Genomic DNA, 100,773 nt, shown 5'->3' with positions numbered 1-100,773 from the left:
GCGTTGACTTTTGGCACGCTGTTGAGTTCTCAAGGAACGGACGCTTCCTTCGGTCCCGTTTCACCGGGGCCCTCCGGGCGCTTCCCTTCGTTCTTGCGTTTCCGACTCTATCAGACTCTTTCGTGTCCGATTCCCGGTCGAAGCGGGTTTCGCTTTCCAGTTCTTCGCTTTCGCGTTTCCCTTTCCGGCGAGTCCGACTCTACCAGACTCTTTTTCGTTCCGTTTCCGGTCCGAAGTTGATTCCGGCGGCCTGTCGGGGCCTTTGCCTCATGTCTGCCTTTCGGCTTCTTTTCGGCGATGCCGCTACCGTAGTCCATTTCCGCGACGACTCATAATCGAGTGTTCGAAGCGAAATTCGGGCATGCCGAATTCGCACCCGTCAGGGCGGATCGAAGGTAGTGGTTGGCCGCATCGAGGCCAGTCGGTGTGGTCCGGAGGACCGGTCCGACAACTGCACCCGTGTAAAGCGGCTCGGACCACATTAGGGACTGCCCGAGGCTGCGTCAAGTCCGGCGGCGCCGCGGGGCGTGGGCCCGGTAGGGACTCACGGTCGGGTCGCCGTCGATCCAGAAGCGCCAGGGCTGGTGGGCGCCGTCGCCGCCGACTCCGGTGCGCGGACCGCTCCGCACCTGGTCACGCGGTGGCGGGGTGCCGTACAGGACGGACATCGGCTCCGGCGGGCCGGCGACGACATCGCTTCCGTCGAGTGTCCGGTCGATCGAGAGAGCGGTTGCCAGACGGGCCGGGCCTTTGGCGAGTTCTCGGTCGTGCCGGGCCGAAAGCCGACGGGGACGGGTGAGATCCGCACCGGTACGGATCTCACCGGCCCGCAGCAGCACCCCGCTCGCCCACCCCTCAGGGCCGCACACCAGGTTCAGGCAGTGCCACATCCCGTACGTGAAGTAGACGTACGCGTGGCCCGGCGGGCCGTACATCACGCCGTTGCGGGCCGTTCTGCCGCGGAAGGCGTGCGAACCGGGGTCGATCTCGCCCGCGTACGCCTCCACCTCGGTCAGGCGCACTTCGATGGGCCCCTCGGCGGTGCGCCGCACCAGCGTGCGGCCGAGCAGGTCCGGGGCCACGTCCAGGACGTCGCGGTCGAAGAAGTCCCGCGTCAACGGCGTGCGGTCCGGGAGATCCGTCGTGGCGTCGTCAATGGCGTCGTTCATGGCGACCGAGGGTACTGGCGGAACGGTGGGGGGAACCGGCTACGGTCAGGGCGCGTATGTAGGGGTCAGACACCTATAAGGAGAAAACCATGGGCTTCAAGCGGCTCCTCGCGAGCATGGGCGCCGGCGGCGCGTCGGTGGAGACGGAGCTCGTCGAGCTCAACGTCGTCCCCGGTGGCGTCGTCCAGGGCGAGGTGCGGGTCCAGGGCGGGTCCGTCGCCCAGCAGATCCAGGGGCTCTCGGTCGGTCTGCAGGCGCGGGTCGAGGTGGAGGGCAACGACCAGGAGTTCAAGCAGGACATCGAGTTCACCAAGCTGCGGCTCGGCGGGGCGTTCGAGGTGCAGGCCGGTGCCGTCCACGTGGTGCCGTTCGGGCTGGAGATCCCGTGGGAGACGCCCATCACCACGTTCGCGGGGCAGAACCTGCACGGCATGAACATCGGGGTGACGACGGAACTGGAGATCGCCCGCGCGCTGGACTCCGGTGACCTGGACCCGATCAACGTCCACCCGCTCCCCGCCCAGCAGGCGATCCTGGACGCGTTCGGCCAGCTCGGTTTCCGTTTCCGCAGCGCGGACATGGAGCGCGGCCACATCCGGGGGACGCGCCAGCAGCTGCCGTTCTACCAGGAGATCGAGTTCGTACCGCCGCAGCAGTACCGCGGTCTGAACCAGGTCGAGCTCTCCTTCGTCGCGGACGACCGCGAGATGGACGTCGTCCTGGAGATGGACAAGAAGCCGGGGCTGTTCAGCGAGGGCAGCGACTCGTACCGCTCCTTCCGGGTCGGTCTGAACGACTTCCACCAGACGGACTGGGCGGCCTACCTCAACCAGTGGCTGGCCCAGGTGGGCGGTCAGCGCAACTGGCTGTAACACCTCCTCCCGGACCGTCGTCCGCCGGGTCGTGCCGGGGCCCGGACGGGCGTCCGGCATGATCCGTGGGAGACGTCCAGGTCCCGGTGGGGAGCGCCCCGCCGGGACCGTACCGAAGGAAAGGTGCTGATGTGACCGAAGCGAAGAGGGCCCCGCTCCCGCACGACTTCCACCCCGAGGTGCCCGCGTTCACGGTGGTGAGCGACGACATCGCGCCGGGTGCCGTGCTGGCGGACGCGCAGGTGTACGCGGAGGGCAACACCTCCCCGCAGCTGCGCTGGGAGGGATTCCCGGCCGGGACGAAGAGCTTCGCCGTGACGTGCTTCGACCCGGACGCCCCCACCGGCAGCGGATTCTGGCACTGGGTTCTGTTCGACATCCCCGCCTCGGTCACCGAACTGCCGGCCGGTGCGGGCAGCGGTGCTTTCGCCGGGCTGCCCGGCGGAGCCGTGCAGGCGCGCAACGACTACGGGTCGAAGGACTTCGGCGGTGCGGCGCCGCCGGCCGGTGAGAACCACCGCTATGTCTTCACGGTGTACGCCGTGGACACGGAGAAGCTCGGTCCGGACAGTGACGCCTCCCCGGCCGTGGTCGGATTCAACCTGCGTTTCCACACGCTGGGCCGCGCGCAGCTGATCGGTGAGTACGCCTCTCCCGAAAGCTGAGCGTTCTTCTCCCGTTTGCCCTGCCCCGGTCTTGGAGAGATCTGGGCAGGGCACTTTTTATTGCGTTGTCCCGCACGGCCCGTCCGGCCAGAGTTGGTCCGGGCCCGCCGCAGTGCGGGCAGCACAAGGGGAGGCGGGCAGGATGCGTGACACGTTGGTTCTCAACGCGAGCTTCGAGCCGCTGTCGACGGTGACCCTCAACCGTGCGGTGGTGCTCGTCCTGACGGACAAGGCGGTCGTCGAGCAGGCGGATCCCGGCCTGCGGATGCGTGGTGCCGCCGTCGACATCCCGGTGCCCCGCGTGATCAGGCTCTGCAGGTACGTACGCGTGCCGTTCCGAAGACAGGCGCCGTGGTCGAGACGGGGAGTCCTCATACGTGACCAGCACCGTTGCGCGTACTGCGGGCGGCGCGCGTCCACCGTGGACCATGTGGTGCCGCGGGCCCAGGGCGGTCAGGACACCTGGCTGAACACCGTGGCGTCCTGTGCGGAGGACAACCACCGCAAGGCCGCCAGGACGCCGGAGCAGGCGGAGATGCCGTTGCTGCGGCAGCCGTTCGTCCCCTCGCCGGCCGAGGCGATGCTGCTGGCGATGGCGTCGGCCGACCGTTCGTCGCTGCCGGACTGGCTGGACCGTACCGCCGCCTGACCGCGGGAGTCGTGGGTCCACCGCGAGGTCATGACTCCACCGCGAGGGTCCCGAGTCCGCCCGGGTCCGATCGACGTACGCCCGTTGGCGTACCGGAAGCCCGTCTCCATGGGGGAGGCGGGCTTCCGCGTGTCAGCGGAGGAGCAGTTGGACAAGGGCGCAGATTCCCACCGCCACGATGAGGCATCGCAGCACGGTGGGGCTGAGGCGGCGGCCGACCCGGGCGCCGATCTGGCCGCCGAGGGTGGAGCCGACCGCGATGAGGAGGACGGCGGTCCAGTCGAAGTCGGCGACGAAGAGGAAGAAGAGCGCGGCGACGCTGTTGACGACGGCGGCCAGGACGTTCTTGACGGCGTTGAGTCGCTGCATGGTGTCGTCGATCAGCATGGTCATCAGGGAGAGATAGATGATCCCCTGGGCGGCCGTGAAGTAGCCGCCGTAGACGCTGGCGAGAACGAGGCCGACGGCGAGCAGCGGGCCGCCTTCGGGGTGCGCGGGGGTGCCGGAGCGTTCACGGCGGCGCTGCACGGCCTTGCTGATACGGGGCTGGAGCACGATCAGCACGAGGGCGAGGGTGACCAGGACCGGGACGATGGTTTCGAACGCGGTGGAGGGCAGGGCCAGCAGGAGGGTGGCGCCGGCGAGTCCGCCGATCAGGCAGCTGATGCCCAGTCTGATGACGCGTGGGCGTTGGCCCTTGAGCTCCTCGCGGTAGCCGATGGCCCCGCTGACGGAGCCGGGCACGAGGCCGAGGGCGTTGGAGACGGTGGCGGTGACCGGCGGCAGGCCGACGGCGAGCAGCACGGGGAAGGTGATCAACGTGCCTGATCCGACGATGGTGTTGATCGTTCCCGCGGCGGTGCCCGCGGCGAGGACGGCGAGCATTTCCCAGAGGGACAAGGCCACTCCTTCGGTGAGCGTTGACGCATCCCCGCCATGAAGGTCGGGGTGCCGCACCGATCATGCACGAAGGCCCGGGGCGGGCCGGACGGGGGCCCCTGGAAGGGGAGTTCCACCGTCCGGCCGCACCACCGGGCCGGGTGCGCGGGAGAGGCCGTGTGCACGGAGCGTAGGAGAAGCCGTGTGCACGGGAGGGGCCGTTCACGCCGCGGGGAGCCGGGGCCGCGCTCCCGGGAGGGCCGGGTCAGTCGACCGGGGGCTCCTCACGGCGCTCCTTGCTCGGGCGGGACCCGCCGGTGTCGAAGCCCGGGACGCCGCCGCCGAGGTTGCCGAAGGCGCCGCTGAGGCCCTTGAGGGCGTCACCGATCTCGCTGGGCACGATCCAGAGCTTGTTGGCGTCGCCCTCGGCGATCTTCGGCAGCATCTGGAGGTACTGGTACGAGAGGAGCTTCTGGTCCGGGTCTCCCGCGTGGATGGACTCGAAGACGGTCCGGATCGCCTGGGCCTCGCCCTCGGCGCGCAGGGCGGCCGCCTTGGCGTCACCTTCGGCGCGCAGGATCGAGGACTGCTTCTCGCCCTCGGCGGTGAGGATCTGGGACTGCCGGATGCCTTCGGCGGTGAGGATCGCGGCGCGCTTGTCACGGTCGGCGCGCATCTGCTTCTCCATCGAGTCCTGGATGGAGGTGGGCGGTTCGATGGCCTTGAGCTCCACGCGGTTGACGCGGATGCCCCACTTGCCGGTGGCCTCGTCCAGGACACCGCGCAGGGCCGCGTTGATCTCCTCGCGGGAGGTCAGGGTCCGCTCCAGGTCCATGCCGCCGATGATGTTGCGGAGGGTGGTGACGGTGAGCTGCTCGATCGCCTGGATGTAGCTGGCGACTTCGTACGTCGCGGCGCGGGCGTCCGTCACCTGGTAGTAGATGACCGTGTCGATGTTGACGACCAGGTTGTCCTGGGTGATCACCGGCTGCGGCGGGAAGGGCACGACCTGCTCGCGGAGGTCGATGCGGTTGCGGATGGAGTCGATGAACGGGACGACGATGTTCAGCCCCGCGTTGAGCGTGCGGGTGTAACGCCCGAAGCGCTCGACGATGGCGGCGCTGGCCTGCGGAATGATCTGGATCGTCTTGATCAGGGCGATGAAGACGAGCACCACCAAAATGATCAGGACGATGATGACCGGTTGCATCGTGTGCCTCAAGCCCTTCGATAGCCGACGGATCCTGGTGATCTGGTCGCGCTCTCACTGTGACGGACCGGGCGAGCCGACATGATCGACTTCGAGTGTCGCAGAACTCGCCCTGCCGCGTGGCCGGTTCGGTCACATGACGACGGCGGTGGCCCCGTCGATGTCGACGACGTCGACCTGTTGGCCCGGCTCGAAGCTCTGGGTGTCGTCGAGTGCGCGGGCCGACCAGATCTCGCCCGCCAGCTTGATGCGCCCGCCGCCGCTCCCGTCGACGCGTTCGAGCACGACGGCCTGGCGGCCCTTCAACGCGTCGATCCCGGAGGAGAATTGGGGGCCGTCTCCCCGGTGGCGCGCGGCGACCACGCGCACCACGGCGACCAGCGCGACGGAGACGACGACGAACACCAGCACCTGGGCCACGATGCCGCCGCCGAGTGCGGCGACGATCGCCCCAGCGACCGCGCCGACCGCGAACATCCCGAACTCCGGCATGGCGGTGAGGACCAGGGGAATGCCCAGCCCCACCGCCGCGATCAGCCACCACACCCACGCGTCCATGTCGTCATGGTAGGACCGCATGTGCCCCAGGGACAGGGGCCCCGTGGGGCGGGATCCGGCCAGGTGGTGTCCGGCGGACCGGCGCCGGGCCGCCCGGGACGGGAGGCGGTCCGCCCAGGGGTGTCAGCCGGATCCGACCGGGGACAACACCTTCCGAAACGTGTCGCGAAAGTCCCGCCTGCCCTCCGGGCGGACGGCGCTACCTTCGCAACGCGCTTCAGGACAGCGGCAGTCCGCGCGCGGTGTAGCGGTCGCCCTGGTGCTCGACGACGAGCGGCAGGCCGAAGCAGCGGGAGAGGTTGCGCGAGGTGAGCTCGGTCTCCATGGGGCCGGCGGCGAGCACCTTGCCCTGCCGGATCATCAGGACGTGGGTGAACCCCGGCGCGATCTCCTCGACGTGGTGGGTCACCATGATCATGGAGGGGGCGTACGGGTCACGGGCCAGGCGGCCGAGGCGGCGCACCAGATCCTCGCGTCCGCCGAGGTCGAGTCCGGCGGCGGGCTCGTCGAGCAGGAGCAGCTCGGGGTCGGTCATCATCGCGCGGGCGATCAGCGTGCGCTTGCGCTCGCCCTCGGAGAGGGTCCCGAACTTGCGGTCGAGGTAGTCGTTCATGCCGAGCCGGTCGAGGAAGGCGCGGGCGCGCTGCACGTCGACCTCCTCGTAGTCCTCGTGCCAGGTGGCCGTCATGCCGTACGCGGCGGTGAGCACCGCCTGCAGGACGGTGAGGCGCTTGGGAAGCTTCTCCGCCATGGCGACGCCGGCGATGCCGATGCGCGGGCGGAGCTCGAAGACGTCGGTGCCGACGCCGCCGAGCTGCTCGCCGAGGACCCTGGCGGTTCCCGTGGACGGGAAGAGGTAGCTGGAGGCGATGTTGAGCAGCGTCGTCTTGCCGGCGCCGTTCGGGCCGAGGATGACCCAGCGCTCCCCCTCCTTGACCGACCAGGAGACGTCTTCCACCAGAGCGCGTCCGTCGCGGACCACGGATACGTCCACCAGCTCCAGTACATCGCTCATGAGCGCGTTGTCTCCCCATGCAGTGTCGAGATCGTCGCGTGCCGGAGGGCACAGCTCCCACGCAAAACTTACGCCACCCGGGGAGCGCTCCGGCCGCGAGGTCCGTTCCCGCCGGGGAGCGCGCGGCAGCTCTTAGGCTGTTCCCATGCTTTCGGAACCACGCTCAGGGCTGCTGGCCGCCTGGGGAAACGCGCTGCTCGCCGGACTGGTGTCTCCGGACGACGCGGCGGACGCGATCGTCGGAGAGGACGCGGTGCACCGCGTCGAGGGACTGCCCGGTGAGGCGGGGCCCGTGGGGCTCACGCTGGCGCTGGGGCGGCTGCGGGGGCTGGGGGTGACGGGTTACCGGGTGGCGCTGCCGGCCCCGGGGCATCCGCTGGGGCTGAGCGGTCCGCCGGAGTTCAACGCCCGGGCGCTGGAGACCGGGGAGGCGGTGGTCGCTTCCGGGGCCGCGTACGGGCTGGTGCCGGAGGTGACCGAGGCCGGGCCGCCCGGCGATCTGCACATCGAGGTGGTGTGGCGGGTCACACCCGTACGGGAGGCGCCGCCGGCGGACGTGCCGTCGCTGGGCGAGGCGGAGCGGGAGCTCGCGGAGGCGCTGCGGGACGCGACGGCGCTGCTGTCGCGGCTGGACGTGGCGGGCTCCGGGCCGGTGGCCGAGGCGGCGGTGGACGCCTACCGGGCGCGGGCGGAGCGCGGGCGCGAGGTGCTGGCCCCGGGGTACCCGCCCCGGGCGGTACGCGTGCTGGAGCTCGCCCAGCGGGTGGGGCTGCTGATCGAGCTGGCGTACGAGAACGGGCACGGCGGTGCGGTGAGCGCCTCGGAGATCGCGGCCCGGGGCGAGGCGCTGCGTCCGGTGGAGCGGGTGGCGCGCAGGGCGCAGGTGGCCGCGTACAACGCGTACGTGGAGGAGGGCGAGCGGGGGCGGCGGTAGGGGCAGCCCCTCCCGCGCCCCCGCGCCTTCCGGCCGGAGGCGGGCCCGGTCGCCCTGGTCGCCCGCTTCCGGTGGCCGGTCGCCCGGTTCGCCGCCCCCGGTCAGCCGGCCATTCCGTGGCGTACGGCCCAGAGGGCGGCCTGGGTGCGGTCGGCCAGGTCGAGCTTCATCAGGATGTTCGAGACGTGGGTCTTGACGGTCTTCTCGGACAGCACCAGCGCCCGGGCGATCTCGCGGTTGGACCGGCCGTCCGCGATGAGCCCGAGCACTTCGCGCTCGCGCTCGGTGAGGGTGGTGCCCCGGCCCGTACCGCCGCCGCCGTCCTCCTGGGCGAGGAGCGCTCCGGCCACCTCGGGCTGGAGCAGGACGTGGCCCGCGTGGACGGAGCGGATGGCGCCGGCCAGGGCGTCCGGGTCGACGTCCTTGTAGACGTACCCGGAGGCTCCGGCGCGCAGGGCGGGGACGACGGTCCGCTGCTCGGTGAAGCTGGTGACGACGAGGACCCGTGCGGGGTTGGCCAGTTCGCGGAGCTTGCGCAGCGCCTCGATGCCGTCCGTGCCGGGCATCTTGATGTCCATCAGCACCACGTCGGGGCGGAGCTCCTCGGCCTGGGCGACGCCCTCCGCGCCGTCGGAGGCCTCTCCGACGACCTCTATGTCGTCCTGCACCTCCAGGAAGGTGCGCAGCCCGCGCCGGACGACCTGGTGGTCGTCGACCAGCAGGACGCGGATGGTCTTGTCAGCCACCGGGGACCTCCATCTCGATCGTGGCGCCCTTTCCGGGCGCCGATTCCACGCTGAGGGTGCCGCCGACGCTGTGCGCGCGGTGGCTCATCGAGACGAGGCCGAGGTGGCGGCCCGCCTGGCGGACCGCCGTGGGGTCGAACCCCTGGCCGTCGTCGGTGATCCGCAGCACGGTGCCCGCGCCGCGCCGGGTCAGGGCGACGGTGACGCGGGCGCCGCCGGAGTGGCGCAGCGCGTTGTGCAGGGCCTCCTGCGCGACGCGCAGCAGCGCCTCCTCCTGGGCCGCGGGCAGCGCCCGTACGCCGTGGCTCTCGAAGGTGACCCGCGCGCTCTGCGCCCGGTCGAGGACCTGGACCTGGGTACGGAGGGTGGCGACGAGGCCGTCCTCGTCGAGTGCGGCCGGGCGGAGCTCGACGACGGCGGCGCGGAGCTCGTCCACGGCCTCGGCGGCGAGGGCGGCGACCTGCTGGAGCTCGCCCTTGGCGCGTGCGGGGTCGCGGTCGACCAGGGCGGCGGCGGCCTGGGCGGTCAGCCGCAGGGAGAAGAGCTTCTGGCTGACGGCGTCGTGCAGCTCGTGGGCGAGGCGGGAGCGCTCCTCGGCGATGGTGAGCTCGCGGCTGCGCTCGTAGAGGCGGGCGTTGGTGAGGGCGATGGCGGCGTGCTGGGCGAGGATCGAGAGGAGTTCCTCGTCCTCGGCGGTGAAGCCGCAGGTCCCCTCGGGTTTGGGGCACCTCTTGTTGGCCAGGTAGAGCGCGCCGATGGTCTCGTCGCCGTCCTGGATCGGCAGGCCGAGGAAGTCCGACATGTCGGGGTGGGCGTCGGGCCAGCCGCCGAAGCGGGGGTCCTTGCGGACGTCGCTGAGCCGCTCGGGCCTCGCCTCGTGGAGCATCGCGGCGAGGATGCCGTGCTGCCGGGGCAGCGGGCCGATCGCCTTCCACTGTTCGTCGCTGACGCCGTCGACGACGAACTGGGCGAAGCCCCCGTGGTCGTCGGGGACGCCCAGCGCCGCGTACTCGGCGTCGAGCAGCTCGCGGGCGGAGGCGACGATCGTCTTGAGGACGTCGCGCATGTCCAGCTGCCGGCTCATCGCGAGCAGCGCGGCGCTCACGGCGGCGAGACCCGACGGTCGGAGGTGGCTCATACGCCTCACGGTACCGGCGGCGCACGGGGCCCGTATCGGCCTGTGGACGGCGGTGGCCCGGGCCATCGGTCCTAGGTCGTGTCGTCAAAGCGCCGTCTGCCGGGCGCTGCCCGGCACGGCTGCGAGGAAGGGCGCCCGGAGGCCGTACGCCCACGCGGGCGCCCTTCCTCGCGCGGGCGCGGACCGGCCTCCGGTCCCGCCGGGAACTTCCCCTGACACTGCGGATTGCTCATGCAACGCGCAGTGAGACCGGCGGTTGCTCGATGTGAGCCCACGCATAGGACTCACGTCACGTACGAAGCCCGTTAGTGGATGAATAAGGGTGATTTAAGCCGTCATGACGGGCCTCGACGAAACGGACATAAGACTCTGATCCACTAGGCGGCTTCGTACGTCACACCTTTGCCAGGGCATTTTGCGGTCGCTAAGAATTGCATTTCCACCTGACAGAGAGGCGCACCGCCACTCTCCGTCCTGGCGCCCCGCACGGGGTTCCAACGATTCGAAGAGGTACGTCTGCATGTCCGCGTCCCGCATATTTGACCGAACCCGTCGTCTGAACAAGACGCAGAAGCTGTCCGTCGCCGGCGTCTCCGCGCTGGGTGTTGCCGCCCTGACGTTCTCGCTGGTTCCCAGCAGCGCTCAGGCCGAGAGCACCAACGCCTCCGTGGCGTCGTCCCCGGTCGTCTTCGCGTCGGCAGCCGACTCGGCTCAGGCCAAGGCCGTGCAGGACAGCGTGATCGAGCAGAACTCGACCGCCGCCAAGCTGGTGAAGGCCGCCGACGCCGCCAAGGCGAAGGACGAGGCCGCCCGCACCAAGGCCGTCGCCGACGCGAAGGCGCTGACCGACGCCAAGGCGGCACAGCGTGCCGAGGCCGAGGCGAAGGTGAAGGCCGCGGACGAGGCGAAGGCCAAGGCCGCCGCCGAGGCGAAGTCCGACGCCGCGCAGCGCTCCTCCAACGAGTCCGCCAGCCGCTCCGCCGAGCGGAAGCCGGTCTACGCGAACAACCTGGACGGCTGGATCCGCGAGTCCCTCGCGATCATGAAGGAGAAGGGCATCCCCGGTACGTACGAGGGGCTGCACCGCAACATCATCCGCGAGTCCAGCGGTAACCCGCAGGCCATCAACGACTGGGACATCAACGCCCAGAACGGTGTCCCGTCGATCGGTCTGCTGCAGATCATCAAGCCGACCTTCGACTACTACCACGTCCCGGGCACGGTCCACAGCCAGTACGACCCGGTCGCCAACATCACCGCCGCGGCCAACTACGCGGCCGACAAGTACGGCACGATCGACAACGTCGACAGCGCGTACTGACCGGCTCCTCGCGGCAGGACCGCGGGCCCAGGGCCTGAGCACGGCTGAAACGCCGGAGGGCGGCACCCCGAGTGGGGTGCCGCCCTCCGGCGCGTCCGCGTACCCGGGCACGGCCGGGAGCGCGGGGGTGTCCACTACTTGCGCATGACCTCGGGCTCGTGGCGGCGCAGCAGCCGGGCGACCACGAAGCCGCAGGCGACACCGAACGCCACCAGCACCGCGAGGTCGGTGGCCCACGCGCCCGCCGAGTGCTCCCAGAGCGGGTCCAGATCAGTGGGGTTCTCGGCGTCCCACGGTGGCATGAGACGGGAGAGGTCGAGCGTGGTGCCCACCGCGGCCACGCCCCAGCGCGACGGCGCCAGCCAGGCGAGCTGTTCCAGGCCGGGAGAGTCGAAGATCTGGAAGAGCACCCCGGCGAAGACGACCTGCACGATCGCGAACATGACGAGCAGCGGCATGGTCTTCTCGGCTGTCTTCACCAGCGAGGAGATGACCAGGCCGACCATCACCGAGGCGAAGCCGAGCGCCATGATCGAGACACAGATCTCGGCGGCCGGCGACATGACGAGCCCTTCCTCCGGCAGCTGCCGGCCGTGGAGACCGATGACGCAGATGATGACGCCCTGCAGCATCGTGATCACGCCCAGCACGATGACCTTGGACATCAGGTACGCGGACCGGGACAGGCCGGTGGCCCGTTCCCGTTCGTAGATGATGCGTTCCTTGATCAGTTCTCGTACGGAGTTGGCCGCACCGGCGAGGCTTATGCCGACCGCGAGGACCAGCACGATCGAACCGGCCTTGCCGTTGAACTTGCGGGGATCGGCCGGGGCGACCAGGCCGAGCTTGGCCGGGATGACCATGGCAAGGGCGCCCAGGACCACGGGCAGCATGACCATCAGGCACAGAAAGAACTTGTCGGACGCCAGGACCGAGACGTACCGGCGGATCAGGGTCCACAGCTGTGTCGCCCAGCCCTGCGGCTTGGGCGGGCGCAGCTGCTGCGGGGGCGCGGTGTTCACGGGCTGCGCGGCGACGGCGTCGATGTCGGCGGCGTACATCTGGTAGTGCTGCGAGCCACGCCAGCGGCCCGCCCAGTCGTAGTCGCGGTAGTTCTCGAAGGCGGAGAAGACGTCGGCCCAGGTGTCGTAGCCGAAGAAGTTGAGCGCCTCCTCCGGCGGCCCGAAGTACGCCACCGCACCGCCGGGTGCCATGACGATCAGCTTGTCGCAGATCGCCAGCTCGGCGACGGAGTGGGTGACGACGAGGACCGTACGGCCGTCGTCGGCGAGCCCGCGCAGCAGCTGCATCACGTCGCGGTCCATGCCCGGGTCGAGGCCCGAGGTCGGCTCGTCCAGGAACAACAGCGACGGCTTGGTCAGCAGCTCCAGGGCGACCGAGACGCGCTTGCGCTGGCCGCCCGAGAGAGAGGTGACCAGCTTGTCCTTGTGGACGTCGAGCTTCAGCTCGACGAGGACCTCCTGGATGCGGGCCTGGCGCTCGGCCTCGGTGGTGTCGGCGGGGAAGCGGAGCTTGGCCGCGTACTTCAGCGCCTTGGTGACCTTGAGCTCCTTGTGCAGGATGTCGTCCTGCGGGACGAGCCCGATGCGCTGGCGCAGCTCGGCGAACTGCTTGTAGAGGTCACGGTTGTCGTAGAGGACGTCGCCCTGGTCGGCGGGCCGGTAGCCGGTGAGCGCCTTGAGCAGGGTGGACTTGCCGGAGCCGGACGGGCCGATCACCGCGACCAGCGACTTCTCGGGGATGCCGAAGGAGACGTCCTTGAGGATCTGCTTGCCGCCGTCGACCGTCACCGTCAGGTGTCGGGCGGAGAAGGAGACCTCACCGGTGTCGACGAACTCCTCCAGCCGGTCCCCGACCAGCCGGAAGGTGGAGTGGCCGACACCGACGATGTCGTTCGGCCCGAGGAACGCGGAACCGGACTTCTGGAGCTGCTGGCCGTTGACGTACGTGCCGTTGTGCGAGCCGAGGTCGCGGATCTCGAAGCGGCCGTCGGGGGTCGCGTGGAACTCGGCGTGGAGGCGCGAGACCTGGAGGTCCGAGACGACCAGCTCGTTCTCCAGGGCACGGCCGATGCGCATGACCCGGCCGAGCGCCAGCTGGTGGAAGGTGGTCGGGCTGCGGTCGCTGTGCACCGGTCCCCCGGCCCCCGCGAAGGGCCCCTGCTGGTGCGGGACCTGGGCCATCCGGTCCTGCGCCTGCGCTGTCCGGTCCTGCGGCTGCTGCCAGGGCTGCTGCGGCGCGGGCTGCTGCGGCGCGGGGGCGACGGGAGGCTGGTACGGGGCTGCCTGCGGCTGGTACGGCGCCGCCTGCTGGGCCTGCGCCACCGGCGGCTGGTACGGGGCCTGCTGGTACGGGGCCTGCTGGGCCGGTCCGGCCTGCGCCTGCGGCGGCGCGGCGGCGGGAGCGGTCAGGGCGACCCTGGGTCCGTCGTTGGCGTTGCCGAGGCGCACTTCGGTGCCGGGGCCGATCTCCGCCCGCTGCACCCGGTCGCCCCGCACATAGGTGCCGTTGGTGCTGCCGTGGTCCTCTATGAACCAGCCGTTTCCTCCCCAGCCGATCGTGGCGTGCCGCCACGACACCCGGGCGTCCTCGAACGTCAGGTCCCCCTGTGGATCACGTCCGAGCGTGTACGACCTGGACGGATCGAGCGTCCAGGTTCTGCCATTCAGTTCCAGTACGAGTTCTGGCACTCCGCGCCCCACTTGTCGTCCCCCGTTTTTCCCCCGCTGTGCGGAAGCCCAGGGATGCTGAACATCGGGGGGCACTATTCCAGGGAGTCTCCCCGATCCGAAAGCCGGGCGTCCCGGGGCGCGTTGGCGGGAGTCGGCCCGGCGGCGGCACAGCGGGCCCCGCGAAGGTGTCCCGGGAGGTGCCCGGCGGTCTCCCGGAAGGTGCCCCGGAGGTGTCCCGGGCGGGGCCGCAAGCGGTGCCGGAGGCAGCCCCGCAGGTCGCGGGGCCCGGGTGTCCGCCACTCGGGACGGCGTGCCGGGGCTCCGCGGGCGACCGATACGGTGGAACCACCATGAGCGCATCTCAGCCATCTCAGTCTCCCTCGTCCTCCGAGCTCCCCGGGTCCCGTCCGGGCGGCGACTCCCCCACTCTTCTGGTGAAGATCTTCGGGAAGGACCGTCCCGGTATCACCGCCGGGCTCTTCGACACGCTCGCCGCCTACGCGGTGGACGTCGTGGACATCGAGCAGGTGGTCACCCGTGGCCGGATCGTGCTGTGCGCGCTGGTGACCACCCCGACGGCCGGCGGCACCACCGAGGGCGATCTGCGGGCGACCGTGCACAGCTGGGCCGAGTCCCTGAAGCTGCAGGCCGAGATCATCTCGGGGACGGGTGACAACCGTCCGCGCGGCGACGGCCGTTCCCACGTGACCGTGCTGGGCAACCCGCTGACCGCCGAGTCGACCGCCGCCATAGCGGCCAGGATCACGTCGACCGGTGCCAACATCGACCGGATCTTCCGGCTCGCGAAGTACCCGGTGACGGCCGTCGAGTTCGCGGTCTCCGGCGCGGGCACCGAGGAGCTGCGGACCGCGCTGGCGGTGGGGGCCGCGCAGATCGGTGTGGACGTGGCGGTGATGTCGGCCGGTCTGAGCCGCCGGGCCCAGCGCCTGGTGGTGATGGACGTGGACTCCACGCTGATCCAGGACGAGGTGATCGAGCTCTTCGCCGCGCACGCGGGCTGCGAGAAGGAGGTCGCCGCGGTGACCGAGCAGGCGATGCGCGGGGAGCTGGACTTCGAGCAGTCCCTGCACGCCCGGGTCGCCCTGCTGGCCGGACTCGACGAGTCCGTCGTGGAGAAGGTGCGCGCGGAGGTCCGGCTGACCCCCGGGGCCCGTACCCTCATCCGTACGCTGAAGCGGCTCGGCTACCAAGTCGGCGTCGTGTCGGGCGGGTTCACCCAGGTCACGGACGACCTCAAGGAGCGGCTGGGGCTGGACTTCGCCTCCGCCAACACGCTGGAGATCGTCGACGGGAAGCTCACCGGGCGGGTCGTGGGCGACATCGTGGACCGGGCGGGCAAGGCCCGGCTGCTGCGCAGCTTCGCCGCGCAGGCCGGCGTTCCACTGGCGCAGACGGTGGCGATCGGGGACGGCGCCAACGACCTGGACATGCTGAACACCGCGGGTCTCGGGGTGGCGTTCAACGCCAAGCCGGTCGTCCGGCAGGCGGCGCACACGGCGGTGAACGTGCCGTTCCTGGACACCGTGCTCTATCTGCTGGGCATCACCCGCGAAGAGGTCGAGGCGGCGGACGCCCCGGGCGCCTGAGGACGCTCCGCCCGTTCCCCGTACGTACACGGAAGGGCCCCGGCACGCGGCGTGCGTGCCGGGGCCCTTCCGTACGGTGGAACATACGGTGGGACCTCAGTCGATGGGCGTCCAGTAGCCGGTGAGCCTGCCCGCGCCGAGTTCGACGCTCTTCCACGTGCCGGGGAACTCCAGGACGGCGTAGGCGGCGGTCGCGAAGCCGTCCCTGGTCATCCGGGCCAGTACATCGCTCTCGGCGGAGCCCGCGAGGGCGTCGGCCGCGCCGTGCATCCCCGGGTTGTGGCCGATGACGAGCAGGTTGCGCACCTCGTCGGGGGTTTCGTTGAAGAGGGCGATGAGTTCGCCGAGGGAGGCGTCGTACAACCGCTCCTCGTACACGGTCCTGGGGCGCTGCTCGAACTCGTGGACCGCCAGCTTCCAGGTCTCCCGCGTCCTGGCGGCGGTCGAGCACAGGGCAAGGTCGAAGTCGATGCCGGAATCGGCGAGCTTCCGCCCGGCCACGGGCGCGTCCTTGCGTCCGCGCTCCGCGAGCGGCCGCTCGTGATCGGAGGCTTGCGACCATTCCGCCTTCGCGTGCCGGAGAAGAACGATCCTGCGAGGTGTGTCGACGCTCATGTCGTTCAGCTTCGCACGAATCGGCGCCCCGGGCGCAGGGTGTTGACGGGCTCGACCGCCAGGGGTGAAAGGGAGGGCCACGAGGGGGTTCAGTAGGACAAATGATCGAGCGCGCGCTCGACGAACCGGCCGAGACCGGGGTCGGCGGAGGCGGCGTGCGCCTGCTCCGGGTCGGTGATCATGAGCAGCAGCACGGCGAACGCGAGCACCGGCAGAGCCAGCGCCCACCAGGGCAGCCGCACCGGAGCCCCGGCGGCCGGCCCGCGCGCGGGCCGGGGGTTCGTACGGGCCGGCATGGCCGCCTCCGAGGGTCGTGGGTTCCTTTACTCAGAACCTACGGAAGGGCGGTCGGGCCGCCCATCCGGTGACCCACCCACTCGACCCTGAACCTGGCCCCCTAGGGGATGGTGGGGCTGTCCCCACCCTCCCCCGGAGGCCGTGCCGTGCCCGGGCGGGCGGACGGCCGCCGTCGTCAGGGGGCGAAGACCGAGGCGATGACTCCGATGATCACAGTGATGAGAAGCATGGCCCCGAGCACGAGGAGAAGCTTCTTCTGGCCGTTCTGGGGATGCGGATCGAGCACTGGCATGAGGCAAGTCTCGCATCTCACCCATGGCCGTCGATCGTCCGGTCCCGTCCGGCGAACACGCCCACCACGATCTGCGGAACCATCAGCGCCGCCATGAAGGCGATGGGCAGGCCCCAGCCGCCGCTGCGCTCGTTGAGCACGCCGACGAGGAGCGGGCCGGGGATCGAGATCAGATAGCCGGTGGACTGGGCGAACACCGAGAGCCGGGCCACGCCCGCGCCGGTGCGGGTGCGCATGCCGATCATGGTGAGGGCGAGCGGGAAGGAGCAGTTGGAGATGCCGAGCAGCACCGCCCAGAACCAGGCGCCGCCCGCCGGAGCGAGGTAGAGGCCGGCGTACCCGGCGAGGCCGCAGATCCCCAGGACGAGGACGATCGGGCCCTGGTTGCGCATCCCGGCGGCGACCCGGGGGATGACGAAGGCGAGCGGCACGCCCATGACCATGGTGATGGCGAGCAGCACGCCCGCCGTGCTCGCCGAGATCCCCGCGTCCCGGAAGATCTGCGGCATCCACCCCATGGTGATGTACGCGGCGGTGGACTGGAGCCCGAAGTAGCAGGCGAGGGCCCAGGCGGTCGGAATCCTGGTGATCCTGAAGCCGACGGCCGCCTGCTGCGGGACGGCCGCGGCCACCCCTCCCGGGGCGCCCGCGCGGCTGCGCACCACCAGCGGGATCCAGACCAGTACGGCGAGAACGCCGAGCGAGGCCCAGACCGCGAGGCCGGTCCGCCAGCTGCCGCCCAGCGCGTCGGTCACCGGCACGGTGGCCGCGGCCGCCAGGGCGGTGCCGAAGGCGAGGGCCATCGAGTAGAGGCCGGTCATCGATCCGACGCGGTCGGGAAACCAGCGCTTGACGATCACCGGCATCAGGACGTTGCCCACCGCGATACCCATCAGGGCGAGGGTGCTGGCGAGCAGGAATCCGACGGTGGAACCGGTGAAGGGGCGGATCAGCAGGCCGGCGGTGATCGCGACCATGCCCGCGAGGACGACGGCGGCGGGGCCGAAGCGGCGGGCGAGGCGGGGGGCGGTGATCCCGAACACCGCGAAGCAGAGCTGCGGCACCGAGGTGAGGGCGCCGGCGACCCCGCCGCTCATGTGGAGCCCGTCGCGTACCTCTTCGAGGAGCGAGCCCAGGCTGGTGATGGCCGGGCGGAGGTTGAGCGCGGCCAGGACGAGGCCGGCGGCGAGCAGGCGCGGCAGCCACGGGGAGACCGTCGCGGGGGTGTCCCCGGCGGGGGGCGCGGACTTCGGGACGGTCGGTTCGGGACCCCGTGCCGGGGTCGCGGCGGCCGGGTCGGGTGTCTCGGTGACGTCTTCCAGCATGACGCCATCATAGAATCATGGGATGATTGGTTGTCCACCCCGGCGCGACGGCGCTCCGGGGCGCGGACACACCGGCGACGGCGCTGCCGGGGTACGGACACCACCGGCGACGGCGCTCCCGGCGAACGGACGTCCCGGGCGCTCCTGACAGAATCCGGACCACGCCTCGCCGCACCCGGAAGCCGGGAGGTTTCCGGGCCACCGAGGGCTCGGAGCACTGCGGAGCACTGCGAAGCAAGGAGTCTCATGGCGCTGACGTCCCCCCGGCGCTCGGCACTCGCCGACCAGGTGATTGCCCAGCTGAGGAACCAGATCACCTCGGGCGAGTGGCCCGTCGGCTCGCGCATCCCCACCGAGCCGGAGCTGGTCGAGCAGCTCGGCGTGGCCCGCAACACGGTCCGTGAGGCGGTGCGCGCCCTCGCCCACAACGGTCTGCTGGACATCCGCCAGGGCTCGGGAACCTACGTGGTGGCCACCAGCGAGCTGGCCGGGGTGATGCAGCGGCGCTTCGCGACCGCCGATACCCGCCACGTGTCCGAGCTCCGGTCGGTACTGGAGTCGGCGGCGGCGCGGCTGGCGGCCGGACGGCGTACCGACCGCGACCTCAAGCAGATGGACGCCCTGATGGCGCGGCGCGAGGAGACCTGGGCGGCGGGGGACGCGGAGGGGTTCGTCGAGGCGGACGCCACCTTGCACCTGGCGATCGTGGCCGCCGCGCACAACGACGTACTGACCGGGATCTACGCGGACCTGGGCGACGTGCTCCGCGACTACCTGCGCGGCGACGTGGGCCCGGAGCTGCGGCCGGAGGACCTCATGGACCACGGGCGGCTGGTCGAGGCGATCCGCGAGGGCGACGCGCGGAGGGCGGCCGAGGAGGCGGGGGGTCACGCGCTGCACTGCCCGCCCGAAAGGCCCTGACCGGAAAGCCCTCGCGGGGAGCCCCAGCCGGAAAGCCCTTGCCGGAAAGCCCCGACCGGAGAGGCTCTGCCCGAAAGGCCCTGACCGGAGCGCCCCGGGCAGCCTTCAAGCGGCGTCCGGCGTCGCGCTGTGGGTGACCCAGGCGGTGGCCACCTCTTTCCAGCAGCGGTCCTGGAGCCGGACGGTCCGCCCCGGCTCGACGACGACCGCCGCGCCGTCGCCGTCCACGTCCCACCACCGGGCGCACTCCGTGTGCAGCCGGACATGGTCGAGGGAGGGGTACGGGTTGTGGCAGTAGGAGACCACCAGGGAGCCCTCGACCGTGGTGCGGCACTCCGATCCGGAGGGCTCCGGGGACGGTGTGCGGGTGCCCGAGCCCTCGGATCCGGCGGCTCCGCCCGATCCGGCGGCGTGGATCCCGACCGGGACCGCGAGGGCCGCGACGGCTGCCGCGGAGACGAGCAGAACCCAGGTGCGGCGACGCGTGGGACGCATGGCGTTCTCCTCCCCGCAGCCTGACCAGAGTCCGGTTCCTCCACATTCTGCGGTGGATCGGCGGTCTTTTCGACCCGGGGAGTCACGGACCGTGCACGGCGGGGCTCCAGCCGTGCTCCGTACGCCCCGTACGAGGCTCCCCCGGCCCGGTTCGCCGGGGCGGGACACGGACCGGAACGCGCGTCGGCCGCGCACCCTCCGGAGGGATCCGGATGCGGGTACGCGGCCGACAGGGGTCCGTACGGGTCAGGCGCCGATCATGTGCACGCCACCGTCGACGTGGATGATCTCGCCCGTGGTCTTCGGGAAGAAGTCCGACAGCAGGGCGACGACGCCCCGGCCGGCGGGCTCCGGGTCGGCCATGTTCCAGGCCAGCGGCGACCGGGTGTCCCAGACCTTCGCGAGGTCGCCGAAGCCCGGGATGGACTTCGCGGCCATGGAGCCGAGGGGGCCCGCGGAGATCAGGTTGCAGCGGATGTTGTCCGCGCCCAGGTCACGGGCGAGGTAGCGGGAGGTGGCCTCCAGCGCGGCCTTCGCCGGGCCCATCCAGTCGTACTGCGGCCACGCGAACTGCGCGTCGAAGGTGAGGCCGACGATCGAGCCGCCCTCGGTCATCAGCGGCTTGCAGGCCATCGCGAGCGACTTCAGCGAGAACGCCGAGACGTGCATCGCGGTGGCGACCGACTCGAACGGGGTGTTCAGGAAGTTGCCGCCGAGGGCGTCCTGCGGCGCGAAGCCGATGGAGTGGACGACGCCGTCCAGCGTGCCGAGCTCGTCGCGGACCAGACCGGCGAGCCGGTCGAGGTGCTCGGCGTTGGTGACGTCGAGTTCGAGCACCTTCGCGGGCTTGGGGAGCTTCTTGGCGATGCGCTCCGTCAGGGTGGGGCGGGGGAAGGCGGTGAGGATGATCTCCGCGCCCTGCTCCTGGGCCACCTTGGCGGTGTGGAACGCGATGGAGGACTCCATCAGCACCCCGGTGATGAGGATGCGCTTGCCGTCGAGAATTCCGCTCATGGTGATCAGTGACCCATGCCCAATCCGCCGTCAACGGGGATGACGGCTCCAGTGATGTACGACGCGTCGTCGGAGGCGAGGAAGCGGACCGCCGCGGCGACCTCCGCGGGCTGCGCGTAGCGGCCGAGCGGGACCTGGGCGACGATGCCCTTGCGCTGGTCCTCGGTGAGCACCTGCGTCATGTCGGTGTCGACAAAACCGGGCGCGACGACGTTGAGAGTGATGTTCCGCGAGCCGAGCTCGCGGGCCAACGACCGGGCGAACCCGACCAGTCCGGCCTTGGAAGCGGCGTAGTTGGCCTGACCGGCCGAGCCGAGGAGGCCCACGACGGAGGAGATGAGGACCACGCGGCCCTTCCTCGCGCGCAGCATGGCGCGGTTGGCGCGCTTGACCACACGGAAGGTGCCGGTGAGGTTGGTGTCGATGACGGAGGTGAACTCCTCCTCCGACATCCGCATGAGGAGCTGGTCCTTGGTGATGCCGGCGTTGGCCACCAGCACCTCCACGGGGCCGTGCTTCTCCTCGACCTCCTTGTAGGCCTGCTCCACCTGCTCGGCGTCGGTGATGTCGCAGCGGACGGCGAGCACACCCGCCTCGGTGAGTTCCCGGGGCGGCTCGCCGGAGCGGTAAGTGATCGCCACCTTGTCGCCGTTGTCGACGAAGGCGCGGGCGATGGCGAGGCCGATGCCCCGGTTTCCTCCGGTGACGAGAACCGAGCGGCTCAACGGATCACCCTTTCCTTGACGGTCTGGTACGTCGAAAACCTATCGGTACGGTGCGGCGTACGGAGAATCGGGCCCTGACAGTGGCTCGTGCGAGGTGCTGTGGGGTTCCCACAGTCGGTGCCGCCGGCGGTGGTGCTCCGGGCGGGCCGCGCGGGGCGCTTTCCGCGGTGGAGGTGATGCGCCCGACCGTCCATCACGCCCCGGCCGCCCCGTGATTGACTTCACGCCCGGGCACGATTCCACAGCGCAAGGGAGGCCGTCCGTGGCCCATGACATCGACCCGTCGTTTCTCGCCCTGCCCCTACGGGCCCTCGCCGACGCCGCCCTCGCACGGGCCCGCGCGCTCGGCTCCACGCACGCGGACTTCCGCTTCGAGCGGGTGCGCAGCGCCTCCCTGAGGCTGCGCGACGCCCGGCTCTCGGGGGCCTCGGACTCCACCGACCTCGGGTACGCGGTGCGGGTCGTGCACGGCGGGGCGTGGGGGTTCGCGTCCGGTGTGGACCTGACGATGGACGCGGCGGCGAAGGTGGCCTCGCAGGCCGTCGCCATGGCGAAGCTCTCGGCGAAGGTGATCGCGGCGGCGGGCTCCGACGAGCGGGTGGAGCTGGCGGACGAGCCGGTGCACGGCGAGCGGACCTGGGTCTCCTCGTACGGCATCGACCCGTTCTCCGTACCGGACGAGGAGAAGACCGGGCTGCTCGCCGAGTGGAGCGGGCGGCTGCTCGGGGCGGCGGGGGTCGCGCACGTGGACGCCTCGCTGAAGGCCGTCCACGAGAACAAGTTCTACGCGGACACCGCGGGCACGGTCACCACGCAGCAGCGGGTGCGGGTGCATCCGCAGCTGACGGCGGTGGCGGTGGACGGCACGACGGGCGAGTTCGACTCGATGCGGACGATCGCCCCGCCGGCCGGCCGCGGCTGGGAGTACCTGACCGGCACCGGCTGGGACTGGAACGGCGAGCTGGAGCGCATCCCGGGGCTGCTCGCCGAGAAGATGCGGGCGCCGAGCGTGGAGGCGGGGAGGTACGACCTGGTCGTCGACCCGTCGAACCTCTGGCTGACCATCCACGAGTCGATCGGCCACGCGACCGAGCTGGACCGGGCGCTGGGGTACGAGGCGGCGTACGCGGGGACCTCGTTCGCCACCTTCGACCAGCTGGGGAAGCTGGCGTACGGCTCCCCGGTGATGAACGTGACGGGCGACCGGACGACCGAGCACGGGCTTGCGACGATCGGGTACGACGACGAGGGCGTCGAGGCGCAGTCCTGGGACCTGGTCAAGGACGGCACCCTCGTCGGTTACCAACTCGACCGGCGCATCGCCAAGTTGACCGGCCTCGGCCGGTCCAACGGCTGCGCGTACGCCGATTCGCCGGACCATGTTCCGGTGCAGCGGATGGCCAACGTCTCGCTGAAGCCCGACCCGGGCGGGCTCTCCACCGAGGATCTGATCGGCGGGGTGGAGCGCGGGATCTACGTGGTCGGCGACCGCTCCTGGTCGATCGACATGCAGCGCTACAACTTCCAGTTCACCGGGCAGCGGTTCTTCCGGATCGAGAACGGTGAGCTGACCGGTCAGCTGCGGGACGTCGCGTACCAGGCGACGACCACCGACTTCTGGGGCTCGATGGAGAAGGTCGGCGGCCCGCAGACGTACGTGCTGGGCGGCGCCTTCAACTGCGGCAAGGCCCAGCCGGGCCAGGTCGCGGCGGTCTCGCACGGCTGCCCGTCCGCTCTCTTCCGGGGCGTGAACATCCTCAACACGACGCAGGAGGCGGGCCGATGAGCCGCGCGAGCAAGCCGTACGAGATCGTCGAGCGCGCCCTCGAACTGTCCACCGCCGACGGCTGCGTGGTCATCGCCGACGAGGCGTCCTCGGCCAACCTGCGCTGGGCGGGCAACGCCCTGACCACCAACGGCGTGACCCGGGGCAGGACGCTGACCGTCGTCGCCACCGTGGACGGCTCCGAGGGGACGGCCTCCGGGGTCGTCTCGCGCTCCGCCGTCACGGCGGACGACCTGGAACCGCTGGTACGGGCGGCGGAGGCGGCGGCCCGCGCGGCGGGTCCCGCCGAGGACGCCCAGCCGCCGGTCACCGGCGTACCGGTCTCCCCGGACTTCACCGACGCGCCCGCCGAGACCGGGTCGGACGTCTTCACCGACTTCGCGCCGGCCCTCGGTGAGGCTTTCGCACGGGCCCGCGCGGGCGGCCGCGAGCTGTACGGCTTCGCGCACCACCAGATGGTCTCCACCTACCTGGGCACCTCGGCCGGGCTGCGGCTCCGCCACGACCAGCCGACCGGCACCCTTGAGCTGAACGCCAAGTCGCCGGACCGCTCCCGGTCCGCGTGGGCCGGGCGGGCCACCCGGGACTTCAAGGACGTCGACCCGGCGGCCCTCGACGCGGAGCTGGCCCGGCGCCTCGGCTGGGCGGAGCGGCGGATCGAGCTGCCGGCCGGCCGGTACCAGACGCTGCTGCCGCCGACCGCCGTGGCCGACCTGCTGATCTACCAGTTCTGGTCGTCGACCGCCCGGGACGCCACCGAGGGCCGGACGGTGTTCTCCCGGCCTGGTGGCGGGACCCGGCTGGGCGAGACGCTCTCGCCGCTGCCGCTGACCCTGCGCAGCGACCCGCACGCGCCGGGGCTGGAGTCGGCCCCGTTCGTGATCGCGCACTCCTCGGGGGACGAGGCGTCCGTCTTCGACAACGGGCTGCCGCTCGAATCGACCGACTGGATCGCCGGCGGCCGGCTGGAGCGGCTGACCACCACCCGGCACACGGCGGCGTCGACCGGCCTGCCGCCGGCCCCGGCCATCGACAACCTGCTGCTGGAGGGCGGCGGCGAGCGGTCGCTGGACGAGATGGTGGCGGCGACCACCGGCCGGGCGCTGCTGCTGACCTGCCTCTGGTACATCCGGGAGGTCGACCCGGCGACGCTGCTGCTGACCGGGCTGACCCGGGACGGCGTCTACCTGGTGGAGGACGGCGAGGTGGTCGGCGAGGTGAACAACTTCCGGTTCAACGAATCGCCGGTCGACCTGCTCTCCCGCGCCTCCGAGGCGGGCCGCACGGAGCGGACGCTGCCGCGCGAGTGGGGCGACTGGTTCACCCGCGCCGCGATGCCGGCCCTGCGCATCCCGGACTTCAACATGAGCTCGGTCAGCCGGGGGGTGTGAGCAGGAGGTACGGGGCGCCCCCGGCCGTCATCGGATCGGAGGCGGCCCGGGCCACCGCTTAGACTGGCCGGGAGTGGGCCCGGCAGGCACGGAGGCCCACTGTTCACTCGCTGAAGGAGACACGGAACCGTGACGGACATCGTCGACGAGCTCAAGTGGCGCGGGCTGTTCGCCCAGTCCACTGACGAGGACGCCCTGCGCAAGGCTCTTGGCGACGGTCCGGTCACCTTCTATTGCGGCTACGACCCGACCGCGTCCAGCCTGCACGTCGGCCACCTGGTCCAGGTCCTCACCATGCGCCGGCTCCAGCGGGCGGGCCACCGCCCGCTGGCGCTGGTGGGCGGGGCGACCGGCCAGATCGGCGACCCCCGGCCGACCGCCGAGCGCACGCTGAACGACCCCGAGACGATCGCCGCCTGGGTGACCCGGCTGCGCTCGCAGATCGAGCCGTTCCTCTCCTTCGAGGGTGAGAACGCCGCGGTCATGGTGAACAACCTGGACTGGACCGCCGGCATGTCCGCGATCCAGTTCCTGCGGGACATCGGCAAGCACTTCCGGGTCAACAAGATGCTGACCAAGGACTCCGTGGCCCGCCGCCTGGAATCCCAGGAGGGCATCAGCTACACCGAGTTCAGCTACCAGCTGCTCCAGTCCATGGACTTCCTGGAGCTGTACCGGCGCCACGGCTGCATCCTCCAGCAGGGCGGCAGCGACCAGTGGGGCAACCTCACGGCGGGCATCGACCTGATCCACCGCCTGGAGCCCGCGGCGACGGTGCACGCGCTGGCGACCCCGCTGATGGTCAAGGCGGACGGCACTAAGTTCGGCAAGACCGAGGGCGGCGCCGTCTGGCTGGACCCGGAGATGACGACCCCGTACGCGTTCTACCAGTTCTGGCTGAACGTCGACGACCGCGACATCTCCCCGTACATGCGCATCCTCAGCTTCAAGTCCCAGGCCGAGCTGGAGGAGCTGGAGAAGGTCACCGAGGAGCGTCCGCAGGCCCGTACGGCGCAGCGCGCGCTGGCCGAGGAGCTGACGACGCTGGTGCACGGCGCCGACCAGTGCGCGGCCGTCATCGCCGCGTCGAAGGCGCTGTTCGGCCAGGGCGAGCTGGGTGAGCTCGACGAGGCGACGCTGGGTGCCGCGCTCTCCGAGCTGCCGCACGCGAAGGTCGCCGAGCCCGCGCCGCTGGTGGACCTGCTGGTCGAGGTCGGTCTCGCGCCGAGCAAGTCGGGTGCCCGCCGCACGGTGAACGAGGGCGGCGCCTACCTGAACAACGTCAAGATCACCGACGGCGACGCCCTGCCCGCCGCCGAGGACCTGCTGTACGGCCGGTGGCTGGTGCTGCGCCGGGGCAAGAAGAACCTCGCGGTGGTCGAGATCGCCGCGGGCTGAACCCTTTCGGACACGGCGGAGGCCGGGCACGCGTCATGCGTGTCCGGCCTCCGCCGTCGGGGGTGTCGCCCGTCCGGAATCAGGTTCTCTGTTTGCCGTGTCCCCGGATCGACTGCCAGACCACGTCGCCGACACCGACCACCGCCACCGCGCCGATCAACTGGAGCACGTGCCGGATCCAGTCGATGCCCTTGGTGTCCTCGACGCCGATCCAGGCCGCGACGGCGTTTCCGAGGATGCTGCCGATGATGCCGAACACGGTCGTCAGCCAGAGCGGGATGTCCTGCTTGCCCGGAAGGATCGCCTTCGCGATCAGACCCAGCACCAGGCCCACGATGATCGCCCACAACCAGCTCATACCGCCTCCTCGAACTGCGCGTCCTGCGCATATGCGCTCAAGTCTCGTGTGCGGGCGCTTCCCGCGCATGTCGGGCGATGCCGTACGGGTACCGGGAGGGCGCGACCGGCCCACCCGGTCTCGATCGCGGAGCGGGCCGGGCGTACCGTGATAGCGGTCCGGTCCGGGGCGTCCGGCGCGGCGAGCAGGCGGTGGAGACATGATGGGCAAGCGCAACGACGCGGAGGTCTTCCGGATCACCGGGGCCCGGCAGGGGCTGGCCGACGACGTGCGCGGCCGGCAGCGCCGGTACGTGATCTCGATGTCCGTGCGGACGGTCTCGGTGATCCTCGCCGCGGTCCTGTGGAACGTCGAGCGGCACATCTCGATCGTGGCGCTGGCCCTGGGCCTGCTGCTGCCGTACGTGGCCGTGGTCATCGCCAACGCGGGCCGGGAGAACACCCCTTCGCTGCCGTCCACCTTCGTGCCCGCCCCCGTGCTGCCTGCCCTGGAACCGGGCTTCGGAGCGGGAACGGGCGACGGAACGGGTGCGGGGCACGCCTTCGAGGACCGCGCCGGAACCGGTACGGACACGGCCGCCGGGACGGACGGTCGCACCCGGTATCCGCACGGGCACGGATGAGCTTCGCCCGCGGGCGGAGCTCAAGAAAACCTCAACTCAATCGTGGAGTTCAGGTGCACCCCGGCAGGGCGTGCGTGACATACTCCTTTATGCGCTCCGCATCCCCCGTCGGAGCGAGAGACCGACGCCGAGCAGCTCCCCCCGTGGCTGCTCGGCGTCGTTTTTTCTCGCCCTCCGGACGCGCGCGGAGGCCGCCCCGCCGGCTGTTTTAGGGTGGAGGCCGTGAACTTCCCCCTGACTTCCGCCGAGAGCGACACCGGTACCCCCATCTGCTCCGCCAAGGGCTGCCGCGCGGACGCGGTGTGGGTGCTCGCCTGGAACAACCCCAAGCTGCACACCCCGGAGCGCCGCAAGACCTGGCTGGCCTGCGAGGAGCACCGCGAGCACCTGTCGCAGTTCCTGGGGGTGCGGGGTTTCCTGAAGGACGTGGTGGCGCTGGCCGACTGGGAGGCGCCGGCCTCGGACACGGCCCAGGACTGATCCCCCGCGCCCAGGACTGACCGCCTGCGCGCAGGACTGGTCCCCCGCGTACAGGACGGCGGCCGCCGGAGCGGTACGCCTCGTCAGCCGCCGATCGAGGACATCGGCCGGTCGGGCTGGAGGAAGGACGGGTCGTCCAGGCCCGATCCCGCCTTCTTCCCCCACATCGCGACGCGCCAGAGCCGGGCGATCTCCTCGTCCGGTGCGCCGGAGCGCAGCGCGGTGCGCAGGTCGGTCTCCTCGCGGGCGAAGAGGCAGGTGCGGACCTGCCCGTCGGCGGTGAGCCGGGTACGGTCGCAGGCCCGGCAGAACGGGCGGGTGACCGAGGCGATGACCCCGACGCGGTGCGGGCCGCCGTCCACGGTCCAGCGTTCGGCGGGGGCGGAGCCGCGGGCGCCGTCGTCCTCGGCGGTGAGCGTGAAGCGGGTGCGCAGCGAGGCGAGGATGTCACCGGAGGTGATCATGCCGTCGCGCTTCCAGCCGTGCTGGGCGTCGAGGGGCATCTGCTCGATGAAGCGGAGCTCGTAACCGTGGGCGACCGCCCAGGCGAGCAGGTCGGGGGCCTCGTCGTCGTTGAGTCCGGGCATGAGCACGGAGTTGACCTTGACGGGGGTGAGGCCCGCCTCGTGCGCGGCGGTGAGTCCGTCGAGCACGTCCCTGTGCCGGTCGCGGCGGGTCAGGGTCTTGAAGACGTCGGGCCGCAGGGTGTCCAGGGAGACGTTGACCCGGTCGAGGCCGGCGGCCTTGAGGGCGGCGGCGGTGCGCTTGAGCCCGATGCCGTTGGTGGTGAGGGACATCCGGGGGCGGGGAGTGAGCGCGGCGCACTGCTCGACGATGCCCACCAGTCCGGGGCGGAGCAGGGGCTCGCCGCCGGTGAAGCGCACCTCGGTGATGCCGAGCAGTTCGACGGCGATCCGGACGAGCCGGACGATCTCCTCGTCGCTGAGCAGTTCGCTCTTGCCGAGCCACTGGAGGCCCTCTTCGGGCATGCAGTAGGTGCAGCGGAGGTTGCATTTGTCGGTCAGGGAGACGCGCAGGTCGGTGGCGACCCGGTCATAGGTGTCGATGAGCATGTGCGCCCCTCCCCCGATGGCTTTCACGGCGTGTCCGTGGTTCGGTCCTGACTCGTCCCTTCCGAGACTACGCGAGCCGGGCGGCCGGACCCCGCGCACGGTGGTTCCGCGCCCGCTGGTTCCACGACGGGTGGTGCCACGACCGGCGCCGGTCACCCGTGAGGACTCTACGGTGTGACCGGCGCGTTGGGACGTGCTCGATCCGTACGCTTGTGTGAACTCCCGCGCTCAGTGTGCGGCGACGCCGGTGAGGGACTTGACCTCCAGCTCGGCGTACTTGCCCTTGTCGGGCTCCTCCTTGGAGAGCAGGGTGCCGATCAGGCCGAGCAGGAAGCCCAGCGGGATGGAGATGAGGCCGGGGTTCTCCAGCGGGAACCAGGCGAAGTCGACGTCCGGGAACATCGAGGTCGGCTTGGAGGAGACGACCGGCGAGAAGAGCACCAGCAGCACGGAGGAGGCGAGCCCGCCGTAGATGGACCAGAGGGCGCCCTGGGTGGTGAACCGCTTCCAGAAGAGGCTGTAGAGGATCGTCGGCAGGTTGGCGGAGGCGGCGACGGCGAAGGCCAGGGCGACCAGTCCGGCCACGTTGAGGTCGCGGGCCATGGCGCCGAGGCCGATGGAGACGATGCCGATGGCGACGGTGGCCCACTTGGCGGCGCGGACCTCCTCCTTCTCGGTCGCCTTCCCCTTGCGGATGACGTTGGCGTAGATGTCGTGGGCGAAGGACGAGGAGGACGCCAGGGTGAGTCCGGCGACCACGGCGAGGATGGTGGCGAAGGCGACGGCGGAGATCACCGCGAGCAGTACGGCGCCGCCGGTGGAGCCGGAGCCGCCGCCGATCTCCAGGGCGGCCAGCGGGGCCGCGGTGTTGCCCGCCTTGTTGGAGGCGATGATGTCGTCCGGCTTGAGCAGCGCGGCGGCGCCGAAGCCGAGCACGATCGTCATCAGGTAGAACGCGCCGATGATGCCGATGGCCCAGTTGACGGACTTACGGGCGGCCTTGGCGGTGGGCACGGTGTAGAAGCGGATCAGGATGTGCGGCAGTCCGGCGGTGCCGAGGACCAGGGCGATGCCGAGGGAGAGGAAGTCCAGCTTCGAGGTGCCGGTGGCGCCGTACTTGAGGCCGGGCTCCAGGAACGCGTGGCCCTTGCCGCTGTTGGTGGCGGCGGTGCCCAGCAGGTCCGAGATGTTGAAGTGGAACTTCAGCAGGATCAGGAAGGTGATGAGCAGGGTGCCCGCGATGAGCAGGACGGCCTTGACCATCTGCACCCAGGTGGTGCCCTTCATGCCGCCGATCGTGACGTAGACGATCATGAGCAGGCCGACCAGGGCGACGATGGCGATCTTCCCGCCGTCGCTGGTGATGCCGAGGAGCAGCGAGACGAGGACGCCGGCCCCGGCCATCTGGGCCAGCAGGTAGAAGATCGAGACGACGATGGTGGAGACGCCCGCGGCGGTGCGTACCGGACGCTGGCGCATGCGGTAGGCGAGGACGTCGCCCATCGTGTAGCGGCCGGAGTTGCGCAGGGGTTCGGCGACCAGGAGCAGGGCGACGAGCCAGGCGACGAGGAAGCCGATGGAGTAGAGGAAGCCGTCGTAGCCGAAGAGGGCGATGGCTCCGGCGATGCCGAGGAAGGACGCCGCGGACATGTAGTCGCCGGAGACGGCGAGTCCGTTCTGGAAGCCGGTGAACTGGCGTCCGCCCGCGTAGAAGTCGGCGGCGCTCTTGGTCTGGCGGCCGGCCCACACGGTGATGAAGAGGGTCGCGACGACGAAGACCGCGAAGAGGGTGATGATCAGCGTCCGGTGGTCGCTCGCGCCTTCGGCTGCGGCGAGCTGGACGGCGGGGTGCGCGACCTGGGCGGCGCTCATGCGTCGGCCTCCATACGGGACTTGATGGCCGCCGCCTTCGGGTCGAGCTTGGTGGCGGCGTGGCGGGAGTAGAACCACGCGATGAGGAAGGTCGTGGCGAACTGGGCGAGCCCGAGGACGAGCGCGACGTTGATGTTGCCGGCGACCTTGGTGCCCATGAAGTCGCCCGCGTAGTTGCAGAGCAGGACGTAGACCAGGTACCAGGTGACGAAGGCGACGGTCAGCGGGAAGGCGAACGACCGGTGCGAGCGGCGCAGTTCGGCGAATTCCGCGCTCTCCTGGACCTCCAGGTAGGCCTCGGTGGTGGGCTGGTCCCGACCGGTGTCCGTACTGTGTTCGGGCGGCGGTGCATCGGTAGCCACGGATTCTCCTCGCGACGCGGGTGCGGTGATGGGCGACGTGATCGGTTTCATGGGGAACCTCCGCTGGAATCGGTCGTGCGACTCCCCTGACAACGGCACGTGCGGCGCGACGAAGCGGTTCATTCCCGCTTTCGGCCGTCGCGGATGGCGTGAAAGCCCCCCGAACGGCCCGCGTAGATCACCCTTCGAACTCGTTTGCCTCAATTCATTGATGCGTGGCGATGATCGACGCTAACTTCACTGGTCATGTACCCGACCAGACACGCAAGGTGTCCGGCCGGCTGATACGGATGATGTGGAGAACCCATGGCTCATCTGGCATCCCGGCGCGTACGTGCACTCGCGCTGCCCGTAGGAATCGCGCTCACCGCTTCCCTCGGCTTCCTTCCGGCCACCACCGCCTCGGCCGCGTCGGCCCCGGCCGTGTCGCAGGACGGCCCGAAGCTCAGTTACGTCGTGAACACCGAAGGCAGTCACAAGACCGTCGAGCAGGTCGAGAAGGCCATCGCGAAGGCCGGCGGCACGATCGTCGTCGCGTACGACCAGATCGGCGTCATCGTCGTCCACTCGCAGAACCCGGCGTTCGCGGAGACCATCCGCAAGGTGCGCGGTGTCGAATCGGCCGGCGCCACCCGCACCAACCCGATCGTCCCGCAGGCGACCACCGACGTGGGCGCGGCGGCGCAGCCGCTCACGGCGGCGGAGGCGGCCGGCGCGGCCGAGGGCGCGACCGTGTCGCAGGATCCGCTGGAGCCCTTGCAGTGGGACCTGCCCGCCATGAAGGCGGACAAGGCCCATGAGATCACCCTCGGCAGCAGGAACGTCACGGCAGCCGTGATCGACACGGGCGTCGACGACACCCACCCGGACCTGGCGCCCAACTTCGACGCGGCGGCCTCCGCCAACTGCGTCTCCGGCGCCCCCGACACCACGCCGGGGTCCTGGCGCCCCGCCGCGGGTGAGAGCGACCACGGCACCCACGTGGCCGGCACCATCGCCGCGGCGAAGAACGGGATCGGCGTCACGGGCGTCGCCCCGGGTGTGAAGGTCGCCGGGATCAAGGTCGCGACCTCGGACGGGTTCTTCTACACGGAGGCCGTCGTCTGCGGCTTCGTCTGGGCCGCCGAGCACGGCGTCGACGTGACGAACAACAGCTATTACACCGACCCGTGGCTCTACAACTGCAAGAACGACCCCGACCAGGGCGCCCTGGTCGAGGCGCTCGGCCGGGCCACCCGTTACGCCGAGGGCAAGGGTGTCGTGAACGTCGCGGCGGCCGGCAACTCCGCCGAGGACCTGGCGGCCAAGTCGATCGAGGACTCGACGAGCCCCAACGACACCGTCACCGAGGACCGGGTCATCGACCCGCGCACCTGCCTCGACATCCCGTCGATGCTGCCGGGCGTGGTGACCGTCTCCGCCACCGGGGCGAAGGGACTCAAGGCGTCGTACTCGAACTACGGTTACGGCGTGGTCGACGTGGCCGCCCCCGGCGGTGACTCGACGATCTACCAGAAGCCCGAGGCCCCGGCGACCAGCGGCCTCATCCTCTCGACGCTGCCGGGCGGCCAGTACGGCTACAAGGCCGGTACGTCGATGGCGACCCCGCACGTCGTGGGTGTCGTGGCCCTGATCGAGTCGAAGCACCCGCACGCCTCGCCCGCCGCGGTGAAGGCGCTGCTGGCCCTGGAGGCCGACGCCACCGCGTGCGGAGCCCCGTACGACATCGACAGCGACGGCACCGTCGACGCGGTCTGCACGGGCGGCAAGGCGTACAACGGCTTCTACGGAGCCGGCAACGTGGACGCGCTGGACGCGGTCAGCTACTGACGGCGCTCGAAACGGAGGGGCCCGGAGCGCGTCTGCGCTCCGGGCCCCTCCGGCGTCCGTTCCCTACGGCTCGACGAGGACCTTACGGCTTGACGAGGACCTTCAGCGCGGTGCGCTCGTCCATCGCCTTGTATCCGGCGGGCACCTCGTCCAGCCCGACCGCCAGGTCGAAGACCGGCGACGGGTCGATGGTGCCGTCCAGCACGTCGGGGAGCAGCTCGGGGATGTACGCGCGCACCGGGGCGACCCCGCCGCGCAGGGCGACGTTGCGGTTGAACATGTCGCCGAGGTCCAGGCCGGTGCCGCTGCCGTGCGGGACGCCGACGTAGCCGACCGCCCCGCCGTCGCGGGCGATCCCGAACGCGGTCCGCATGGACTGCTCGGTGCCGACCGCCTCGATGACGCTGTGCGCGCCGGCGCCGCCGGTCAGCTCGCGTACGGCGGCCACGGCCTCCTCGCCCCGCGCGGCGACGACGTCGGTGGCGCCGAAGGCCCGGGCGATGTCGGTACGGGCGGTGTGGCGGCCCAGCGCGATGATCCGGTCGGCGCCGAGGCGCTTGGCGGCCATGACGCCGCAGAGGCCGACCGCGCCGTCGCCGACGACCGCGACGGTGGAACCGGGCTTCACCCCGGCGCCCACGGCGGCGTGGTGGCCGGTGCCGAGCACGTCGGAGAGGGCCAGCAGCGCGGTGAGCAGCCGGTCGTCGGACGCCGCCTCGGCGGGGAGCTTGACGAGGGTGCCGTCGGCGAAGGGGACCCGGACGGCCTCGCCCTGTCCGCCGTCGGAGCCCTCGGAGCCCCAGAACCCGCCCTGCGGGCAGGAGGTGTGGAGGCCGTCGGCGCAGTAGGCGCAGGTGCCGTCCGACCAGACGAAGGGGGCGACGACGAGGTCGCCGGCGGTGAAGCCGGTGACTTCGGAGCCGGCCTGCTCCACTATGCCGAGGAACTCGTGGCCGATGCGCTGGCCGGGCTTGCGGGCGGACTCGCCCCGGTAGGCCCACAGGTCGCTGCCGCAGATGCAGGCGCGCAGCACCCGGACCACGACGTCGGTGGGCTGCTGGACGACCGGGTCCGGCACTTCCTCCACCCGGATGTCGTGCGGGGCGTGGATGACGGTGGCGCGCATGTGGGGGTTCCTCGCTGGTTTCAGGCGGTTTCAACCTTTCCACGGTACGCCCTCGTCGGCGTGGGTCTCCCGATACCCCCGAGTGCTCCGGCGGTCAGCAGGAGCTGGGCGGCGAGGTAGGTGAGCATGACGAGGAAGTCGTGGCCGGGCGGCTGCGGCCAGCCGGCGACCCCGGTGGCGATCAGCGAGTCGGAGAGCAGGAAGAGCGCCCCGCCGGCTGCGGCGTACCGGCCGAGGGCGCCGGAGCGCCAGGCCATGGTGGCGAGCAGCAGGCTGTACCCGGCCATCGGCAGGCGCATCCCGGCCGGCAGGTCGCCCCACATCGCCACCAGGACGGCGGCGAGCAGGGCCGCGTAGGCGCCGCCCGCGGCGCGCGGGGCGGGCGCCCGGCCGAAGAGCCGGAGGTAGCAGAGGTGTCCGGCGGCGAAGGAGCCCATGCCGAGGAGGAAGGCGGTGTCGTGGTCCACCATCAGGGCCAGGTCGCCGCCCCATCCGAGGAGCAGCGCGGCGATGAGCCACCGGGGCCCGCCCCGGACGGCGGCGTACGCGGCGAGCACCGGCATCAGCAGCGGCTTGGCGAGGAGGTGGGCGGTCTCCGCCCCGGCCAGCAGCCCGCCCAGGTCGACGGCCGACAGGACGAGGTAGGCGGCGAGCAGCAGGGGCGCGGAGCGGGCCGCCCGCGCGTGAGGCGTCCCACTCCCGGAGCCGGCTCCCGCGCCGCCGGTCATCCGGTGGTCCCGGCGACCGGAGGGTGCTGCGGGGCCGCGGCGCCGGTGGGGGCGGGGGCGGTGGTTCCGGCGGGCTGCCAGCCGGGGCCGCGGAAGACCCGTCCGGCGCGCTCGCTCCAGCTTCCCGCCGCCCGGACGTCCCGGGCGATCGCCGCGTACTCGTGGGTGGCGACGCGCAGCGGGTTGTGGGTGGCGATGTTCTTGGTAAGGCCGTAGACGGGCCGTTCGGTCTCCTCGGTGAACGATCCGAAGGCCCGGTCCCAGAGGATCAGGATGCCGCCGAAGTTCCGGTCGAGGTAGCCGCCCTGGGAGGCGTGGTGCACCCGGTGGTGGGAGGGCGTGTTGAGGACGTACTCGAAGGGCCGGGGCAGCTTCCCGACGCGTTCGGTGTGCACCCAGAACTGGTAGACGAGGTTGGCCGACTGGCAGAAGGCGAGGGCGGCCGGGTGCACCCCGCAGGCGACCAGCGGCAGGTAGAAGGGCCAGACGGTCGCGGAGGTCCAGGGCTGGCGCAGTGCGGTGGTGAGGTTGAACTTCCGGCTGGAGTGGTGGACCACGTGGCAGGCCCACAGCAGGCGGACGACGTGGTGGCCCCGGTGGGACCAGTAGTAGAAGAAGTCCTGGGCGAGCAGCATCAGCGGGACCGTCCACCACAGGACGGGGACCCGCAGCGGGGTGAGTTCGTACACCGCCGTGTAGACCGCGACGATCGGGATCTTCCACAGCAGGTCGAAGCCGAGGGAGCCGAGCCCCATGGTCACGCTGGTCGCCGCGTCCTTGGCGTCGTACCCGGCGGCGTCCTCGTCGGGATGGAAGCGGTAGCTGATCATCTCGACGACGGTGAGCAGGACGAAGGCCGGCAGGGACCACAGCACGACATCGGGCAGGTTCGGCTCCATGCGATGAACCGTAGGGCCGCCGGAGGGTGCCGGAACAGACGTTGTTACCACCAAGTAAGCCGGGGCAACCACCCCTGATATTTGGCGAGTTCCACCAAAGCGGCCGTATCGGGTTCACACCCCGGCCATCCCCAGCAGCGTCCCCGCCGCGTAGGTGACCGCCATCGCCACCGCTCCCCCGCCGGCGTTGCGCAGCACCGCCGGGGCCACCGGCGCGTCGCCCAGCCGGGCGCTCCACCAGCCGGTCGCGGTGAGGGCGACGAGCACCGAGACCACGGTCACCAGCAGCCGGTACGAGGACGGGGGCAGCACGATCGCGAGCAGCGGCAGCAGCGCGCCCGCCGTGAACGCGAGGAAGCTGGCGCCCGCCGCGTGCCAGGGGTTGGTGAGTTCGTCCGGGTCGATGCCGAGCTCCACCTCGGCGTGGGCGCGCAGCGCGTCGCGTTCGGTGAGCTGGAGGGCGGCCTCGCGGGCCACCTCGCGGCTGAGGCCCTTGCCCTCCAGGAGGTCGGTCAGCTCGACGAGTTCCGCCTCGGGTTCGTCCCGCAGTTCGCGGCGCTCGGTGGCGAGGGCGGCCTTCTCCGAGTCGCGCTGGGTGGAGACGGAGACGTACTCCCCGGCGGCCATGGACATCGATCCGGCGAGCAGTCCGGCGAGTCCCGCGGTGAGCAGCGCGCTCCGGTCGCCCGTGGCGCCCGCCACACCGACGACGAGTCCGGCGGTGGAGACCACCCCGTCGTTGGCTCCGAGGACGGCGGCCCGCAGCCAGTTCAGCCGGGTGGAAAGGGCTCCGTCGTGGGGCTCGTCGTGCTCGTTCCTGGCCTGGGTCTCCGTCACCTCCGGATCGTCTCACCGCGGGCGGCACGGACGGGAGGACCCGTACCGCATCGCCGTCCGGGAGGCGGCCGAATAGGGGACTGTCGGTCGGGGCCCGTATTCTCTGTGACCATGCTCGACGACCGTCAGACCGCAGCGCCGTGGCCGGCCGCGTATCCCCAGGGGTACGCGGTCGTCGACGTGGAGACCACCGGCCTCGCCCGCGACGACCGGATAATCTCCGCCGCCGTCTACCGCCTGGACGCCCGGGGCGAGATCGAGGACCACTGGTACACGCTGGTCAACCCGGAGCGCGACCCGGGGCCGGTGTGGATCCACGGCCTGACCTCCGAGGTGCTCGAAGGCGCCCCGCTCTTCACGGAGATCGCCGCACGGTTCTCGGAGTACCTCGCCGGCCGGGTGCTGGTCGCCCACAACGCCGCGTTCGACTGGTCGATGATCGCCCGGGAGTACGCCCGCGCCTCCGTGGTCGCCCCGGTCGAGCAGCGGCTCTGCACCATCGCGCTCGCCAAGGAGCTGCGGCTGCCGCTGCCCAACCACAAGCTCTCCTCGCTGGCCTCGCACTTCGGGGTGGTGCAGGAGCACGCGCACCACGCGCTGGACGACGCCCGGGTGCTGGCCGAGGCGTTCCGGCCGAGCCTGCGGGCGGCGGCGCGGGACGGGGTGCGGCTGCCGCTGCTGGAGTGCCGGCCGCTGACCGAGTGGTCGGACTCGCCGGTGCGCCCGAAGGTCGGTCACCAGCCGTCGTACGGGCAGAACAGCTGGCGCCCGGCGCGGAAGCGGCCGGCCTGCCCGTACCCCAACCCGGGGCGGTACAGCCCGGACCGGCCGTTGAAGCAGGGCATGCGGGTGGCGTTCTCCGGGGACACCTCGGTCGACCGCGAACTGCTGGAGGACCGTGCGGTGGAGGCCGGACTCCATGTGGCGACGAGTGTGTCGCGGCTCACCAGCCTGCTGGTGACCAACGACCCGGACTCCGCGACCTCGAAGACGGTCAAGGCGAAGTCGTTCGGTACGCCGGTGGTGGACGAGGCGGCCTTCACCCATCTGCTGCGGGACGTGGCACCGGCATCGGAGTGAACCGGCGGCGACTCGCCCGCCGGCCGCTCGCCCGCCGCGCGCCCGCGTCCCACCCTGTGGCGCATGGCACGTTGTGAGGTTTGCGGAAACGACTACGGGATGTCCTTCGAGGTGCACGCGCAGGGCGCGGTGCACGTCTTCGACTGCTTCGCCTGCGCCATCCACCGCATGGCGCCGATCTGTGAGCACTGCCGTGTGCAGGTGATCGGGCAGGGCGTCGAGGTGGACGGGCACTGGTTCTGCGGCGGCCACTGCGCCCGCGCCGAGGGGAAGGCGGGCATCGTGGACAAAGTGTGACGGGCCCGACGGACCACCCCACCGTGAGGCACCCCATGACCCCGGTTGTACGGTCATGGGGTGTACCGCTTCCTGTTGACCCGGCAGTGGGTGCTCGTCACCCTCCTCGTCCTCGTCCTGATCCCGACCATGGTCGAGCTGGGCTTCTGGCAGCTGCACCGCCACCAGCACAAGGTCGCGCAGAACGCCCTGATCGCGCGGAACCTCTCGGCCGCTCCGGAACCGGTCCAGCGGCTCACCTCGCCGGGGCACACCGTGCCCCGCGCGGACTACTGGCGCACGGTCAGCGCCCGCGGCACCTTCGACTCCGCCCACGAGGTCGTGGTGCGCCGCCGCACCTCCGACGACGGCCGGATCGGGGTGCACGTCCTCACCCCGCTCGACCTCGACGGCGGCGGCACGGTCATGGTGAACCGCGGCTGGGTCGAGTCCGCCGCCGAGCAGACGGCCTTCCCCGACGTACCGGCCGCTCCCAAGGGCGATGTCACCGTCACCGGACGCCTGATGGCGGACGAGACGACGGGCACCAGCGGCATCAAGGACCTCAAGGGGCTGCCCGACCGCCAGGTGATGCTGATCAACAGCGCCCAGCAGTCCGCGCTGCTCTCCCGCCCGGTCCTCGGCGGCTACATCGAGATGACCGCACCCGGGGCAGCGGGGAACTCGCCCGAGCAGATCGCCACCCCCGACCACGACTCCATCGGCCCGCACATGGCGTACGCCGTGCAGTGGTGGCTGTTCGCCGCCGCCGTCCCGGTGGGCTGGACGGTCCTGGTGCGCCGCGAGAAGGCCGACCGGGCCGAGGCGGCGGCGAAGGCGGCAGCCGGGGCCGCGGGCGGCGCCGGAGAGCCGGAGCCCGCGCACGCGTAGGGCACGCGGCGAGCGAGTGCCGGGGCCGTGCACACCCGGTCGGCCCGGCCTGCTTAGCAACAGCCCCATTCGGGAAAACGCAACTGCGTGACTCAACGTATCGAGGACTACGCCCTCATCGGCGATCTCCAGACGGCCGCGCTCGTCGGCAGAAACGGTTCCGTCGACTGGCTCTGCCTGCCCCGCTTCGACTCGGGCGCCTGCTTCGCGGCACTGCTGGGCGACGAGGACAACGGGCACTGGCGGATCGCGCCCGAAGGCACCGCCGCGTCCGACACCTGCACCCGCCGCGGCTACGCCGGTGACTCGCTCGTCCTGGAGACGTACTGGGAGACCCCCACCGGCACCGTCAAGGTCACCGACTTCATGCCGATGCGCGACAAGTCGCCCGACGTGATGCGGATCGTCGAGGGGGTCAGCGGGAGCGTCGAGATGAGCTCCGTGCTGCGGCTCCGCTTCGACTTCGGCTCCATCATCCCGTGGATGCGCCGCTCGCACGGCCACCGGGTGGCGGTCGCCGGACCGGACTCGGTCTGGCTGCGCAGCGATCCGCCGGTCAAGACGTGGGGGCAGCAGTTCAGTACGTGCTCCTCCTTCACCGTCGCCGAGGGCGAGCAGGTGGCCTTCGTCCTGACCTGGCACCCCTCGCACTCGCCGCGCCCGAAGCTGATCGACCCGTACAAGGCGCTCAAGCACACCCTGAAGGACTGGGCGAAGTGGGCGGAGACCTGCACGTACCAGGGGAAGTACCGGGACGCGGTGGTCCGGTCGCTGATCACGCTGAAGGCGCTGACGTACCGGCCGACCGGCGGGATCGTGGCGGCCCCGACCACCTCGCTGCCCGAGGAGATCGGCGGCGTACGGAACTGGGACTACCGCTACTGCTGGCTGCGGGACGCCACGCTGACCCTCGGCGCGCTGCTCGCGGTCGGCTATCTGGACGAGGCGGCGGCCTGGCGGGACTGGCTGCTGCGCGCCGTCGCCGGCGACCCGGCCGACCTCCAGATCATGTACGGGCTGGCCGGTGAGCGCCGGCTGCCCGAGACGGAGCTGCCCTGGCTTGCCGGGTACGAGAACTCCCGGCCGGTCCGCACCGGCAACGCGGCGGTCCGCCAGCTCCAGCTCGACGTGTACGGCGAGGTCATCGACTCCCTCCGCCTCGCCCGGGACGCGGGTCTGACCGACAAGCCGCACGCCTGGAACCTCCAGCTCAGCCTGCTCGGCTTCCTGGAGTCCACCTGGCGGGAGCCCGACGAGGGCCTGTGGGAGATCCGGGGGGAGCGGCAGCACTTCGTCCACTCGAAGGTGATGGCCTGGGTCGCGGCGGACCGCGCGGTGACCTCCCTGGAGTCCGACCCCTCGCTGCCGGGCGACCCGGACCGCTGGCGCGCGATGCGCGACGCGGTGCACGCCGAGGTGTGCGAGAAGGGGTACGACCCCGTACGGAACACCTTCACCCAGTCGTACGGGTCGAAGGCGCTGGACGCGGCGACGCTGCTCATGGTCCGCACGGGCTTCCTGCCCCCGGACGACCCGCGGATCGTCGGCACGGTCGACGCGATCCGCGCGGAGCTGGGCAGCGACGGCCTGGTCCGCCGCTACAGCACCGAGGAGGCGTCGGTCGACGGGCTGCCGGGCGAGGAAGGGGCCTTCATCGTCTGCACGTTCTGGCTCGCGGACGCGCTGCTGCGGACCGGGCGGACCGCCGAGGCCGAGGAGATCTTCGAGCGGCTGCTGGAACTCCGCAACGACGTGGGCCTGCTGGCCGAGGAGTACGACACGGTGGCCGGCCGTCAGCTGGGGAACTACCCGCAGGCGTTCAGTCATATCGGGCTGGTGAACACGGCGGTGGCCCTGGCGGGGGAACAGGCGGCAGGATAGGGCCATGGATCTTGGACTGAAGGACCGCGTCTACGTCGTCACCGGGGCCAGCCGGGGGCTGGGCAACGCCGCGGCGACCGCCCTGGCGGCGGACGGCGCGAAGGTGCTCATCACCGGCCGCGACGAGAAGAGCGTCACGGCCGCCGCCGCCGAGCTCGGCCCGGACGCCCTCGGCGTCGCGGCCGACAACGGCGACCCGACGGCCGCCCGGATGATGCTGAACACCGCGAAGGAACGGTTCGGGCGGCTCGACGGGGTGCTGATCAGCGTCGGCGGCCCGCCGCCCGGCACCGCCGCCGGCAACACCGACGAACAGTGGCAGTCGGCCTTCGAGTCGGTCTTCCTCGGCGCGGTGCGCCTGGCCCGCGCGGCAGCGGCCGAACTCGGCGAGGGCGGGGTCATCGGCTTCGTGCTCTCCGGATCGGTCCACGAGCCGATCCCGGGTCTGACCATCTCCAACGGGCTGCGCCCGGGGCTGGCCGGTTTCGCCAAGTCCCTGGCGAACGAGCTCGGGCCGCGCGGCATCCGGGTGATCGGGCTGCTGCCCTCGCGGATCGAAACCGACCGGGTGCGTGAGCTCGACGCGCTCTCGGGCGACGCGGACGCGGCCCGTGCCGCGAGCGAGGCCGGCATTCCGCTGCGCCGGTACGGCACGCCCGAGGAGTTCGGGAAGACCGCCGCCTTCCTGCTCTCCCCCGCCGCGTCCTATCTGACCGGCATCATGCTGCCGGTGGACGGCGGTACCCGGCACGGGTTCTGAGCCCGGGCCGCGTACCCGCTCCGTCAGGTGACGCGTTCCGCGCGGTGCTTGACGGCCTTCAGCAGCACCTCGGCCGGCAGCTCGTCCAGTCCGGCCGAGGCCCGGGCGTGGGCCAGTGCCTCGTCGGAGAGGCCGCGGAGCGCCTCCGCCGGGACGGCGTGCGGTTCCAGCCGCATGCGGACCCGGGCCTGCGGGGCGGTCCGGCGGCCGGTCAGCGCGACCTGGGCGCGGGCGACTCCGTCGAGGCCGCCCGCCTCCGCGGCGAGCACGCCCTCCAGGGCCCGGCCCCGCAGCAGCGCCCCCTCGCCGTCGCCGCTGTCGACCAGCACCGCGGCGAGCCGGGCCCGCCGCAGCTGGGCGAGCAGCCACCACAGGGCGAGGACGACGAGCACGGCGAGGATCGCGATGACGGTCGGCCACCACCAGCCCTCGTCGCGCCAGCGGCCCCGGTCCGCGTCGCTGAGCAGCACGTCGGACTTGCCGCTCCACGGGAACCAGGACGGCACGGCGGCGCCGAGGCCGGTGGCGAGCACGGTGCCGCCGACGGCGACGAGGATCAGTCCGGCGAGGGCGAGCAGGACCCGGTTGACCGTGCGGAGCATGGCGCTCATCCCTTCTTGGCGGCCCGGTGGACACGTACGGAGAGCTTCGGCGGTTTGGCGAGGCCGAGTTCGGCGATGGCGGTGGTGAGCGCGGACTCCAGGTCGGCCCGTACCTCGCCGAGTTCCCGGAAGTGCGAGACGGCCCGGACGGCGGCCTTGCGGCGTCCCGACCTGACGCGTACGGACTGCACCCCGGAGACCTCCTGGGCCCGGTCGCGCAGGACCAGGGCCGCGGCGGTGCGGTCGAGGGCCGCGTGCACCCCGTGGTGCCGGCGGCTCATCGTCAGCAGGGAGCGCAGCCCCGGGGTGAGGGCGAGGAGGAGCAGCCACAGTCCGAGCGCGGCGGCGATCCCGGCGCCGGTGAGCGCCCAGACGTCGTCGAGGGAGCGTTCGGCGAGGCCGTCCGCCAGCGAGCGCCGCCACCGCATCGCCGGGTGGTCGGCGCGTACGGCCGCCACGTCGTAGAGGAAGAGCCCCGAGGCGCCGAGCACCACGAGCGCGAGGAGGGCGGCGGGGACGCGGCGGGCCGACCAGAAACGTCCGGCCCGCCCGCCCACCGGCTCTTCCGCCACGGGGACGGGCCGGTACGTGGACGAGGAAGCGTTCCGTTCGGGGCCGAGCGGCTCCGGCGCGACGACGGGAAGCCGCCGGGTGCCGTGCTCCGGGCCGTCCGGACCGTCGGAGTAGGAGGGCTCACTCACCGGATCCTCCCCTGTCCCGAGGAACCCGTCGCCGCCGAGTGCAGGCGTTCGATCCGTACGGCCACCTCGGGCACCTCCATTCCCGCCAGCGTCCTGACCCGCTCGGCCACCTGTCGGCGTACGGCTCCGCACTGGCGGCCGATGTCGCTGGGGTACCCGAGCTCCAGGCTGACGTGTACCCGGGCGGAGTCCCGGTGAACGGTGACGGAGGCATTGGGCGGTGAGCCGTCCTCGGGGACCTCGTCGATCGCCTCCCGGGCGGCCTGTGCGGCGATCTTCGCGACGACCCGGTCGGCGATCCGGGTCTCGCCGCGCTCCGCTGCGGGAACCGGGCCGGTCACCGGGGTCACCGTTGCCGGTCGCCGCGCTCGCGACTCCGGAAGAAGTCGCCGGGTTCCCAGTCGCCGTCCAGGAACCGGCCGGCGATGAAGCCGACCGCGCCCAGTGCGGCGACCAGCAGAAAGGCACCGAATCCGCCGAAGTACCCGGCGAACCCGAGCGCCATGCCGGCCACCATGCCGACCACGGCCATGCTCATGCTGACTCCTCAACTCCCTCGACGCGCGGGGGTGAACGGACCCGGTGGACCGGCGGTCCACCGGGCGTGATGGGCCGCCGGGTGCACGGCGGCCCGGATCACTGGACCCGGGAGGAGGACCCGTCGTCCTCGTCGTCCTCCTCGTCGGGCAGCTTGACGTCGCTGACCGCGATGTTGACCTCGACCACTTCGAGCCCGGTCATCCGCTCCACGGCGGCGACGACGTTCTCGCGGACGTCGCGGGCCACCTCGTGGATGGCCACGCCGTAGTCGACGACGATCTCCAAGTCGAGCGCGGCCTGGGACTCGCCGACCTCGGCCTTCACCCCGCGGGCGGGCGACTTGCCACCCCCGCCGGGCACCCGGTCCCGCATGGCGCCGAAGCTGCGGGAGAGCCCGCCGCCCATGGCGTGCACGCCGTCGACGTCGCGGGCCGCCAGGCCGGCGATCTTCTCGACGACACCGTCCGCGATCGTGGTCCGCCCGCGGGTGCCGGCGTCGCCGCCCCCGCGCTTGGTCAGGCCCCTGCCTTCGCCGGAAGCATCCGGGCCGGGGCGCTGCGTGGTGGTCTCGCTCATGGCCGCTCATCCCTTCGATGGGGCAGGGGTGTACTTCCTTGCCCACACTAAGTGCGCCAGCCCGGGACCGCGCTGTGGATGCGGCAGGCTGGGGCGATGACAACGGCGGACGGCGCCCGGCGGGCGGATGGATGGACGGCCTCGGTGCGCGAGCGGCTGGGGCTGGGCCGGTTGCTCCCTCTGGGTGGTCCGGCGGACGGAGCGTGGATCGCCGAGCGGGCCGCCGCCTCGGTACTGCGGGACTCGGCGGTGGGGCCCGGCGCGGTGCTCGGGCGGCTGCGCATCGGTGCGGCGACGGCGGGCACGGCCCCCGGTGAGCCGGAGGAAGGCCCGGGGCGAGGGGCCGGAGCCGGGCCGGGAGCGGGTCCGGGAGAGCGGTACGGCGCAGGGCTGCGGGAAGAGCCCCGGGAGGGGCGCGTCCAGGGGCCGCCCGCGCCGCCGAGCGCGCTGCCGCCGGGTCCGCTGCGGATCGAGGCGGAGTTCACCGCCACCGCCGACCGGCCGCTGCCCACGTCCGCCGCACTGCTCCGGGCAGCACTGATGGAGGCCGCGTCACGGCGGCTGGGGCTGGACGTGGCGGAGGTCGACCTGCGGGTGACGGGCCTGCTGGACGCGGGGACATCCCCGGCGGGGACCTCGCCGGCCGGCCCGGCGGCGCCCGGGGAGCGGGTGGCCGGGGAGCGGGCGGCCGGGGAGCGGGCGGCCTTCCCCCGGCCGGAGGTCCGCGCCGGACGGGACGACGGGGCCGCGGGGCTGGCCGCCGCCGCGGTCCCCGGCGTCGTCTCACTGACCCAGGTCCTGGGTGCGCCGGTGACCACCGCCGCCGATCACGTACGCGTCGAGGTGGCGACGGCCGGTGGGCACCGCGCGCTCGACGTGGCCCGTGCGGTGCGCACCGCCGTGACGGATGCGCTGGAGGACGGGCCGCCGGTCTCGGTGCTGGTCACCGCTGTGGTGGAGGCCCCGGAGACCGGCTGATGCCGTCGGCCGGCAGGGCAGAGGCGCCGTCGGTCGGTGAGGAGGCGCCGTCAGTCGGTGAGGCCGGCCAGATCGCGCAGCCGGCGGCCCTGCGCGGCGCGCTCGGCGGCGCGCTGCTCCTCGTAGGTGCGTGAGACGGCGCCGCGCAGCAGTGCCTTGGTCTCGATCACGGCGTCGCGCGGGGCGGCCAGCAGTGCGGCGGCCAGGTCCTTGGTCGCGGCGTCGAGCTGGTCGGCGGGGACGACGAGGTTGGCGAGGCCCGTGCGCTCGGCCTCCGGGGCCAGCACGAAGCGGCCGGTGGCGCAGATCTCCAGCGCGCGCGCGTATCCCACGAGGTGCACCAGGGGATGGGTGCCCGTGAGGTCGGGGACGAGCCCGAGGCTGGTCTCCCGCATGGCGAACTGCACGTCCTCGGCCGCGATCCGCAGATCGCAGGCGAGGGCGAGCTGGAAGCCCGCCCCGATGGCGTGGCCCTGGACCGCGGCGATCGACACGATGTCGTTCCGCCGCCACCAGGTGAACGCCTCCTGATACTCGGCGATGGTCGCGTCGAGCCCGGATTCGGGCCCGCGCGCCATGTCGAGGAAGGACGGCTCACCGTCGAAGCCCTCGGGAGCGAACGCCTGCCGGTCGAGGCCCGCGGAGAAGGACTTGCCCTCGCCTCGGAGCACAACGACCCGCACATTGCCGGGGACAGCCCGCCCGGCCTCCGTCAACGCCCGCCACAGAGCGGGAGACTGAGCGTTGCGCTTGGCCGGGTTGGTCAGGGTCACCGTGGCGACCGCGTCATCGACGGTGAGTCGTACGCCGTCCTTGTCGAGCAGCGGGTCGAGCGAGGTCATCGTGCGCCTCCGGATAGGGGTGCTGTCAGCACTTCACTTGATAAGTGACTGAACAGTAACCACCTGGCCGGCCGTCTGGCCGACCGGGTGGTCCACCCCGGTTCCGGCGGGCTTCCGCCCGCGCCCCGAACCCGCCGCCGACCGTCAGGCCGATGCGGCCTTCTTGCCGCGTGTGGCTCCGCCGCGTCCCCGCAGGGTCACGCCGGACTCACTCAGCATCCGGTGGACGAATCCGTAGGAGCGGCCGGTTTCTTCGGCCAACGCCCGGATGCTCGCCCCGGAGTCGTACTTCTTCTTCAGGTCTGCCGCGAGCTTGTCGCGCGCGACGCCGGTAACCCGGCTGCCCTTCTTCAGAGTCTCGGCCACCCGTGCCTCCTCAGGGGAAGTGCGCTCTGGTTTCTCATGATCACCCCTACCGTGCGCCCTGGCCACCCATTCGGCAAGGTACGTACAGCCCGATTCCGGACCAGGGAAGGGCGCCGCGGAAGCGGAATGAAGCATTCCGAGGGGCTCAAGAGGCAGGTGGGGAGAGCACGAAAGAGAAAGCCCAGGTCAGGGCTGTACGGGGTGAAAGTGCGGATACGACGGCGCCCGGCAGGTACCTGCCGGGCGCCGCGCCGAGGGATGAGACCGTCTCGCACAGATGAGGGATCACGCGTAGGCCGAATGATCCATTCGGGGTGGATCATTCGATCGGTGCGGCCTCGGACGCTCCCGAACCGGTCGCTCCGGGGCGTACGGGCCCGGCCGGTCAGGCCAGGGCGACCAGGTCGCGGTAGTCGGCGCCCCAGAGGTCCTCGACCCCGTCCGGGAGCAGGATGATGCGCTCGGGCTGGAGCGCCTCGACCGCGCCCTCGTCGTGCGTGACGAGGACGACCGCGCCCTTGTACGTACGCAGCGCGCCGAGGATCTCCTCGCGGCTGGCGGGGTCCAGGTTGTTGGTGGGCTCGTCGAGCAGCAGGACGTTGGCGGAGGAGACGACCAGGGTGGCCAGGGCCAGACGGGTCTTCTCGCCACCGGACAGGACCCCGGCGGGCTTGTCGACGTCGTCGCCGGAGAAGAGGAACGAGCCGAGGGTCTTGCGGACCTCCACCAGGTCGAGGTCCGGGGCCGCGGAGCGCATGTTCTCCAGGACCGTGCGCTCCGGGTCGAGGGTCTCGTGCTCCTGGGCGTAGTAGCCGAGCTTGAGGCCGTGGCCCTCGATGATCTCGCCGGTGTCGGGCTTCTCGGCGCCCCCGAGGAGGCGCAGCAGGGTGGTCTTGCCGGCGCCGTTGAGGCCGAGGATGACGACCCGGGAGCCCTTGTCGATCGCGAGGTCGACGTCGGTGAAGATCTCCAGCGAGCCGTACGACTTGGAGAGGCCCTCCGCCATCAGCGGGGTCTTGCCGCAGGGCGAGGGCTCGGGGAAGCGCAGCTTGGCGACCTTGTCGGAGACCCGGACCGCTTCCAGCCCGGCGAGCAGCCGGTCGGCGCGCTTGGCCATGTTCTGGGCGGCGACGGTCTTGGTGGCCTTGGCGCGCATCTTGTCGGCCTGCGAGTTGAGGGCGGCGGCCTTCTTCTCGGCGTTCTGGCGCTCGCGCTTGCGGCGCTTCTCGTCGGCCTCGCGCTGCTGCTGGTAGAGCTTCCAGCCCATGTTGTAGACGTCGATCTGGGACCGGTTGGCGTCCAGGTAGAAGACCTTGTTGACGACCGTCTCCACGAGGTCGACGTCGTGGGAGATCACGATGAAGCCGCCGCGGTAGGACTTGAGGTAGTCGCGCAGCCAGACGATGGAGTCGGCGTCGAGGTGGTTGGTGGGCTCGTCGAGGAGCAGGGTGTCGGCGTCCGAGAAGAGGATGCGGGCGAGCTCGACGCGGCGGCGCTGACCACCGGAGAGGGTGTGCAGCGGCTGGCCGAGCACCCGGTCGGGGAGGCTGAGGGCCGCGGCGATGGTGGCGGCCTCGGCCTCGGCGGCGTACCCGCCCTTGGTGAGGAACTCCGTCTCCAGGCGCTCGTACTTCTTCATCGCCTTCTCGCGGGTGGCGCCCTTGCCGTTCGCCATCCGCTCCTCGTTCTCGCGCATCCGGCGCAGGATCTCGTCCAGGCCGCGGGCGGAGAGGATGCGGTCCCGGGCGAGGACGTCGAGGTCGCCGGTGCGCGGGTCCTGCGGGAGGTAGCCGACCTCGCCGGAGGAGGTGATCGTGCCACCGGCCGGGGTGCCTTCGCCGGCGAGGCACTTGGTGAGGGTGGTCTTGCCGGCGCCGTTGCGGCCGACGAGGCCGATGCGGTCGCCCTTGGCGATGCGGAAGGACGCGTTTTCGATGAGGACGCGGGCGCCGGCGCGCAGCTCGATGCCGGAAGCGGTGATCACGGTAAGACTCCAGGGCGGTATGGACGGCGGAGGGACGAGGGCGGAGGTCTCTCGACGCCGCTAATGCACAAGGAGAATTGCCATGGACCCATTCTACGGGCGGTGCGCAACTCCTCCGCCGTGCGCGGGCCAGGACCGCCGGGCGGTGCCAGAATGAGACGGGGATCACATCGTTCGGCGAGTGGCGGAGGACGACGTTCCATGACGGAGACGGCGCACGGCACACCCACGGTCTTCCCGACGGTCCTGTACGACGACGCGAAGGCGGCGATCAGGACGCTGACCGAGGTGCTGGGGTTCACCGCGGAGGCGGTGTACGAGGGCGAGGACGGCGCGGTGGTCCACGCGGAGCTGTCCTCGGGCAACGGCAGGGTGATGCTCGGGTCCCGGGGGCGCGAGGGCGTCTTCGCGCGGGCCATGGCGGGTGGGGGTCCGGTCGGGGTCTACGTGGTCCTCGGTTCGGCGGAGGCCGTGGACCGCCACCACGCGCGGGCGGCAGCGCACGGGATGGAGATCCTGATGCCGCCCACCGACCAGGACTACGGCTCGCGGGACTACATGGTGCGGGACGCCGAGGGCAACGTGTGGAGCTTCGGGACGTACGCCCCGGGCACCGCCTGAACGACGGGCCCGGGGGCGTGGGGGTCAGGCGCGGTTGCCGCCGGTGTGCACCTGGAAGGCGGCCCGGCGCATCGCCTTGGCGAGCGCGGGGTCCGGGTGGGCCGCGGCGAGCGCGACCAGGACCTGGACGGTGCGCGGGTGGCCGACCGCCCGGACCTCTTCGAGCAGGGCCGGGACGGTGCCCTGGACGGCGGTGTCCAGATGCCGCACGAGCAGCCCGGTCTCGCCGTGGTCGGCGACGGCCGCCGCGGTGTCCACCCAGAGCCAGGTGGCCTCCTCGCGGCTGAGCACCTCCTGGGCGTCGTCCGGGTCGGCGCCCTCGTACTCGGCGAGCCAGAGCAGGGCGTACGGGCGGAGCGAGGGGTGCGTGACGACCGCGCGGACCTCGGGCTCGGCGGGGGCGCCGACGACGCGCAGCGCCTCGAAGGCCAGTCCGCGCAGCAGCGCGTCCTCGCCCCGGGCGACGCCGAGCAGTTCGGCGACGGCGCTGCCGACCGTACGGGCGGCGAGCCAGGCGCGGTACTCGGCGCGGGCGGGGCCCGGGGTGAGCGAGGCGCAGCCGAGGAGCATGTCGGCGGCGGGCTGCTCGATGTTCCCGGCCGGGCTCTGCGCGGCGACGCAGATCTGCTCCAGCTTGACCCAGACCGCCCAGTTGCCGAGCGGGGTGAGGGTGGCGTGGCCCGGTTCGAGGGTGAGCGCGCCGACGGCGGCGAGGCCCTCCAGGGCCCAGTCGAGCAGCAGGGCGTTCAGCTCGTCGGAGGGGGCCGCGACGGGGGCGACGGGCCCGGTGTCGGCGGGCCCGCCCTCGGCGCCGGGGGTGTACGGCACCTCGCAGCGTTCCTCGTGGAGCTCGGCGACGCGCTGGCCGAGCAGGTCGAGGAGTACGGGTACGGGGACGGGTCCGGCCGAGAGCTGGAGCAGCGACAGGACCTGGGGCACCGCCTCGATCGCCTCGGCGACGGCGGTCGCCTCGATGCCCTCGGGCGAGGCGTGCACGAGGGACCACGCGTCGAAGAGCGCGACCCAGCCGCGGAGCACCGCGGAGTCGTCGCGGTCCCAGGCGCGCAGGCGCCAGCCCGGGCGCACGGTGTCGCCGTGCAGCTCGACGAGACCGGCGAGCCGGGCACGGTCCCAGCCGGCCAGCACCCGGTCGGGGGTGAGGCCGAGCTCGGCGGCGGCACGGTCCAGTTCGGGTGCGGCGAGCGAGGCCGTACCGGGGCTGATGCCGTCGGCGGCCCAGTGGGCGACCCGTACGTCCGCGGCGAGCACCTCCCTGGCCTGGCGGGCCAGTTCGGTGCGTGGCGGAGTGCCCTCGGGCGGGCGGGGAGCGGGCCTGGTGCGGCGGGTGGTCACGGCCTTGCGCGCCGTGGCGAGGGGTCGCGGGCGGACAAGTCGCAGCCTGGAGTCGCGCGGGGTACGGGACGTCACGGGGAGCAGTCTTGCCTCTGACGGGCCGAAAGCCCAAACGGAGGCAGCCCCGCCTCATCCGAGCACCCCCGCGGGGCCGTCATCAACCGGGCGGTTTGCCCCCAACTCTCACATCACGGTTCGTATATCGGGGCCGTCCCGTCCGGGCGCTCACATCAGGGGTGTGAGGAAGCGGCGGAGGGTTTCCTCGTAGGCGGCGGGGCCCAGGTTCCACATCGACGCGTGGGGGGCGTCGGGCACGGTGTGCAGGGCGACGAGGTCGGGGCGGAGCGCGGCGAGTTCCCGCGAGGGTCCCCAGGGGGCCAGGGTGTCGCCGGGGCCGTGGAAGATCAGCGTCGGCACGCGCAGCACGGTCGGCAGCCTGCCCTGGAGGAGCGGGGTGCCCCGCAGCCCGGTCCTCCCCTGGGCGGCGCGGACGGCGAGCGGCATCAGCGCGGACGGGACGCCGCGGGCGGTCGCGAGGGCGCGCAGGGTGGTCTCCCAGTCCATCACCGGGGAGTCCAGGACGAGGCCGGCGACGCGGTCGCGGAGGGCGGAGTCGACACAGGCGTGCAGGGCCATGGTGGCGCCGGTGGACCAGCCGAGCAGGACGACCTTCTCGGCGCCGTAGCGGAGGGCGTAGCGGATGGCGGCGTCGAGATCGCGCCATTCCGACGCGCCGAGGTGGTCGAGTCCGTCCGGGGAGCGCGGGGCTCCGGCGTCGCCCCGGTAGGCGAGGGCGAGCACCGGGAGGCGGAGGTCGTTCAGGAAGCCCGTCACGTTCAGGGTGTGTTCGCGCGTGGTGCCGATGCCGTGCAGGGCGATGACCCAGGTGGCGCGGTCGGCCGGGACGTACCAGGCGGGCAGCGCGCCGAGCTCGCCGGGGATCTCCACCTCGTGGTGGACCAGGCCGAGGGCGGTGCCGGGGTCGCCGCGGTGCACCTCGGGGGTGGCGCGGACGCGGGTGCCCGGCTCCAGGGAGCCGTGGGTGACGCGTTCGAGACGGCGGACGACGGTGTCGGCGGAGAGCGCGGGCTCCTCGGTCACCGGGCCCACGACCGCGTGGACGTCCCGTCCCGTCAGGCCCCAGAGCCCGGGGCGCAGCGAGGCGAAGGAGCGGGTCAGGATCACCTGCCCGGGCGCCGTCGCGTGCACGGTCAGGCCGCGGTCGGCCGGGAGGGGGCGACCGGCGGGGACCGTGAGAGCGGTACCGCCGGCGTATCTGCCGACGGCGACCGCTGCCGCGCCGGCGCCGAGGATCGTGGAGACGGCCGCTGCCGTCGCTGTTGCCGGGCGCACGGCTTCAGTCTTGGGGCAGGACGGTGGCGGGGGCCAGCGGGATGGGCCGTCCGGTGGGCCCGGCGTGTCGTGGGGCGTGTCGCGGCGGGGTGCGGCCGGGGGGGGTGTGGTGGGGCGGGTCGCGGCAGGCTCGGGGCGGGGGGCCGCCGGGCTCGGGTCGGGGTGCGGTGGGGCGGGTGCCGCCGGGCGTGCGGTGGGTGGTTTCAGCCGGGTTGGCCGTAGCCCCGGAGCGCCTCGGCGGTCTCGTCGAGCTGGTCCGGGGAGAGCAGGGACGGGGCACGGCCGGGGACGGAGCTCGCCGCGAGCCACACCCGGCAGAGCCATTCCAGCTGGGCGGTGCGGTCGTACGCCTCGTCCAGGCTCGATCCGTGGGTGACCGTGCCGTGGTTGCGGAGCAGGCAGCCGGTGCGGTCGCGGAGGGCGTCGAGCATGTGCGCGGCCAGCTCGGGGGTGCCGTAGCGGGCGTACCCGGCGGTCCGGACCGGTCCGCCGAGCATCGCGGCGGCGTAGTGGACGGCCGGGATCTCGTCGACGAGCGTGGAGACGGCCGTGGCGTGCACGGCGTGCGTGTGGACCACGGCGCGTGCGCCGGTGGTGCGGTAGACGGCGAGGTGGAGCGGGAGCTCGCTGGTGGGGGTGAGGGTGCCGAGGGTGCGGTGACCCGCGAGGTCGACGCCGAGCAGGTCCTCGGGGCCCAGCCGGTCGTAGGGGACGCCGCTCGGGGTGACCAGCACGGTGTCGCCGACGCGTACCGAGACGTTGCCGGAGGTGCCGACGACGAGTCCTTCCGCCGCGGTCCGGCGGGCCGTGCGGACGAGGTCGTCCCAGGCCCGGGAGAGGGCGTCCGGTCGTGCGTCCTGCCGCTTTTCCGCGTGCTCCTCAGCCATGGAGGAAATCCTAGGGCGCGCCCCGTGGGCCGCTGATACGGCCTTCCTGTGAATCGGGAGCGAACCGGGCGGCCGGCCCGAACGTGACCGGAACGACATTTACCGGCCTGTCCGGGCTTGTCCGGCTTCCCCGTGCGGGCCGGAAACGCTGGTCGAGGGCAGTTCCCCCACCGGCGCCGGAGAGTCGGCCGCCGTCCCGCGCCCAGAAGCGGAATCTCCGGCCCGATGGCAGGCGCACCACAATGCCCCGCCCAGTTCATCTTCCGTTCACTCAGGTTGCTTACGTTCCACGTGCCAATGACGTCGAACGATTGCCTGGGTAAATGGAACACATCACACTGCTGCTCGCGATAGTCGTCGCGACAGCGCTCGTGTTCGATTTCACGAACGGTTTCCACGACACCGCCAACGCGATGGCCACCACCATCTCGACCGGCGCTCTGAAGCCCAAGACAGCAGTGGCGATGTCCGCCACCCTCAATCTGGTCGGCGCGTTCCTGTCGGTGGAGGTCGCGAAGACGATCTCCGGCGGGATCGTCGATGAGGACGGCCTGAGAACCGAGGTCATCTTCGCGGCGCTCGTCGGCGCCATCCTCTGGAATCTGGTGACCTGGCTGGTCGGTCTGCCGTCCAGCTCGTCCCACGCCCTGTTCGGCGGACTCATCGGTGCCGCCGTGATGTCCGCGGGCTGGTCCTCGGTGGACGGCGGCACCGTCGTCACCAAGATCCTGCTGCCCGCCGTCGCCGCCCCGCTGGTGGCCGGTGCCGCCTCGATGCTGGCGACGAAGCTGTCGTACCGCGTCAACCGGAACGTCACCGACGAGGCGCAGCTGAAGTCGACGGCCAAGGGTTACCGGGCCGGGCAGATCGCTTCGGCCGGTCTCGTCTCGCTCGCCCACGGCACCAACGACGCGCAGAAGACGATGGGCATCATCACCCTGGCGCTGGTCACCGGGGGCGTCCTCTCCCCCGGCTCGAACCCGCCGGTCTGGGTGATCTGCTCGGCCGGTCTGGCCATCGCCATGGGCACGTACTTCGGCGGCTGGCGCATCATCCGCACCATGGGCAGCGGGCTCACCGACCTCCAGCCGCAGCAGGGATTCGCCGCGCAGACCAGCGCGGCGACCGTCATCCTGGCCTCCTCGCACCTCGGCTTCTCGCTCTCCACCACGCAGTCGTGCTCCGGCGCGGTGATGGGTGCCGGGCTCGGCCGCAAGGGCGGCACGGTGAAGTGGTCCACCGCGACCCGGATGTTCGTGGCCTGGGGCCTCACGCTCCCGGCGGCGGGTCTGGTCGGCGCGGGTGCCGAGTTCCTGACCCGGCAGGGCACCTGGGGCATCGTCCTGGTCGCCGCGCTGCTCGTCGCGGGTTCCGGCGCCATCTGGTTGCTGTCGCGGCGCAAGCCGGTCGACCACACCGACATCGCCGAGGCCGACGAGCCCGGGGCCGTCGCCACCCCGACCCTTGCCGCGATCCCCTCGCAGCTCCCCGGGGCGTCGGCCGCCGGCCTCCCGGTCACCGGCCTCACCGCCACGATCCCGTCGCCCCTCTCCGCCGCGTCCGTACCGGCCGCGGCGACGACCACCGACCCGGCCCGTCCGGCCGCGGTGTAAGGACTCGCCCCCATGAAAATCGACTGGGCAGCTCTCGCCACCGTCTTCGGTGTCAGCCTCGTGGTCACCGTGGCGCTCGTCGGCTTCTTCAGCCTCGGCGTCGTCGGTCTCGCCAAGAAGGCCGGTACCGCGCTGAGCGGCGGCTCCGGATCGTCCACGGCGCTGGCGCGCACCGGCGCGTACGCCTGCTTCGCGCTGTGCGCGGCGGCGGTCGCGTACGGCATCTATCTGATCGTCGCCTGACCCGCTCCCCCGCAGCACTCGTCGTACCCCGTCGGGCCGGACACACCGCGTGTGTCCGGCCCGATGTGTGTCCGGGCACACCACGGCCCCGCAGGTCAACGGCGAGTTGACGGGCCTTCGCGCTGCGTGGTGGACTGCCGGAGCCATTCACGGCGACAGCAGAGGAAGCCGGTGCGAATCCGGCGCGGTCCCGCCACTGTCACCGGGGAGCGGCGCCCCGCCGTGCGTATGACGGACGAACGGGCCGGCCGCCGATCCGGGAGCCAGGACACTCTCGTCGCCGTCTCGTCGAACCAGGGCGCGGACCCTGAGTGAGGACATACGCCATGCCCGGCCGCCGTGCGCCCGTTCCCCCGTCAGCCGTTCCATCCGGTCCGGGACCGCTCCGACACGCGGCGGGCTGAGCCGTGCGAGCCGACCGCGTCTTCGCGTACGGCGCCGCGGCGGGGCTGATCGCCGACCGGTTGCTGGGCGATCCTCGCCGGGGCCATCCGGTCGCCGGGTTCGGCCGGGCCGCCGCCGCCGTGGAACGGCGCCTGTGGCGGGACCACCGGGGCCGGGGCGCGCTGCACACCCTGGTGTGCGCCGGAGGCGCCGCGGGGGCCGCCGCACTCGCCGCCCGTGCCGTACGCCGCAGCCCCGTCGCGGCCGTCGCGCTGACGGCCGCCGTCACCTGGTCCGTCGTCGGCGGTACGTCGCTGGGCCGCGAGGCCAGGACCATCGGCGCGGCGCTGGACGCGGGGGACGTCGAGGCGGCCCGGGAGCGGCTGCCGCACCTGTGCGGCCGTGACCCGCAGGCGCTCGACGGTCCGGGGATCGCCCGTGCCGTCGTCGAGTCGGTCGCCGAGAACACCTCGGACGCCGTCGTGGGCGCCCTGGTGTGGGGCGCGCTGGGCGGGGTCCCCGGTCTCGTCGGCTTCCGCGCGGTGAACACCCTGGACGCGATGGTGGGCCACCGCTCGCCGCGCCACCGCCGTTTCGGGTGGGCCTCGGCCCGCCTGGACGACGTGGTGGGCTGGCCCGGCGCCCGGCTCACCGCCGCCCTGGCCGTCGTCGCCGGGGGGCGGCCGGGGCAGGCCGTCCGGGCCTGGCGCGCGGACGCGGGCCGCCATCCGAGCCCGAACGCGGGCCCGGTGGAGGCCGCGTTCGCGGGGGCGCTCGGCGTACGGCTGGGCGGGACCCTCGCGTACGGCGGGCGGGTCGAGCACCGGCCGGTGCTGAACGGCGCCGAGGGGCGGGCGGTGGCCGTGGAGACGGGCGACATCGAGCGCGCGGTGCGGCTGTCGCGCCGGGTGGGCGTGCTGGCCCTGGCCGTCTGCGTCGCGGGACGACTGGTGGCGGGACGGCTGGCGGCGGGACGACGGGCTGCGGGACGGCCGACGGCGACACACGTGATCACGGATCGAGGACGGGCATGAGCGGCAGCGGGAACGGGACCAGGGGCGGCGGGCTGCTCGTCGCCGGGACCACCTCGGACGCGGGCAAGAGCGTCGTCACGGCGGGGATCTGCCGGTGGCTGGTGCGGCAGGGGGTGAAGGTCGCCCCCTTCAAGGCGCAGAACATGTCGCTGAACTCCTTCGTGACGAGGGAGGGCGCCGAGATCGGGCGGGCGCAGGCCATGCAGGCGCAGGCCGCCCGGGTCGAGCCGTCCGCGCTGATGAACCCGGTGCTGCTCAAGCCCGGCGGTGACCGGTCCAGTCAGGTCGTGCTGATGGGCAAGCCGGTGGGCGAGATGAGCGCGCGCGGTTACCACGGGGGCCGGCAGGAGGCGCTGTTCGGGACGGTCGTGGACTGCCTGGAGCAGCTGAGGGGCATGTATGACGCCGTGATCTGCGAGGGGGCGGGCAGTCCGGCCGAGATCAATCTGCGGCGGACCGACATCGTGAACATGGGCGTCGCCCGGGCCGCGCGGTTTCCGGTGCTGGTCGTCGGCGACATCGACCGGGGCGGGGTGTTCGCCTCGTTCTTCGGTACGACGGCGCTGCTGAGCGCCGAGGACCAGGAGCTGGTCGCGGGCTATCTGGTCAACAAGTTCCGCGGTGACGTGTCGTTGCTGGAGCCGGGCCTGGACATGCTGCTGGGGCTGACCGGGCGGCGGACGTACGGGGTGCTGCCGTTCACGCACGGTCTCGGCATCGACGAGGAGGACGGGCTGCGGGTGTCGCTGCGCGGCACCGTCCGGGAGTCGGTGGTGGCGCCGCCGCACGGCGAGGACGTGCTGCGGGTCGCGGTGTGCGCGGTGCCGCTGATGTCGAACTTCACCGACGTGGACGCGCTGGCCGCCGAACCGGGCGTGATCGTGCGGTTCGTGGACCGGCCGGAGGAGCTGGCCGACGCGGACCTGGTCGTGGTGCCCGGTACCCGGGGCACCGTGAAGGCGTTGGAGTGGCTGCGCGCCCGGGGGCTCGCGGACGCCTTGGTCCGGCGGGCGGCCGAGGGCCGTCCGGTGCTGGGGATCTGCGGTGGTTTCCAGGTGCTCGGCGAGCGGATCGAGGACGAGGTCGAGTCGCGGGCCGGTGTGGTCGAGGGGCTGGGCCTGCTGCCGGTACGCGTCCGGTTCGCGCGGGAGAAGACCCTGGCCCGGCCGGTCGGTACGGCGCTCGGTGAGCCGGTGGAGGGGTACGAGATCCACCACGGCGTCGCCGACGTGCACGGCGGCGAACCGTTCCTGGACGGCTGCCGGGTGGGCGAGGTGTGGGGGACGCACTGGCACGGGTCGCTGGAGAGCGACGCGTTCCGGCGGGCGTTCCTGACGGAGGTCGCCCGGGCTGCCGGGCGGCGGTTCACGGCCGCCCCGGACACCAGCTTCGCCGCGCTGCGCGAGGAGCAGCTCGATCTGCTGGGCGACCTGATCGAGGAGCACGCGGACACCGACGCCCTGTGGCGGCTGATCGAGCGGGGTGCCCCGGCGGGGCTGCCGTTCGTCGGCCCGGGCGCACCGGTGCTGCCGGGTGCGGGCGCCGACGTGGGGTCCGTACCGCTTGCCGTGCCGGCGCCCGTACCGGCACCGGTCACGAGCACGAACGACGTTTCCGACACCATCCAGGAGGCCCTGTGAGCACGCCGTATCCGTTCACCGCGATCGTCGGCCAGGACGACCTGAGGCTCGGGCTGCTGCTGAACGCGGTGTCTCCGGCGGTCGGCGGGGTGCTCGTGCGTGGCGAGAAGGGCACCGCGAAGTCCACCGCCGTACGGGCGCTCGCCGCGCTGATGCCCCGGGTCGCGGTGGTGCCGGGCTGCCGGTTCTCCTGCGATCCGGCCTCCCCCGACCCGGCGTGCCCGGACGGCCCGCACGCGGCGGCGCCCGGTGCGTCGCGGCCCGCGCGGACGGTGGAGCTGCCGGTCGGCGCCTCCGAGGACCGGCTGGTCGGGGCGCTCGACATCGAGCGGGCGCTCGCCGAGGGCGTGAAGGCCTTCGAGCCGGGCCTGCTGGCCGACGCGCACCGCGGAATCCTCTACGTGGACGAGGTCAACCTCCTCCACGACCACCTGGTGGACCTGCTGCTGGACGCGGCGGCGATGGGCGCCTCGTACGTGGAGCGCGAGGGCGTCTCCGTACGGCACGCGGCGCGGTTCCTGCTGGTCGGCACGATGAACCCGGAAGAGGGCGAGCTGCGGCCGCAGTTGCTGGACCGGTTCGGGCTGACCGTCGAGGTGGCCGCGTCCCGGGAAACCGATCTGCGGGTGGAGGTCGTGCGGCGGCGCCTGGCGTACGACGACGATCCGGCGGCCTTCGCGGCGGCGTGGGCCGATGAGGAGAACGCGCTGCGCGAGCGGATCACCGCGGCGCGCGCCCTGCTCCCCGGGGTCGTCCTCGGCGACGGGGCGCTGCGGCGGATCGCCGCGACCTGCGCGGCGTTCGAGGTCGACGGGATGCGCGCGGACATCGTGATGGCCCGGACCGCGACCGCGCTGGCCGCCTGGGCCGGACGCGACGAGGTGACCGCCGACGACGTGCGGCAGGCCGCCCTGCTGGCGTTGCCGCACCGGCGGCGCCGCAACCCCTTCGACGCCCCGGGGCTCGACGAGGAGAAGCTCGACGACACGCTCCGGGAGGCCGCCGAGGAGGAGAGCCGGCGGGACGAGGGGCGGCGCGGTGACGGTGACCCCGATCCCGACCCGGACTCCGATCCCGACCCTGATCCCGAGGGGCCGGGCGACGGGGGCGGTCCCGGCGGCGGGGTGCCGCCGCAGGGGGGCGGCCCCGATGACGCGCCGGCGCCCGCGCCTTCGGCTTCGCCGTCCCCGGAGAGCCAGGGATCCCCGGAGAGCCCGGGGTCCCCGCAGGGGCCGGGCGCTCCGGCCGGTGGTGAGCAGCGGCCGGTCGCGGCGGCGGAGCCGTTCCGTACGAAGATGCTGAGCGTCCCCGGACTCGGCGAGGGCGCGGCGGGACGCCGGTCCCGGGCGCGTACCGAGCACGGCCGGACGACCGGGGCACGGCGTCCGGAGGGCGCCCTGACCAAGCTGCACCTGGCCGCGACCGTGCAGGCCGCCGCCCCGCACCAGCGGGCGCGCGGCCGGTCGGGGCGGGGGCTCGTGGTGCGCCGGGACGATCTGCGGCAGGCGACGCGGGAGGGCCGCGAGGGGAACCTCGTGCTCTTCGTGGTGGACGCCTCCGGGTCGATGGCGGCCCGGCAGCGGATGGGCGCGGTGAAGGGTGCGGTGCTGTCGCTGCTGCTCGACGCGTACCAACGGCGCGACAAGGTGGGCCTGGTGACGTTCCGGGGGCGGGACGCCGAGCTGGTGCTGCCGCCGACCTCGTCGGTGGACGCGGCGGCGGCCCGGCTGGAGACCCTGCCGACCGGGGGGCGTACCCCGCTGGCGGCGGGTCTGCTGAAGGCGCACGACGTACTGCGGGTGGAGCGGATGCGCGACCCGTCGCGGCGTCCGCTGCTCGTGGTGGTGACGGACGGCCGGGCGACCGGCGGCCCCGAGCCGGTGGCGCTGGCCGCGCGGGCGGGCAGGCTGCACGCCGCCGGGGGGACCGCGTCCGTCGTGGTGGACTGCGAGTCGGGGGTCGTACGCCTCGGGCTCGCCGCACAGCTCGCCCGCGATCTGGGAGGCACCGCCGTCACGCTCGACGAGCTGCGGGCCGACTCGATCGCCGGGCTGGTCAAGGATGTCAGAGCAGCCGGGAGGGCCGCGTAATGCCGCAGGGACAGCCGACTTCGGTACCGGACGACGGGCTCACCACCCGTCAGCGCCGCAACCGTCCGCTCCTCCTGGTCCACACCGGGATCGGCAAGGGGAAGTCGACGGCCGCGTTCGGGCTGGCGCTGCGCGCCTGGAACCAGGGGTGGCCGATCGGGGTGTTCCAGTTCGTCAAGTCGGCGAAGTGGAAGGTCGGCGAGGAGAACGCGCTGAAGGTCCTCGGGGCCAGCGGCGAGGGCGGCACGGTCGCCTGGCACAAGATGGGCGAGGGCTGGTCGTGGGTCCAGCGCGGGCCCTCCGGTGAGAACGACAACACGGCGAACGAGGAGAAGGCCCGGGAGGGCTGGGCGCAGGTCAAGCGCGACCTCGCCGCCGAGACGTACAAGCTGTACGTGCTCGACGAGTTCGCGTACCCGCTGCACTGGGGGTGGATAGACACCGAGGACGTGGTCGAGACGCTGCGGAATCGTCCCGGCACCCAGCACGTGGTGATCACCGGCCGCAACGCCCCGCAGGCGCTGCTGGACGCGGCGGACCTGGTGACCGACATGTCGAAGGTGAAGCACCCGATGGACGCGGGTCAGAAGGGCCAGCGAGGCATCGAGTGGTGAGTGCTTTTCACGGTTCTTCCAGCAGTTCTCCCGGGGGCTCCTCCGGCGGTTCTCCCGGGGGCTCTTCCGGCGGCTCCTCCGGAGGTGTGCCGCGCCTGGTGATCGCCGCCCCGGCCTCCGGGAGCGGCAAGACCACCGTGGCCACCGGGCTGATGGCCGCCTTCGCCGCGCGCGGGCTCGCCGTCTCCCCGCACAAGGTGGGCCCCGACTACATCGATCCGGGCTACCACGCGCTGGCCACCGGGCGGCCGGGCCGCAACCTCGACGCCTACATGTGCGGGACCGGCCTGATCGCGCCGCTCTTCGCGCACGGGTCGGCGGGGTGCGACCTGGCGGTGGTCGAGGGCGTGATGGGGCTCTTCGACGGGGCCTCGGGCCAGGGCGAGCTGGCGTCGACGGCGCAGGTGGCGAAGTTGCTGCGGGCGCCGGTGGTGCTGGTGGTCGACGCCTCCTCGCAGTCGCGTTCGGTGGCGGCCCTGGTGCACGGTTTCGCGGCCTGGGACCCCGGGGTGCGGATCGGCGGGGTGATCCTGAACAAGGTGGCCTCCGACCGGCACGAGATGCTGCTGCGGGACGCCCTGGAGGAGTCCGGGCTGCCGGTGCTCGGGGTGCTGCGGCGGGCCGCGCAGGTGGAGACCCCGTCGCGCCACCTGGGGCTGGTGCCGGTGGCCGAACGGCGTACGGACGCCGTGGACGCGGTGGCGGCGATGGGCGAACGCGTACGCGCCGGCTGCGACATGGACGCGCTGCTGGCGCTGGCCCGGACCGCTCCCCCGCTGTCCGTCGAGGCCTGGGAGCCGGAGCGGTACGAGCTCTCCGGGCGGCGGCCCGTCGTCGCCGTGGCGGGCGGGGCGGCGTTCACGTTCGCGTACGCCGAACACACCGAGCTGCTCACGGCGGCGGGCGCGGAGGTCGTCCCCTTCGACCCGCTCCACGACGAGAAGCTCCCCGAGGGCACGGCCGGGCTGGTCGTCGGGGGCGGTTTCCCCGAGGTGTACGCCCCCGAGCTGTCGGCCAACGAACCGCTGCGCCGGGCGGTCACCGCCCTCGCCGAGAGCGGGGTGCCGGTGGCGGCGGAGTGCGCGGGGCTGCTCTACCTGGCGCGCGAACTGGACGGCCGGCCGATGTGCGGGGTGCTGGACGCGAGCGCCCGGATGTCGGGGCGCCTCACGCTCGGTTACCGGGAGGCGGTGGCGATCGCGGACAGCTCGCTCGCGGCGGCCGGAACCCGGGTCCGCGGCCACGAGTTCCACCGGACGGTGCTGGAGCCGGGCTCGGGGCCGGTGCCGGCCTGGGGGATGCACCTGCCGGAACGCCGGGTGGAGGGCTTCGTCCGGGGCGGGGTGCACGCGAGCTATCTGCACACCCACTGGGCTGCGACGCCCGGGACGGCCCGGCGGTTCGTGGAGCGGTGCGGCGAGGTGCGCTGAGGTCCTCTCCCCCGATGGCGGAGGGCTTTCCGCACGGGGGAGGGCTCTGGCGTACGGGGAGGGCTTTTCCGTACGGCGGCGGGCGGCGGGGCAGTTGGCTCAGTCCGCGATGCCGACGACCAGCCAGATGAAGCCGACTCCGCAGATCGTGCAGAGCACGGTGGAACGGGCCGGGTGGTCGTGGTGGGCCTCGGGGAGGATCTCGGCGGCGGCGAGGTAGAGCAGCGCCCCGCTGAAGAAGCCGAGATACGCGCCGAGCAATTCCTCCGGAAGAGTGAACACGAGGGTGGTCGCCGCGCCCACGATCGGGGCGATCGCGTCCGCGAAGAGCATGAAGAACGCCTTGCGGCGATTGTTCCCGTAGAGACTGGTAAGGGTGTAGGTGTTGAATCCGTCGGCGAAGTCGTGGGTGATGACGGCGAGCGCGACGGCCGCCCCCATGCCGGCGCCGACTTGGAAGGCGGCGCCGAGCGCGACCCCGTCCATCAGGCTGTGGCCCACCATCGCGGCCGCCGCCGTCAGCCCCACCTGGGGCACGCGTTCCTCGCCCGCCCCGTGTGCCGCCTGGCGCACGGCGAGCAGGCGCTCCACCAGATGGGCCACGAGAAAACCCCCCACGAACAACAGCAGGGCGGCGGGCACCCCCGCCACGGGCCGCCCCGCCGCATCGATCGCCTCCGGCAGGAGGTCGAGGCCGACCACGCCGAGCATCAGCCCGCCGGCGAAGCCGAGCACCAGGTGGCGGCGGTCGGTGACGCGTTGCGCGACCCAGCCGCCGGCCAGAGTCATCAGGAACGCGCCGAGCGCGACGAACACCGCCATGGGCCCTTGCTAGCCGATCGGGCCGGTTGCCCGCATCTCCGCCGTCTCCCCGATCTCCGCCGACTCCCCGGTCTCGGCCATCGCCGCCGACTCCCCGATCTCCGCCGACTCCGCCGACTCCGCCATCTCCGCCATCTCCGCCATCTCCGCCGTCTCCGCAGGAGCGCCGTACGCCCCGCCGGGTGTCCCGAGGACCCCCGGTGGTGGCGGCCCGTACGAAAGGACTGCCCGTGACCGCAAGCGCAGGGTCCCCGGACCACTCCCCCGCACCCTCCGCCGGGGCGGCGCTCGTCGTCGGCGTCGGTGCCCGTCGGGGCGTCCCGGGCGAGGAGGTGTCCGCGCTGATCGAACAGGTGCTGCGGACGGCGGGTCTCGCGGTCTCCGACGTGGTCGAACTGGCCACCGTCGAGGCGAAGACCGCGGAGCCCGGCATCGTCGCGGCGGCGGCGCGGCTCGGGGTGCCGTTGCGCGGCCGGTCGGCGGCGGAGCTGACCCGGGTACCGGTGCCCGGGGCGTCCGAGGCGGTCGCCGCGCTCGTCGGTACGGTCTCGGTGGCGGAGGCGGCGGCGCTCTGCGCGGCGGACGAACTGGTGGTCCCGAAGACGAAATCTGCGCGGGCCACGTGCGCGGTGGCCCGGCGGAGCGGGCCGCGCGCGGTTCCCCCGGAAGCGGAATCTTCAGCCGCGCCGGTGACGGGAGGCGCCGCGCCCACCACCATGGCAGCCATGACACCCCCCACGCGGTACACCGAGAGCGGCGGCCCCGACCTTCGTCACCACGGCGACGCCGAGGTACGCGGCAGGCATCTGACCGATCTCGCCGTGAATGTCCGGACGAACACCCCGCCGCACTGGCTGCGGGAACGCATAGCGGCCTCCCTCGGCGGGCTCGCCGCCTACCCCGACGGCCGTGCGGCGCGGGCCGCCGTCGCCGCCCGGCACGGGCTCCCGGTGAACCGGGTACTGCTCACCGCCGGGGCGGCCGAGGCGTTCGTACTGATCGCCCGGGCGCTGCCGGCCCGCCGGCCGGTCGTGGTGCACCCGCAGTTCACGGAGCCGGAGGCGGCGCTGCGGGCGGCCGGGCACGAAGTGGGGCGGGTCGTCCTGCGGGCGGAGGACGGGTTCCGGCTGGACCCGGCGGCGGTGCCGGAGGACGCCGACCTGGTGGTCGTCGGCAACCCGACCAATCCGACGTCCGTGCTGCACCCCGCCGGTGTGCTGGAAGCGCTGGCGAGACCGGGGCGGACCCTGGTGGTCGACGAGGCGTTCATGGACGCGGTGCCCGGGGAGCGCGAGGCGCTCTGCGGGCGTACGGACGTCCCGGGCCTCGTCGTGCTGCGCAGCCTCACCAAGACATGGGGGCTGGCGGGGCTGCGGATCGGGTACGTACTGGCCGCCCCCGAGACGATCGCCCTGCTGGAGGAGGCGCAGCCGCTCTGGCCGGTGTCCTCGCCGGCGCTGGCGGCCGCCGAGGCGTGCATGGAGCCGCGCGCTCTGGCGGAGGCGGCCTGCGCGGCGGACCGGATCGCGGTGGACCGGGCCCATCTGCTCGCGGGCATCGCGGAGTTCGGCGAGATCGAGGTGGTGGCCCCGGCCCAGGGGCCGTTCGTGCTGATCCGCCTCGATGGTGCGGCCGAGCTGCGGGAGGGGCTGCGTTCCCTGGGGTTCGCGGCCCGGCGCGGGGACACCTTCCCGGGGCTCGGGCCGGACTGGCTGCGGCTCGCCGTCCGGGACCGGGTGACGACGAACCGCTTCCTCCAGGCGTTGGACCTGGCGCTCCAGGCGCTGCCGGTGGCGGCGGGGTGAGCGGAGGGCCGTGGGCGGTACGGCCGGCCCGCGCGCCCGCCTGAGCGCGCGGACCGGCCGGGGCCTGTCCGGCCGGCCGGGGTCCGTCCGACTGGTCGGGGTCCGTCCGACTGGTCGGGGTCCGTCCGACTGGTCGGTCCGTACCCGTGAGCCCGGCCGGTGTCCGTCCTGCCGGCCGGTGTCCGCCTGTCCGGTCGCGGTCCGGGTCGGCCCGTCCGCCCGGTAGCGGTCCGGGTCAGTCCCGGGCGCGCTTGCGGGCGAGCACGGTCGCCCCTGCGCCGAGCGCCAGCAGCAGGGCCGCGCCCCCGGCGATCAGCGGGGTGCTGGAGCTGCTGCCGGTCTCCGCGAGGTCATCCCCGGAGACGGTGGCCGGGGTGTTGTCGGCCCCGGTCTGCGTCGTCACGTCGCCGCCGGAACTGCCCGAGCTGCCCGAACTGCCCGAACTGCTGGAGTCGCCGGAGCCGGAGTTGCTGCCGTCCGTCGAGCCGGTGTCGCCGGTGGTGCCGGTGTCGCCCGTGGCGCCCTCGTCGGTCGCGCCGCCGTCCGTGGAGCCTGTCCCGCCGGATTCGCCCGAGGTGTCACCAGTCGTGCCGCTGTCCGTGGCGCCGCCGTCGTCGGAGCCGCCGTCGTCCGAACCGCCGTCGCCGTAACCACCGTCGTCCGAACCGCCACCGTGCGAACCACCTTGCCCGGAACCGCCGTTGCCGGAGCCGCCGTGACTCGAACCGCCGTGGCCGGAGCCCGGCGTGGTGCAGGTCGCCTCCGCGAGGGTGAGTTCGCCGTTCACCTCGGCGACGTTGAGCGCGGCCGGGTTGAGGGAGACGCGCAGGCGAAGTGCCGTCGCGGCCGCGGTCTTCGAGGTGGTGCTGGTCTTCGACAGGTCCAGGGTCACGTTGCCGACACCGGGGACGTCGACCTCCGTGCGGCCACCCGAGGTGAGCGTGATCCGCTTGCCGAGGACCGTCACGTGGCCGAGGACGTTCGAGGACGCGACCGGCTTCTCGCCGACCTCGCAGACGGCCTTGGAGGTGACCTTCTCGACCTCGACGAGCGAGAGGAGCGGCAGACCGGGAACCCGCACCCGGGCCTTGACGAGGTTGCTGTGCCCTTCCGCGCGGCGCTCGTCGACCGTGGCGCCGGAGGTGGCGACGTCGGCCCGCAGGACCTGGACCGGCCCGTTGTCCACGCCGTCCAGCCGCACGGAGAGCGCGGTCTTCTCGGCGCTGCTGGGGGCCTGGACCTCGTTGAGCGTGGCCTTGAGCGGCACGTCGACGGTCTTGTCCAGGAGCGAGACGTCGAGCGCCGCCCGGAGCACGACCGCGCTCGCGCTGCCCTCGCCCTTCGTCGCCGGGGCTGCGGCCTGCGCGGGGAACGCGGCGAACAGGGCGACGGGAGCGGCGGCGACCGCCAGGGCGGCGAGACGGAAGGTGTTGCTGTTCAAGATGGTGGAACCCCCACAAGAGACATGGAGCCACCGGCGCCGTCCAATGGGGGACATCGCGTGCGCCGGTGACCTCGACTCCGTGAATCTTTACGCACAGAGGGTGAACTGGCGGACACCTGACGCCAGTTCACCCCAAAGGGTGGTTTTAGTGTACGTATTCGAATCTCGCGGCACGTACGTTCCTCGGACTCACCCGTTTCACCGAACAGCGGTTGCTGACAGTGGCCTTGAGGGGCGGCATGGAGCAACTCCAACGAGAGGACGGCCGGATCGTCACCGCCTGTCAACACGGCGCTTCGGCACGCTCCCGGGGACCGCACGCCGCGCCGGGGATGTCGGCAGGTGAGCCGGTCCGAACATTGCCGCAATCCTGACAAGCGCGCGGGCCCTGCCACTGACAGGCTCCGGCCATGATCGAGGCCCCAGCCGTGACCTACCGCCCCGCCCACCACCGCGCCCTGCTCCTCGGCGGTCTGACCACCATCGCGCTCGCCGCCCTCGTGATCGCGGGAGTGGGGGCCGGGGTGGCCCACGGGACCGGGTGGCGGATGTCCCGCCCTGCGGCCGGGGCGGCAGCCGTCACGGCGGCCCTGCTCGCGGTGGCGGGTCTCCTGGCCCTGCGCGCCACGGCACCGGCGGTGCGCGCCGACGCCCACGGGCTGTGCCACCGGCAGCTGTTGAGGAACCGGAGCGTGCCGTGGCCGGAGGTCGCGGTGCTGCGCGTCCACCGGCCGTACCCGCACTCCCGGCGCCCGGGACGGAGCCGCCTGAGCGTGGTGCTCCGCGACGGGGGAGAACACTTCCTGCCCCTCCCTCCGCCGTCGTGGCGCGGGGTGACGCCCGCGAACGATCCGTCCGGAGAGGGGGAATTCGAGGCGCGGGTGGGCGCGTTGCGGGCGCTGCACCGCCGGTACGGCTCCCCCGACCCGGACCTCCCGTCCCTCGTCGTCCCGGAGACGGTGCCGTACAGCACGGTGCCCTTCTTCTCCGCTCTGGTCGGCTGTCTGCTGCTCGTTCTCGGCCTGGGGACGGCCGTATTCGGGATTCCGCAGGCCCTGGCGTACGAGCGTGCGTGGAATCCACCCGTCCTCTGCGCCGCGGGGACGCCCGTCGAGAACCGGCTCGACTGCCTCGTCGTCGTCACGGGGATGATCGAGGGCATCGAGGCGCCCGGCGAACGGAAGCCCGCCTGGCTGTTCTTCACCGACGGGGGTCCGACCGTCGACATCTACGTCTCCTACGCAACGGCTCGGAGCTTCCGGGAGGGCGACCGGGTCGACGTGACCTACTGGCGCGGCGCGGTGGAACAGGTCGCGGGGGAGCACGCGCGCTGGCGCGAGGAAGCGATGTATCCGGGCGCGCTGGCGGCGCTGCTGGCCGGCTTCTGGCTCGCGGCCTGCTATCCGGTCGCCCAGATCGTCGTCCGGGTGCGTGTCCGCCGGACCCCCGGAGCCGTCGCGCTTCCGCTCGCCCTGCCGTTCGCGGGTGTGCTGGTGGCGACCGCCCTGTGGCTGCTGCCGCTCCGCGTCCTGCGCCGGCCGTACCCGCTCGGCTCCCCGACGACGGTCGCCTGGGCGATTGCGGGGACGGCGGTGACCGCGGGGCTCCTCGTCCTGGCCTTCCGCGCCACTCGCCCCGTGCCGCCCGGCGACACCGCGGAGCGGCACCGGGCCGATGCCGACACCGGGGCCGACGCCGGGGACGGGGACGGCGTTGCCGTCGAGGACGGGCGGGAGGACGTCTTCCTGCCCGCCTACTTCGTGGATTCCGTCGATTTCGACCCGTACCACTCCACCACCCACCTCGTCCTCGGCCCGGACGGCTCGCTCGCGGTCTCGCCGCACCCCGGCCCGGGAAGGTTCGGGGTGCGGCGGATTCCCACGGAGCGGCTCACCGTCCTGCGGGTACGCCGTGTCCAGGCCGGCGAGGCCAAGCGAGGGTTTCCCATCAGCTGGCAGGTCGCCGACCTCGATTACCAGGGTGAGATGGTGCGCCTCAGAGCGTCGAGGACCACCCTGGACCGCGTGCTGCGGCCCCTGCGCCACACCTCCGCGACCTTCGCGGCGGCCCCCGGTGCCCCTGCCCGTACGCCACCCCCGTCCTGACCACCGGACGGCCGGGCGCCAAGGTGCCCGCGGGCGATGTCGGCAAGGTCGCGCCCCCGGACTCTGCCGTACCCGCGACACGAGCGCCCGACTGGCCGGTGACATGCTGTGTGCATGACCCCCGAACCTCGGCTGATCTTCCGTCCCGCGCTCGCGGGGGTACTGTCGCGCGTCGGGCTCGGGAGCGTCGTCGCCGAGGTGCACGCCGATGCCGACGGGGTGCGTTACCGGTCTCCGCGGCGGCGGGGGGACATCCCGTGGCAGGACGTCAGGGCGCTGCGCGTCCACGTGAGGCCCATGAGGAGCGAGGAACGCAGACGCGTCAGCCTGCTGCTGCGCGACGGGCGCGTCCGCTTCCTGCCCGAGCCTCGGAGCTACCTGACGACGGACCCGGAGTTCGACGCCGGGGTGGAGGCGCTGCGGGCGCTGCAACGCCGTCACGGATCGCCCGACGAGCCGGACCACCTCCACGTCATCGGCCCGCGCACGGGAGGGCACGGCCTCTTCAAGCCGCTCGCGCTGTGCGCGCTGCTGCTCGTGGTGGGCGCGGTGGTGGCGGCAGTCGCCGTGCCGAACACGCTCTCCTACCAACGTGCCTGGCGGTCCGCCGTCCCCTGTGCGGCGGGGACGCCCGCCTACGATCGGGCCGAGTGCCTGACCACCGTCCCGGGGGTGATCTCCCGCACCGTCGCCGACCACCAGGGCAAGACCGACGACAGCCGGCTGTACTTCTCCGGGAGCCGGCCACGCGAACGGATCCAGGTGCCCTACGACACGGCCGTCGCGTTCGCGCCGGGCGACCGGGTCGAGGTGACCTTCTGGCGCGGAACCCCGAGAGCGGTCGTCGGCGCCCACGCGGCGTGGCAGGACCGCCCGGTCCCCGCCGGTCAGGTCCTGGCCGTCGCGGTGGGGTTGGTGCTCGCCGCCGGCTACCCCGCGGCCCTCGTCGTGGTGCGCGTGCGCGGACGCCGGCGTCCCGACGACGAGGTCCTGCCCTCGGCCCTCCCCTTCCTCGGCGTGCTGGTCGTGACGGCCCTGTGGCTGTTGCCGCTCTGCGTCCTGCACCCTGTGGACCTGGTCGGGTCGCCCCTGACGATCGGGTGGGCGGGGGTGGGTACGGTGGTGTCGTTGGTGCTCCTCGTACCGGCCTTCCGCGCCACCCGCGTACGGACTCCCGAGGACGTCGTACCGGCCGGCGCCGCGGATGGCACGGACGACGCGGACGGGGAGGACGGGGAGGAGGTGTTCCTGTCCGGCCGCTTCCTGGAGGCCACCGAGTACAACCCGTACCACTTCGGCACCCACCTCGTGCTGGGCGGCGGTGACGCGCTCGCGGTCTCGCCGCACTCCGGTCCCGGACGGTTCGCGGTGAAGCGGGTCCCGGTGGAGCGGATCGCCGTCCTGCGGGTACGGCGGGTCCGGGGCGAGGACGGCGACGACGTCCCCGGCGACTGGCACGTGGCCGAGCTGGACGACGCGGGAACCCCCGTCCGCCTCGGGGCGGCGCCGGGGGACCTGGCCCGGGTCCTGCGCGCCCTGGGGCACGTCCCGACCGCACCGGACTCCGGAGTCCCGGTGCGGTGAGGGTGGGCGCGTTCAGGATGGGCGCGCGCGAGGGTCAGCCGGCCACCACCCGGCCGTTCAGCACCACGTGCCGGGGGGCCGCAAGCACGGTCACGTCCGCGCGCGGGTCGTCGGCGTAGACGACCAGGTCGGCCGGGGCGCCCTCGTCCAGGCCCGGGCGGCCCAGCCAGCTCCTCGCCGCCCAGGTGGTCGCGCCGAGCGCCTCCAGGGGCGGGATACCGGCCTTGACCAGCTCGGCGACCTCGGCGGCCACCAGGCCGTGGGGGAGCGAGCCGCCCGCGTCCGTACCGACGAAGACCGGGATGCCCGCGTCGTACGCCGCGCGCACGGTGTCGTAGCGGCGTGCGTGGAGCCGGCGCAGATGTGCGGACCAGCGGGGGAACTTGGCCTCGCCGCCGTCCGCCAGGTGCGGGAAGGTCGCGATGTTGACCAGGGTCGGTACGATCGCCACCCCGCGCTCGGCGAAGAGCGGGACGGTGTCCTCGGTGAGGCCCGTGGCGTGCTCGACGCAGTCGATGCCGGCCTCCACCAGATCGCGCAGCGAGTCCTCGGCGAAGCAGTGCGCGGTGACCCGGGCGCCGAGCCGGTGGGCCTCGGCGATCGCGGCCTCCACCTCCCCGCGCGGCCAGCAGGGGGTGAGGTCACCCACCTCGCGGTCGATCCAGTCGCCGACCAGTTTCACCCAGCCGTCGCCCCGGCGGGCCTCACGGGCGACGTACGCGACCAGGTCGCCGGGCTCGATCTCGTGGGCGTAGTTGCGGATGTAGCGGCGGGTCCTGGCGATGTGGCGGCCGGCCCTGATGATCCTCGGCAGGTCGTCCCGGTCGTCGGTCCAGCGGGTGTCGGAGGGCGATCCGGCGTCGCGGAGCAGCAGGGCGCCGGCCTCCCGGTCGGTGAGCGCCTGCTTCTCGGCGGTGGCCGCGTCGACGGGGCCGTGGCGGTCGAGGCCGACGTGGCAGTGCGCGTCCACCAGCCCGGGCAGCGCCCAGCCCTCGACGGTGTCGGCCCCGTCCGCGCCCGGGGGCCGTTCGTAGGTGATCCGGCCGTCCACGGCCCACAGTTCGTCCCGTACCTCGTCCGGGCCGACGAGCACCCGGCCTCTCACCCGCAGCACGTGCCGGTCCCGGTCGCGGTGGTCGCGCTGGTCGCTGTGATCGCTCATGTGCGGCACTGTACGAGGCGGTCGGTACTCTCGGATCGAGCGCTGTTCGCACACAGGCCCGCATCTGTTCGCACAGATGCCCGCATCCGTACGGACAGGGGCCCGCAGAACGACTGACGAACCGGAGAGAGCACCACCGTGACACACCCCTTCCTCGACCTCGCCCCGCTCACCGCCGCGCACTTCGCGGCCATCGAGAAGCGGGTCGCCGGTCTTCTCGCCACCGAGCAGGACGTGGTGATCATGCAGGGCGAGGCGCTGCTGCCCCTGGAGGGCTGCATCCGGGGCGCCGCCCGGCCCGGTACGACCGCGCTCAACGTCGTCACCGGCCCGTACGGCCAGACCTTCGGGAACTGGCTGCGCGACTGCGGCGCCGAGGTCGTCGACCTCGCGGTGCCGTTCCACACGGCCGTCACCGCCGAGCAGGTCGCCGCTGCCCTGGCCGAGCACCCGGAGATCGACTTCGTCTCGCTGGTGCACGCCGAGGCCGCGACGGGCAACACCAACCCGGTCGCCGAGATCGGCGAGGTCGTCCGGGCCCACGGCGCCCTCTTCATGCTGGACGCGGTGGCCTCGGTGGGCGCCGAGCCGCTGCTGCCGGACGCCTGGGGCGTGGACCTGTGCGTGATCGGCGCGCAGAAGGCGATGGGCGGACCGGCGGGCGTCTCGGCCGTCTCGGTGAGCGCACGCGCCTGGGAGCGGATCGCCGCCAACCCGCAGGCTCCGCGCCACTCCTACCTCTCCCTGCTGGACTGGAAGCAGCGCTGGATCGACGGTGGCCGCAAGGCGCTGCTGCACGCCCCGGCACAGCTGGAGATGCTGGCGCTGGAGGCGTGCGTCGAGCGGATCGAGGCGGAGGGCCTGGAGGCCGTCATGGCCCGTCACGCGGCCGCCGCCGCGGCCACCCGGGCGGGTGCGGTCGCGCTCGGCGGCGGGCTGACGCCGTTCGTCCACGAGGCGCGGGACGCGGCGCCGGTCGCCACGACGCTGCGCGTGCCGGACGGGGTGGACGCCTCGGCGCTGGTGGCGCGGGCACTGCTCGCGGAGCCCTCGCTGCCGCTGATCGCGGGCGGCGGGGCGCTGTCCAAGGAGATGGTCCGGGTCAATCACTACGGGGTGGACGCGACGCGCGGAGCGGTCCTCGCCTCCCTCGCGGCGCTGGGTTCGGCGCTGGCCGAGGCCGGCCGGCAGGTCGATCTGGAAGCTGCCCGCAAGGCCGTCGAGGAAACCTGGCCGAGCGCGTGAGTCACCGGGCGCCGCACATTCCGGGCGCCCGCCGGGCGAATTCCCCGGCAAACCGAATGCAGTGAATGCGGGGAGCTGCTCACCGATATTTCCGGTGAGCAGCTCCCCGCATTCTTGTGCCCGGCTTCCCTGTACGTAAACGCGCGGGACCGGGAGGGCCACGGAGAGGCGGTACGGGGGCGTGTCACGGGAGTTGCAGGGCTGTGACGGACTCCACACGGTGGGCGTTATGCCGGTTAAATCCACCATGAATCACCCGAAAACGCATGCCCGATCGGCCGGACTCGCACTCGCGTGATAACACGTGCGCCTCCGCCACCCAACCCTTTCCACCGATGCAATTCCGAAATTTGCTGGGTAAATTCCCTGGCATGAGCGCCGCACCAGCAGACCTTGCCCGTGCCCGAATCGAATCCCGCGACTTCAATTCCCACGCCCTCAGTTCTCAGGACAGCTCCCGGGGCAGTTCTCAGGACATCGACGCGCCGTCCGCGCCGCACGCGCCGAGCGCGCTCCTCACCGTGGACGCGCCACGCGTGGAGGACGGGGCCGCGCTGTGGCGGATCGCCCGCGACTCCGAAGTCCTCGATCTCAACTCCTCGTACAGCTACCTGCTCTGGTGCCGTGACTTCGCGGCGACCTCGGTGGTCGCCCGGGACGAGCACGGCACGCCGGTCGCCTTCGTGACGGGGTACGTACGCCCGGACCGCCCGCAGACGCTCGTCGTCTGGCAGGTGGCGGTCGACGGTTCGTACCGGGGACGGGGGCTGGCCGCCACCCTGCTGGACGCGCTGACCGAGCGGGTCGCCGCCGAGCAGGGGCTGGTCGCGGTGGAGACGACCGTCACGCCCGACAACACCGCCTCGAACCGGCTCTTCACCTCGTACGCGCAACGCCACGACGTGGGGCTGGAACGCGAGGTGCTCTTCGCCGGGGAGCTGTTCCCCGAGGACTCGCATCTTCCCGAAGTCCTGTACAGCATCGGCCCGTTCGGCAGCTGACGGGCCGCCACCCGCCCAGCGGGGCGCGGTCGCTCCGGCCCGCCGGGCGCCGGGCGCCCGGCAAAACCGCCGCCCCGCGTCTTCCGCGACCGCGTGGGCCCGCTCGTACCGCCACCCCGTGTCCCCCACAACCCTCAGGAGATCGCCGTGACCATCACCCCGCCCGCCCTGAGCGTCTTCGAGACCCTGGAGTCCGAGGTCCGGAGCTACTGCCGGAGCTGGCCCGCCGTGTTCGACCACGCGCGGGGCGCCCGGCTGACCGACGAGGACGGCCACAGCTACCTGGACTTCTTCGCCGGTGCCGGATCACTCAACTACGGCCACAACAACCCTGTTCTGAAACGGGCGTTGCTCGACTACATCGAGCGGGACGGCGTCACCCACGGCCTGGACATGGCGACGACCGCGAAGCGCGCCTTCCTGGAGACCTTCCAGAACGTGATCCTGCGCCCGCGCGATCTGCCGTACAAGGTGATGTTCCCGGGCCCGACCGGTACCAACGCGGTCGAGGTGGCCCTGAAGCTGGCGCGCAAGGTGAAGGGCCGCGAGTCCGTGGTCTCCTTCACCAACGCCTTCCACGGGATGTCGCTCGGCTCGCTCGCCGTGACCGGCAACGCGTTCAAGCGGGCCGGTGCGGGCATCCCGCTGGTGCACGGCACGCCGATGCCGTTCGACAACTACTTCGACGGCCAGGTCCCCGACTTCCTCTGGTTCGAGCGGCTGTTGGAGGACCAGGGCTCCGGGCTGAACAAGCCCGCAGCCGTGATCGTGGAGACCGTCCAGGGCGAGGGCGGTATCAACGTCGCCCGCGCCGAGTGGCTGCGCGCGCTCCAGGAGCTCTGCCACCGGCAGGACATGCTGCTGATCGTCGACGACATCCAGATGGGCTGCGGACGGACCGGCGCCTTCTTCTCCTTCGAGGAGGCGGGCATCGTGCCGGACATCGTCACCCTGTCGAAGTCCATCAGCGGCTACGGACTGCCCATGTCCCTCTGCCTGTTCACCCCTGAGCTGGACGTCTGGGAGCCCGGCGAGCACAACGGCACCTTCCGCGGCAACAACCCCGCGTTCGTCACCGCCGCCGCCGCGCTCGACGCCTACTGGGCGGACGGCCACATGGAGCGGCAGACGAAGGCCCGCGGCGAACAGGTGGAGCAGACGCTGCTCTCCCTCTGCGCCGAGGAGCCCACCGCCTCCTTCCGGGGCCGGGGCCTCGTGTGGGGCCTGGAGTTCACCGACCCGGCGCGCGCCTCGGCGGTCACCGCACGCGCCTTCGAGCTGGGGCTGCTGCTGGAGACCTCGGGTCCGCGGAGCGAGGTCGTGAAACTGCTGCCGCCGCTGACCATCACCCCCGAGGAGCTGGACGAAGGGCTGCGCACGCTGGCCCGGTCCGTCCGCGAAACGGCCGCCTGACCGGCCCGTTCCGCCATGAACCTCCCGCCTGGGCCCGGGACTTCCGGGCAGGCGGGCACCGAGTACCCCACCGGCCGCCACTGGCCGGCCCGGGCACTGGAGAACCGCCGCAGAGAAAGGCACCACACCACCGTGATCGTCCGTTCGTTCAGCGACATCGAGAACACCGACCGGCACGTGAAGTCCGCCTCCGGCACCTGGGAGAGCAAGCGCATCGTGCTCGCCAAGGAGAAGGTCGGCTTCTCGCTCCACGAGACCATCCTGTACGCGGGCACGGAGACGTCGATGTGGTACGCGAACCACATCGAGGCCGTCCTGTGCACCCAGGGGGAGGCCGAACTCACCAACGACGACACCGGCGAGAAGCACTGGATCACCCCCGGCGCCATGTACCTGCTCAACGGCCACGAGCACCACACGCTCCGGCCGAAGACCGACTTCCACTGCGTCTGCGTCTTCAACCCGCCCGTCACCGGACGGGAGGACCACGACGAGAACGGCGTCTACCCGCTGCTGACCGAGGAGGCCTGACCATGACCACGTACGCGCGCACCGATCTGTACCCCTCGCGCGGTGCCGCCGAGACGATCACTCCCCGCCGGGACCCGGTCGTCTGGTCCGCGCCGGGCGCCCCGGGGCCCGTACCCGTACAGAGCCTCCTCACGTTCGAGCGGGACGGCTTCCTCGCCGTCGACCAGCTGCTCACTCCGGACGAAGTCGCGGGCTACCGGGCCGAGATGGAGCGGCTGATCGCCGATCCGGCGATCCGGGCCGACGAACGGTCGGTCGTCGAGCCGCAGTCCGGGAAGGTGCGTTCCGTCTTCGAGGTGCACCGGATCAGCGAGGCGTTCGCCCGGCTGGTCTCCGACGAGAGGCTGGTGGGCGCGGCCCGGCAGATCCTCGGCTCGGACGTGTACGTACACCAGTCCCGGATCAACGTGAAGCCGGGCTTCGGCGCCTCGGGCTTCTACTGGCACTCGGACTTCGAGACCTGGCACGCGGAGGACGGTCTGCCGAACATGCGGACCGTCTCCGTCTCGATCGCGCTGACCGAGAACCACGACACCAACGGCGGGCTGATGATCATGCCCGGTTCGCACCGGTCGTTCCTCGGCTGCGCGGGCGAGACGCCGGCCGACAACTACAAGAAGTCCCTTCAGATGCAGGACGCGGGCATCCCGTCCGACGAGGCGCTGTCGGAGATGGCCGAGGCGCACGGCATCAAGCTCTTCACGGGCAGGGCGGGTTCGGCGACCTGGTTCGACTGCAACGCCATGCACGGATCGGGCGACAACATCACCCCGTTCCCGCGCAGCAACGTCTTCATCGTCTTCAACAGCGTGGAGAACCCGGCGCAGGAGCCCTTCCAGGCTCCGGTGCGCCGCCCCGGGTTCATCGGGGCCCGGGACTTCACCCCGGTGCGGTAGCGGGAGTCGCGCGACGGGGCGGGGCGGGCCGGTTTCGGACCGTCCCGCCCCGTCGTACGCGCCGGATACGGAGTCGGATCCGCCCGTCTCAGCGAGCGGGACCGGTCTCCACCGGGCGGGCCTCGTCGCGGCTGTAGGCGGACCAGCCGCCGACGTAGAGCCGGCCCCGGCCGAGCCCGGTGTGCTCCAGGGTCAGGAGGTTGTGGCAGGCCGTCACGCCCGACCCGCAGTAGGAGACGACCTTCGGCGCGGTGTCCGCGTCCACGCCCCCGGCGGCGAAGTTGTCCCGGATCGCCTGGACGGGCAGCAGTCGGCCGAGGCCGTCCAGGTTCTCCCGGCAGGGGACGTTCGCAGCACCGGGCACATGGCCCGGGCGGGGGTCGACCGGGTCCTGCGCCCCGACGAAGCGGTCCCGGTTGCGGGCGTCGACGGTCAGGACCTCCGGCCCCACCAGACCGTCGGCCTCCACCAGGGCCTCGGCGGGCCAGGGGCGTACGGAGAACTCGCCCTCCTCCGGCTTCGGTTCGTCGGTCGTCAGGGAACCGGGGTGTGCGTCGAGGTAGGCGGCGAGCCCGCCGTCGAGGATCGCCGACCGGCGCCCGGTGACCCGGAGCATCCAGACCAGACGGGCCGCGATGACCCCGCCCTGGTCGTCGTAGGCCACCACGATGTCGTCGTCACCGATGCCCAGCTCCCGCATGCCTTCGGCGAACAGCTCCGGCGCGGGAAGGGGGTTCCTGCCGCCCACCGGCGTGGGGGGCCCGGTCAGCCAGCGGTCGAGGTCCGCGAAGACCGCGCCCGGCAGGTGTCCCCCCTCGTACGCGGCGCGCCCCGAGCGCCCGTCCAGATACCACCTCACGTCCGCCAGAACCACGCGCCCCGGCAGGCCGTCCAGCTCCTCGACCCGCGCGAACGGCGGGACTTCCACGAGTTCAGTCATGGCTCCGGACGTTAGCGATCAGTCCACCATGCGAGCAATGACGTCCCGCATGGCGAGATTGCGGAGTGGAGAGGACGTCTGCGGACAGGGGGTCCTCGGCGATCTCCGGCAGTGTGAGCAACCCGACCTCCCGCGCGGCTCGGACTCCGACCATGATGTCAACCGGGAACACCGCCTTCACGGCCTGGTGAAGACCACGGCCGGCCCGCTGCCGGCCGGCTCGTCACACGAAGGAACAGAGACGCCAATGAACGCCGCTTTCAAGGACATTCCCCCCACCACCCTGGCCGAACTGCTGGGCCGCGAGCAGATCATGGACATCGGCATCCGCCCGCTGTGGAACTCGCCGCGGGTCGCCGGACCCGCCTACACCGTGCGGTGCGAGCCCGGCGACAACCTGATGCTGCACGCCGCGATCTACCGCGCCGAGCCGGGCTCGGTCATCGTCGTGGAGTCGGGCGACGTGGACTACGCGCTGGCCGGCGGCAACGTGTGCGCCATCGCCCAGCGCCGGGGCGTCGCGGCCTTCGTCGTGGACGGCGTCATACGCGACCTCGGCGAGGTGCGCGAGGCCGGCTTCCCGGTCTTCTCGCGCGGAGTCATCCCGATTCCCGGCACGAAGAAGAAGGTCGGCGCACTCGGTGAGCCGGCCCGCGTCGGCGGCGTGCTGGTGCACCCCGGCGACATCGTCGTCGCGGACGAGGAGGGCATCGTCGTCACCCCCGCCGCCCGCCAGGAGGAGATCCTCGCGGCCGCGCGGGCGAAGCTCGCCAAGGAGGCCGAGCAGTCCCTCGACGCCTGGGAGGCGGACCACCGCGCCCGCGTCGAGAAGGCGCTGAGCGACCAGGGCTTCACCGGCTGACCGGCCCCGGGACGAGGCGTACGTGGGTCGGCGCTTCCGGGCGTCAGCCCCCGTACGTCCCGTACTCCGGAAGGCCCGTCGGCTCGTAGAGGTGCACCGCGACACCGCGCGGGGTCGTCTCGTGGTGGAGCAGGCGCAGGCCGACCGGGGTGCCGGCCTCCGGGAACAGGCGCCGTCCGCCGCCCACCACCACGGGGGCGATCGCGAGGCGCACCTCGTCGACCAGACCGGCTGTCAGCAGACAGTGGCCGAGCCGGGCGCTGCCGTGGATCTGGAGCTCGCGGCCGGGCTGCCGCTTCAACGCGGCGACCTGGGCGGGGACGTCGCCGGACAGGATCGTGGTCGGCGCCCACCCGGCCTCGGTGAGGGTCCGGGAGGCGACGTACTTCGGCGAGCCGTTCAGGATGCGGGCGTTCGGATGGTCGGTCATCGCCGGCCAGTCCCGCGCGAAGTTCTCGTACGTGCGGCGGCCGAACAGGAACGCGTCCGCCCTGCCGAGCCAGTCGCCGGCCACCCGCTCGAACGCCTCGTCCAGATGCGGCACGAACCAGCCGCCCCCGGTGAATCCGTCGCTGGTGTCCTCGTCGGGGGAACCGGGCCCCTGGGAGACCCCGTCCAGCGACACGAACTCCTGCAGTACCAGCCTCATCGCGCACCACTCCTCCGTCCCGGGCTCTCTCCCGGGCTCTCTCCCGGACAGGGAAGCATCCGCCACCCCGCTCCAGGCTTCTCGACGTGCGGTGCGCCCTCCACTTCTACGGCCAGTTGTGGAAGGTGACCCCGCCGGGGCTGGTGAGGCTGGCGCGCAGCCCTGCGGCGGGGTACTCGATCAGGTCCTCGGGCAGGTCGTGCTCGGCGAACCACCGCAGGTCGAGGCACTTGTCGGGCTCGCGGTTCACCGGATGCCCGGTGAACGCGCGGGCCTCGTAGAAGTAGCCGATGCGGTCCGGTGTGCCGTCGCCCTGGTGGTGGACGACGGTGTGCAGGAGGGTGAGCGCCCCCGGGTCGACGTGCAGCCCCGTCTCCTCCTCCAGTTCCCGCGCGGCTCCCGCGGTGAGGGCCTCCCCGTCGTCGAGCTTCCCGGACGGCGCGTGCCACCGGCCGTGTCCGTAGGGGCCGCCGCGCTGGGACAGCAGGAGCTTCTCGCCGTCCCGGACGATCACGTGGACGTCGATGATCGGGCGGACGGGGGTGGGGAGTCGGGTTTGGGTGCTCATGGGTTCTCTATCGAGTCGGGGCCGTGGTCGTGGTGACGGTAGCGGTTGGCGCGGGCGCTGCGCCGACGATTGCGCGGGCTACACCCTCAGGCGTGAGGCGGGTGGCGTCGATCGTGAGAATGCGGTACTTGAGCCGCTGGAGAACAGGGATCGCCTCGCGGTAGAGGTCCAGTTCGCGCTGGGAACTGGCAGGATCGGTCTCGAATCGGTGGCGGGTGCCCCGCCCGGCGAGTCTGTCCATGATCTCTCCGGCGTCCGCGAGGAGGATCACGGACAGGTCCGGCACATCCACGCCCACGTTCAAGGCCAGTATGTCGTCCACGGACACGCCGTCCGCGCGTTGGAGGACCAGGGTGGAGGGAAGGTAGCGATCCACGAGGACCGTACGAGCGGCACGGCGGGCGGGACGAATCTCGGTGTCGAGCTGGTGCAGCCGGTCCGCGGCGACAGCCAGGGCGAGGGCCCGGCCGCGCATGGACTGCGCGGCCTCGCGAACGGCCTTTCCATAGGCGGACGCGGAGGGTTGAGTGGTGGTGTGGACGGTATGACCCGCGGCTTCGAGCGCAAGACGCGTCGCGCGGAGTGCGGTGGACTTCCCGATCCCGCCGGGTCCGTCGATGGTGATGAGTGGCCCCCGGGGCGTGGTCATGCCACTGCCTTCGGGCCGGCACCGCGGTGAAACTGCTCGCGCGAGAGATCGGCCAAGTACTGGTTGAGTTCGGCGAGAGGGACTTCACCGAACTGGAGACCCGTCGTGAAGTTGAACTCGTCCCTGCCGCGCATGGCTTCGTCGGCACCGTGGTCGGTGAGATCCACATCGCTGTAGTTCCGCATCCGGTCCGGGTCGTAGCCCTGACGCACCAGGTCCGCCCAGACCGGGGAGCCGGGATACGGGCGGAAGGTAAACACGCTGGCTCGGAATGTACCGGGAAGCCGGTCGGACAGCTCCCACAGCTGATGGATGTGGGCAACGGTTTCGCGGGCATCGGCATGGGACTCCCCGGGATATCCCAGAATGAAGTAGCCCTTGACGTTGATGCCTCGTTCCAACAGGCGGCGGGTGACCGTGTGAGTCATTTCCGGTGTGATCCGCTTGTCCATCTTCTGCAGGATGCGGGCCGATCCCGACTCGATGCCCAGGGCAACTTCGCGGAGACCATTGGCCGCGAGGCTGGCCAGTGAGTGATCGTCTTCCCGGTCCAGGACGTTGATCCGGCCCGTCGCATCCCAGGTGTACCTGTCTCCGACCCGTGCGCGGGTGAAGGCTTCCATGGCCGGACGGATCACACGCCGTGCCCCCAGGAAGAGGTCGTCGACCGCACGGAAGGCCGTCGTTCCGTACTGGGCGTTGAGGAGGTCCATTTCCCCGATGATGTTGCGAGGATCGCGGGTTCGGATGGCCACATCCGGATTCATGGAAGCTGCGGCGCCGCAGAACCCGCATTCGTACGGGCAGCCCCGGGAACACACGAGGTTCGCTTCCATACGTCCGTCGTCGGCCCGGTAGGGGTCCTGTTGCAGAAAGGCGCGGTCCACGAACGGGAGCGTGTCTATGTCGGGAGAAAGCCACTGCTGCCGGTCGCGGTGGCTGATACCGGCGTTGGTAGTGCCCAGGCGGTGATCGCGCCAGAAGACTTGCGGCAGTTCCGCCCGGCGGTGCATGTCCCCGAGGAGAGCCGTGACACGGGTCTCCCCCTCGCCGGTGACCAAGGCCGCCAGATGCCGGAACCGGTCGTCTCCGAGGACCAGGTCCGGTGCCGCCTTCGCATGGTGACCGCCCGCCATCACCAGGATCTGCGGATCAAGCAGGGAACAAATCCTGGCCGACAGGGTGTAGGTCGGGGCCAGCAGATTGAAACCGGCCCACCTCGGTCCGATCGCGTTGACGATCTCGGCGGTCCGCTGGATGCCCAGCCCGTGGGCCTCGGCGTCCAGCACCCCGACGTTGAAGCCGTGAGCCTTGGCGTAAGTAGCGATGTATCCGAGACCGAGCACGGGCAGCGTGTAGTCGTTGACGCGGGGTCGCACGGTGTAGTCGCGCAGCGGCGCGTTGACGAAAACGGCGTCGACCGGGCGACTCGGATCGATCCCGGCGACGAACTCAGAGTCGGGTAAGTGCTTGCTCCTCGATGCGGGCATGGGCCCCCCAGGTGAGTGTGGCAAGGGTGAGGGTGTGCAGATCACGAACTGTCGGCGCGAGGCTGCGCCAGTACGGCAGGAAGTCCTTCTCGGTATCCGGCCAGCTGTGGTCCGGTGCGATTCGGGCTGCCCAAGTACGCACCGCGAGATCCGCGTGCGGGTAGAGAGTGAAGTCACCCGTGAAGTCGGCTGTCGCCGCGGCTGCGGTCCAGGGGCCGATCCTGGGGACCTCGATCAGGGCGGGAACGAGCTCGTCGGGGCTCAATGCCCGCCAGTGGAGGCCGTGTTCAAGGTACGCGGACGCAGCGGCCCGCAAGGCCTTGCGGTGGAACCGTGCGCCCACCGCTGTGAACTGGTCGTCACTGAGCTCCAGGACCCGTTCCGGAGCGGGAGCCACGGCCAGCACCCCGGAACCCGTCTGCACCGTGTGGCCGTAGGAGCGGCACCACGTGCGGTAGAGACGACGCGCCTGCTCCGCACGGACGACCTGGCGCAGGATCGCCGTGGTCATAGCGTCCCACAACCAGGGGTTGGCCAGCCGCCGTGTCACACCGAGCCCGAGGAGCCCTTCTCGAAGTCCGGACGGAACGGTCGTGGGCAACTGCGAGGGATCAGTGGTCAACACGGCGGGCTTGACGTCCTCCGCACCTTCCACGCACCGCAGTTCCAGTTCCTGAACCCCCCACGAAACACACCACAGTCCGCTCGAACTGCGCACAGCTCTCACGAGCCGGCCGTTTCCGTCGGTGTCCCACGCGGGGTGGTCAGTGGTCAGGACTGCGTTCATGGAGATCTCCCTGCCGGACGAACGATGGCCCTCAGCTTGCCGTGTTCCGGGGCGACTTTCCGGAAAGCGCGCAATCAGCCGCTCCACACGACAGGCCACTGGCGCACTCGGCGGTCAGGGACAGCTCTGTGATCGGTTCGAACATGATGGTCGGCTTCCTCGGGCGTGGGAGAGGGAAATCTAGCCGTTCCTCGGCGCGAGCGCGCACCACAACTCAGCCACATCCGTCAGCGTCGTCCTATTTCAACTCTGAAGCCTTTTGTGTGAGTTGAAAGCACCTACGCATGAACAGACGGCCGCACCTCAACGAAGGAGCCCCGCCGCCCTCGGAACCCGAAGCGCGGCGGGGCATCGTCACGTGCCGGACGCCCTGCGTCCTAGGCCGTGAGTCGAAAGTGGCGCCGTCCGCCCGCAGGTCAGGCGGGACTTCCGACACACCACCTACCGGTGCGAGAACCAGCTCGCCGCCGGGAGCAGCTTTTCGTTGTAGTCGAAGAGCGCCTGGTTCTCCCAGGCGTTGCCGGAGGCGGCGTCGGCCGGGTCCCAGCCGCTGCCGGTGACGGCGGTCCAGGCGGGTTCCCAGTAGACGGCGCCGAGGCCCCGGCCGCCCGGGACGGCTTCGACGACGTTGAGGACGTCGCGGAGGTTGGCGGCCTGGCCCGCCGGGGTGGCGGGGTAGCCGGTGACGAGCTGGTCGGCGGTGGCGATGTTGTTCTCCAGGCCGTCCTTGTCCGCGAGGGTGTGGGCGTAGGCGGTCTCGGCGACGAGGACCGGCTTGCCGTAGCGGGAGGCGGCGTCGTCCAGGTTGGTCTGGAGGTCGGAGAGGGCGCCGTGCCAGTACCCGTAGTACGAGAGGGCGATGACGTCGAACGGCACGCCGTAGGCGACGGCGTTGTCGAACCACCAGCGGGTGCCGGCGTTGTCGCCGCCCTTGGCGAGGTGCAGGGCGACCTTCGTGCCGGAGGAGACGGCCTTGGCGGCGTTGGCGCCGGAGGTGAGGAGTCCGGCGAGCTGGGACCAGTTGTCGGTGGAGCCCTCGGGCCAGAGCATTCCGGCGTTGATCTCGTTGCCGATCTGGACCATGTCGGCGGTGGTGCCCTGGGCCTTGAGGGCGTTGAGCACGTCGTAGGTGTGGTTGTAGACGTCGGTCTTGAGCTGGGCGTAGTTGTGACCGGCCCAGGCGGCGGGCTTGGTCTGCTTGCCGGGGTCGGCCCAGGCGTCGGAGTAGTGGAAGTCGACGAGGACCTTCATGCCGAGCGCCTTGGCGCGCTTGGCCATGGCGAGGACGTGGGCCTTGTCGTTGAAGCCGTCCGCCGGGTTCACCCACACCTTGAGGCGTACGTAGTTCATTCCGGCGGAGTGCAGCAGGGTCATGGCGTCGCCGGTGGTGCCGCTCGCGTTGCGGTAGACGGCGCCGTGGGCCTCGTTCTTGGGGAGGGTGGAGAGGTCGCCGCCCTTGACGCTGAGGCCGGTGGTGCCCGAGGTGAAGGAGATGTCGTCGAAGTTGGCCCATTCCCCGGCGTGCGCGTCGGAGTTGAGGCTGATGGTGCAGGCGCCGCCGGTGACCTTGACGGAGGTCACCAGCCGTATCCAGGCGCCGTTGGCGGTGGGCGGCAGGTCGGTGCGCTGTTCGGCGGAGCCGCAGTTGCGCAGGGCGATGTAGGCGGAGTTCTGGCCGCCGCTGGAGCGGACCCAGGCGCTGAGGGTGTACGTGCCGTCCGTCAGCCCGGAGAGGTACTGGTACGTCTCCACCTTGTAGGCGGAGGCCGACCAGTGGCTGAGCCGGGTGGTGCCCGCGTGGCCTCCGGCCTCGGTGAAGGAGGCGGCGGTCTGGCCTCCGGCGGAGTAGGCCGTCCAGCCGGTGGCGCCCGATTCGAAGCCGGGGTTGGTGACGGTGGCCGCCGCGTGGGCGGCCTGGGCGGGGAGCCCGGCGAGCATCAGCCCGCCGAGGGCGGTGAGCGCGGCGGCGGCCCGGCGTCCGCCGCGCGGGGTGCGGCGGGCCGCCGCTCCCGGTTCGTCTTTCGTCCTGCCGAACAGCGTCTTTCCGTACATCGTCGTCGATGTCCCTTCGACCGTTGTGCGGGATACGGGGGTGACACAGGTGGTGCGGATGGCGCGTGGTGCTGGTGTTACGTGAGGGGCTGGTGGTACGCCTCAGGCGTCGAGCCGTACGACCCGGACCGCGCCCGCCGGGACGGCGAGGTGTCCGGAGGCGGGCTCGCCGGTGAGGAGTTCGGTGCCGGGGGCGTCGAGCGGCACCTTGGTGTCGCCCCCGGTGTGGTTGATGACGAAGAGGTAGCTGCCGGTCTCCCCGGTCCGGCGGACCACCTCGACGTCGTGCGGGAGCGAGGTGCGCGGGGCGATCCGGGCGTCCTCGCAGGCGCGGTCCAGTACGGCGTCGAGGCCGGCGCCGGAGAGCCGGGTGGAGACGTACCAGGCGGTGCCGGAGCCGAGGCGGTTGCGGGTGACGGCGGGGCGGCCCGCGGCGACCCCGTCCGCGTACGACCAGGCGGTCTCGGCGCCGCGCGGAACGACCACGTCCGACCAGAGGTCGCCGGTGAGGGCGGGGCCCTCGGGGGCGCCCTCGGGGGTGATGAGGCGGACGGTGTCGCCCTCGCCGAGCGGGGAGAACTCCTCGACGGTCAGTCCGAGGACGTCCCGCAGGACGCCGGGGTAGGCGCCGGGGTGGACGTTGTCGTCGGGGTCCACGATGCCGGAGAAGTACGAGACGACGAGGGTGCCGCCCCCTTCGACGTACCGGCGCAGGTTCTCCCCCGCCTGCTCGGTGGCGAGGTAGAGGGCGGGTACGACGACCAGCGGGTAGGCCGAGAGGTCGGCCTCGGGGTGGGCGAAGTCCACGGTGAGGTGACGGTCGTAGAGCGAGAGGTAATAGGCGTCGGCGCGCTCGCGGGCGTCGTGGTCCTGGCTCGGGCGCCACTCCAGGGACTGGGCCCACCAGGACTGCCAGTCCCAGACCATCGCGGCGTCGGCGACCGTACGGGTGCCCCGGATGCCGTCGAGGAGGCCGAGGTCGGCGCCGAGGCGGGTGACCTCGCGCCAGATCCGGGTGTCGGTGCCGCCGTGCGGGAGCATCGCGGAGTGGAACTTCTCGGCGCCGCCGCGGGACTGGCGCCACTGGAAGAACATGGCGCCGTCCGAGCCCCGGGCCACGTGCGCGAGGCTGTTGCGGGCCATCTCGCCGGGGCGCTTGGCGGGGTTGCGGGGCTGCCAGTTGACGCCGCTGGTCGAGTGTTCGAGGAGCAGCCAGGGGGCGCCGCCCGCGACGGAGCGGGTGAGGTCGGCGGCCATCGCGAGGTTGACGTGGGTGCGGCGGCCGTCGGTGATCAGGTAGTGGTCGTTGGTGACGAGGTCGACCTCGCGGCCCCAGGCCCAGTAGTCGATGGAGTCGCACTGGCTGAGCGCGGTCATGAAGTTGGTGGTGACCGGGATGCCGGGGGCGAGCCGGTGCAGGATGTCGCGTTCGGCCGTGAAGTTCTCCCGCAGGGTGGCGTCGGCGAAGCGGCGGTAGTCGAGCTGCTGGGAGGGGTTGCCGACGGTGGGGGTGGTGCGCGGCGGGTCGATCTCGTCGAGGGTGCGGTAGCGCTGGCCCCAGAAGGCGGTGCCCCATGCCTTGTTGACGGCGTCGACCGATCCGTGGCGGGCGGTGAGCCAGCGGCGGAAGTGGGCGGCGCAGTTGTCGCAGTAGCAGGCGGAGACCGGGACGCCGTACTCGTTGTGGACGTGCCAGAGCGCGAGGGCGGGGTGGCCGGCGTAGTGGCGGGCGATCTCCTCGGTGATGCGGGCGGCGGCGGCGCGGTAGTCGGGGTTGCTGTGGCAGATGGCGCCGCGTGAGCCGAAGGCGTACCGGACCCCGTCGCGGTTCACCGGGAGCGCCTCGGGGTGGGCGCGGTAGAACCAGGCGGGCGGGGCGACGGTCGGGGTGCCGAGGTCGACACGGATGCCGCCTTCGTGGAGCAGGTCGAGTACGCGGTCGAGCCAGCCGAAGTCGTAGGTGCCGGGCTCGGGTTCGAGCAGGGCCCAGGAGAAGATCCCGACGCTGACCATGGTCACGCCGGCCTCGCGCATGAGCCGCACGTCCTCGGGCCAGATCTCCTCCGGCCACTGTTCCGGGTTGTAGTCGCCGCCGAAGGCGAGCCGGTCCAGACCTCGGGGAGCGGTGTGGGACATGGGGGTCTCCTGGCGTTCTCGGCGGTGACGGCGGTCGCCCGCCGCCGGGTTGGGCGGCGGCCCGTCACCGGGCGGTACGGATGCACTCCGACCGGTCGGTCCTCCGGTGGCGCCGCCACCCTTCGACGGCGCTCCTCGGTCCCTTGTGTGCACGAGTATGGGAACGTGCACACGGCTGGTCGGTGGTGCGGAGCCAAGATAACCGCAGAGTTACAACCATTGACAAGTGTCGGTTCCGTTTCTCTACTGTGAACGCTCACAGCGCAGTTCCCGCGCTGCACCCTCGGTTCTCGTCAGGGGAAAACCATGAAGCACCGCAACGTCGCGTTGTCCACGGCCGTCGTCCTCGCCGCCTCCGCCCTCCTCACCGGCTGCGGCTCGTCGGACGACGGGAAGGGTGACGCGCCGGCCGCCGCCGGTCCCGCCCAGCTCACCTACTGGTCCTGGGCGCCCGGCCTCGACAAGGTCGCGGACATCTGGAACAAGGGCGAGGGCAAGAAGGAGGGCATCACGGTCACGGTGAAGAAGCAGGCGTCGGGCGACGACCTGGTCACCAAGATCATCACCGCGGCCAAGGCGCACAAGGCCCCCGACCTGGTGCAGGCGGAGTACCAGGCGCTGCCCACGCTGGTCTCCAACGACGTGCTCGCGGACATCTCGAAGGAGGCGGGGGACGCGAAGAGCGCCTTCGCGGACGGGATATGGCAGCAGGCGACGCTGGGGACGGACGCCCTGTACGCGCTGCCGCAGGACTCCGGCCCGCTGATGTTCTACTACCGCGAGGACCTGTTCGAGAAGTACGGGCTGACCGTCCCGACCACCTGGGACGAGTTCGCCGAGACGGCCCGCGCGCTGAAGAAGAAGTCGCCCGGCACCGACCTGACGACGTTCTCCTCGAACGACTCCGGGCTCTTCGCGGGCCTCGCCCAGCAGGCCGGAGCCCAGTGGTGGACCACCGCCGACGACACGTGGAAGGTCGCCATCGACGACCCGGCGACGCAGAAGGTCGCCGACTTCTGGGGCGGCCTGGTGAAGGAGGGGGCGATCGACAACCAGCCGATGTACACCCCCGCCTGGAACAAGGCGCTCGACACCGGTAAGCAGATCGCGTGGGTCAGCGCGGTCTGGGCCCCCGGCACCCTCACCACGGCGGCCCCCGACACGGCGGGCAAGTGGGCCATGGCCCCGCTCCCCCAGTGGACGGCGGGCCAGAACGTCACCGGCAGCTGGGGCGGATCCTCCACCGCCGTCACCAACGACTCGAAGAACAAGGGCGCGGCGGCGAAGTTCGCGAAGTGGCTGAACACCGACCCCGCCGCGCTGGCCGCGCTGGTGAAGGAGTCCGGCATCTACCCCGCCGCGACCGCGGCGCAGACCGGGGGCGCGCTCGCCCAGGCACCGGCGTACTTCTCCAACCAGCCCGACTTCTACACCAAGGCCGCCGCCATCGCGAAGGGCACCGCGCCCGCCGCCTGGGGCCCGAACGTCAACGTCGCGTACACCGCCTTCAAGGACGGGTTCGCCAAGGCCGCCAAGGACAAGTCGGACTTCGGCGCTGCGCTGACCGCGATGCAGGACGCCACGGTCGCCGACCTGAAGAAGCAGGGCTTCGGAGTCTCCGAGTGACACGCGCACGCCGCAGTGGGTCGTACGGGGTCAAGAGCGCCCCGTACGCCTTCCTGGTCCCCGCCACCCTGCTCTTCCTGCTCTTCTTCGCCCTGCCCATCGGCTACGCGCTCTACCTCAGCTTCCGCCGCACCGAGGTCAAGGGCCTCGGTCTCGGCAAGGGCGCCCGCGACGAGGTCTGGGCCGGCCTCGCCAACTACACGGACGCCCTCTCCGACTCCGAGCTGCTGCACGGCGCGCTGCGCATCCTGGGGTACGGCCTGATCGTGGTGCCCGTGATGCTGGGCCTCGCGCTGCTGTTCGCGCTGCTGCTGGACACCGAGCGGGTCCGGCTGCGCGGCTTCACCCGGCTGGCGATCTTCCTGCCGTACGCCATCCCCGGGGTGGTGTCCGCGATGATGTGGGGGTTCCTCTACCTGCCCGACGTCAGCCCGTTCTTCTGGGTGCTGGACCACCTCGGACTGCCGCAGCCGGACCTGCTGGACGGCGGGCCGCTCTACGCCTCGCTCGCCAACATCGCGGTCTGGGGCGGCACCGGCTTCAACATGATCGTCATCTACACCTCGCTGCGGGCGATCCCCGCCGAGGTCTTCGAGGCGGCCCGGCTGGACGGCTGCTCGCAGTGGCAGACCGCGCTGCGGATCAAGATCCCGATGGTGGCACCCTCGCTGGTCCTGACGTTCTTCTTCTCCATCATCGCCACCCTCCAGGTGTTCAGCGAGCCCACCACGCTCAAGCCGCTCACCAACTCCCTCTCCACCACGTGGAGTCCACTGATGAAGGTCTACCAGGACGCCTTCGTCAACAACGACATCTACGCGGCGGCGGCCCAGGCGGTCATCATCGCCTTCGCCACCCTCGCCCTGTCCTTCGGCTTCCTCCGGGCCGCCAACTCCCGTACCAAGCAGGGTGATGCACGATGAGTACGCAGACCCTCCCGGCCGCCGCCCGGACGTCCGGTCCTTCCCGGGCCGCCCGTGCCCCGCGGCGCTTCGCCGCGATCCCCACCGCGGCGCTGCTGCTGGGCGCCGTCTACTGCCTGCTGCCGGTGCTCTGGGTGGTCGTGGCGTCGACCAAGTCCGGCAGCGAGCTCTTCTCCACGTTCACCTTCCTGCCCGGCTCCGGGTTCACGGACAACATCGCCGACCTCTCCGCGTACCGCGACGGCGTCTACTGGACGTGGATGGGCAACTCGGCCCTCTACGCCGGGGTGGGCGCCCTGCTCTCCACGGCGGTGTCGGCGGTCTCCGGGTACGCCCTGGCCGTGTACCGCTTCCGGGGCCGGGAGTCGATCTTCAACATCCTGCTCGCCGGGGTGCTGATGCCGCCGGTGATCCTGGCGGTCCCGCAGTACCTGCTGCTCGCCAAGGCAGACCTCACGGACTCGTACCTCTCGGTACTGCTGCCCACCGTCCTCTCCCCGTACGGCGTCTACCTCGCCCGGATCTACGCGACGGCCGCGGTGCCGCCCGACGTGATCGAGGCGGGCCGGATGGACGGCGGCGGCGAGTGGCGGATCTTCCGCACCATCGCGCTGCCGATGATGCTGCCGGGGCTGGTGACGGTGTTCCTGTTCCAGTTCGTCGCGATCTGGAACAACTTCCTGCTGCCCTACATCATGCTCAGCGACGACGAGAAGTTCCCGGTCACCCTCGGGCTCTTCACCCTGCTCCAGCAGGGCGCGAACACGCCGGCCCTCTATACGCTGGTGATCACCGGTGCGCTACTGGCGATCCTGCCGCTGATCGCGCTCTTCCTCGTGGTCCAGCGGTTCTGGAGTCTCGACCTGCTCTCCGGCGCCGTAAAGTCCTGACCACGCCCTCAGGGGCCACCGGACCCGCCCCTTCACCCGGGGGCCCCGAAAACGAAAGAACACGCACCATGAGCCGCACTGAACCTCCCCCGCTCTCCGGGCAGCCCGGAAGGGGACGCCGCCGGCCGCCGACGATCCACGACGTGGCCCGCGAGGCGGGGGTGTCGCGCGGGACCGTCTCCCGGGTGCTGAACGGCGGCCACAACGTCAGTCCGGCCGCCCTCGAAGCGGTCAACTCGGCCATCCGCAAGACCGGTTACACCGTCAACCGGCACGCCCGGTCGCTGATCACCGGCCGCTCCGACTCGGTGGCGTTCCTGCTGACGGAGCCTCAGGAGCGGTTCTTCGAGGACCCCAACTTCAATGTCCTGCTCCGGGGTTGCACGAGTGCGCTCGCCGCGCACGACGTTCCGCTGCTGCTGATGATCGCGGGGACGGAGGCCGAGCGGCGCCGGAACATGCGGTACATCGCGGGCCACGTGGACGGCGTACTGCTGGTCTCCAGCCACTCGGGCGACCCGGTGGTCGCCCAGCTCCACGAGGCCGGCGTACCGACGGTGACCTGCGGCAAGCCCCTCGGGCAGGGCTCGAAGGTCAGCTACGTGGCGGCCGACGACCGGGACGGTGCCCGGGACATGGTGCGGTACCTGTACGAGTCGGGGCGCCGCCGGATCGGTACGGTCAGCGGCCCCCCGGACACCCCGGGCGGCGTGGAGCGGCTCGCCGGGTACCGCGAGACGCTCGCCGAGTGCGGGGTGCCCGTGGACGAGGACCTGATCGTCCCGGGCGACTACAGCCGGGCCGGCGGCGAGGCCGCCGGGACGCTGCTGCTGGAGCGCGCCCCCGACCTGGACGCGGTCTTCGTCGCGTCCGACCTGATGGCGCAGGGCGTGCTGACCTCACTGGAACGGGCCGGGCGGCGGGTCCCCGAGGACATCGCGGTCGGCGGCTTCGACGACTCCCCGGCCGCGCTGGACTCCCGCCCGGCGCTGACCACCATCCGGCAGCCCTGGGACCGCATCAGCGCCGAGATGGTACGGGTGCTGCTGGCCCAGATCGGCGGCGAGGACCCGGCGGCGGTGATCCTCCCCACCGAACTGGTGCTCCGGGATTCGGCGTAGACCCCTGCCGCACCATCCCTGGCGCGCATCCCTGCCGCACCATCCCTGCCGCGCATCCACGCCGCGCACCCGCGTCGCCGATCTCAGCCGAGCACGTCGAGCACCCGGTCCACGTCGGCCTCGGTGTTGTAGAGGTGGAAGGCGGCCCGCAGATTGCCCGCACGGTCGGAGACGGTGATACCGACCCGGCTCAACTCCGCCTGGCGCTTGCCGAGTCCGGGGGCGGCGACGATCGCCGACTCCCCCGGTACGGTGGGATGCCCGAGGCGCGCCAGCCCCGCGCGGAAGCGGGCGGCGAGACCGGTGGCGTGCGCGTACAGGGCATCCGTGCCGATCTCCGCCAGCAGGGCGAGCGAGCGTTCCGCCCCGTAGTAGGAGAGGAAGGCCGGTGCCGAGTCGAACCGCCGCGCGGAGAGCGCGAGTCGGTCGATCGGGCCGTAGGTACTGGTCCCCGTGTCCTCGGCCGCTACCCATCCCACGTAGATCGGCTTCAGCGACTCCTGCGCCTCTTCGGTGACCGTGAGGAACGAGGCTCCGCGCGGGCAGAGCAGGAACTTGAACCCGCCGGTCACCGTGTAGTCGAACTCCCCGGCGTCCACCGCCAGCCAGCCCGCCGACTGCGTCGTGTCGAGCAGCACCCGGGCCCCGTGCGCGGTGGCGGCGGCCCGTACCGCGGCGAGATCCGCGACCCGGCCGTCGGAGGACTGCACGGCGGAGAGGGCGACCAGCGCCGTGGTGGGCCGCACCGCCCCGGCCAGTTCCGCGAGCGGGGCGTACGACACCCGCAGGTCCCTCCGGTGCGCGAGGGGAGCGACCACCGAGCTGAACTCGCCTTCCGGGCAGAGCACTTCGGCGTAGGCGGGCAGCGAGGCCGCGATCAGCCCGACGTGCACCGCGACCGAGCTTCCGACGGCGACCCGGTCGGCTCCGACTCCGGCCAGCCGGGCGAACCCGGCCCGCGCGGCGTCCACCACCTCGAAGTCCCCGGCCCCCACGGGCCCGCCCTCGGCGTTGGCCCGGGCCAGGTCGGTGACGGCGGCGACGGTACGACGGGGCAGCAGGCCCACGGTGGCGGTGTTGAGGTAGGTGGTGGCGGGAGCGAACTCGGCGGCTGCGGCATGTGCCGGCGGGGTGAGCCCGCCCGGTCGGGTGGTCTCACTCAGCGACGTGGTCTCCATGCGTCCACCCTGGGACGCCCGCCCCACCGCGTCAATGAGGCGGGGCGGCTCACCGGGGCGACCGGGCGCGACAACCCGCGTGTACCGACCGGCGGAGCGGTCCGGGCCCGGCGGAGGACGTCCGTCTCCACCCGCCCCACACCCGCGCGGAGCGGAGGCGGGGCGCCGATTCCTCGGAACAAATCCTTCCACGTGGCTCCGTGGCTAGTGTCCGTCGCATGACGCACATGAGGAAGATTCAGGCGCGGAGGACGACAGTGGCGCTCGTCGGCGCGGCCGTGGCGCTGGTGCTGGGGGTCGGCGGGGCGATCGCCGTGGCCGCCGAGGACGGCGGACGCTCCGGTCCGGCGCGGACAACCCCGGTGGTGACACCCGACCCGGACTCCGCAGGGGTCACAGGGGGCGTGGACGCCGGCGGAGACACGGAGGGCTCGGACACCGCCGGGGTCACGGAGGGCGCCGACACCGGCGGCGCGGACAGTGGTTCCGTCAGTGGCTCGGGGGGCACCGACGAGAGCTCCACCGATGGAGGCTCCACCGACGGGGGCAGTGTCTCGGGTACGGACACGGGTGGCTCGGACGGTTCGGACACCGGCGGCTCGGGCGGCTCGGACGGTTCGGACACCGGCGGCTCGGGCGGCTCGGACGGTTCGGACACCGGCGGCTCGGAACCGTCCGGGTCCCCGGACCCCACGGGGGGATCCACGGCTCCACCGAGCCTGGAGGATCTGACGGCTCGCATCGACGAGCTGGAGAAGAAGGTGGATGAACTGCCCACCGACCGAGAGCTGGCCGACGCGCTCCGCGCCTTCGCCGACGCGTTGGATCAGCAGAACTGAGCGACAGAACGCAAGTCATCAGCCACCTGGTACGGCCCGCGCGGTGCGGTGGGGAAGGGCATGTTCCCGCCTGGGCCCTGTCCCCACCGCAACAGCTCCGCGCGCGGCCGTCAGGCGGTCGCCGCGCCCGGCTGCGGGACCTCGCAGGCGCCGTCGGCGTCGCAGGCTGCCGCGTCGTCGCCGATCGGGGTGAGGGCGGTGACCTCGCGGTCCTTCCACGCCTGCTCCAGCGCCTGGGCGAACACCTCGGAGGGCTGGCCGCCGGAGATGCCGTACCGCCGGTCGAGGACGAAGAACGGGACGGCGTTGGCGCCGAGCTCGGACGCCTCGCGCTCGTCGGCGCGTACGTCGTCGGCGTACGCGGCCGGGTCGGCGAGCACCGCACGGGCCTCGGCCTCGTCGAGACCGGCCTCGACGGCCAGCTCGACCAGCACCGCGTCGTCGTAGACGGAACGCTCCTCGGCGAAGTTCGCCCGGTAGGCGAGGGTCAGCAGCTCGTCCTGGAGGCCGCGCGCCTTGGCGAGGTGGAGCAGCCGGTGGATGTCGAAGGTGCTGCCGTGGTCACGGCCCTCGCTGCGGTACCCGAGCCCTTCGGCCTGCGCGTTCGCGGCGACGTTGCCCTCCATCGCGAGGACCTCCTCGCGGGTGCGGCCGTACTTCTGCGCGAGCATGTCCACGACCAGCGCGATGTCGTCCTTGGCGCGCCCCGGGTCCAGCTCGAAGGAGCGGTGCACCACCTCGACCTGGTCACGGTGGGCGAACCCCGCCAGCCCCTTCTCGAAGCGGGCCTTCCCGATGTAGCACCACGGGCAGGCGATGTCGCTCCAGATCTCGACGCGCATTCTCTCTTCTCTCCAGCTCTTCCCGTGAGGCAGCTCTCCGATGGCGGGAGCTCTTCCCCGGACGGGCTCGGTGACGCGCGCGGAGAGCCCTCCGCGCCAGGGGGAACAACACCGTCGTCCCCACCCGGATTCCCGCCGGGCACCGCGTCACGGTCCGGGTTGCGGCCTTCCGGTTCCCCGTCACCACCTGGCGTGATGCACACCACTTTTCGGGTGACCGGAGCCGGGCTCCCACGATCATGACCGACATGGACGCCTCCTTTCTCGGAATCGATGACCTGACGGACACCCCGCCCGTGGCGGTCGTGGTCGACGTGATGCGCGCTTTCACGGTGGCCGCGTGGGCCTTCGCCCGGGGAGCCGAGAAGATCGTGCTCTCCGGGTCGCTGGAGGAGTCCCTGGCGCTCAAGGCCCGCCACCCGGAGTGGGTGACGCTGAAGGACGGCCCGCCCGCCCCCGGGTTCGACGCCGTCAACTCGCCGGGCCTGCTGCGCTCCGTCGACCTCGGCGGGCGGACCGTGGTGCAGAAGACCACGGCGGGTACGGTCGGCGCCCTGGCGGTGAAGGACGCTCCGCTGGTGCTGTGCGCGGGCTTCGTGGTGGCGGAGGCGACGGCCGAGGTCCTGCGGACCAGCGGGACCGGCAGCGTCACGTTCGTCGTCACCGGCGAGGGCGGAAGGGCCGACGAGGATCTCGCGTGCGCGCAGTACATAGCGGGGCGGGCCAATGGGGCCGGGAGGGACGCCGACGCGTTTCTCCGTCGCGGGGAGGAGTCCCTCGCCGCCACCGAGCTGAGGGAAGGGGTGCGCGAGGGAGTCCACCCCGACGACGTGGCGCTCTGCCTCGAACTCGACCGTTTCCCCTTCGCCATGGTGGCCGCCCGGGAGGACTCGCTCATGGTCCTGCGCCGGCACGCGGTGCCTGGGATCTGAGCCCGCGACGGTTCGGGGCGGTGGTTTCAGCCGTCGCCGAGAACGAGCCGCAGCACCAGGTGGCTGCCCTCGCGCGGGGTGTCCGGGTCGGTGGTCCAGCCGTGGTGGGCGTAGAAGGCCTGGGCGCGGGTGTTGGGGGCGAACACCTCCAGGCGCGCGGTGCGGACACCGGTCCGCCGCCAGGCGTCGGTGCACGCGGTGTGGAGGGCGGTGCCCACGCCCGTACGCCACTGCGAGGGGTCCACGTGCAGCTGGGTGAGGGTGGTGCCGCCGTCGCGTACGGCGTGGCAGGCGACGCCCACCAGGGCGCCGCCGCGTTCCGCGCAGAGGACCGTGGCGTGTTCGGCGTCCACGGCGCGCGCCCAGCCCGCGGCGGACCGGCCCACCTCCTCGGGGCCCGCGTACGCGTCGGGGGCGAGGTGCCCGCGGTAGTAGGTGGCGCGGGCCTCGGTGTGCAGGCGGACGATCGCGTCCAGGTCGGCGGGGGTGGCGGTGCGGATGAGGAGGGACATGCCGGAGGGGACGCGGGGGCGCGCGGGGGCGGTTCCGCGCGGGCGCGTACCGGCGTGGGCCACGGGCGCGCGGGGCCGCTCCGTACCACCCTGTGCCGGGAGAGCGCCGCACGTACAGTCCCGTGGATGAGAACCGGCACCGCCCAGACCCGTCTCGTCGTGCTGCGCGGGAACTCCGCCTCCGGGAAGTCGGCCGTAGCGGCCGGGGTGCGGGAGCGGTTCGGCCGGGGCGTGGCTCTGGTGGGCCAGGACAACCTGCGGCGGACCGTGCTGCGGGAGCGCGACCGGCCGGGGGCGGCGAACATCGGGCTGATCGACTCGGTCGCCCGGTACGCCCTCGACGCCGGGTTCCACGTCGTCCTCGAAGGCATCCTGTACGCGGATCACTACGGCGACATGCTGGCCCGGCTGCGCGCGGACCACCGCGGTCCGACGCACGGCTACTACCTGGACGTTCCGTTCGAGGAGACGCTGCTGCGGCACGCCACCAAGCCGATCGCCGAGGAGGTCGGGGCGGACGACCTGCGGTCCTGGTACCGCCCGCTCGATCTGCTGCCGGGGGGCCTGGAGACCGTCATCGGTGCGTCGAGCGCCCTCGCGGAGACGGTGGACCGGGTGCTGCGGGAGACGGGGCTGGACCGGCTCCCGCCGGTGGACCGCTGACCGGGCGGGTGCCGTACGACTACGGGCCGGCCGGGGCGGCCCCGGCGGGGACGGGCGCGGGACGGCTGCCGAACGAAGCGCGGTAGGCGCTCGGGGTGAGACCCAGGCGGCGCTGGACGTGCAGGCGGAGGGAGTCCGCGGTGCCCAGCCCGCTGGCGCGGGCCACCTGCTCCATCGGGAGGGTGGTCGTCTCCAGCAACTCCCGGGCCCGCTCGATGCGTTGATGCAGGAGCCACTGGAGCGGGCTGAGGCCGGTCTCCGCACGGAAGCGGCGGGAGAGGGTGCGTACGGAGACACCGGCGTGGCGGGCCAGATCGGCGAGGGTGAGCGGTTCGTCCAGCCGTCGCATCACCCAGGCCCGGGTGGCGGCGAAGGAGACCCCGCGCTCGGGCGGCAGCGGTGTCTCGGTGAACTGGGTCTGCCCGCCGTGGCGTACGGGGGCGACGAGGGCGAGCCGGGCGACGGTGTTGGCGACCGCGGCGCCGAAGTCGGTGCGGATGAGGTGGAGGCAGAGGTCGATGCCCGCCGCGTACCCGGACGAGGTGAGCACGGAGCCGTCCTGCACGAAGAGGACGTCCTTCTGGAGCTGTACGGCCGGATAGCGGTCGCCGAGTTCCCCGGTGTGCGCCCAGTAGGTGGTGGCGGCCCGGCCGTCGAGCAGACCCGCCTCGGCGAGGGCGAAGGCGCCGGTGCAGATGGAGGCGATGCGCCGCCCTTCGGCCCCGGCCCGGCGCAACGCGGACAGGATGCGCGGGTCGTACTCCTCACGGGAGCCGGCGCCCGCGAGGATCACGGTGTCCGCCCCCTCGACGAGGTCCAGTCCGTGCGGGACGAGTACGTCGATGCCGTTCCTGGTGCGTACGGGGCCCGGGTCCAAGGTGCAGAGAACGGTCTCGTACCCCGGGGCGCCGTCGATCTCGACCTGGCCGAAGAGCATCTCGGGGATGGCGATGTTGAACATCGACACCGGCGGAGTGGCGATGACGACGACTCGGTGCGGCGGCTTCATGGCCAGAACCTCCGGAGGTGTGGCATTGCGGCCACTACTCTACGTTCGGCGGGTCGGCGAGGCTTGTCCCCATGTCCTCTCCGAACACCGCCCGGAGCGGGGCCCGGTCGCCCCTGCGCACCCAGGAGTCGCCCGCCCCCGGGCTGCCCGCCCCCGGCCGTGCGCTCGCCGCTTCCATGCTCGGCTTCGGGCTGATCACGCTGGACGCGACCGTGATGAACGTGGCGCTGCCGACAATGGGCGCCGAACTCGGCGGCGGCATGTCCGGTCTCCAGTGGGTCGTCGACGCCTACACCGTCGCGTTCGCCGCACTGCTCCTCTCGACCGGCGCGTTCTCCGACCGGATCGGGGCGACCCGGGCGTATCTGCTGGGGATCGCCATGTTCACGCTGGCCTCCGCGGCCTGCGGGCTGGCGCCGAACCTCCCGACGCTGATCGGGTTCCGTACGGTGCAGGGGATGGCGGCGGCGGTGGTGCTGCCGACGACGCTCTCGCTGGTGCGGCAGGCGTACACCGATCCGGCCCGGCGGGCTCGCGCGGTGGGCATGTGGGCGGCCGGTGGCACCACGGCGGCGGCGCTCGGGCCGGTCGTGGGCGGAGCGTTGACGGCGTCCCTCGACTGGCGGGCCGTGTTCTTCATCAACCTGCCTCTGGGGGTGCTCACTTGGGGCCTGATGATCCGCGCACCCCGTTCGGGCCCCCGCCCCGCGCGACTGGACCCGGCGGGGCAGATCTCGGCCGTACTGGCCCTGGCCGGAGTCGCGTTCGCGGTCATCGAGAGCGGGGCGCCCGCATGGTGGGCGCTGGGCGTCGCGGTGGCGGCGCTGGGCGTGTTCCTCCGTGTGGAGTCACGGCACCCCCAACCGGTCGTCCCGCTGGGCCTGTTCCGTGAACGGACGGTCGCGGTGGCGGTGGCCTCCGGTTCGGTGATCAGCGTCTCGTTCTACGGCATGCTCTTCGTCTTCGGGCTCTACTTCCAGCAGGTCCGGGGCCAGTCCCCGCTCGCCACCGGCCTGATGTTCCTGCCGATGACCGGCCTCCTGCTGGCGATGAACCTCGTATCGGGGCGAGTGTCCAACCGGTACGGCCCACGCGTGCCGATGCTGACCGGACAACTGACGTCGTGTGCGGGCATGTTGCTGCTGCTGTTCGTCGGTCCCCGCACTCCGCCCGTCCTCACCGCCCTGATGCTGCTGCCGATCGCCGTGGGGGCGGGTCTGGCGCTCCCGGCGCTGACGGCGGCGATGATGGAAGAGGTCCCGGCGGAGCGGGCCGGGGTCGCGGCCGGGGTGCTCAACGCGGCCCGCCAGGTGGCGATCGCGTTGAGCGTGGCGACGTTCGGCGCCCTGCTGTCGGACGGGTTCGAGGCGGGGATGCGCGCCTCGCTGCTGATCAGCGCGGCGCTCCTCGCGGCGACCGCGTTCTCCACGGCCCGGTTCTTCGGGAGGCGGTGACACCGCCCCCTCGGCCCCGCGCGAGCCCGCGCGAGGAGTGACCCTCGCGCGGATCGGGCCCCGTCACTGCCCCACCCGTCCGTCGACGCACTCGCGCAGCAGGTCGGCGTGGCCGCAGTGGCGGGCGTACTCCTCGATGCGGTGCACCAGCAGTTCCCGGACCACGATGCCGTCCTTCCCGAGCCGCTCCCCCAGGTCCGGGTGGGATGCCAACACCGCGTCGGTCGCGGCCTGTTCGCGCGCGAGGTCGGCGTAGGCGCCGTCAACCACCGCCTGTTCGGCGACAGCCCCGTCGAAGTCGCCGTCGCGGACCCCGTAGAGCTTCGGCAGCGGGTCGCCGTCGCTGATCCAGTTGCGCCAGTCGCGCTCGACCTCGGCGAGGTGGCGTACCAGGCCGAGCAGCGACATCGTGGACGGCGGAACGGCGCGGCGCGCCAGTTGCTCCGGGTCGAGTCCCTCGCATTTCATCGTGAGGGTGAGGCGGTAGTTGCGCAGGTAGTCCTGGAGGGTGGGGAGTTCACCGTCCGGGCCGTTCCCGTCGTTCTCGCGCGGGTCCTTGTCGGGGTCGGTCCACATATCGGGGTGGACGGTGGCCTGGGTCCATCGTTCGGGCTGCTCGCTCATGGTCCGCATGATCGGTCACCGGGGCGTTCCGTGCCTGCGTTTTTCCATCGGAGCGTGCCCCGTCTCGGCAACCGTTCGGGGAGGCTCGGGGAACGGGTCCGGCCCCTGCCCGCCGGACGGAGGCGGCGGGCAGGGGCCGGGGTGTGGGCGGGCGGACGGTGGTCAGCTGCCGTCGCGCAGGTCGGCGACGCCCTCCGTGCGGAAGGCGATCTCGTCGAACGACGCCCCGCAGCCGTCGCCGACGGGCGCCTGGACGAGGAAGCCGACCTGGGCGGAGGCCGTGCCCTCCGGGTCACCGAGGGCGAAGACCCGGACGAAGGTCCAGGTGACACCGTCCGGCGAGGCGTGGAAGGCGAAGGCGCCGCCGTTGCGCGTGAGGCGGAGCCAGAAGGTGTCGCCGTCCACGGTGAAGGAGTTGACGTCGTCGGAGACGCCCCGGGTGACCACCGTGCAGATGGTGGGGACGGCGGGCGAGAGTTCCAGGCAGATCTTCGCCCAGTCGCGCTCCCCGACGTGGAGGTAGAGGACCCCGGCGTCGTAGGCGCCGGCGAAGCCGACCTTGACCCGGGCGAGCAGCTGGAAGTCGCCGGCGGGCGCGGTGCCCAGCAGGCGCGGGGCGTCGCTCGTCGGTTCGAGGGAGTCGCCGCCGGGCGGTACGAAGCGGTCCTGCCGGGCGCCCGCCCGGCCGGTGAGTACGCCGTCCTCGTAGGTCCACTTGCCCTCGGGTCCGAACGGCTCCAGCTCGAAGGGGAGTTCGGGAAGTCTCAGGGTCATGGTCGTCATCCGTTCACCCGGCGGGGCAGGCCCAGCGGGTTGTCGTCGCGGAGCTCGGGCGGGAGGAGGGCCTCGGGGGTCGACTGGTACGTCACCGGGCGCAGCCAGCGCTCGATGGCGGTGGCGCCGACCGAGGTCGAGGTGGAGGTGGTCGACGGGTAGGGGCCGCCGTGGTGCTGCGCGGGTGCGACGGCGACGCCGGTGGGCCAGCCGTTGACGAGGACGCGCCCGGCGAGCGGGGTGAGGGAGGCGAGGAGTCCGGCGGCGCCGCCCGCCTCTTCCTCGCCGGAGATGTGCAGGGTGGCGGTGAGGTTGCCGGGGAGGCGGCCGAGCACGGCGGCGACCTCGTCCTCGGAGGCGTACCGGGCGACGACGGTGACCGGGCCGAAGCACTCCTCCAGGAGCGCCTCGTGCGGTCCGTCCCCGGTGAGCCGGGCGGCCGGGACGGTGAGGAAGCCGGGGGCGACGGCGTGTTCGCCGCCGTCGCCCGGGGTGACGGGCGCTTCCACGTCGGGGAGGGCGGCCCGGTCGCGTACTCCGGCGATGAAGGCGTCGCGCATCCGGTGGTCGAGCATGACGGCGGGGACGGTGTCGCCGACGGTCGCGGTGAGGGTCTTCACCAGCCCGTCGCCGCTCTCGCCCGCCGGGACCAGGACCAGGCCGGGCTTGGTGCAGAACTGCCCGGCGCCCAGGGTCATGGAGGAGCCGAGTCCGGCGCCGATCTGCTCGCCGCGCTCGGCCGCCGCGGCCTCGGTGACGACGACGGGGTTGAGGGAGCCGAGCTCGCCGTGGAAGGGGATGGGGGCGGGGCGTGCCGCCGCAGCGTCGAAGAGGGCGCGTCCGCCGCGGATCGAGCCGGTGAAGCCGGCCGCGGAGACCAGCGGGTGGCGGACGAGTTCGACGCCGGCCTCGAAGCCGTGCACGAGCTGGACGACGTCCTCGGGCAGTCCGTGCGCGGCGGCGGCGCGGCGGAGCAGGGAGGCGCTCAGCTCGGAGGTGGCCGGGTGGTCGGGGTGCGACTTGACGACGACCGGGCAGCCCGCGGCCAGTGCGCTCGCGGTGTCGCCGCCGGGGACGGAGAACGCGAACGGGAAGTTGCTGGCCGCGTAGACGGCGACGACGCCGAGCGGGATCTTCCAGCGGCGCAGGTCGGGCCAGGGCGGAGTGCGACTGCCGTCCTCGTGGTCGATGTGGATGTCGAGGAAGGCACCCTCGTCGACGACCTCGGCGAAGGCCCGCAACTGCTCTGCGGTGCGGGCGAGTTCACCGGTCAGCCGGGCCGTACCGAGCGCGGTCTCGGCGTCGGCGGTCGCGACGGCGGACTCCTCGGCGCCGGCGAGCAGGTCGGCCGCGGTGCGCAGGAAGGCGGCGCGGACGGTGCGGTCGGCGAGGGCGTCGCGGACGGCGTGCGCCGCCCGTACGACACGGTCGACCTCCTCCGCGCTAGCCTCCACCGCAACCTGCTCGCGCGGGTTCCCGGTGCGGGGGTCGACGCTCCAGACTGGTGCTGCTGCCACCGTTTTCCCTTCCGTACTCTCTGCCACACGTCAGGAAGTTGTTCGGTATTCTGAACAGCGTTCCTCATCGTGAATGTCCTGGAACTCTATTTCCGGGCGTTCCGCGTTGGCAAGAAGTCACAGGCAAGAAGTCACAGCGAAGTCACGGGATTTCGACGTAGTTTGGAAGGGGCGAGGGCGATGTCGGCTGCCGAGTCTGGTGGGGCGCAGGTCAAGTCCGCGGTACGGACGGTGGAGCTCCTCGAATACTTCGCGGGGCGCCCCGGGATGCACTCCCTCGCCGCCGTGCAGGAGGCGGTGGGCTACCCCAAGTCCAGTCTCTACATGCTGCTGCGCACCCTCGTCGAGCTCGGCTGGGTGGAGACCGACGCCACCGGCACCCGGTACGGCATCGGGGTGCGCGCCCTGCTGGTCGGCACCTCCTACATCGACGGCGACGAGGTGGTGGCCGCGGCCCGCCCCACCCTCGACCGGCTCTCCGACGACACCACGGAGACCATCCACCTGGCCCGTCTCGACGGTACCAACGTGGTCTACCTCGCGACCAGGCAGTCCCAGCACTACCTGCGCCCCTTCACCCGCGTCGGCCGCCGGCTGCCCGCCCACTCGACCTCGCTGGGCAAGGCGCTGCTCGCCACCTACAGCGACGAGCAGGTGCGCAAGATGCTCCCGGAGACGCTCCCGGCGCTGACCGAGCACACCCTGACCGACCGCGAGCGGCTCATCGAGGAGCTGCACACCATCCGCGAGCAGGGGTACGCGGTGGACCGCGAGGAGAACACGCTGGGGCTGCGCTGCTTCGGTGTGGCGATCCCGTACCGGACGCCCTCGCGCGACGCCATCAGCTGCTCGGTGCCGGTCGCCCGGCTCACCCCCGCCCACGAGCAGACGGTGAAGGACGCCCTCTTCGACGCCCGCGACCGGCTGACGCTGGCGACCCGCCGCCTCTGACCGCACCGCCGCCTCCGACCGCACCGCCGTCCCTGACCGCACCGGCCGCTTCGGTCCCCACCCGCCGCTTCGGTCCCCACCCGCCGTTTCGTGCCCCACCCGCCGACGGGACGAATCCCCTCGAAACGCCGGCCGG

98 protein-coding genes and 1 riboswitch are annotated in these 100,773 nt (G+C 72.2%); of the genes, 45 read left to right on the top strand and 53 right to left on the bottom strand.

Going from position 1 to position 100,773, the window contains the following annotated elements:
• Positions 1 to 503: 503 nt before the first annotated feature.
• Positions 504 to 1,169, bottom strand: a complete 666-nt coding sequence (locus tag ACWCWD_RS07710) for a DNA-3-methyladenine glycosylase (RefSeq protein WP_450770986.1) — start codon at positions 1,167 to 1,169, stop codon at positions 504 to 506.
• An 89-nt stretch (positions 1,170 to 1,258) separates the two neighbouring features.
• On the opposite strand from ACWCWD_RS07710, the gene ACWCWD_RS07705 reads away from it, so the two are divergent.
• From ACWCWD_RS07705 to ACWCWD_RS07695, 3 genes are all read left to right on the top strand, one after another.
• The gene (locus ACWCWD_RS07705) at positions 1,259 to 2,041 is read left to right on the top strand and encodes a sporulation protein (RefSeq protein ID WP_450770984.1); all 783 of its coding nucleotides are present in this window, start codon (positions 1,259 to 1,261) and stop codon (positions 2,039 to 2,041) included.
• Positions 2,042 to 2,172: 131 nt separating this feature from the next.
• A complete protein-coding gene (locus tag ACWCWD_RS07700; RefSeq protein ID WP_450770982.1) occupies positions 2,173 to 2,706 on the top strand; it encodes a YbhB/YbcL family Raf kinase inhibitor-like protein in 534 nt (177 codons plus the stop codon).
• A gap of 142 nt (positions 2,707 to 2,848) precedes the next feature.
• On the top strand, positions 2,849 to 3,355 hold the full coding sequence (locus ACWCWD_RS07695) for an HNH endonuclease (protein WP_387372393.1): 507 nt from the start codon (positions 2,849 to 2,851) through the stop codon (positions 3,353 to 3,355).
• Positions 3,356 to 3,487: 132 nt separating this feature from the next.
• On the opposite strand, the gene ACWCWD_RS07690 is transcribed toward ACWCWD_RS07695, so the two are convergent.
• The 4 genes from ACWCWD_RS07690 to ACWCWD_RS07675 form a co-directional block, all read right to left on the bottom strand.
• Entirely contained in the window at positions 3,488 to 4,255 is a 768-nt protein-coding gene (locus ACWCWD_RS07690; protein ID WP_450770979.1) for a sulfite exporter TauE/SafE family protein, read from the bottom strand.
• 244 nt (positions 4,256 to 4,499) lie between these two features.
• Positions 4,500 to 5,444, bottom strand: coding sequence for an SPFH domain-containing protein (locus ACWCWD_RS07685; RefSeq protein ID WP_327174997.1), 945 nt, complete (start codon positions 5,442 to 5,444; stop codon positions 4,500 to 4,502).
• Positions 5,445 to 5,576: 132 nt separating this feature from the next.
• Positions 5,577 to 6,002, bottom strand: a complete 426-nt coding sequence (locus tag ACWCWD_RS07680; RefSeq protein ID WP_450770977.1) for an NfeD family protein — start codon at positions 6,000 to 6,002, stop codon at positions 5,577 to 5,579.
• 217 nt (positions 6,003 to 6,219) lie between these two features.
• Complete coding sequence (locus ACWCWD_RS07675; protein WP_450770975.1) at positions 6,220 to 7,017, bottom strand: ABC transporter ATP-binding protein; 798 nt, start codon at positions 7,015 to 7,017, stop codon at positions 6,220 to 6,222.
• Positions 7,018 to 7,162: 145 nt separating this feature from the next.
• Here ACWCWD_RS07675 and ACWCWD_RS07670 point away from each other — a divergent pair, with 145 nt between their 5' ends.
• A complete protein-coding gene (locus ACWCWD_RS07670) occupies positions 7,163 to 7,951 on the top strand; it encodes a hypothetical protein (RefSeq protein ID WP_450770973.1) in 789 nt (262 codons plus the stop codon).
• Between the two features lie 101 nt (positions 7,952 to 8,052).
• Here the strand turns inward: ACWCWD_RS07670 and ACWCWD_RS07665 are convergent, their stop codons facing one another.
• Positions 8,053 to 8,697, bottom strand: coding sequence for a response regulator (locus ACWCWD_RS07665; RefSeq protein ID WP_450770971.1), 645 nt, complete (start codon positions 8,695 to 8,697; stop codon positions 8,053 to 8,055).
• Positions 8,690 to 9,835 carry a GAF domain-containing sensor histidine kinase gene (locus ACWCWD_RS07660; protein ID WP_450770969.1) on the bottom strand — a complete coding sequence of 382 codons (1,146 nt, stop codon included), beginning with the start codon at positions 9,833 to 9,835 and terminating at the stop codon, positions 8,690 to 8,692. The genes ACWCWD_RS07665 and ACWCWD_RS07660 overlap by 8 nt, the downstream gene beginning before the upstream one ends.
• Before the next feature lie 520 nt (positions 9,836 to 10,355).
• Here ACWCWD_RS07660 and ACWCWD_RS07655 point away from each other — a divergent pair.
• On the top strand, positions 10,356 to 11,156 hold the full coding sequence (locus tag ACWCWD_RS07655; RefSeq protein ID WP_450770967.1) for a transglycosylase SLT domain-containing protein: 801 nt from the start codon (positions 10,356 to 10,358) through the stop codon (positions 11,154 to 11,156).
• Positions 11,157 to 11,290: 134 nt separating this feature from the next.
• On the opposite strand, the gene ACWCWD_RS07650 is transcribed toward ACWCWD_RS07655, so the two are convergent.
• The gene (locus ACWCWD_RS07650; protein WP_450770965.1) at positions 11,291 to 13,879 is read right to left on the bottom strand and encodes an FHA domain-containing protein; all 2,589 of its coding nucleotides are present in this window, start codon (positions 13,877 to 13,879) and stop codon (positions 11,291 to 11,293) included.
• 320 nt (positions 13,880 to 14,199) lie between these two features.
• Between ACWCWD_RS07650 and serB the strand changes: the two genes are divergently transcribed.
• Positions 14,200 to 15,456, top strand: a complete 1,257-nt coding sequence (gene serB / locus ACWCWD_RS07645) for a phosphoserine phosphatase SerB (RefSeq protein ID WP_450770963.1) — start codon at positions 14,200 to 14,202, stop codon at positions 15,454 to 15,456.
• A 96-nt stretch (positions 15,457 to 15,552) separates the two neighbouring features.
• Here serB and ACWCWD_RS07640 read toward each other — a convergent pair whose 3' ends face one another.
• From ACWCWD_RS07640 to ACWCWD_RS07625, 4 genes are all read right to left on the bottom strand, one after another.
• Complete coding sequence (locus ACWCWD_RS07640; protein ID WP_450770961.1) at positions 15,553 to 16,071, bottom strand: SixA phosphatase family protein; 519 nt, start codon at positions 16,069 to 16,071, stop codon at positions 15,553 to 15,555.
• Positions 16,072 to 16,160: 89 nt separating this feature from the next.
• Positions 16,161 to 16,367 (bottom strand): hypothetical protein, encoded by a 207-nt coding sequence (locus ACWCWD_RS07635; protein WP_450770959.1) that lies wholly within the window; start codon positions 16,365 to 16,367, stop codon positions 16,161 to 16,163.
• Positions 16,368 to 16,543: 176 nt separating this feature from the next.
• Positions 16,544 to 16,660 carry an SGM_5486 family transporter-associated protein gene (locus ACWCWD_RS07630; RefSeq protein ID WP_327175008.1) on the bottom strand — a complete coding sequence of 39 codons (117 nt, stop codon included), beginning with the start codon at positions 16,658 to 16,660 and terminating at the stop codon, positions 16,544 to 16,546.
• Between the two features lie 17 nt (positions 16,661 to 16,677).
• Entirely contained in the window at positions 16,678 to 17,985 is a 1,308-nt protein-coding gene (locus ACWCWD_RS07625) for a CynX/NimT family MFS transporter (RefSeq protein WP_450770957.1), read from the bottom strand.
• A gap of 246 nt (positions 17,986 to 18,231) precedes the next feature.
• On the opposite strand from ACWCWD_RS07625, the gene ACWCWD_RS07620 reads away from it, so the two are divergent.
• Complete coding sequence (locus ACWCWD_RS07620; RefSeq protein ID WP_450770955.1) at positions 18,232 to 18,906, top strand: FadR/GntR family transcriptional regulator; 675 nt, start codon at positions 18,232 to 18,234, stop codon at positions 18,904 to 18,906.
• 105 nt (positions 18,907 to 19,011) lie between these two features.
• On the opposite strand, the gene ACWCWD_RS07615 is transcribed toward ACWCWD_RS07620, so the two are convergent.
• The 3 genes from ACWCWD_RS07615 to fabG all read right to left on the bottom strand — a co-directional run bounded on the left by ACWCWD_RS07615 (position 19,012) and on the right by fabG (position 21,140).
• A complete protein-coding gene (locus tag ACWCWD_RS07615; RefSeq protein ID WP_450770953.1) occupies positions 19,012 to 19,401 on the bottom strand; it encodes a hypothetical protein in 390 nt (129 codons plus the stop codon).
• A 246-nt stretch (positions 19,402 to 19,647) separates the two neighbouring features.
• Entirely contained in the window at positions 19,648 to 20,415 is a 768-nt protein-coding gene (gene fabI, locus ACWCWD_RS07610) for an enoyl-ACP reductase FabI (protein WP_450770951.1), read from the bottom strand.
• Between the two features lie 5 nt (positions 20,416 to 20,420).
• On the bottom strand, positions 20,421 to 21,140 hold the full coding sequence (gene fabG / locus ACWCWD_RS07605) for a 3-oxoacyl-[acyl-carrier-protein] reductase (RefSeq protein ID WP_450770950.1): 720 nt from the start codon (positions 21,138 to 21,140) through the stop codon (positions 20,421 to 20,423).
• Positions 21,141 to 21,402: 262 nt separating this feature from the next.
• Between fabG and ACWCWD_RS07600 the strand changes: the two genes are divergently transcribed.
• The 3 genes from ACWCWD_RS07600 (at position 21,403) to tyrS (ending at position 25,715) form a co-directional block, all read left to right on the top strand.
• On the top strand, positions 21,403 to 22,926 hold the full coding sequence (locus tag ACWCWD_RS07600) for a TldD/PmbA family protein (RefSeq protein WP_450770949.1): 1,524 nt from the start codon (positions 21,403 to 21,405) through the stop codon (positions 22,924 to 22,926).
• Positions 22,923 to 24,317: a metallopeptidase TldD-related protein gene (locus ACWCWD_RS07595; RefSeq protein ID WP_450770948.1), complete on the top strand. Its 1,395-nt coding sequence runs from the start codon at positions 22,923 to 22,925 to the stop codon at positions 24,315 to 24,317. Before ACWCWD_RS07600 ends, ACWCWD_RS07595 begins: the two co-directional genes overlap by 4 nt.
• A gap of 129 nt (positions 24,318 to 24,446) precedes the next feature.
• On the top strand, positions 24,447 to 25,715 hold the full coding sequence (gene tyrS, locus ACWCWD_RS07590) for a tyrosine--tRNA ligase (RefSeq protein WP_450770946.1): 1,269 nt from the start codon (positions 24,447 to 24,449) through the stop codon (positions 25,713 to 25,715).
• Between the two features lie 79 nt (positions 25,716 to 25,794).
• Here tyrS and ACWCWD_RS07585 read toward each other — a convergent pair whose 3' ends face one another.
• Positions 25,795 to 26,073, bottom strand: coding sequence for a GlsB/YeaQ/YmgE family stress response membrane protein (locus ACWCWD_RS07585; protein ID WP_266702929.1), 279 nt, complete (start codon positions 26,071 to 26,073; stop codon positions 25,795 to 25,797).
• A 199-nt stretch (positions 26,074 to 26,272) separates the two neighbouring features.
• Between ACWCWD_RS07585 and ACWCWD_RS07580 the strand changes: the two genes are divergently transcribed.
• On the top strand, positions 26,273 to 26,695 hold the full coding sequence (locus ACWCWD_RS07580) for a DUF3099 domain-containing protein (RefSeq protein WP_450770944.1): 423 nt from the start codon (positions 26,273 to 26,275) through the stop codon (positions 26,693 to 26,695).
• A 222-nt stretch (positions 26,696 to 26,917) separates the two neighbouring features.
• Entirely contained in the window at positions 26,918 to 27,175 is a 258-nt protein-coding gene (locus ACWCWD_RS07575) for a hypothetical protein (RefSeq protein WP_450770942.1), read from the top strand.
• An 83-nt stretch (positions 27,176 to 27,258) separates the two neighbouring features.
• On the opposite strand, the gene moaA is transcribed toward ACWCWD_RS07575, so the two are convergent.
• From moaA to ACWCWD_RS07560, 3 genes are all read right to left on the bottom strand, one after another.
• Positions 27,259 to 28,248: a GTP 3',8-cyclase MoaA gene (moaA, locus tag ACWCWD_RS07570; RefSeq protein WP_450770940.1), complete on the bottom strand. Its 990-nt coding sequence runs from the start codon at positions 28,246 to 28,248 to the stop codon at positions 27,259 to 27,261.
• A 228-nt stretch (positions 28,249 to 28,476) separates the two neighbouring features.
• Complete coding sequence (locus tag ACWCWD_RS07565; RefSeq protein ID WP_450770938.1) at positions 28,477 to 30,120, bottom strand: solute symporter family protein; 1,644 nt, start codon at positions 30,118 to 30,120, stop codon at positions 28,477 to 28,479.
• Positions 30,117 to 30,482, bottom strand: coding sequence for a DUF485 domain-containing protein (locus ACWCWD_RS07560; RefSeq protein WP_450770936.1), 366 nt, complete (start codon positions 30,480 to 30,482; stop codon positions 30,117 to 30,119). The genes ACWCWD_RS07565 and ACWCWD_RS07560 overlap by 4 nt, the downstream gene beginning before the upstream one ends.
• 306 nt (positions 30,483 to 30,788) lie before the next feature.
• Between ACWCWD_RS07560 and ACWCWD_RS07555 the strand changes: the two genes are divergently transcribed.
• Entirely contained in the window at positions 30,789 to 32,312 is a 1,524-nt protein-coding gene (locus ACWCWD_RS07555; protein WP_450770935.1) for a S8 family peptidase, read from the top strand.
• Positions 32,313 to 32,394: 82 nt separating this feature from the next.
• Here ACWCWD_RS07555 and ACWCWD_RS07550 read toward each other — a convergent pair whose 3' ends face one another.
• The 4 genes from ACWCWD_RS07550 to ACWCWD_RS07535 form a co-directional block, all read right to left on the bottom strand.
• Positions 32,395 to 33,438: a zinc-dependent alcohol dehydrogenase family protein gene (locus ACWCWD_RS07550; RefSeq protein WP_450770934.1), complete on the bottom strand. Its 1,044-nt coding sequence runs from the start codon at positions 33,436 to 33,438 to the stop codon at positions 32,395 to 32,397.
• Between the two features lie 20 nt (positions 33,439 to 33,458).
• Positions 33,459 to 34,166 (bottom strand): lysoplasmalogenase, encoded by a 708-nt coding sequence (locus ACWCWD_RS07545; RefSeq protein WP_450770932.1) that lies wholly within the window; start codon positions 34,164 to 34,166, stop codon positions 33,459 to 33,461.
• Entirely contained in the window at positions 34,163 to 35,065 is a 903-nt protein-coding gene (locus tag ACWCWD_RS07540) for a sterol desaturase family protein (RefSeq protein WP_450770931.1), read from the bottom strand. Before ACWCWD_RS07540 ends, ACWCWD_RS07545 begins: the two co-directional genes overlap by 4 nt.
• 114 nt (positions 35,066 to 35,179) lie before the next feature.
• The gene (locus tag ACWCWD_RS07535) at positions 35,180 to 35,902 is read right to left on the bottom strand and encodes a VIT1/CCC1 transporter family protein (RefSeq protein WP_450770930.1); all 723 of its coding nucleotides are present in this window, start codon (positions 35,900 to 35,902) and stop codon (positions 35,180 to 35,182) included.
• A 105-nt stretch (positions 35,903 to 36,007) separates the two neighbouring features.
• Between ACWCWD_RS07535 and ACWCWD_RS07530 the strand changes: the two genes are divergently transcribed.
• From ACWCWD_RS07530 to ACWCWD_RS07510, 5 genes are all read left to right on the top strand, one after another.
• Positions 36,008 to 36,982, top strand: a complete 975-nt coding sequence (locus ACWCWD_RS07530; protein ID WP_450770928.1) for a DEDDh family exonuclease — start codon at positions 36,008 to 36,010, stop codon at positions 36,980 to 36,982.
• Between the two features lie 63 nt (positions 36,983 to 37,045).
• Positions 37,046 to 37,279 carry a hypothetical protein gene (locus tag ACWCWD_RS07525; protein WP_136320436.1) on the top strand — a complete coding sequence of 78 codons (234 nt, stop codon included), beginning with the start codon at positions 37,046 to 37,048 and terminating at the stop codon, positions 37,277 to 37,279.
• Positions 37,280 to 37,339: 60 nt separating this feature from the next.
• A complete protein-coding gene (locus tag ACWCWD_RS07520; protein WP_450770926.1) occupies positions 37,340 to 38,149 on the top strand; it encodes an SURF1 family cytochrome oxidase biogenesis protein in 810 nt (269 codons plus the stop codon).
• 87 nt (positions 38,150 to 38,236) lie between these two features.
• Positions 38,237 to 40,030 carry a glycoside hydrolase family 15 protein gene (locus tag ACWCWD_RS07515; RefSeq protein WP_450770924.1) on the top strand — a complete coding sequence of 598 codons (1,794 nt, stop codon included), beginning with the start codon at positions 38,237 to 38,239 and terminating at the stop codon, positions 40,028 to 40,030.
• 4 nt (positions 40,031 to 40,034) lie between these two features.
• A complete protein-coding gene (locus ACWCWD_RS07510) occupies positions 40,035 to 40,790 on the top strand; it encodes an SDR family oxidoreductase (RefSeq protein WP_450770922.1) in 756 nt (251 codons plus the stop codon).
• A 23-nt stretch (positions 40,791 to 40,813) separates the two neighbouring features.
• Here the strand turns inward: ACWCWD_RS07510 and amaP are convergent, their stop codons facing one another.
• The 5 genes from amaP to ACWCWD_RS07485 form a co-directional block, all read right to left on the bottom strand.
• Positions 40,814 to 41,401, bottom strand: a complete 588-nt coding sequence (gene amaP, locus ACWCWD_RS07505) for an alkaline shock response membrane anchor protein AmaP (protein WP_450770920.1) — start codon at positions 41,399 to 41,401, stop codon at positions 40,814 to 40,816.
• A complete protein-coding gene (locus ACWCWD_RS07500; protein ID WP_450770918.1) occupies positions 41,398 to 42,093 on the bottom strand; it encodes a DUF6286 domain-containing protein in 696 nt (231 codons plus the stop codon). Before ACWCWD_RS07500 ends, amaP begins: the two co-directional genes overlap by 4 nt.
• Complete coding sequence (locus ACWCWD_RS07495; protein ID WP_327175034.1) at positions 42,090 to 42,443, bottom strand: Asp23/Gls24 family envelope stress response protein; 354 nt, start codon at positions 42,441 to 42,443, stop codon at positions 42,090 to 42,092. Before ACWCWD_RS07495 ends, ACWCWD_RS07500 begins: the two co-directional genes overlap by 4 nt.
• On the bottom strand, positions 42,440 to 42,631 hold the full coding sequence (locus tag ACWCWD_RS07490) for a hypothetical protein (protein ID WP_266702963.1): 192 nt from the start codon (positions 42,629 to 42,631) through the stop codon (positions 42,440 to 42,442). Before ACWCWD_RS07490 ends, ACWCWD_RS07495 begins: the two co-directional genes overlap by 4 nt.
• Before the next feature lie 98 nt (positions 42,632 to 42,729).
• Positions 42,730 to 43,209 carry an Asp23/Gls24 family envelope stress response protein gene (locus ACWCWD_RS07485; RefSeq protein WP_450770916.1) on the bottom strand — a complete coding sequence of 160 codons (480 nt, stop codon included), beginning with the start codon at positions 43,207 to 43,209 and terminating at the stop codon, positions 42,730 to 42,732.
• Between the two features lie 96 nt (positions 43,210 to 43,305).
• Between ACWCWD_RS07485 and ACWCWD_RS07480 the strand changes: the two genes are divergently transcribed.
• A complete protein-coding gene (locus tag ACWCWD_RS07480; RefSeq protein WP_450770914.1) occupies positions 43,306 to 44,187 on the top strand; it encodes a hypothetical protein in 882 nt (293 codons plus the stop codon).
• Between the two features lie 50 nt (positions 44,188 to 44,237).
• Here the strand turns inward: ACWCWD_RS07480 and ACWCWD_RS07475 are convergent, their stop codons facing one another.
• The 3 genes from ACWCWD_RS07475 to ACWCWD_RS07465 all read right to left on the bottom strand — a co-directional run bounded on the left by ACWCWD_RS07475 (position 44,238) and on the right by ACWCWD_RS07465 (position 47,379).
• On the bottom strand, positions 44,238 to 45,029 hold the full coding sequence (locus ACWCWD_RS07475) for an enoyl-CoA hydratase/isomerase family protein (protein WP_450770912.1): 792 nt from the start codon (positions 45,027 to 45,029) through the stop codon (positions 44,238 to 44,240).
• A gap of 144 nt (positions 45,030 to 45,173) precedes the next feature.
• A complete protein-coding gene (locus tag ACWCWD_RS07470; RefSeq protein WP_266702971.1) occupies positions 45,174 to 45,395 on the bottom strand; it encodes a helix-turn-helix domain-containing protein in 222 nt (73 codons plus the stop codon).
• A 385-nt stretch (positions 45,396 to 45,780) separates the two neighbouring features.
• Positions 45,781 to 47,379, bottom strand: a complete 1,599-nt coding sequence (locus tag ACWCWD_RS07465; RefSeq protein WP_390964330.1) for an ABC-F family ATP-binding cassette domain-containing protein — start codon at positions 47,377 to 47,379, stop codon at positions 45,781 to 45,783.
• A gap of 201 nt (positions 47,380 to 47,580) precedes the next feature.
• Here ACWCWD_RS07465 and ACWCWD_RS07460 point away from each other — a divergent pair, with 201 nt between their 5' ends.
• Positions 47,581 to 48,000, top strand: a complete 420-nt coding sequence (locus ACWCWD_RS07460; protein WP_450770909.1) for a VOC family protein — start codon at positions 47,581 to 47,583, stop codon at positions 47,998 to 48,000.
• 24 nt (positions 48,001 to 48,024) lie between these two features.
• On the opposite strand, the gene ACWCWD_RS07455 is transcribed toward ACWCWD_RS07460, so the two are convergent.
• The 3 genes from ACWCWD_RS07455 to ACWCWD_RS07445 form a co-directional block, all read right to left on the bottom strand.
• On the bottom strand, positions 48,025 to 49,353 hold the full coding sequence (locus ACWCWD_RS07455; RefSeq protein WP_450771022.1) for a hypothetical protein: 1,329 nt from the start codon (positions 49,351 to 49,353) through the stop codon (positions 48,025 to 48,027).
• A gap of 225 nt (positions 49,354 to 49,578) precedes the next feature.
• Positions 49,579 to 50,706: an alpha/beta hydrolase gene (locus tag ACWCWD_RS07450; RefSeq protein WP_450770907.1), complete on the bottom strand. Its 1,128-nt coding sequence runs from the start codon at positions 50,704 to 50,706 to the stop codon at positions 49,579 to 49,581.
• A gap of 203 nt (positions 50,707 to 50,909) precedes the next feature.
• Entirely contained in the window at positions 50,910 to 51,593 is a 684-nt protein-coding gene (locus tag ACWCWD_RS07445; protein WP_450770905.1) for a class II aldolase/adducin family protein, read from the bottom strand.
• Between the two features lie 323 nt (positions 51,594 to 51,916).
• Here ACWCWD_RS07445 and ACWCWD_RS07440 point away from each other — a divergent pair, with 323 nt between their 5' ends.
• From ACWCWD_RS07440 to ACWCWD_RS07410, 7 genes are all read left to right on the top strand, one after another.
• On the top strand, positions 51,917 to 53,206 hold the full coding sequence (locus ACWCWD_RS07440; protein ID WP_450770903.1) for an inorganic phosphate transporter: 1,290 nt from the start codon (positions 51,917 to 51,919) through the stop codon (positions 53,204 to 53,206).
• A 12-nt stretch (positions 53,207 to 53,218) separates the two neighbouring features.
• Entirely contained in the window at positions 53,219 to 53,449 is a 231-nt protein-coding gene (locus ACWCWD_RS07435; RefSeq protein WP_450770901.1) for a hypothetical protein, read from the top strand.
• Positions 53,450 to 53,611: 162 nt separating this feature from the next.
• Positions 53,612 to 53,722: riboswitch (cobalamin riboswitch) on the top strand.
• A 134-nt stretch (positions 53,723 to 53,856) separates the two neighbouring features.
• Positions 53,857 to 54,867: a cobalamin biosynthesis protein gene (locus ACWCWD_RS07430; protein WP_450770899.1), complete on the top strand. Its 1,011-nt coding sequence runs from the start codon at positions 53,857 to 53,859 to the stop codon at positions 54,865 to 54,867.
• Positions 54,864 to 56,507 (top strand): cobyric acid synthase, encoded by a 1,644-nt coding sequence (locus tag ACWCWD_RS07425; protein ID WP_450770897.1) that lies wholly within the window; start codon positions 54,864 to 54,866, stop codon positions 56,505 to 56,507. Before ACWCWD_RS07430 ends, ACWCWD_RS07425 begins: the two co-directional genes overlap by 4 nt.
• On the top strand, positions 56,504 to 58,597 hold the full coding sequence (locus ACWCWD_RS07420; RefSeq protein ID WP_450770895.1) for a putative cobaltochelatase: 2,094 nt from the start codon (positions 56,504 to 56,506) through the stop codon (positions 58,595 to 58,597). The genes ACWCWD_RS07425 and ACWCWD_RS07420 overlap by 4 nt, the downstream gene beginning before the upstream one ends.
• Positions 58,597 to 59,211, top strand: coding sequence for a cob(I)yrinic acid a,c-diamide adenosyltransferase (gene cobO / locus ACWCWD_RS07415; RefSeq protein WP_358762947.1), 615 nt, complete (start codon positions 58,597 to 58,599; stop codon positions 59,209 to 59,211). The genes ACWCWD_RS07420 and cobO overlap by 1 nt, the downstream gene beginning before the upstream one ends.
• Positions 59,212 to 59,309: 98 nt before the next feature.
• On the top strand, positions 59,310 to 60,641 hold the full coding sequence (locus tag ACWCWD_RS07410) for a cobyrinate a,c-diamide synthase (RefSeq protein WP_450770893.1): 1,332 nt from the start codon (positions 59,310 to 59,312) through the stop codon (positions 60,639 to 60,641).
• 99 nt (positions 60,642 to 60,740) lie between these two features.
• On the opposite strand, the gene ACWCWD_RS07405 is transcribed toward ACWCWD_RS07410, so the two are convergent.
• The gene (locus tag ACWCWD_RS07405; protein WP_450770891.1) at positions 60,741 to 61,463 is read right to left on the bottom strand and encodes a ZIP family metal transporter; all 723 of its coding nucleotides are present in this window, start codon (positions 61,461 to 61,463) and stop codon (positions 60,741 to 60,743) included.
• 9 nt (positions 61,464 to 61,472) lie between these two features.
• The gene (locus ACWCWD_RS07400; protein WP_450770888.1) at positions 61,473 to 61,607 is read right to left on the bottom strand and encodes a hypothetical protein; all 135 of its coding nucleotides are present in this window, start codon (positions 61,605 to 61,607) and stop codon (positions 61,473 to 61,475) included.
• An 86-nt stretch (positions 61,608 to 61,693) separates the two neighbouring features.
• Here ACWCWD_RS07400 and cobC point away from each other — a divergent pair, with 86 nt between their 5' ends.
• A complete protein-coding gene (gene cobC, locus ACWCWD_RS07395; RefSeq protein ID WP_450770886.1) occupies positions 61,694 to 63,268 on the top strand; it encodes an Rv2231c family pyridoxal phosphate-dependent protein CobC in 1,575 nt (524 codons plus the stop codon).
• A 235-nt stretch (positions 63,269 to 63,503) separates the two neighbouring features.
• Here the strand turns inward: cobC and ACWCWD_RS07390 are convergent, their stop codons facing one another.
• A complete protein-coding gene (locus ACWCWD_RS07390) occupies positions 63,504 to 64,709 on the bottom strand; it encodes an SCO1860 family LAETG-anchored protein (RefSeq protein WP_450770884.1) in 1,206 nt (401 codons plus the stop codon).
• 413 nt (positions 64,710 to 65,122) lie between these two features.
• Here ACWCWD_RS07390 and ACWCWD_RS07385 point away from each other — a divergent pair, with 413 nt between their 5' ends.
• Together ACWCWD_RS07385 and ACWCWD_RS07380 are read left to right on the top strand one after the other, a co-directional pair.
• Positions 65,123 to 66,817: a PH domain-containing protein gene (locus ACWCWD_RS07385; RefSeq protein ID WP_450770883.1), complete on the top strand. Its 1,695-nt coding sequence runs from the start codon at positions 65,123 to 65,125 to the stop codon at positions 66,815 to 66,817.
• A gap of 114 nt (positions 66,818 to 66,931) precedes the next feature.
• Positions 66,932 to 68,401 (top strand): PH domain-containing protein, encoded by a 1,470-nt coding sequence (locus ACWCWD_RS07380; RefSeq protein WP_450770881.1) that lies wholly within the window; start codon positions 66,932 to 66,934, stop codon positions 68,399 to 68,401.
• Between the two features lie 34 nt (positions 68,402 to 68,435).
• Here the strand turns inward: ACWCWD_RS07380 and ACWCWD_RS07375 are convergent, their stop codons facing one another.
• On the bottom strand, positions 68,436 to 69,563 hold the full coding sequence (locus ACWCWD_RS07375; protein ID WP_450770879.1) for an amidohydrolase family protein: 1,128 nt from the start codon (positions 69,561 to 69,563) through the stop codon (positions 68,436 to 68,438).
• A 138-nt stretch (positions 69,564 to 69,701) separates the two neighbouring features.
• Between ACWCWD_RS07375 and ACWCWD_RS07370 the strand changes: the two genes are divergently transcribed.
• The 5 genes from ACWCWD_RS07370 to thpD all read left to right on the top strand — a co-directional run bounded on the left by ACWCWD_RS07370 (position 69,702) and on the right by thpD (position 74,649).
• Entirely contained in the window at positions 69,702 to 70,808 is a 1,107-nt protein-coding gene (locus ACWCWD_RS07370) for a pyridoxal-phosphate-dependent aminotransferase family protein (protein ID WP_450770877.1), read from the top strand.
• A gap of 536 nt (positions 70,809 to 71,344) precedes the next feature.
• Entirely contained in the window at positions 71,345 to 71,809 is a 465-nt protein-coding gene (gene ectA / locus ACWCWD_RS07365) for a diaminobutyrate acetyltransferase (RefSeq protein WP_450771020.1), read from the top strand.
• A gap of 147 nt (positions 71,810 to 71,956) precedes the next feature.
• A complete protein-coding gene (gene ectB, locus ACWCWD_RS07360; RefSeq protein WP_450770875.1) occupies positions 71,957 to 73,222 on the top strand; it encodes a diaminobutyrate--2-oxoglutarate transaminase in 1,266 nt (421 codons plus the stop codon).
• Between the two features lie 132 nt (positions 73,223 to 73,354).
• Positions 73,355 to 73,753, top strand: coding sequence for an ectoine synthase (locus ACWCWD_RS07355; RefSeq protein ID WP_450771019.1), 399 nt, complete (start codon positions 73,355 to 73,357; stop codon positions 73,751 to 73,753).
• A gap of 2 nt (positions 73,754 to 73,755) precedes the next feature.
• Positions 73,756 to 74,649: an ectoine hydroxylase gene (gene thpD, locus ACWCWD_RS07350; RefSeq protein ID WP_450770874.1), complete on the top strand. Its 894-nt coding sequence runs from the start codon at positions 73,756 to 73,758 to the stop codon at positions 74,647 to 74,649.
• A gap of 88 nt (positions 74,650 to 74,737) precedes the next feature.
• Here the strand turns inward: thpD and ACWCWD_RS07345 are convergent, their stop codons facing one another.
• Positions 74,738 to 75,589 carry a sulfurtransferase gene (locus ACWCWD_RS07345; RefSeq protein WP_450770872.1) on the bottom strand — a complete coding sequence of 284 codons (852 nt, stop codon included), beginning with the start codon at positions 75,587 to 75,589 and terminating at the stop codon, positions 74,738 to 74,740.
• 247 nt (positions 75,590 to 75,836) lie between these two features.
• Between ACWCWD_RS07345 and ACWCWD_RS07340 the strand changes: the two genes are divergently transcribed.
• Positions 75,837 to 76,451 (top strand): RraA family protein, encoded by a 615-nt coding sequence (locus ACWCWD_RS07340; protein ID WP_450770871.1) that lies wholly within the window; start codon positions 75,837 to 75,839, stop codon positions 76,449 to 76,451.
• Between the two features lie 43 nt (positions 76,452 to 76,494).
• Here ACWCWD_RS07340 and ACWCWD_RS07335 read toward each other — a convergent pair whose 3' ends face one another.
• The 7 genes from ACWCWD_RS07335 to ACWCWD_RS07305 form a co-directional block, all read right to left on the bottom strand.
• Entirely contained in the window at positions 76,495 to 77,100 is a 606-nt protein-coding gene (locus tag ACWCWD_RS07335) for a dihydrofolate reductase family protein (RefSeq protein WP_450770869.1), read from the bottom strand.
• Positions 77,101 to 77,206: 106 nt separating this feature from the next.
• Positions 77,207 to 77,668, bottom strand: coding sequence for an NUDIX domain-containing protein (locus ACWCWD_RS07330; protein WP_450770867.1), 462 nt, complete (start codon positions 77,666 to 77,668; stop codon positions 77,207 to 77,209).
• Between the two features lie 7 nt (positions 77,669 to 77,675).
• Positions 77,676 to 78,317: a dTMP kinase gene (locus ACWCWD_RS07325; protein WP_450770866.1), complete on the bottom strand. Its 642-nt coding sequence runs from the start codon at positions 78,315 to 78,317 to the stop codon at positions 77,676 to 77,678.
• On the bottom strand, positions 78,314 to 79,807 hold the full coding sequence (locus ACWCWD_RS07320; RefSeq protein ID WP_450770864.1) for a B12-binding domain-containing radical SAM protein: 1,494 nt from the start codon (positions 79,805 to 79,807) through the stop codon (positions 78,314 to 78,316). Before ACWCWD_RS07320 ends, ACWCWD_RS07325 begins: the two co-directional genes overlap by 4 nt.
• Entirely contained in the window at positions 79,770 to 80,594 is an 825-nt protein-coding gene (locus ACWCWD_RS07315) for a hypothetical protein (protein ID WP_450770862.1), read from the bottom strand. Before ACWCWD_RS07315 ends, ACWCWD_RS07320 begins: the two co-directional genes overlap by 38 nt.
• Positions 80,595 to 81,035: 441 nt before the next feature.
• Positions 81,036 to 82,532, bottom strand: coding sequence for a glycoside hydrolase family 53 protein (locus ACWCWD_RS07310; protein ID WP_450771018.1), 1,497 nt, complete (start codon positions 82,530 to 82,532; stop codon positions 81,036 to 81,038).
• 216 nt (positions 82,533 to 82,748) lie between these two features.
• Positions 82,749 to 84,782 (bottom strand): beta-galactosidase, encoded by a 2,034-nt coding sequence (locus ACWCWD_RS07305; protein ID WP_450770860.1) that lies wholly within the window; start codon positions 84,780 to 84,782, stop codon positions 82,749 to 82,751.
• Positions 84,783 to 85,088: 306 nt separating this feature from the next.
• On the opposite strand from ACWCWD_RS07305, the gene ACWCWD_RS07300 reads away from it, so the two are divergent.
• The 4 genes from ACWCWD_RS07300 to ACWCWD_RS07285 all read left to right on the top strand — a co-directional run bounded on the left by ACWCWD_RS07300 (position 85,089) and on the right by ACWCWD_RS07285 (position 89,342).
• Positions 85,089 to 86,408 carry an extracellular solute-binding protein gene (locus ACWCWD_RS07300; protein WP_450770858.1) on the top strand — a complete coding sequence of 440 codons (1,320 nt, stop codon included), beginning with the start codon at positions 85,089 to 85,091 and terminating at the stop codon, positions 86,406 to 86,408.
• Entirely contained in the window at positions 86,405 to 87,331 is a 927-nt protein-coding gene (locus ACWCWD_RS07295; protein ID WP_450770856.1) for a carbohydrate ABC transporter permease, read from the top strand. The genes ACWCWD_RS07300 and ACWCWD_RS07295 overlap by 4 nt, the downstream gene beginning before the upstream one ends.
• Complete coding sequence (locus ACWCWD_RS07290; RefSeq protein WP_450770855.1) at positions 87,328 to 88,221, top strand: carbohydrate ABC transporter permease; 894 nt, start codon at positions 87,328 to 87,330, stop codon at positions 88,219 to 88,221. The genes ACWCWD_RS07295 and ACWCWD_RS07290 overlap by 4 nt, the downstream gene beginning before the upstream one ends.
• Positions 88,222 to 88,289: 68 nt before the next feature.
• Positions 88,290 to 89,342 carry a LacI family DNA-binding transcriptional regulator gene (locus tag ACWCWD_RS07285; RefSeq protein WP_450770853.1) on the top strand — a complete coding sequence of 351 codons (1,053 nt, stop codon included), beginning with the start codon at positions 88,290 to 88,292 and terminating at the stop codon, positions 89,340 to 89,342.
• Between the two features lie 83 nt (positions 89,343 to 89,425).
• Here ACWCWD_RS07285 and ACWCWD_RS07280 read toward each other — a convergent pair whose 3' ends face one another.
• Positions 89,426 to 90,520, bottom strand: coding sequence for an aminotransferase class V-fold PLP-dependent enzyme (locus ACWCWD_RS07280; protein WP_450770852.1), 1,095 nt, complete (start codon positions 90,518 to 90,520; stop codon positions 89,426 to 89,428).
• Positions 90,521 to 90,738: 218 nt separating this feature from the next.
• On the opposite strand from ACWCWD_RS07280, the gene ACWCWD_RS07275 reads away from it, so the two are divergent.
• The gene (locus ACWCWD_RS07275) at positions 90,739 to 91,359 is read left to right on the top strand and encodes a hypothetical protein (RefSeq protein WP_450770850.1); all 621 of its coding nucleotides are present in this window, start codon (positions 90,739 to 90,741) and stop codon (positions 91,357 to 91,359) included.
• A 110-nt stretch (positions 91,360 to 91,469) separates the two neighbouring features.
• Here the strand turns inward: ACWCWD_RS07275 and ACWCWD_RS07270 are convergent, their stop codons facing one another.
• A complete protein-coding gene (locus ACWCWD_RS07270; protein ID WP_450770848.1) occupies positions 91,470 to 92,201 on the bottom strand; it encodes a DsbA family oxidoreductase in 732 nt (243 codons plus the stop codon).
• 248 nt (positions 92,202 to 92,449) lie between these two features.
• Between ACWCWD_RS07270 and ACWCWD_RS07265 the strand changes: the two genes are divergently transcribed.
• Positions 92,450 to 93,133: a 2-phosphosulfolactate phosphatase gene (locus ACWCWD_RS07265; protein ID WP_450770847.1), complete on the top strand. Its 684-nt coding sequence runs from the start codon at positions 92,450 to 92,452 to the stop codon at positions 93,131 to 93,133.
• Positions 93,134 to 93,159: 26 nt separating this feature from the next.
• Here the strand turns inward: ACWCWD_RS07265 and ACWCWD_RS07260 are convergent, their stop codons facing one another.
• Positions 93,160 to 93,645, bottom strand: a complete 486-nt coding sequence (locus ACWCWD_RS07260; protein WP_450770845.1) for an N-acetyltransferase family protein — start codon at positions 93,643 to 93,645, stop codon at positions 93,160 to 93,162.
• 126 nt (positions 93,646 to 93,771) lie between these two features.
• Here ACWCWD_RS07260 and ACWCWD_RS07255 point away from each other — a divergent pair, with 126 nt between their 5' ends.
• Positions 93,772 to 94,308, top strand: coding sequence for a kinase (locus tag ACWCWD_RS07255; RefSeq protein WP_450770843.1), 537 nt, complete (start codon positions 93,772 to 93,774; stop codon positions 94,306 to 94,308).
• A 19-nt stretch (positions 94,309 to 94,327) separates the two neighbouring features.
• Here ACWCWD_RS07255 and ACWCWD_RS07250 read toward each other — a convergent pair whose 3' ends face one another.
• Complete coding sequence (locus tag ACWCWD_RS07250; RefSeq protein ID WP_450770841.1) at positions 94,328 to 95,317, bottom strand: GlxA family transcriptional regulator; 990 nt, start codon at positions 95,315 to 95,317, stop codon at positions 94,328 to 94,330.
• Positions 95,318 to 95,388: 71 nt separating this feature from the next.
• Here ACWCWD_RS07250 and ACWCWD_RS07245 point away from each other — a divergent pair, with 71 nt between their 5' ends.
• The gene (locus ACWCWD_RS07245; protein ID WP_450770839.1) at positions 95,389 to 96,771 is read left to right on the top strand and encodes an MFS transporter; all 1,383 of its coding nucleotides are present in this window, start codon (positions 95,389 to 95,391) and stop codon (positions 96,769 to 96,771) included.
• A 63-nt stretch (positions 96,772 to 96,834) separates the two neighbouring features.
• On the opposite strand, the gene ACWCWD_RS07240 is transcribed toward ACWCWD_RS07245, so the two are convergent.
• From ACWCWD_RS07240 to ACWCWD_RS07230, 3 genes are all read right to left on the bottom strand, one after another.
• Complete coding sequence (locus tag ACWCWD_RS07240) at positions 96,835 to 97,395, bottom strand: DinB family protein (RefSeq protein WP_450770838.1); 561 nt, start codon at positions 97,393 to 97,395, stop codon at positions 96,835 to 96,837.
• Positions 97,396 to 97,557: 162 nt separating this feature from the next.
• Positions 97,558 to 98,169 (bottom strand): DUF1349 domain-containing protein, encoded by a 612-nt coding sequence (locus ACWCWD_RS07235; protein WP_450770836.1) that lies wholly within the window; start codon positions 98,167 to 98,169, stop codon positions 97,558 to 97,560.
• A 5-nt stretch (positions 98,170 to 98,174) separates the two neighbouring features.
• Entirely contained in the window at positions 98,175 to 99,686 is a 1,512-nt protein-coding gene (locus tag ACWCWD_RS07230; protein ID WP_450770834.1) for an aldehyde dehydrogenase family protein, read from the bottom strand.
• Between the two features lie 180 nt (positions 99,687 to 99,866).
• Here ACWCWD_RS07230 and ACWCWD_RS07225 point away from each other — a divergent pair, with 180 nt between their 5' ends.
• The gene (locus ACWCWD_RS07225; RefSeq protein WP_358761354.1) at positions 99,867 to 100,637 is read left to right on the top strand and encodes an IclR family transcriptional regulator; all 771 of its coding nucleotides are present in this window, start codon (positions 99,867 to 99,869) and stop codon (positions 100,635 to 100,637) included.
• Positions 100,638 to 100,773 lie beyond the last annotated feature (136 nt).

The organism is Streptomyces sp. NPDC001493 (genome assembly GCF_053597235.1).
Note: the sequence above shows the minus strand (reverse complement) of the source record. Positions and strands in the feature narration are given on the sequence as shown.

Excerpts from the sequence above, each read along its gene's own strand:
- ACWCWD_RS07710 (WP_450770986.1), bottom strand. The coding sequence starts at position 1,169 with ATGAACGACGCCATTGACGACGCCACGACGGATCTCCCGGACCGCACG.
- ACWCWD_RS07705 (WP_450770984.1), top strand. The coding sequence starts at position 1,259 with ATGGGCTTCAAGCGGCTCCTCGCGAGCATGGGCGCCGGCGGCGCGTCG.
- ACWCWD_RS07695 (WP_387372393.1), top strand. The coding sequence starts at position 2,849 with ATGCGTGACACGTTGGTTCTCAACGCGAGCTTCGAGCCGCTGTCGACG.
- ACWCWD_RS07685 (WP_327174997.1), bottom strand. The coding sequence starts at position 5,444 with ATGCAACCGGTCATCATCGTCCTGATCATTTTGGTGGTGCTCGTCTTC.
- ACWCWD_RS07680 (WP_450770977.1), bottom strand. The coding sequence starts at position 6,002 with ATGGACGCGTGGGTGTGGTGGCTGATCGCGGCGGTGGGGCTGGGCATT.
- ACWCWD_RS07675 (WP_450770975.1), bottom strand. The coding sequence starts at position 7,017 with ATGAGCGATGTACTGGAGCTGGTGGACGTATCCGTGGTCCGCGACGGA.
- ACWCWD_RS07670 (WP_450770973.1), top strand. The coding sequence starts at position 7,163 with ATGCTTTCGGAACCACGCTCAGGGCTGCTGGCCGCCTGGGGAAACGCG.
- ACWCWD_RS07660 (WP_450770969.1), bottom strand. The coding sequence starts at position 9,835 with ATGAGCCACCTCCGACCGTCGGGTCTCGCCGCCGTGAGCGCCGCGCTG.
- ACWCWD_RS07655 (WP_450770967.1), top strand. The coding sequence starts at position 10,356 with ATGTCCGCGTCCCGCATATTTGACCGAACCCGTCGTCTGAACAAGACG.
- serB (WP_450770963.1), top strand. The coding sequence starts at position 14,200 with ATGAGCGCATCTCAGCCATCTCAGTCTCCCTCGTCCTCCGAGCTCCCC.
- ACWCWD_RS07640 (WP_450770961.1), bottom strand. The coding sequence starts at position 16,071 with ATGAGCGTCGACACACCTCGCAGGATCGTTCTTCTCCGGCACGCGAAG.
- ACWCWD_RS07635 (WP_450770959.1), bottom strand. The coding sequence starts at position 16,367 with ATGCCGGCCCGTACGAACCCCCGGCCCGCGCGCGGGCCGGCCGCCGGG.
- ACWCWD_RS07630 (WP_327175008.1), bottom strand. The coding sequence starts at position 16,660 with ATGCCAGTGCTCGATCCGCATCCCCAGAACGGCCAGAAGAAGCTTCTC.
- ACWCWD_RS07625 (WP_450770957.1), bottom strand. The coding sequence starts at position 17,985 with ATGCTGGAAGACGTCACCGAGACACCCGACCCGGCCGCCGCGACCCCG.
- ACWCWD_RS07620 (WP_450770955.1), top strand. The coding sequence starts at position 18,232 with ATGGCGCTGACGTCCCCCCGGCGCTCGGCACTCGCCGACCAGGTGATT.
- ACWCWD_RS07615 (WP_450770953.1), bottom strand. The coding sequence starts at position 19,401 with ATGCGTCCCACGCGTCGCCGCACCTGGGTTCTGCTCGTCTCCGCGGCA.
- fabI (WP_450770951.1), bottom strand. The coding sequence starts at position 20,415 with ATGAGCGGAATTCTCGACGGCAAGCGCATCCTCATCACCGGGGTGCTG.
- ACWCWD_RS07595 (WP_450770948.1), top strand. The coding sequence starts at position 22,923 with ATGAGCCGCGCGAGCAAGCCGTACGAGATCGTCGAGCGCGCCCTCGAA.
- ACWCWD_RS07585 (WP_266702929.1), bottom strand. The coding sequence starts at position 26,073 with ATGAGCTGGTTGTGGGCGATCATCGTGGGCCTGGTGCTGGGTCTGATC.
- ACWCWD_RS07580 (WP_450770944.1), top strand. The coding sequence starts at position 26,273 with ATGATGGGCAAGCGCAACGACGCGGAGGTCTTCCGGATCACCGGGGCC.
- moaA (WP_450770940.1), bottom strand. The coding sequence starts at position 28,248 with ATGCTCATCGACACCTATGACCGGGTCGCCACCGACCTGCGCGTCTCC.
- ACWCWD_RS07565 (WP_450770938.1), bottom strand. The coding sequence starts at position 30,120 with ATGAGCGCCGCCCAGGTCGCGCACCCCGCCGTCCAGCTCGCCGCAGCC.
- ACWCWD_RS07555 (WP_450770935.1), top strand. The coding sequence starts at position 30,789 with ATGGCTCATCTGGCATCCCGGCGCGTACGTGCACTCGCGCTGCCCGTA.
- ACWCWD_RS07550 (WP_450770934.1), bottom strand. The coding sequence starts at position 33,438 with ATGCGCGCCACCGTCATCCACGCCCCGCACGACATCCGGGTGGAGGAA.
- ACWCWD_RS07545 (WP_450770932.1), bottom strand. The coding sequence starts at position 34,166 with ATGACCGGCGGCGCGGGAGCCGGCTCCGGGAGTGGGACGCCTCACGCG.
- ACWCWD_RS07540 (WP_450770931.1), bottom strand. The coding sequence starts at position 35,065 with ATGGAGCCGAACCTGCCCGATGTCGTGCTGTGGTCCCTGCCGGCCTTC.
- ACWCWD_RS07525 (WP_136320436.1), top strand. The coding sequence starts at position 37,046 with ATGGCACGTTGTGAGGTTTGCGGAAACGACTACGGGATGTCCTTCGAG.
- ACWCWD_RS07510 (WP_450770922.1), top strand. The coding sequence starts at position 40,035 with ATGGATCTTGGACTGAAGGACCGCGTCTACGTCGTCACCGGGGCCAGC.
- amaP (WP_450770920.1), bottom strand. The coding sequence starts at position 41,401 with ATGAGCGCCATGCTCCGCACGGTCAACCGGGTCCTGCTCGCCCTCGCC.
- ACWCWD_RS07490 (WP_266702963.1), bottom strand. The coding sequence starts at position 42,631 with ATGAGCATGGCCGTGGTCGGCATGGTGGCCGGCATGGCGCTCGGGTTC.
- ACWCWD_RS07485 (WP_450770916.1), bottom strand. The coding sequence starts at position 43,209 with ATGAGCGAGACCACCACGCAGCGCCCCGGCCCGGATGCTTCCGGCGAA.
- ACWCWD_RS07480 (WP_450770914.1), top strand. The coding sequence starts at position 43,306 with ATGACAACGGCGGACGGCGCCCGGCGGGCGGATGGATGGACGGCCTCG.
- ACWCWD_RS07475 (WP_450770912.1), bottom strand. The coding sequence starts at position 45,029 with ATGACCTCGCTCGACCCGCTGCTCGACAAGGACGGCGTACGACTCACC.
- ACWCWD_RS07460 (WP_450770909.1), top strand. The coding sequence starts at position 47,581 with ATGACGGAGACGGCGCACGGCACACCCACGGTCTTCCCGACGGTCCTG.
- ACWCWD_RS07445 (WP_450770905.1), bottom strand. The coding sequence starts at position 51,593 with ATGGCTGAGGAGCACGCGGAAAAGCGGCAGGACGCACGACCGGACGCC.
- ACWCWD_RS07440 (WP_450770903.1), top strand. The coding sequence starts at position 51,917 with ATGGAACACATCACACTGCTGCTCGCGATAGTCGTCGCGACAGCGCTC.
- ACWCWD_RS07435 (WP_450770901.1), top strand. The coding sequence starts at position 53,219 with ATGAAAATCGACTGGGCAGCTCTCGCCACCGTCTTCGGTGTCAGCCTC.
- ACWCWD_RS07425 (WP_450770897.1), top strand. The coding sequence starts at position 54,864 with ATGAGCGGCAGCGGGAACGGGACCAGGGGCGGCGGGCTGCTCGTCGCC.
- cobO (WP_358762947.1), top strand. The coding sequence starts at position 58,597 with ATGCCGCAGGGACAGCCGACTTCGGTACCGGACGACGGGCTCACCACC.
- ACWCWD_RS07405 (WP_450770891.1), bottom strand. The coding sequence starts at position 61,463 with ATGGCGGTGTTCGTCGCGCTCGGCGCGTTCCTGATGACTCTGGCCGGC.
- ACWCWD_RS07400 (WP_450770888.1), bottom strand. The coding sequence starts at position 61,607 with ATGGCGGAGATGGCGGAGATGGCGGAGTCGGCGGAGTCGGCGGAGATC.
- ACWCWD_RS07385 (WP_450770883.1), top strand. The coding sequence starts at position 65,123 with ATGATCGAGGCCCCAGCCGTGACCTACCGCCCCGCCCACCACCGCGCC.
- ACWCWD_RS07380 (WP_450770881.1), top strand. The coding sequence starts at position 66,932 with ATGACCCCCGAACCTCGGCTGATCTTCCGTCCCGCGCTCGCGGGGGTA.
- ACWCWD_RS07375 (WP_450770879.1), bottom strand. The coding sequence starts at position 69,563 with ATGAGCGATCACAGCGACCAGCGCGACCACCGCGACCGGGACCGGCAC.
- thpD (WP_450770874.1), top strand. The coding sequence starts at position 73,756 with ATGACCACGTACGCGCGCACCGATCTGTACCCCTCGCGCGGTGCCGCC.
- ACWCWD_RS07345 (WP_450770872.1), bottom strand. The coding sequence starts at position 75,589 with ATGACTGAACTCGTGGAAGTCCCGCCGTTCGCGCGGGTCGAGGAGCTG.
- ACWCWD_RS07340 (WP_450770871.1), top strand. The coding sequence starts at position 75,837 with ATGAACGCCGCTTTCAAGGACATTCCCCCCACCACCCTGGCCGAACTG.
- ACWCWD_RS07335 (WP_450770869.1), bottom strand. The coding sequence starts at position 77,100 with ATGAGGCTGGTACTGCAGGAGTTCGTGTCGCTGGACGGGGTCTCCCAG.
- ACWCWD_RS07330 (WP_450770867.1), bottom strand. The coding sequence starts at position 77,668 with ATGAGCACCCAAACCCGACTCCCCACCCCCGTCCGCCCGATCATCGAC.
- ACWCWD_RS07325 (WP_450770866.1), bottom strand. The coding sequence starts at position 78,317 with ATGACCACGCCCCGGGGGCCACTCATCACCATCGACGGACCCGGCGGG.
- ACWCWD_RS07320 (WP_450770864.1), bottom strand. The coding sequence starts at position 79,807 with ATGCCCGCATCGAGGAGCAAGCACTTACCCGACTCTGAGTTCGTCGCC.
- ACWCWD_RS07315 (WP_450770862.1), bottom strand. The coding sequence starts at position 80,594 with ATGAACGCAGTCCTGACCACTGACCACCCCGCGTGGGACACCGACGGA.
- ACWCWD_RS07310 (WP_450771018.1), bottom strand. The coding sequence starts at position 82,532 with ATGCTCGCCGGGCTCCCCGCCCAGGCCGCCCACGCGGCGGCCACCGTC.
- ACWCWD_RS07305 (WP_450770860.1), bottom strand. The coding sequence starts at position 84,782 with ATGTCCCACACCGCTCCCCGAGGTCTGGACCGGCTCGCCTTCGGCGGC.
- ACWCWD_RS07300 (WP_450770858.1), top strand. The coding sequence starts at position 85,089 with ATGAAGCACCGCAACGTCGCGTTGTCCACGGCCGTCGTCCTCGCCGCC.
- ACWCWD_RS07290 (WP_450770855.1), top strand. The coding sequence starts at position 87,328 with ATGAGTACGCAGACCCTCCCGGCCGCCGCCCGGACGTCCGGTCCTTCC.
- ACWCWD_RS07285 (WP_450770853.1), top strand. The coding sequence starts at position 88,290 with ATGAGCCGCACTGAACCTCCCCCGCTCTCCGGGCAGCCCGGAAGGGGA.
- ACWCWD_RS07280 (WP_450770852.1), bottom strand. The coding sequence starts at position 90,520 with ATGGAGACCACGTCGCTGAGTGAGACCACCCGACCGGGCGGGCTCACC.
- ACWCWD_RS07275 (WP_450770850.1), top strand. The coding sequence starts at position 90,739 with ATGACGCACATGAGGAAGATTCAGGCGCGGAGGACGACAGTGGCGCTC.
- ACWCWD_RS07270 (WP_450770848.1), bottom strand. The coding sequence starts at position 92,201 with ATGCGCGTCGAGATCTGGAGCGACATCGCCTGCCCGTGGTGCTACATC.
- ACWCWD_RS07265 (WP_450770847.1), top strand. The coding sequence starts at position 92,450 with ATGGACGCCTCCTTTCTCGGAATCGATGACCTGACGGACACCCCGCCC.
- ACWCWD_RS07260 (WP_450770845.1), bottom strand. The coding sequence starts at position 93,645 with ATGTCCCTCCTCATCCGCACCGCCACCCCCGCCGACCTGGACGCGATC.
- ACWCWD_RS07255 (WP_450770843.1), top strand. The coding sequence starts at position 93,772 with ATGAGAACCGGCACCGCCCAGACCCGTCTCGTCGTGCTGCGCGGGAAC.
- ACWCWD_RS07250 (WP_450770841.1), bottom strand. The coding sequence starts at position 95,317 with ATGAAGCCGCCGCACCGAGTCGTCGTCATCGCCACTCCGCCGGTGTCG.
- ACWCWD_RS07245 (WP_450770839.1), top strand. The coding sequence starts at position 95,389 with ATGTCCTCTCCGAACACCGCCCGGAGCGGGGCCCGGTCGCCCCTGCGC.
- ACWCWD_RS07240 (WP_450770838.1), bottom strand. The coding sequence starts at position 97,395 with ATGAGCGAGCAGCCCGAACGATGGACCCAGGCCACCGTCCACCCCGAT.
- ACWCWD_RS07235 (WP_450770836.1), bottom strand. The coding sequence starts at position 98,169 with ATGACCCTGAGACTTCCCGAACTCCCCTTCGAGCTGGAGCCGTTCGGA.
- ACWCWD_RS07225 (WP_358761354.1), top strand. The coding sequence starts at position 99,867 with ATGTCGGCTGCCGAGTCTGGTGGGGCGCAGGTCAAGTCCGCGGTACGG.